The sequence below is a fragment of the Bacteroides sp. GD17 genome, from assembly GCF_038448625.1.
GTDB lineage: Bacteria > Bacteroidota > Bacteroidia > Bacteroidales > Bacteroidaceae > Bacteroides.
On record NZ_JBCEZS010000016.1, the window covers coordinates 1 to 115,343 of the forward strand.

95 protein-coding genes, 1 other RNA gene, 1 pseudogene and 1 CRISPR repeat array (1 of these 98 running past the window's edge) are annotated in these 115,343 nt (G+C 44.7%); of the genes and pseudogenes, 23 read left to right on the top strand and 74 right to left on the bottom strand.

Annotation, left to right across the window (positions count from 1 at the left end; all coding sequences use genetic code 11):
* Positions 1-154, bottom strand: a 154-nt coding sequence (locus AAE250_RS19695; protein WP_342289415.1) for a PD-(D/E)XK nuclease family transposase, incomplete at its 3' end; no start/stop codon positions are given.
* 174 nt (positions 155-328) lie between these two features.
* On the opposite strand from AAE250_RS19695, the gene AAE250_RS19700 reads away from it, so the two are divergent.
* The 5 genes from AAE250_RS19700 to AAE250_RS19720 all read left to right on the top strand — a co-directional run bounded on the left by AAE250_RS19700 (position 329) and on the right by AAE250_RS19720 (position 9,753).
* A complete protein-coding gene (locus tag AAE250_RS19700; RefSeq protein WP_342289307.1) occupies positions 329-2,080 on the top strand; it encodes an AAA family ATPase in 1,752 nt (583 codons plus the stop codon).
* Positions 2,081-2,369: 289 nt separating this feature from the next.
* Positions 2,370-3,968, top strand: a complete 1,599-nt coding sequence (locus AAE250_RS19705) for an ABC-F family ATP-binding cassette domain-containing protein (RefSeq protein ID WP_342289308.1) — start codon at positions 2,370-2,372, stop codon at positions 3,966-3,968.
* Between the two features lie 130 nt (positions 3,969-4,098).
* Complete coding sequence (locus AAE250_RS19710) at positions 4,099-5,592, top strand: 4Fe-4S binding protein (protein WP_342289309.1); 1,494 nt, start codon at positions 4,099-4,101, stop codon at positions 5,590-5,592.
* Between the two features lie 41 nt (positions 5,593-5,633).
* Entirely contained in the window at positions 5,634-7,037 is a 1,404-nt protein-coding gene (locus AAE250_RS19715; RefSeq protein ID WP_342289310.1) for an aldo/keto reductase, read from the top strand.
* Positions 7,038-7,866: 829 nt separating this feature from the next.
* Positions 7,867-9,753 carry a TonB-dependent receptor gene (locus AAE250_RS19720; RefSeq protein ID WP_342289311.1) on the top strand — a complete coding sequence of 629 codons (1,887 nt, stop codon included), beginning with the start codon at positions 7,867-7,869 and terminating at the stop codon, positions 9,751-9,753.
* Here the strand turns inward: AAE250_RS19720 and AAE250_RS19725 are convergent, their stop codons facing one another.
* From AAE250_RS19725 to cas9, 6 genes are all read right to left on the bottom strand, one after another.
* Positions 9,754-11,199 (bottom strand): hypothetical protein, encoded by a 1,446-nt coding sequence (locus tag AAE250_RS19725; RefSeq protein WP_342289312.1) that lies wholly within the window; start codon positions 11,197-11,199, stop codon positions 9,754-9,756.
* A complete protein-coding gene (locus AAE250_RS19730) occupies positions 11,192-12,760 on the bottom strand; it encodes an AAA family ATPase (protein ID WP_342289313.1) in 1,569 nt (522 codons plus the stop codon). The genes AAE250_RS19725 and AAE250_RS19730 overlap by 8 nt, the downstream gene beginning before the upstream one ends.
* A 116-nt stretch (positions 12,761-12,876) precedes the next feature.
* Positions 12,877-14,073: direct repeats of the CRISPR family, unit length 47 nt; unit sequence GTTGTGATTTGCTTTCATTTTAGTATCTTTGAACCATTAGAAACAAC.
* A gap of 107 nt (positions 14,074-14,180) precedes the next feature.
* The gene (cas2, locus tag AAE250_RS19735) at positions 14,181-14,513 is read right to left on the bottom strand and encodes a CRISPR-associated endonuclease Cas2 (RefSeq protein ID WP_342289314.1); all 333 of its coding nucleotides are present in this window, start codon (positions 14,511-14,513) and stop codon (positions 14,181-14,183) included.
* The gene (cas1, locus tag AAE250_RS19740) at positions 14,513-15,442 is read right to left on the bottom strand and encodes a type II CRISPR-associated endonuclease Cas1 (RefSeq protein WP_342289315.1); all 930 of its coding nucleotides are present in this window, start codon (positions 15,440-15,442) and stop codon (positions 14,513-14,515) included. Before cas1 ends, cas2 begins: the two co-directional genes overlap by 1 nt.
* A 92-nt stretch (positions 15,443-15,534) precedes the next feature.
* Positions 15,535-16,179, bottom strand: a complete 645-nt coding sequence (locus AAE250_RS19745) for a BRO-N domain-containing protein (protein WP_342289316.1) — start codon at positions 16,177-16,179, stop codon at positions 15,535-15,537.
* 69 nt (positions 16,180-16,248) lie between these two features.
* Positions 16,249-20,625, bottom strand: coding sequence for a type II CRISPR RNA-guided endonuclease Cas9 (gene cas9, locus AAE250_RS19750; protein ID WP_342289317.1), 4,377 nt, complete (start codon positions 20,623-20,625; stop codon positions 16,249-16,251).
* Positions 20,626-21,069: 444 nt separating this feature from the next.
* Between cas9 and AAE250_RS19755 the strand changes: the two genes are divergently transcribed.
* Both AAE250_RS19755 and nudC read left to right on the top strand, forming a co-directional pair.
* Positions 21,070-21,708: an HU family DNA-binding protein gene (locus AAE250_RS19755; protein WP_294603395.1), complete on the top strand. Its 639-nt coding sequence runs from the start codon at positions 21,070-21,072 to the stop codon at positions 21,706-21,708.
* 51 nt (positions 21,709-21,759) lie between these two features.
* Complete coding sequence (nudC, locus tag AAE250_RS19760; RefSeq protein WP_294603368.1) at positions 21,760-22,554, top strand: NAD(+) diphosphatase; 795 nt, start codon at positions 21,760-21,762, stop codon at positions 22,552-22,554.
* A gap of 236 nt (positions 22,555-22,790) precedes the next feature.
* On the opposite strand, the gene AAE250_RS19765 is transcribed toward nudC, so the two are convergent.
* From AAE250_RS19765 to AAE250_RS19790, 6 genes are all read right to left on the bottom strand, one after another.
* The gene (locus tag AAE250_RS19765; protein ID WP_294603371.1) at positions 22,791-24,224 is read right to left on the bottom strand and encodes a basic amino acid/polyamine antiporter; all 1,434 of its coding nucleotides are present in this window, start codon (positions 24,222-24,224) and stop codon (positions 22,791-22,793) included.
* A gap of 5 nt (positions 24,225-24,229) precedes the next feature.
* Entirely contained in the window at positions 24,230-24,859 is a 630-nt protein-coding gene (locus AAE250_RS19770) for a pyruvoyl-dependent arginine decarboxylase (RefSeq protein WP_294603374.1), read from the bottom strand.
* Between the two features lie 39 nt (positions 24,860-24,898).
* Positions 24,899-25,798: a histidine decarboxylase, pyruvoyl type gene (locus tag AAE250_RS19775; protein ID WP_294603377.1), complete on the bottom strand. Its 900-nt coding sequence runs from the start codon at positions 25,796-25,798 to the stop codon at positions 24,899-24,901.
* A gap of 195 nt (positions 25,799-25,993) precedes the next feature.
* Positions 25,994-27,733, bottom strand: a complete 1,740-nt coding sequence (locus AAE250_RS19780; RefSeq protein ID WP_294603381.1) for a phospho-sugar mutase — start codon at positions 27,731-27,733, stop codon at positions 25,994-25,996.
* Positions 27,734-27,889: 156 nt separating this feature from the next.
* Complete coding sequence (locus AAE250_RS19785; RefSeq protein ID WP_294603384.1) at positions 27,890-29,533, bottom strand: C69 family dipeptidase; 1,644 nt, start codon at positions 29,531-29,533, stop codon at positions 27,890-27,892.
* A 36-nt stretch (positions 29,534-29,569) separates the two neighbouring features.
* The gene (locus AAE250_RS19790; protein WP_294603387.1) at positions 29,570-31,225 is read right to left on the bottom strand and encodes a M23 family metallopeptidase; all 1,656 of its coding nucleotides are present in this window, start codon (positions 31,223-31,225) and stop codon (positions 29,570-29,572) included.
* Between the two features lie 238 nt (positions 31,226-31,463).
* Here AAE250_RS19790 and ald point away from each other — a divergent pair, with 238 nt between their 5' ends.
* Positions 31,464-32,570 (top strand): alanine dehydrogenase, encoded by a 1,107-nt coding sequence (gene ald, locus AAE250_RS19795; protein WP_294603390.1) that lies wholly within the window; start codon positions 31,464-31,466, stop codon positions 32,568-32,570.
* 36 nt (positions 32,571-32,606) lie between these two features.
* Here the strand turns inward: ald and AAE250_RS19800 are convergent, their stop codons facing one another.
* Complete coding sequence (locus AAE250_RS19800) at positions 32,607-33,860, bottom strand: MFS transporter (protein ID WP_294603393.1); 1,254 nt, start codon at positions 33,858-33,860, stop codon at positions 32,607-32,609.
* Positions 33,861-34,252: 392 nt separating this feature from the next.
* Between AAE250_RS19800 and AAE250_RS19805 the strand changes: the two genes are divergently transcribed.
* The 4 genes from AAE250_RS19805 to gadC all read left to right on the top strand — a co-directional run bounded on the left by AAE250_RS19805 (position 34,253) and on the right by gadC (position 39,286).
* Entirely contained in the window at positions 34,253-35,689 is a 1,437-nt protein-coding gene (locus tag AAE250_RS19805; protein WP_294603591.1) for a glutamate decarboxylase, read from the top strand.
* Between the two features lie 75 nt (positions 35,690-35,764).
* Positions 35,765-36,733, top strand: a complete 969-nt coding sequence (gene glsA / locus AAE250_RS19810; protein ID WP_294603595.1) for a glutaminase A — start codon at positions 35,765-35,767, stop codon at positions 36,731-36,733.
* Positions 36,734-36,844: 111 nt separating this feature from the next.
* On the top strand, positions 36,845-37,585 hold the full coding sequence (locus tag AAE250_RS19815) for a potassium channel family protein (RefSeq protein ID WP_294603598.1): 741 nt from the start codon (positions 36,845-36,847) through the stop codon (positions 37,583-37,585).
* Positions 37,586-37,687: 102 nt separating this feature from the next.
* Positions 37,688-39,286 carry a putative glutamine/gamma-aminobutyrate antiporter GadC gene (gene gadC / locus AAE250_RS19820; protein WP_294603601.1) on the top strand — a complete coding sequence of 533 codons (1,599 nt, stop codon included), beginning with the start codon at positions 37,688-37,690 and terminating at the stop codon, positions 39,284-39,286.
* Positions 39,287-39,567: 281 nt separating this feature from the next.
* Here the strand turns inward: gadC and AAE250_RS19825 are convergent, their stop codons facing one another.
* From AAE250_RS19825 to AAE250_RS19865, 9 genes are all read right to left on the bottom strand, one after another.
* Positions 39,568-40,503, bottom strand: coding sequence for an NAD(P)H-dependent flavin oxidoreductase (locus AAE250_RS19825; RefSeq protein ID WP_342289416.1), 936 nt, complete (start codon positions 40,501-40,503; stop codon positions 39,568-39,570).
* Between the two features lie 176 nt (positions 40,504-40,679).
* Entirely contained in the window at positions 40,680-41,363 is a 684-nt protein-coding gene (locus AAE250_RS19830; RefSeq protein WP_342289318.1) for a DUF4858 domain-containing protein, read from the bottom strand.
* Between the two features lie 4 nt (positions 41,364-41,367).
* Positions 41,368-41,925: a DUF4943 family protein gene (locus AAE250_RS19835; protein ID WP_342289319.1), complete on the bottom strand. Its 558-nt coding sequence runs from the start codon at positions 41,923-41,925 to the stop codon at positions 41,368-41,370.
* An 18-nt stretch (positions 41,926-41,943) separates the two neighbouring features.
* Complete coding sequence (locus AAE250_RS19840; RefSeq protein WP_342289320.1) at positions 41,944-43,089, bottom strand: outer membrane beta-barrel protein; 1,146 nt, start codon at positions 43,087-43,089, stop codon at positions 41,944-41,946.
* On the bottom strand, positions 43,076-43,627 hold the full coding sequence (locus tag AAE250_RS19845) for an RNA polymerase sigma factor (RefSeq protein ID WP_342289321.1): 552 nt from the start codon (positions 43,625-43,627) through the stop codon (positions 43,076-43,078). The genes AAE250_RS19840 and AAE250_RS19845 overlap by 14 nt, the downstream gene beginning before the upstream one ends.
* Before the next feature lie 108 nt (positions 43,628-43,735).
* Positions 43,736-44,440 carry a hypothetical protein gene (locus AAE250_RS19850; protein ID WP_342289322.1) on the bottom strand — a complete coding sequence of 235 codons (705 nt, stop codon included), beginning with the start codon at positions 44,438-44,440 and terminating at the stop codon, positions 43,736-43,738.
* 6 nt (positions 44,441-44,446) lie between these two features.
* On the bottom strand, positions 44,447-45,157 hold the full coding sequence (locus AAE250_RS19855; protein ID WP_342289323.1) for a hypothetical protein: 711 nt from the start codon (positions 45,155-45,157) through the stop codon (positions 44,447-44,449).
* 230 nt (positions 45,158-45,387) lie between these two features.
* Entirely contained in the window at positions 45,388-46,236 is an 849-nt protein-coding gene (nadC, locus tag AAE250_RS19860; RefSeq protein ID WP_342289324.1) for a carboxylating nicotinate-nucleotide diphosphorylase, read from the bottom strand.
* The gene (locus AAE250_RS19865) at positions 46,229-46,621 is read right to left on the bottom strand and encodes a DUF4783 domain-containing protein (RefSeq protein WP_342289325.1); all 393 of its coding nucleotides are present in this window, start codon (positions 46,619-46,621) and stop codon (positions 46,229-46,231) included. Before AAE250_RS19865 ends, nadC begins: the two co-directional genes overlap by 8 nt.
* A 94-nt stretch (positions 46,622-46,715) precedes the next feature.
* On the opposite strand from AAE250_RS19865, the gene rlmH reads away from it, so the two are divergent.
* Complete coding sequence (gene rlmH / locus AAE250_RS19870) at positions 46,716-47,189, top strand: 23S rRNA (pseudouridine(1915)-N(3))-methyltransferase RlmH (RefSeq protein WP_342289326.1); 474 nt, start codon at positions 46,716-46,718, stop codon at positions 47,187-47,189.
* Positions 47,190-47,200: 11 nt separating this feature from the next.
* On the opposite strand, the gene AAE250_RS19875 is transcribed toward rlmH, so the two are convergent.
* From AAE250_RS19875 to AAE250_RS20020, 30 genes and pseudogenes are all read right to left on the bottom strand, one after another.
* On the bottom strand, positions 47,201-50,098 hold the full coding sequence (locus AAE250_RS19875; RefSeq protein WP_342289327.1) for a bifunctional fucokinase/fucose-1-phosphate guanylyltransferase: 2,898 nt from the start codon (positions 50,096-50,098) through the stop codon (positions 47,201-47,203).
* A gap of 202 nt (positions 50,099-50,300) precedes the next feature.
* Positions 50,301-52,976 (bottom strand): pyruvate formate lyase family protein, encoded by a 2,676-nt coding sequence (locus AAE250_RS19880; RefSeq protein WP_342289328.1) that lies wholly within the window; start codon positions 52,974-52,976, stop codon positions 50,301-50,303.
* Entirely contained in the window at positions 52,957-53,910 is a 954-nt protein-coding gene (locus AAE250_RS19885) for a glycyl-radical enzyme activating protein (RefSeq protein ID WP_342289330.1), read from the bottom strand. The genes AAE250_RS19880 and AAE250_RS19885 overlap by 20 nt, the downstream gene beginning before the upstream one ends.
* Positions 53,911-53,937: 27 nt before the next feature.
* Positions 53,938-54,771: a bifunctional metallophosphatase/5'-nucleotidase gene (locus AAE250_RS19890; RefSeq protein ID WP_342289331.1), complete on the bottom strand. Its 834-nt coding sequence runs from the start codon at positions 54,769-54,771 to the stop codon at positions 53,938-53,940.
* 25 nt (positions 54,772-54,796) lie between these two features.
* The gene (locus AAE250_RS19895; RefSeq protein ID WP_446715777.1) at positions 54,797-55,582 is read right to left on the bottom strand and encodes a 5'-nucleotidase C-terminal domain-containing protein; all 786 of its coding nucleotides are present in this window, start codon (positions 55,580-55,582) and stop codon (positions 54,797-54,799) included.
* Between the two features lie 242 nt (positions 55,583-55,824).
* Positions 55,825-56,775 (bottom strand): MraY family glycosyltransferase, encoded by a 951-nt coding sequence (locus AAE250_RS19900; protein WP_342289418.1) that lies wholly within the window; start codon positions 56,773-56,775, stop codon positions 55,825-55,827.
* Positions 56,776-56,872: 97 nt separating this feature from the next.
* Complete coding sequence (locus tag AAE250_RS19905; RefSeq protein WP_342289332.1) at positions 56,873-57,769, bottom strand: NAD-dependent epimerase/dehydratase family protein; 897 nt, start codon at positions 57,767-57,769, stop codon at positions 56,873-56,875.
* A 23-nt stretch (positions 57,770-57,792) separates the two neighbouring features.
* Entirely contained in the window at positions 57,793-58,992 is a 1,200-nt protein-coding gene (locus AAE250_RS19910) for a glycosyltransferase family 4 protein (protein WP_342289333.1), read from the bottom strand.
* A 6-nt stretch (positions 58,993-58,998) separates the two neighbouring features.
* Positions 58,999-59,850: a dTDP-4-dehydrorhamnose reductase family protein gene (locus AAE250_RS19915; protein ID WP_342289334.1), complete on the bottom strand. Its 852-nt coding sequence runs from the start codon at positions 59,848-59,850 to the stop codon at positions 58,999-59,001.
* Positions 59,851-59,865: 15 nt separating this feature from the next.
* Entirely contained in the window at positions 59,866-60,996 is a 1,131-nt protein-coding gene (wecB, locus tag AAE250_RS19920) for a non-hydrolyzing UDP-N-acetylglucosamine 2-epimerase (protein WP_342289335.1), read from the bottom strand.
* Between the two features lie 18 nt (positions 60,997-61,014).
* On the bottom strand, positions 61,015-62,088 hold the full coding sequence (locus AAE250_RS19925; RefSeq protein WP_342289336.1) for a polysaccharide biosynthesis protein: 1,074 nt from the start codon (positions 62,086-62,088) through the stop codon (positions 61,015-61,017).
* Between the two features lie 24 nt (positions 62,089-62,112).
* Positions 62,113-63,186: a glycosyltransferase gene (locus AAE250_RS19930; protein ID WP_342289337.1), complete on the bottom strand. Its 1,074-nt coding sequence runs from the start codon at positions 63,184-63,186 to the stop codon at positions 62,113-62,115.
* A gap of 114 nt (positions 63,187-63,300) precedes the next feature.
* Positions 63,301-64,425: a glycosyltransferase family 4 protein gene (locus AAE250_RS19935; RefSeq protein ID WP_342289338.1), complete on the bottom strand. Its 1,125-nt coding sequence runs from the start codon at positions 64,423-64,425 to the stop codon at positions 63,301-63,303.
* An 11-nt stretch (positions 64,426-64,436) separates the two neighbouring features.
* Positions 64,437-65,510 carry an EpsG family protein gene (locus AAE250_RS19940; RefSeq protein WP_342289339.1) on the bottom strand — a complete coding sequence of 358 codons (1,074 nt, stop codon included), beginning with the start codon at positions 65,508-65,510 and terminating at the stop codon, positions 64,437-64,439.
* Positions 65,511-65,649: 139 nt separating this feature from the next.
* Positions 65,650-66,483 carry a LicD family protein gene (locus AAE250_RS19945; protein ID WP_342289340.1) on the bottom strand — a complete coding sequence of 278 codons (834 nt, stop codon included), beginning with the start codon at positions 66,481-66,483 and terminating at the stop codon, positions 65,650-65,652.
* A gap of 72 nt (positions 66,484-66,555) precedes the next feature.
* The gene (locus AAE250_RS19950; RefSeq protein ID WP_342289341.1) at positions 66,556-67,254 is read right to left on the bottom strand and encodes an SDR family NAD(P)-dependent oxidoreductase; all 699 of its coding nucleotides are present in this window, start codon (positions 67,252-67,254) and stop codon (positions 66,556-66,558) included.
* Complete coding sequence (gene ispD, locus AAE250_RS19955) at positions 67,251-67,910, bottom strand: 2-C-methyl-D-erythritol 4-phosphate cytidylyltransferase (RefSeq protein ID WP_342289342.1); 660 nt, start codon at positions 67,908-67,910, stop codon at positions 67,251-67,253. The genes AAE250_RS19950 and ispD overlap by 4 nt, the downstream gene beginning before the upstream one ends.
* A gap of 4 nt (positions 67,911-67,914) precedes the next feature.
* On the bottom strand, positions 67,915-68,763 hold the full coding sequence (locus tag AAE250_RS19960; protein WP_342289343.1) for a LicD family protein: 849 nt from the start codon (positions 68,761-68,763) through the stop codon (positions 67,915-67,917).
* Between the two features lie 34 nt (positions 68,764-68,797).
* Complete coding sequence (locus AAE250_RS19965) at positions 68,798-69,616, bottom strand: LicD family protein (RefSeq protein ID WP_342289344.1); 819 nt, start codon at positions 69,614-69,616, stop codon at positions 68,798-68,800.
* Positions 69,617-71,053 (bottom strand): lipopolysaccharide biosynthesis protein, encoded by a 1,437-nt coding sequence (locus tag AAE250_RS19970; protein WP_342289345.1) that lies wholly within the window; start codon positions 71,051-71,053, stop codon positions 69,617-69,619.
* A gap of 5 nt (positions 71,054-71,058) precedes the next feature.
* A complete protein-coding gene (locus AAE250_RS19975; RefSeq protein ID WP_342289346.1) occupies positions 71,059-72,237 on the bottom strand; it encodes a hypothetical protein in 1,179 nt (392 codons plus the stop codon).
* A 647-nt stretch (positions 72,238-72,884) separates the two neighbouring features.
* The gene (locus AAE250_RS19980; RefSeq protein WP_342289347.1) at positions 72,885-73,217 is read right to left on the bottom strand and encodes an acyltransferase family protein; all 333 of its coding nucleotides are present in this window, start codon (positions 73,215-73,217) and stop codon (positions 72,885-72,887) included.
* A 12-nt stretch (positions 73,218-73,229) separates the two neighbouring features.
* Positions 73,230-73,970, bottom strand: coding sequence for a DUF6564 domain-containing protein (locus tag AAE250_RS19985; protein ID WP_342289348.1), 741 nt, complete (start codon positions 73,968-73,970; stop codon positions 73,230-73,232).
* The gene (locus AAE250_RS19990; protein ID WP_342289349.1) at positions 73,967-74,962 is read right to left on the bottom strand and encodes an NAD-dependent epimerase/dehydratase family protein; all 996 of its coding nucleotides are present in this window, start codon (positions 74,960-74,962) and stop codon (positions 73,967-73,969) included. Before AAE250_RS19990 ends, AAE250_RS19985 begins: the two co-directional genes overlap by 4 nt.
* On the bottom strand, positions 74,962-75,690 hold the full coding sequence (locus AAE250_RS19995; RefSeq protein WP_342289350.1) for a metallophosphoesterase family protein: 729 nt from the start codon (positions 75,688-75,690) through the stop codon (positions 74,962-74,964). Before AAE250_RS19995 ends, AAE250_RS19990 begins: the two co-directional genes overlap by 1 nt.
* The gene (aepY, locus tag AAE250_RS20000) at positions 75,687-76,814 is read right to left on the bottom strand and encodes a phosphonopyruvate decarboxylase (RefSeq protein WP_342289351.1); all 1,128 of its coding nucleotides are present in this window, start codon (positions 76,812-76,814) and stop codon (positions 75,687-75,689) included. The genes AAE250_RS19995 and aepY overlap by 4 nt, the downstream gene beginning before the upstream one ends.
* Before the next feature lie 29 nt (positions 76,815-76,843).
* Complete coding sequence (aepX, locus tag AAE250_RS20005) at positions 76,844-78,154, bottom strand: phosphoenolpyruvate mutase (RefSeq protein ID WP_342289353.1); 1,311 nt, start codon at positions 78,152-78,154, stop codon at positions 76,844-76,846.
* A 548-nt stretch (positions 78,155-78,702) separates the two neighbouring features.
* Positions 78,703-79,545: pseudogene (locus tag AAE250_RS20010) on the bottom strand (ATP-binding protein); the annotation flags it as partial.
* Between the two features lie 83 nt (positions 79,546-79,628).
* Entirely contained in the window at positions 79,629-80,117 is a 489-nt protein-coding gene (locus AAE250_RS20015) for a UpxZ family transcription anti-terminator antagonist (RefSeq protein ID WP_342289354.1), read from the bottom strand.
* Between the two features lie 89 nt (positions 80,118-80,206).
* Positions 80,207-80,743: a UpxY family transcription antiterminator gene (locus AAE250_RS20020; RefSeq protein WP_342289355.1), complete on the bottom strand. Its 537-nt coding sequence runs from the start codon at positions 80,741-80,743 to the stop codon at positions 80,207-80,209.
* Between the two features lie 632 nt (positions 80,744-81,375).
* On the opposite strand from AAE250_RS20020, the gene AAE250_RS20025 reads away from it, so the two are divergent.
* The 3 genes from AAE250_RS20025 to AAE250_RS20035 all read left to right on the top strand — a co-directional run bounded on the left by AAE250_RS20025 (position 81,376) and on the right by AAE250_RS20035 (position 83,226).
* The gene (locus tag AAE250_RS20025) at positions 81,376-81,738 is read left to right on the top strand and encodes a hypothetical protein (protein ID WP_342289356.1); all 363 of its coding nucleotides are present in this window, start codon (positions 81,376-81,378) and stop codon (positions 81,736-81,738) included.
* 162 nt (positions 81,739-81,900) lie between these two features.
* The gene (locus AAE250_RS20030) at positions 81,901-82,248 is read left to right on the top strand and encodes an SH3 beta-barrel fold-containing protein (RefSeq protein WP_342289357.1); all 348 of its coding nucleotides are present in this window, start codon (positions 81,901-81,903) and stop codon (positions 82,246-82,248) included.
* Between the two features lie 54 nt (positions 82,249-82,302).
* On the top strand, positions 82,303-83,226 hold the full coding sequence (locus tag AAE250_RS20035; protein ID WP_342289358.1) for a DUF4373 domain-containing protein: 924 nt from the start codon (positions 82,303-82,305) through the stop codon (positions 83,224-83,226).
* A gap of 127 nt (positions 83,227-83,353) precedes the next feature.
* Here the strand turns inward: AAE250_RS20035 and AAE250_RS20040 are convergent, their stop codons facing one another.
* The 9 genes from AAE250_RS20040 to AAE250_RS20080 all read right to left on the bottom strand — a co-directional run bounded on the left by AAE250_RS20040 (position 83,354) and on the right by AAE250_RS20080 (position 94,840).
* Positions 83,354-83,710, bottom strand: coding sequence for a MarR family transcriptional regulator (locus AAE250_RS20040; RefSeq protein ID WP_342289359.1), 357 nt, complete (start codon positions 83,708-83,710; stop codon positions 83,354-83,356).
* A gap of 60 nt (positions 83,711-83,770) precedes the next feature.
* A complete protein-coding gene (locus AAE250_RS20045; protein ID WP_342289360.1) occupies positions 83,771-86,215 on the bottom strand; it encodes an FAD-dependent oxidoreductase in 2,445 nt (814 codons plus the stop codon).
* 182 nt (positions 86,216-86,397) lie between these two features.
* Positions 86,398-87,612, bottom strand: coding sequence for a clostripain-related cysteine peptidase (locus AAE250_RS20050; RefSeq protein WP_342289361.1), 1,215 nt, complete (start codon positions 87,610-87,612; stop codon positions 86,398-86,400).
* 8 nt (positions 87,613-87,620) lie between these two features.
* Positions 87,621-88,028: a hypothetical protein gene (locus AAE250_RS20055; RefSeq protein ID WP_342289362.1), complete on the bottom strand. Its 408-nt coding sequence runs from the start codon at positions 88,026-88,028 to the stop codon at positions 87,621-87,623.
* 103 nt (positions 88,029-88,131) lie between these two features.
* Positions 88,132-88,992 carry a sigma-70 family RNA polymerase sigma factor gene (locus AAE250_RS20060; RefSeq protein WP_007209697.1) on the bottom strand — a complete coding sequence of 287 codons (861 nt, stop codon included), beginning with the start codon at positions 88,990-88,992 and terminating at the stop codon, positions 88,132-88,134.
* Between the two features lie 192 nt (positions 88,993-89,184).
* On the bottom strand, positions 89,185-90,717 hold the full coding sequence (locus AAE250_RS20065; RefSeq protein WP_342289364.1) for a trypsin-like peptidase domain-containing protein: 1,533 nt from the start codon (positions 90,715-90,717) through the stop codon (positions 89,185-89,187).
* A 345-nt stretch (positions 90,718-91,062) separates the two neighbouring features.
* Positions 91,063-92,397 (bottom strand): transglutaminase-like domain-containing protein, encoded by a 1,335-nt coding sequence (locus AAE250_RS20070; RefSeq protein WP_342289365.1) that lies wholly within the window; start codon positions 92,395-92,397, stop codon positions 91,063-91,065.
* Between the two features lie 11 nt (positions 92,398-92,408).
* Positions 92,409-93,581 (bottom strand): dipeptide epimerase, encoded by a 1,173-nt coding sequence (locus AAE250_RS20075; protein WP_342289366.1) that lies wholly within the window; start codon positions 93,579-93,581, stop codon positions 92,409-92,411.
* Between the two features lie 53 nt (positions 93,582-93,634).
* The gene (locus tag AAE250_RS20080; RefSeq protein ID WP_342289367.1) at positions 93,635-94,840 is read right to left on the bottom strand and encodes a C40 family peptidase; all 1,206 of its coding nucleotides are present in this window, start codon (positions 94,838-94,840) and stop codon (positions 93,635-93,637) included.
* A 197-nt stretch (positions 94,841-95,037) separates the two neighbouring features.
* On the opposite strand from AAE250_RS20080, the gene rnpB reads away from it, so the two are divergent.
* Together rnpB and AAE250_RS20090 are read left to right on the top strand one after the other, a co-directional pair.
* Positions 95,038-95,399: RNase P RNA component class A (gene rnpB, locus AAE250_RS20085), an RNA gene on the top strand.
* 25 nt (positions 95,400-95,424) lie between these two features.
* A complete protein-coding gene (locus AAE250_RS20090) occupies positions 95,425-96,744 on the top strand; it encodes a YihY/virulence factor BrkB family protein (protein ID WP_342289368.1) in 1,320 nt (439 codons plus the stop codon).
* Between the two features lie 31 nt (positions 96,745-96,775).
* On the opposite strand, the gene AAE250_RS20095 is transcribed toward AAE250_RS20090, so the two are convergent.
* The 5 genes from AAE250_RS20095 to pstC form a co-directional block, all read right to left on the bottom strand.
* On the bottom strand, positions 96,776-97,378 hold the full coding sequence (locus AAE250_RS20095) for a riboflavin synthase (RefSeq protein ID WP_342289369.1): 603 nt from the start codon (positions 97,376-97,378) through the stop codon (positions 96,776-96,778).
* A 355-nt stretch (positions 97,379-97,733) separates the two neighbouring features.
* Entirely contained in the window at positions 97,734-98,429 is a 696-nt protein-coding gene (phoU, locus tag AAE250_RS20100) for a phosphate signaling complex protein PhoU (protein WP_342289370.1), read from the bottom strand.
* Positions 98,430-98,628: 199 nt separating this feature from the next.
* Positions 98,629-99,384: a phosphate ABC transporter ATP-binding protein PstB gene (pstB, locus tag AAE250_RS20105; RefSeq protein WP_446715778.1), complete on the bottom strand. Its 756-nt coding sequence runs from the start codon at positions 99,382-99,384 to the stop codon at positions 98,629-98,631.
* Between the two features lie 21 nt (positions 99,385-99,405).
* A complete protein-coding gene (gene pstA / locus AAE250_RS20110; protein WP_342289371.1) occupies positions 99,406-100,266 on the bottom strand; it encodes a phosphate ABC transporter permease PstA in 861 nt (286 codons plus the stop codon).
* A 13-nt stretch (positions 100,267-100,279) separates the two neighbouring features.
* A complete protein-coding gene (gene pstC, locus AAE250_RS20115; protein ID WP_342289373.1) occupies positions 100,280-101,464 on the bottom strand; it encodes a phosphate ABC transporter permease subunit PstC in 1,185 nt (394 codons plus the stop codon).
* 187 nt (positions 101,465-101,651) lie between these two features.
* Between pstC and AAE250_RS20120 the strand changes: the two genes are divergently transcribed.
* From AAE250_RS20120 to AAE250_RS20135, 4 genes are read left to right on the top strand one after another with little or no spacing between them, the layout of a single operon-like run.
* On the top strand, positions 101,652-102,467 hold the full coding sequence (locus AAE250_RS20120) for a PstS family phosphate ABC transporter substrate-binding protein (protein ID WP_342289374.1): 816 nt from the start codon (positions 101,652-101,654) through the stop codon (positions 102,465-102,467).
* Positions 102,468-102,524: 57 nt separating this feature from the next.
* Entirely contained in the window at positions 102,525-104,264 is a 1,740-nt protein-coding gene (locus AAE250_RS20125; protein WP_342289375.1) for a glutamine--tRNA ligase/YqeY domain fusion protein, read from the top strand.
* Between the two features lie 26 nt (positions 104,265-104,290).
* Positions 104,291-105,709 (top strand): tetratricopeptide repeat protein, encoded by a 1,419-nt coding sequence (locus AAE250_RS20130; protein WP_342289376.1) that lies wholly within the window; start codon positions 104,291-104,293, stop codon positions 105,707-105,709.
* Positions 105,710-105,736: 27 nt separating this feature from the next.
* Positions 105,737-106,381, top strand: coding sequence for a DedA family protein (locus tag AAE250_RS20135; RefSeq protein WP_342289377.1), 645 nt, complete (start codon positions 105,737-105,739; stop codon positions 106,379-106,381).
* Between the two features lie 89 nt (positions 106,382-106,470).
* Here AAE250_RS20135 and tpx read toward each other — a convergent pair whose 3' ends face one another.
* Positions 106,471-106,971: a thiol peroxidase gene (gene tpx / locus AAE250_RS20140; protein WP_342289378.1), complete on the bottom strand. Its 501-nt coding sequence runs from the start codon at positions 106,969-106,971 to the stop codon at positions 106,471-106,473.
* Positions 106,972-107,098: 127 nt separating this feature from the next.
* Between tpx and AAE250_RS20145 the strand changes: the two genes are divergently transcribed.
* Positions 107,099-107,710: an HdeD family acid-resistance protein gene (locus AAE250_RS20145; protein ID WP_342289379.1), complete on the top strand. Its 612-nt coding sequence runs from the start codon at positions 107,099-107,101 to the stop codon at positions 107,708-107,710.
* A gap of 68 nt (positions 107,711-107,778) precedes the next feature.
* Here the strand turns inward: AAE250_RS20145 and AAE250_RS20150 are convergent, their stop codons facing one another.
* The 6 genes from AAE250_RS20150 to AAE250_RS20175 all read right to left on the bottom strand — a co-directional run.
* The gene (locus AAE250_RS20150; protein WP_342289380.1) at positions 107,779-108,372 is read right to left on the bottom strand and encodes a master DNA invertase Mpi family serine-type recombinase; all 594 of its coding nucleotides are present in this window, start codon (positions 108,370-108,372) and stop codon (positions 107,779-107,781) included.
* 174 nt (positions 108,373-108,546) lie between these two features.
* Positions 108,547-110,346 (bottom strand): hypothetical protein, encoded by a 1,800-nt coding sequence (locus tag AAE250_RS20155; RefSeq protein WP_342289381.1) that lies wholly within the window; start codon positions 110,344-110,346, stop codon positions 108,547-108,549.
* 16 nt (positions 110,347-110,362) lie between these two features.
* On the bottom strand, positions 110,363-111,667 hold the full coding sequence (locus AAE250_RS20160; RefSeq protein WP_342289382.1) for an ATP-binding protein: 1,305 nt from the start codon (positions 111,665-111,667) through the stop codon (positions 110,363-110,365).
* 6 nt (positions 111,668-111,673) lie between these two features.
* Positions 111,674-112,207, bottom strand: coding sequence for an eCIS core domain-containing protein (locus AAE250_RS20165; protein ID WP_342289420.1), 534 nt, complete (start codon positions 112,205-112,207; stop codon positions 111,674-111,676).
* Positions 112,208-112,234: 27 nt separating this feature from the next.
* Positions 112,235-115,192, bottom strand: a complete 2,958-nt coding sequence (locus tag AAE250_RS20170) for a contractile injection system tape measure protein (protein WP_342289383.1) — start codon at positions 115,190-115,192, stop codon at positions 112,235-112,237.
* A protein-coding gene (locus AAE250_RS20175; protein ID WP_342289384.1) for a hypothetical protein crosses the window boundary here: on the bottom strand, positions 115,164-115,343 show its 3' portion. 1,638 nt of this gene lie beyond the right edge of the window; the window shows 180 of its 1,818 coding nt (coding positions 1,639-1,818); its start codon lies beyond the right edge, outside the window — the gene reads right to left on this strand; it ends in the stop codon at positions 115,164-115,166. The genes AAE250_RS20170 and AAE250_RS20175 overlap by 29 nt, the downstream gene beginning before the upstream one ends.

A 115,343-nucleotide genomic window follows, 5' to 3' on the forward strand; every position in this document is an offset into this window, starting at 1 on the left:
GCATTTGTTCCTTATCCAGAAACGTAATGTCCGCTATATGTTTTTCCCCTTCCAACAGGTCGTTCAGAAAATCAATCAGCAGGTTCTTTGTGATAGACTGCCCGAATATCTTTTTAAACCCTATATCGGTAAAGGGATTGATAAATTTACTCATGTCTTTGTCGGCTTTATTTTTACCTGATACAAATATAGAGCTTTATTTTGTATTATACACTTTGTTACTTTGATTTTTAGTTTCTATCGGGAAAAGAACCGGTATTCTTTGCTAAAGCGGCAGAAAGCAAGTATCTTTGTCATTATAATAAGTATTCACCCAAAGCATACAGCTATGGAACAACTGATATTTCCCGATAGAAAACGCCTCCCCTACGGCATGATGAACTTCGCCCTTATCCGCCGCGAAGACTACTACTATGTGGATAAGACCCACTTCATCCCCCTGATAGAACAGGCAGACCGCTTCTTTTTCTTCATCCGTCCCCGCCGCTTCGGCAAGAGCCTGACGCTGAACCTGCTGCAACACTACTACGACATGTACACCCGCGACAAGTTCGACGAACTCTTTGGCGACCTCTACATCGGGAAGCATCCCACACCGGAGCGCAACAGCTACCTCGTGCTCTACCTCAACTTCTCCGGCATCACCGGCGAACTGAACGACTACCGCAAAGGACTGGACGCGCACTGCAGCATTACTTTCGAAAACTTCTGCCAGAAATATATCGACCTCCTGCCACAAGAGACCTTGGAAGGACTGCGTGCAGTCAATGGAGCAGTTGAACAGATAGATTACCTCTATCAAATCTGCGAACGCGCCGGACAAAAGATATATCTCTTCATCGACGAATACGATCACTTCACCAACGCCATCCTCTCCAACGCCGAAAGCCTGCACCGCTACACCGACGAGACGCATGGCGAAGGTTACCTGCGCGCCTTCTTCAACAAAGTAAAGGCAGGAACCTATTCCAGCATCGAGCGTTGCTTCATCACCGGCGTAAGTCCTGTGACCATGGACGACCTCACCAGCGGATTCAATATCGGCACCAACTACTCCCTCTCGCCGGAATTCAACCAAATGATGGGGTTCACGGAAGAAGAAGTGCACGAAATGCTGACCTACTATTCCACCACAAGTCCCTTCAGCCACACCGTGGACGAACTGATAGAGATAATGAAGCCCTGGTACGATAACTACTGCTTTGCACAAGAGTGTTATGGCGAAACCACCATGTACAATTCCAACATGGTACTCTATTTCGTTAAAAATTACATCATGCGTGGCAAAGTGCCCAAAAATATGATTGAAAGCAACATCCGCATCGACTACGAGAAGCTACGCATGCTCATCCGAAAGGATAAAGAGTTTGCCCATGACGCATCCATCATACAAACCCTGGTAAGCCAAGGCTACATCACCGGAGACTTAAAGGATGGTTTCCCTGCCGTCAGCATCACCAACCCCGACAATTTCATCAGCCTGCTCTACTACTTTGGCATGCTCACCATCAGCGGCACGTATAAAGGAAAAACCAAACTTACCATCCCCAATATAGTGGTGCAGGAACAGCTCTATACCTATCTGCTGAATACCTACAATGAAGCCGAACTTAGTTTCAGCAGTTACGAGAAGAACGAACTCGCCAGCGCCTTGGCTTATGATGGCGACTGGCAAACCTACTTCGGCTACATCGCCGACTGCCTGAAACGCTATGCCTCGCAGCGCGACAAGCAGAAAGGCGAATACTTTGTCCACGGCTTTACCCTGGCCATGACAGCACAGAACCGTTTCTATCGCCCCATCTCCGAACAGGACACACAAGCCGGATATGTAGATATCTTCCTCTGCCCGATGCTGGAAATATACTCCGACATGAAGCACAGCTACATCGTAGAGTTGAAGTACGCCAAATACAAAGATCCGGAAGGCCGCGTAGAAGAACTCCGGCAAGAAGCCATAGCACAGGCAAACCGTTATGCCGACACAGAGATTGTGCGACGTGCCGTGGGCACCACACAACTGCACAAGATTGTGGTAGTATATAAAGGAATGGATATGCCTGTGTGCGAAGAAATATAGACCGATTCTTACATTAACAACTACTTTTCATAGCGTTTACGACGCTATGAAAGTTTTTTGTGTTATCTTTGCACCCACTAACTAATTTAATTCCACCGATGAGAATATCTAAATAAAGACAACACATTTCGGTAAACATCACCTATCAACATGCTTTTTCAGACTGAACGCTGAGCATCACCACATGTGAATGTTTAGCCTATACTGTGTTTGTCTCCCACCCCTCCGAGAGTTTTATCCATGTGCCGCGCGGGCACATCCGTATTACCCCTTAACACAGTATCTATTTATGAGTATTATTATCAAAGACCTCAGCTATATCCACGCGGATAAGGAAATTTTGTTTTCACACCTCAACCTCATCGTCAATCCGGGAGAAAAAATGGCCCTCACCGGAAGCAACGGTTGCGGCAAATCTACACTGATGCGAATCATGGCGGGAGATTTATCGCCGAGTTCAGGCACGATACTCCGCCCCGAACATCTGTACTACGTCCCCCAGCACTTCGGACAATACGACCGTCAGACCATTGCCCGGACTTTAGGAATTAACCGCAAACTGGCAGCTCTCTACGCCATCCTTGCAGGTGATGCATCCGAGCAGCACTTCTCCGTGCTCAACGATGACTGGACCTTGGAAGAACGTGCCCAAACCGCCCTCAGCGCCTGGGGCATGGAAGGCATCTCTCTTGCCCACTCCATGGATGGACTGAGCGGAGGAGAGAAAACCCGCATCTTCCTGGCGGGCATGGAACTGCACAAGCCTACCACCATCTTGCTCGATGAGCCGACCAACCATCTGGACACCACCGGACGGGAACGCTTGTATGACTTCGTGCGCCGCACCTCCGCCACCGTCCTCGTCATCAGCCACGACCGCACGTTGCTGAACCTGCTGCCTGCCATCTGCGAACTTTCCCACCACGGACTGACGTATTACGGCGGCAATTACGATTTCTACAAAGCACAGAAAGCAGTACGTCTGAATGCCATCCAGCAGCAGTTGGAAGAGAAACAGAAAGCCCTGCGTCTGGCCCGGAAAACAGCACGTGAAGTAGAAGAGCGAAAAGCCAAACAGAGTGTACGGGGAGAAAAAGCCTCCATGAAGAAAGGCATTCCCCGCATCATGATGGGGGCCTTGAAGCAACATGCAGAAGAAAGCAGTAACAAACTGAAAAGCGTCCACACCGAGAAAGCGGAGAAGATGCAGCAGGAAATGGCTACCCTGAAGAGCTCTCTCCCACTGACCGACCGGCTGAAGACTGATTTCAATGCTTCACCCCTGCACGCGGGAAAGGTGCTGATTACAGCCAAAGAGATAAACTTCCACTATCCCGATGCAAGCTCCGAGCTTTGGCAAGCCCCCCTCAGCTTCCAGCTGCGCAGCGGCGACCGACTCTGCATCAAAGGCAATAACGGCAGTGGAAAGACCACTTTGTTGAAGCTCATCATGGGTGAGCTGCTCCCTACCGCCGGAGTGATGGAGCGTACCGACTTCACCTCTGTCTATCTGGACCAGGAATACTCCCTCGTCTGCAACGAACGCAGCATCTTGGAACAAGCGGAAGACTTCAACCACCGCCACCTGCCGGAGCATGAGGTAAAAACAATTCTGAACCGTTACCTCTTCCCCCGGGATGTATGGAACAAACCATGCAGCAAGCTGAGCGGCGGCGAGAAAATGCGCCTTTCCTTCTGTTGCCTGATGATTGCGGACAACACTCCGGATATATTCATATTGGACGAACCGACCAATAATCTGGACATCGAAAGCATTGAAATCATCACGGCAACGATACGCGATTATGCAGGTACGGTGATTACGATCTCGCACGATCAGGAATTTCTGAGAGAAACCAGGGTTGAACAAGAAGTATATCTTGCATAAATTGCCCTAAATCTGTAATATTGGTATAAACAACTGTTATTTATATACGGAAACTTATGCTAAAGTTCGTATATTTGCGACGTTTAACAAGAATCGGAACATATACTAACCACAATAATTACAACAACTTATGTTACGTACTATCAGACTAACCATTGCTATCTTATTTTTCATTCTCATCACGTTGTTGTTCCTCGATTTCACAGGGACATTACATGCATGGTTCGGATGGCTGGCAAAGATTCAGTTCCTGCCGGCCGTATTGGCACTGAATGTAGGCGTAGTGCTACTCCTCGTCGCCTTGACGTTGGTGTGCGGACGCGTCTATTGCTCTGTAATCTGTCCGCTCGGCGTATTTCAGGACATCGTATCCTGGTTCTCGGCCAAGCGGAAGAAGAATCGTTTCCGCTACTCGCCCGCGCTGAAAGGACTGCGCTACGGCGTATTGGGAGTATTCGTACTGGCTATTATTGCCGGGCTGAATTCCTTTGTCATGCTGCTGGCTCCTTACAGTGCCTACGGACGCATCGTCTCCAGTTTCCTTGCTCCACTTTATCAATGGGGCAACAACGGACTGGCCTATCTGGCCGAGCGTGCCGACAGTTACGCTTTCTACCAGACGGAAGTATGGATGAAAAGCCTCCCCACCCTCATCATTGCAGCAGTGACCCTGGTGGTGCTCATCGTGCTGGCATGGCGTGGCGGACGTACTTACTGCAACACCATCTGTCCGGTAGGCACCGTGCTCGGCTTTCTGTCTAAATTCTCTCTGCTGAAACCGGTGATTGACACTGCGAAGTGCAACGGATGCGGACTGTGCGCCCGCAACTGCAAAGCCTCGTGCATCAATGCCAAAGCCCATGAGATAGACTACAGCCGTTGCGTGGCATGCATGGACTGCATCGGCAAGTGCAAGCAAGGCGCCATCACCTACACGCGCCGCAAGCCTGCTGCAGCCACGATGCAGGAAGCCGGGGCAGGCGCGGAAAAAGTAAACAGTGCCCGCCGTGCTTTCTTCTCCACTTCGGCATTACTTGCAACAACTGCCGTCCTGAAGGCGCAAGAGAAAGTAGTGGACGGAGGATTGGCCACCATTGAAGACAAGAAGATCCCCAACCGTGCCACCGCCATCACCCCTCCGGGATCGTTGAGCGCCCGCAACCTGGCAAGTCACTGCACGGCCTGCCAGCTCTGCGTGTCGGTGTGTCCCAACCAAGTGCTGCGCCCGTCTTCCGACTTGATGAAGCTGATGCAACCCGAAGCATCGTACGAGCGCGGCTACTGCCGGCCGGAATGTACCAAATGCTCGGAAGTTTGTCCGGCAGGAGCGATACAGCCCATCACAAAGGCAGAAAAATCGGCTATTCAAGTCGGCCACGCCGTATGGATTAAAGAAAACTGCATCTGCATCACCGACAAGATGGAATGCGGAAACTGCGAACGCCACTGCCCGGTAGGTGCCATACAGATGGTATCGTCCGATCCGAAGGACGAAAAGTCCATCAAGATTCCCGTAGTCAACGACGAACGCTGCATAGGCTGCGGGGCATGTGAGAATCTTTGCCCGTCGCGCCCGTTCAGCGCCATCTACGTAGAAGGACATGGAGTGCACAGAACGATATAAGAAACGGTGATAAGTGTGATTAATGACATATATAATAGGATATGAAAAAAGAACCTCAGAATAAGATAAACCGCCGCGACTTCTTCAAACTCGCCGGCGCCGGAACGGTTGCCTCTGCCGCTGCACTATACGGCTGTTCCAACAAGAAAGAGAATTCAGACAGTGCATCTGCCGCCCTTGGCGAAGTGCCTACCGACAAAATGGTGTACCGCACCAATCCCACCACGGGCGACCGCGTCTCCCTGCTGGGCTACGGCTGCATGCGCTGGCCCACCCGCAAGCGCTCCGACGGCGAAGGCGACGAGATAGACCAGGAAGCCGTAAACGAGCTGGTAGACTATGCCATCGCCCACGGAGTAAACTACTTCGATACATCTCCTGCCTACGTGCAAGGACTCTCGGAACGTGCCACAGGCATCGCTCTGAAACGCCACCCGCGCGAAAAGTTCTTCGTCGCCACCAAGCTGTCCAACTTCAGTCCCAGCACCCAAAGCAGGGAAGGCTCCCTGGCCATGTATCGCAACTCTTTCAAAGAATTGCAAGTAGACTATATCGACTACATGCTACTGCACAGCATCGGTTCCGGCGGCATGGATGCGCTCCACGCCCGCTACCTGGACAACGGCATGCTGGACTTTCTGCTGAAAGAGCGCGAAGCCGGACGCATCCGTAACCTCGGCTTCTCCTACCACGGCGACGTCGAAGTCTTCGACTACCTGCTGTCCAAACACGACGAGTACAAATGGGATTTTGTGCAGATACAGCTCAACTACGTAGACTGGAAGCATGCCAAGGAGATGAACGACCGCAATACCGATGCCGAATACCTGTACAACGAACTGGTGAAGCGCGGTATTCCCGCCGTCATCATGGAGCCGCTGCTGGGCGGGCGCCTCTCCAGACTGAACGATCACCTGGTAGGCCGTCTGAAACAGCATCGCCCGCAAAACAGCGTAGCCTCCTGGGCCTTCCGCTATGCCGGCAGCTTCCCCGATGTGCTGACCGTACTAAGCGGCATGACGTACATGGAGCATCTGCAAGACAACCTCCGCACCTACTCTCCGCTGGAGCCCTGCACAGAAGAAGAACTTGCCCTGCTGGAAGACACCGCACAGCGGATGCTGCAATATCCCACCGTTCCGTGCAACGACTGCAAATACTGCATGCCCTGCCCCTACGGACTGGATATTCCTGCCATCTTGCTGCACTACAACCGCTGCGTCAACGAGGGCAATGTGCCCAAAAGCAGTCAGGACGAGAACTATCGCGAAGCCCGTCGTGCTTTCCTCATCGGCTACGACCGCAGTGTGCCGAAGCTCCGGCAGGCAAGCCACTGCACAGGCTGCAACCAGTGCAATCCACACTGTCCGCAGAACATAGACATCCCGAAAAAGCTACAGGAAATAGACCGGTTTGTAGAAGATTTGAAACAAGAAAAACTCTGATAAAACAACGTTCGATATAAGAGCGGCGAACCGGGGGCGTTTCGAGGCTCCGTACGCATACGGAAGGGCAAAACGCGGGCGTTTCGAGGCTCCGTACGCATACGGAGAGGCAAAACGCGGGCGTTTCGAGGCTCCGTCCGCAGACGGAGGGGCAAAACGCGGGCGTTTCAAGGCTCCGCAAGCAGGCGGAGGGGCAAAACGCGGGCGTTTCGAGGCTCCGCACGCATACGGAGGGGCAAAACGCGGGCGTTTCGAGGCTCCGCACGCATACGGAGGGGCAAAACGCGGGCGTTTCGAGGCTCCGCACGCATACGGAGGGGCAAAACGCGGGCGTTTCAAGGCTCCGTACGCATACGGAGGAGCAAAACGCGGGCGTTTCGAGGTTCCGCCCGCAGGCGGAGGGGCAAAACGCGGGCGTTTCAAGGTTCCGCCCGCAGGCGGAGGCAGAAACGCGGCAGTTTCGAGGTTCCGCCCGCGAGCGGAGGCATGAAAGTCGGATATGAGCCGCTCTCATATCCGATGATAGAAATGAATTGAAATGATAAACATGAGTATCTCAAACTCTCCCGCCTGAAAGGGGGAGTACCCCGTAGGGGGGAGGGGGTCTTACATAAGCAGAGAGTAACTTTGCAATACAGAGAGACTCTGCAATACATAAGTCCCTGCGGATGTAAGACCCCTCCGCCCTACGGGCACCTCCCCTTTCAGGCGGAGGAGTTTGAGATACTCTTGCCCATAACCTATCAGAAACGAACTAAATTTCTTATATCGAACTCACGCTAAAATAACATCGCACTTTGAACGGAAAATTTTAAAATAACCCCAAAACATGAAAAAAGAATCTGTATTACTTCTCGCCGTAGCCAGTCTTTGCGCTACGGCGGGATTAGCGCAAACTACTAAAGACAGTATACAAATAGCAAGAAGCCTCACCATAGACGAGGTCGTAGTAACCGGAACCCGAAATGAAACCGATATCCGGCATCTGCCGATGACCATTTCCATCGTAGGACGCAAACAACTGGAACAAAGCTACCAGCCTTCCGTCCTGCCTACGCTGACCGAAGAAGTTCCCGGACTCTTTGTCACAAGCCGCGGCATCATGGGCTACGGCGTGTCAACCGGTGCTGCCGGCGGCATGAGCCTGCGGGGTGTGGGCGGCAGTCCCACGGCAGGATTACTGGTGTTGATAGACGGACACCCGCAATACATGGGACTGATGGGACACCCCATCGCCGATGCCTACCAGACCATGATGACCGACCGCGTGGAAGTGCTGCGTGGCCCTGCATCCGTACTTTACGGGTCGAATGCCATGGGCGGCGTCATCAACCTTGTCACCCGCAAGATGCAGGAAGACGGCGTAAAGACAGACGCGCAAGTGGGCTACGGCTCGTACAACACCTTGCAGACCGAGGTTTCCAACCGCGTAAAGAAAGGACGTTTCAGCAGCGTAGTCACCGGTTCGTACAACCGGACCGACGGGCATCGTGACGACATGGAGTTCGAGCAATACGGCGGCTACGTGAAGCTGGGATACGACCTCGCCGATACCTGGAAACTGTGGGGCGATGTGAATATCACTCATTTCAACGCCTCCAACCCCGGTCCGGTTTCAGCCCCGCTCATAGACAACGATTCGCGCATCACACGAGGCATGACTTCGTTTGCGCTGGAAAACCATTACGAAAAAACCTCCGGCGCCCTGAGCTTCTTCTATAACTGGGGACGCCATAATATCAACGACGGATACAAACCCGGAGGCGAACCCCAAACATCCCACTTCAACTCCAAAGACCAGATGCTGGGCCTCTCATGGTATCAAAGCGCCACGCTTTTCAACGGCAACCGCCTGACCGCAGGTTTCGACTACCAGCACTTCGGCGGCGAATCGTGGAATAAGGTCCTGGCTACCGGCGAGCATGAGCCGGGCGTTGACAAACAAATGGATGAATTTGCGGGATATATCGACTTCCGCCAGGACATCAACAGCTGGCTGTCACTGGATGCCGGCATCCGTGTAGACTACCACTCGCACGTGGGCACGGAATGGATTCCCCAAGGAGGCCTGGCCTTTCACCTGCCCCAAAGCGCGGAGATGAAAGCAATGGTGAGCAAAGGTTTCCGTAACCCCACTATCCGCGAGATGTACATGTTCCCGCCGCAGAACCCCGATTTGCAACCGGAGAGTCTGATGAATTATGAGCTTTCCTTTTCACAGCGATTACTGGAGGGCGCCTTGTCTTACGGAATAAACTTATATTATATCAACGGAGACAATATCATTATGACAGACCCGACGCTTCGCAAGAATGTCAACTCCGGTGAAATAGAGAATTGGGGTGCCGAAGCCAACATCGGCTACCGTATCAACCCTCATTGGCGGATCAATGCCAATTATAGCTGGCTGCACATGGAGAATCCCGTCCTTGCCGCCCCGGAACATAAACTCTATGCAGGCGCAGACTATACAAAAGGCCGTTGGACCCTCTCAACCGGAGTACAATACGTAAAGGACCTGTACACCTCGGTTACTAAAGACCAGGAGAAGCAGGAAAGTTTCGTGCTTTGGAACCTCCGCGCCGGCTATCGTTTGTGCAGCATGGCCAACCTCTTCGTCAGAGGTGAGAACATGCTGGCACAACGTTATGAAATCAATGCAGGATTCCCCATGCCGAAAGCAACTTTCATGGGAGGGGTCAATCTGAGTTTCTGATCAATAACGCCGGGAGGGAGTATATTCAGCTTTGAAAATGCGGTCGAAGAAAGGCGCCCATTCATTCTCTGCAATGCCTATCTGCAAACCGTAGAAGTGTGTATCTGCCTCCCGGTATTCCCTAATTTTGTCAGTAAGGGCAGTCGGGACATGGGGTATCTTGAAATCGCTGACCCACAGAACATCCGCATTCATATATTCCTTCCTGGATTGCAGTAAACGGAATGTAGCTTCCATCATGCGTGTGGCATCCGTATCTCCGCAGGCCGTCCTTGAAAAGAATTCGAGCAGACGCGCCCGCTCTTTCCGGACATCAATCGGGTGAATAGAGACGGAGAAAGCTATCAGAAAGCAGTCCCGCTGCTGCCTGTCGGCTATTTCCAGCAGCTTAATGAGCAAGGAATGGGCAATCTTCTCCGGCTTTCCGCCCATGCTGCCGGAAGTGTCCAGGCAGACAATCATCGGTCCCTTCTGTCGGGCAGGTTTAGTTTCCAGACGTCTGGCGGGCTGCATTATTTCAGACTTATAGCGAAATGTCTGAAGCTTACGGGTCAGGTATTTGTAGACAAACAAATCTTCCAATTCGCTATCGGCACAATGTGCCAGTTCGATGGGCAGCAGGGCGTTGAGGTCATTACCTACGGTGATACCCAAAATATCGCATTTGGAAGCGTGTTCCAGTTTGTATACATCGCCCTCGGAAACGTATATCTGGTCCTGCCCTTCATCGTCGGCAATGCGCCCCATCTTATTCGCCACCTTCACAATCTCAGGATGCTCCCTTTGAATGCGGACTATTTTCCTTATACGCTCGAAATCCACCGTATTCCACATGCCGCTCATCAGTCCCCATGCCTGGAAGAACTCGTCTTTGTCGATCTGTTTCTGCCGGATATACTCCGGAATGTCTTTCAGATTGGAACGGAGCCTGCGTTCCAAGGCATCTTTACGGAATTCTATTTCCTTTTCTTTCTGGTCCTGCATCTTCTGCTGAAAAGCCTCTTCCCAGTCGTCCACCATCTTCTCCCAAACTTCATCATCGGCATACTTGCCTTCAGTACCAAACTGGCTTCTATAAAAGCGCTGGTCGAAACCATACTCCTGATACTTATCTGAGATTTGTTGCATCAATGCCTGCCAACCGTCTTTCCGCTTCTTTATCGACCATTCCAGTACAAGCTTCATTTCATTCCGCTCCGACTGGCTCTTCTGCAAGTTATATTTCTCCTTTTCCAGATTCAATTGGATAAATTGAATCATGGTGTCGTAAAAAATACGGGCACAGATGTCGTCGCTCAGGACCTGGATTTTAATCATCGGTTCGTTCATCACAGACAGCAGATAGGCATACAGCGGCTCCTTGCTGTCCGCTGCACATTCTCCGGTCTTTACGAACTTATCCAGTGCCTGTACATAGAAGGCAGCATCGTATCTGCTGTTACTCATCACCGTAGCATAGTTTGCGCACATCAACTCTCGCCCAGGCTATTTCTTTCCGGATAGTGGCTACATATTGCACTATGCTTGCCACATCGGTACGGGAAGCGAAGATGTTTTCCGATAAGTCCTGTACCAGCCGGTTTATCTTCCCGGTAACGGCTTCCAACTCTGCCTCATAGTCTCGGTCGGTAATGGACAAGTTACCAAACCACAATTGCTGTTCTTCTCCCTTCTTCAGGCGCCTCATCGGGAAACGTACGCCATTGATATAAAGATGTCTGTCGTCCCGGTAAAGAGTAATGCGTTCAGCTCCCTCTTCTTTCATCTGGCTGATGTCCGAGAAGGCGCGGATGATTGTACGCTTCGGATTCAACGGATCTGTGTACATCACTCCCATGGCTGGAGCATCCTTGGCGTTATACTCTTTCATGTTTTTATAGTCCACAATAAAGATGTAGGTATTTCCCGTTCCATGGTTCTCTACCTGATAATAGAAATGATCTGTTATCAACAAGTCATCATCCCGTCGGTCTCCATTCAGCCGCGCTCTGTCCAGCGCCTCGCGAACGCGACTGACTTTTAAATCGGATTTCAAAGATGAGGTGATGGCAGCAATATCTTTTACATAAAGGGCAAACAAAGAGCGGATGACAATCCGGCGGATCTCGGCACACTCATCCGGCTCACTCCACAGGCAATGGTAGATAGGAAGCATATCGGTGATGTTGACTTCCGTACGTCCGTGTACGAAAGCAGAGGTCTTCAGTAATCGTACAATATTCTTCCAACGGCGGTCACTCACATAGACGTTGCGATGCAGTTCGGATTCTTGCATATCCACCTTTGTCAGGTTCTGACGAATGGTGGTGATACAGGACAAGACTTCGGAAGGTACTGTTATTTTGCTTATTTCTTTTTGCCATTCGTCGTATTCTTCATTAGAGATCTGCCATTCGGAAGCATGGACGTTTTGCCGATCGACGGTATTCCGCTCGTCACAATCATCCAACAGCATTTTGTAGAATGCTTCCTCCTGCTGTATGCATGTACTGACGATACGGATCAAAAAACGATCCCACAATGCTTCCAACCCTTCTCCTTGTGTAGGCAGTTCATTACTGGCTGCCACCAGCAATTTCAAAGGGAGTCTTAGCTCCCGGTCTCCATTTCTGAACAGTTTTTCATTGATTACCGTCAGCAACGTATTTTGTATAGCCGGCCCGGCTTTCCATATTTCATCCAGAAATACAACATCCGCTGTAGGCAAGTATCCTTCTATCGCCCGCTCATACTTATCCGATTCCTTCAGTCTGCTAATACTCACCGGACCAAAAATCTCATCCGGCGTAGAGAAACGGGACATCAGATATTCAAACGCCCTTGCACCCACAAAAGCTTCTTTCAACCGTCGAGCCACCATCGACTTGGCTACACCGGGAGGGCCCAGCAGCAATATGCTTTCGCCTGCCAAAGCAGCCAGCAAAGACAGTCCTATTTCAGCTTCTTTCTCATATACTCCACGATTCATTTCAGACAAGAGCAATTGGATGCGTTGTTTTATGTTCATTCTTTTATTATTCACAATCAGATTATATTTCAAAGAAGGTACAAAGATAAGGAATTGAAAGGAGTATCGGAAAATATAAGATTTTGTTTTTTGATGAGAAAGAATCCCATTCCCAGGTTGTGATTTGCTTTTATTTGATTATCTTTGAATCATTGAGAACAACCCGTAATCTGTAGCGAATCCTGCTTTAAGGGTTGTGATTTGCTTTCATTTTAGTATCTTTGAACCATTAGAAACAACGTGGTGTCCCATTTCCACCAGTTGCCGTTAGTTGTGATTTGCTTTCATTTTAGTATCTTTGAACCATTAGAAACAACAATAACAATTAAACAGCCGGCGTGGGTAACGTTGTGATTTGCTTTCATTTTAGTATCTTTGAACCATTAGAAACAACCTTTTCACCTGACCGGATTGTAGTAAAGTAGTTGTGATTTGCTTTCATTTTAGTATCTTTGAACCATTAGAAACAACAAAGGTTCTTGTTGGAGTCAATCAGAGCTTGTTGTGATTTGCTTTCATTTTAGTATCTTTGAACCATTAGAAACAACTCTGGTGTGTTGTAAACACGAAGGTGGTAAGTTGTGATTTGCTTTCATTTTAGTATCTTTGAACCATTAGAAACAACTCCCGAATTCCACTTCAGCGGAGCGAATGCGTTGTGATTTGCTTTCATTTTAGTATCTTTGAACCATTAGAAACAACGCCGGAACATTCCCCCTTCGGCGAGGAAAGGTTGTGATTTGCTTTCATTTTAGTATCTTTGAACCATTAGAAACAACATCCACGATGGAAAACCGTGCTAACGAAGAGTTGTGATTTGCTTTCATTTTAGTATCTTTGAACCATTAGAAACAACACCCCTTTCCCACTCCACGGGGACCCCCTGTTGTGATTTGCTTTCATTTTAGTATCTTTGAACCATTAGAAACAACTAGCTCATACTAATACTGTTACGGGAGATGTTGTGATTTGCTTTCATTTTAGTATCTTTGAACCATTAGAAACAACTTGAGAGAATATTAATTCTGCAGCAGAAGGTTGTGATTTGCTTTCATTTTAGTATCTTTGAACCATTAGAAACAACGCCGAATTCCGCCAAAAGCATAGCCCGTAGTTGTGATTTGCTTTCATTTTAGTATCTTTGAACCATTAGAAACAACCGTCCCGTCTGTCGGCGTTCCCCGCGCTGAGTTGTGATTTGCTTTCATTTTAGTATCTTTGAACCATTAGAAACAACCTCTGCGTGTGAGGTTACCATCGCGAAGGGTTGTGATTTGCTTTCATTTTAGTATCTTTGAACCATTAGAAACAACTCATTATCATTTATCGACTCATATTCAAATAGTTACATCACTATTTAGAAATAAAAAAAGGAGGTTGTTTCCAAGAGAAAATCCCACCAGATGGTGGGATTTTCTTTTCAGAACAACTCCAACTGTTGCCCAGGAGTATTCACATCCATTGTTTTCTTTCCATAGAAAAGTTCAATATTTCCAAATTGTTTATCCGTAATGCACATGATTCCAACATTTCCATGTTCCGGTAGAAAAGATTTAACTCTTTTTATATGTACCGCTGCATTTTCGCTACTTGCACAATGACGGACATATATAGAAAACTGAAACATCGTAAATCCATCTTTTTGCAGATTCTTCCTAAAATCTGCATATGCCTTCTTATCCTTTTTGGTCTCAGTAGGCAAATCAAACAGTACAAGTACCCACATAATACGATATTCACTAAATCGATCCATTACATCTTTGGATAGGATATTCTACGCAATTCACCATCAAAACATTTGTAAAGAGAAGCTGTAGTCTGGCTTACAGCTACCATCAACGGGCTACGCTTTCCTGAAATATTAGTTTCCAATGTGGGAATAGTAAGCAATTGTGCTTTCAAATCTTTAGTTAAGTCAGTATAATTACATCCCTTTCGAATTATACTATATACTAATTTATCTACATACGGACGATATGGTTCCATTATATCATCTGCCAAACAATAAGCATTATAACGATTATGATGATGTATACCTAAAGTAGGCAAAAGTCCACTGACAACTAAACTACGAGCAACCACTGCGCGTAAAATAGCATATCCGTAATTCAACAGATTATTAGGCGGAATGCCCTCTCTATCTCTTGTAAATCCTTCTATCTTGAACAAATTCTTCCAGTAATATGCTGCAGCGCGGGCCTCCAAATTATCAGAATCTCCACTTTTCACATCCGCAGCCCATATTTTCATACATTTTATTTCTTCTCCTGTACATTCATTCAACACCACTGCTTGATTCTCGATTTTTGCTTTTATCGTTTGCTGCCAAAGTTGTTTCATCAATGGCAGAGAAGCATCAAGTTGCTGTCGAAACCGTTCGTTTTGTGTCGTATTCCCATATAAAGGAAGCATTAAACCAACCGGCATACTTTTACTATCACATGTTATGATTGCACAATTATTTTCAAGCAAAGCTTCCAGTGCTCCCGAAGTAATAGTAATCTGCTTATTATCCAGCACCACCACTCCGATATCCTCTATCGGTTTATTTATCTCAGATTTCTGCTTGAAGTCTTCAGGCAAAGCAGTACTTTTGACAATCTCAGGCAATTTAATTACCAGCTGAGCATTTTTCAAAGATAGATAAACAGGGTTTCCGAAATAAAGTGTTTTCTTAATCATAATATTTAGACTTATAGATTATTTATTCATCATTTTCTTCAAAAGGCATTTGCAAAATGTCATCTTTTCCATCAGAATCTGATAAAAAATTATCAGGAGAAATAATACTTCCAGCTCTTTTCAGCCTGTTCACGAGCTACACCTGCAACATTTCCACCACGCTGTGCCACTTGCTTACTTTTTGTAAATGTATCCGGCTTTTCTTTCTGAGAAATTTCGGTCGTAACACGTTCTCCAAGCATAGTGAAGATTAACTCTAAATCAGACATATGATCACGGAGATTCTGGTTTTTCTTTGTCAAACCCTTATATATCTTATAGTCGGAAGGAGTCAGTCCCAATGTAGCCTTAGAAATTTCAGACGTAAGAATGGCATAATCACTCTTCTCGGTAATTCCCCTTTCCTTCCATTCATCTGTCAAACTCTGACGAATAGCAATACCCCTCAAACGTTTATCAATCCAATCCTTTGGATATCCTTTTTGCTCATAAAGTTCGTTCATACGCTCTTGGGCTAATTCCGGATTTTCAATTTCTAGTACACGTTCATATCCTACTTGCGCTAACCAAAGTTTGAAAGGCTCAGCTTTAGAAGAAGGAATAGATTGAATAATGCGAAACAAAGCTTGTACATTTGCCGCCAATGTTTTCTTTCTTTTTCCCGTTTCCGTCATCATTTCTACCTGGGGACAATTTGTCCCCAGGTAAATAGCCAATGCATCATCTCGTTTTCTCATTTTTTTCAAATAGTCTGTAGGGTTCACACTATCAGTAGAAGTCTAATTCCACATATTCATTAGCAAATATTATAAACGATTTTTAAATGTTATCAAGCCATCCGGAGATATATAAAAATCAATATCCTCTAAAAGACAATTTGTAACATTAATACCCTGCCTTATTTTTTCCGGCAAAGCATCAAACGACTTTATAGATTCCCCCTTTCCTAATTCACTATCAGGCTTTGCGCATATATGTTTTTTCAATTTTATTCTAGAAGGATTCTCAAAACCAAGAATAACATATAGCCTATCCGACAACTTATCATTAGACATCTCCATAATACCTGCAAGTTCATTACTATCTTTATAGAGTATTACTTGCTTACCAGCTTGTAATATAGCCTCCAAATAATACTTTTCTTTTTTCTTATCATCTTCCAAGACTTCTGCTATGTCATAACCATATTTTCTATTCTCACTTATATCAAATAAACTTATCACTTCATATCGTACCTTTGTTTTGTCTGCATTAGAATATTTACACATCGCATACAAATCACCCATCTCAGCATAATAATACTGCTTGTATTCCTTATCAGACAGATATGATTGTGGCTTAACGGTTAAAGGATTTTGCATAGAGGTATAGCACCTTATATGTCTGATTTTATTCACCTTATCTCCATCCCTATTCAGCATATAAAAGCCCTCATCGCATGCCTCTTTAAAAGACTTCCCATCGCATTGCCGCTTGATTATATGAAATAAGTGTTCGTCAACAATAGATATATGTAAATCATCTAAGTCCTTAAATCCATTATCTGTAGGTGTTTTCTTATATTTCAATTCTCTCCGAATAACATACGAGATATCTTTATATGAAGTTAAATAATCTTTTTCATCTTTCTTCTTGGATTGCTTAATAGCACCATAAAAAGAATCCCCATGTAACTTTCCTCTAATGCAATCGCCCTTAATCCAATGTTTTGGTATTTTATTTCCATCCTTATCCACACAAATTTGTCCATTTTCATCTCTCTGCCAAACAACTTTCCCTCTTTTCCTCATTTTTCGTTTTGCCGGAACCAAGGTCTGATCCTTTGAAATATGATTAATTAAAATATTCTCCTCGATATAATCAGATAAAGAAGAAATATTCCCTATTCGGCAAGAGCGAACTTCTCTTTGCAATTCATTCTCCAAATATTCTATGTTTAAACCGAGTTTTTTATCTTCCTGTTTCTTATAAAACAGCTCCAGCATTCTATCTCGTTTAGCAGCCACAGGTATTAATGAAAGAATTGTAGCATCAATAGCATGATGTGAATGTTTATCGCGACTCTTTTTCTCATCAACAGACTGTACCCCAAGTATCTTGCGGAAGTTAGCTGTTACCAAGCCTTTTTGAACTTCGACTTTACTGAATACAGATTTCAAATAATGATAAGCATACTTAGTAATCAGCCTTGTATCATTCAGTTGACTATGTTTGAATCCATCGGTCACTTCTGTCATAGTAAAACGTGACAGTTTGTCTTGCCAATAGTCCAATTCCATCTGCCATAAATGCTTTTGCCGTATAGCTTTATCTTTTAGATCTTTAGTCTGAGCCTGCTTTGACTTCTGTTTCCAAAATTCCACATTATTTCTCAGTTGCTCTATTTTATTTCTCCAAGGTTGCAAGCGAGGTTCTATTTCTTCTTTATACCCAGGCAGCTCTGTCGGTATCTTGTTCTTTTTTATATGACGATTGTAATAAGCGTCACATACCGTCAAATTTGCCAATGAGTCATCAAAGGACTTACTCCTGGGTATAGTATGTTCAAAATCAGTTTTATTTTCATCAAATAATTCAGAAATACTAATGGTTTTACCTGTATAGATGCATTGCATCCCTTGTTCTAACCACAAACGGTACTTTGTAACATCTTTCTTATATAGGAAATCCTTAGTCTTCCCTATTATTTTCTTCTTTTTCTTGTTGTTTGTATCGTCTTCAGTTTCTACTTCATATCGCTTTTTATCGAATAAGTATTCAGGATTCTGTTCAATAAGCAGGCGTGCTTTTTCTATATCATCATCACTTTTCTCTTCACCTTTTAGCCCTTTGATGGCTTCAATTATCGCCTTATTTTCCTTTTCTCTTTCACGTTGGTATTCTTCAATAGCCCATCGCATATTAACATCGTTCAAATCACGGGCTGTTTCAACAACAATCCTCGTATCTTCTTCGACGAGCCCTTCTTTAATGAAATAATTAATAAGATTGCGTAACTGGTGCAGAGTGCGCATAGCCATTGGATTTTTAAACGCACCTATTACCGGACTTCCCAATAACTTTTTCGACAACATGACACCATTATACTCAAACTCTTGTTCATCGACCGGTTTATAAAATTCAACCATTGACGGATGATATAATTTCCCCAATTTCTTACAAGCAGCACAATGACACTGCAAACCTGTTTGAGGTTCAACAAAACCATTAGCACAATATAGGTCAGGGAAATTATTAGACAGATACAGTTTTATCGTATCTCCCAATTTTGGCAAATGAAAATAATCACGTTTGGATGTAGAAAAAAATCGCTGATACAAATTCTCAACATCTTTTAATACTTTACCTTTTGCTTCTTGCGTTTCCTTTTCCCATGATTTCTCTCCAAATGCTTCTATTACATATTTCTCAATCTCTTTTTTATCTGAGTCATCCAATTGATACTCTACATTTTTATAAGCAAACTGCTCATTGTATTCCAACGATTTATAAGCAGAAATCAAATTATTGACAATATTCAGAATACGTTTTTCTTCTCGGTTTCGGCTTACCCATCCATTAATAGACTCCAAGATACTCTTTTCGTTGTCTTCCCATAATCTTTGTCCTGCGATTTCAGGGATTTTAGCAAGCAATGCGGCTTCTATATATATGTAACCTTTGTATAAAGGATTACCTTTCTTCGGTACCAAAAAATTATTTATGTTACGAATAGCTTTTATACTCAACATTGAATATCCCTGAGGTATTGCAATCCAAAGATTCAGAAACTGCCTTACTTGTTTATCATCTAATCCCAATGATTTGGCAAATTCCGCTACGACCTCTTCATCATCATATGAAAAACAAACATGCCATATATCTTCTATTGAGTAGGAAACAATATGTTCTTTGCCCTTTTTATCCTTTCGTATTTTATCAGACTGATACTTATATTCTTCCCATTCTTCACCAAAAAGACTCTTCAACCGCCCGGAAACAGGACAACCCGAGACATTAGTTCTATCACTATAATTAATGGTTTTCTTTTCCTTAGACATGTGGCAGTCTTGCAACATTCCAATTTCTTTCTCAATCCATTTACGAATAACTTCAAACTTAAAACTTGCTTTTATCTGAAGAAACTTCTCATTATAAAGTTTCAACTTTTGTTCAATGGTGAGATTTTGCCATTCCTCATCAATAGTCCTTCTGTATTGAATATTATTAATGAAAGCAAATGCACGGAATTTCTCAAATTCAGGATGACTAACCGGGCAGCGAGGTTTTGCCGGTTCCAACGTACACTTTCCCACTAATCCCTTTTGTGAACGTAACGGCCGTTTATAAAAGATGCACCCACTTTTTCTGTCACTATATATACGTTTATAAAAATCTCCGTTTATGTCCAATCCATTTTGAAATTCGAATATATATTTTATCTCTGCTTTATATTGAGAGCGCACAGCCTGATATTTACTTGCTCGCACTCGAATACCTTCTCTTTCTAATTGGGAAAAAGCACAACCCACAGTATATAGAGCATTCTCTTCCATATATGTGGTCAAATCCTTAGATTTTTTTTCTTCCGACTTTTTCAATGAAACAGATTCCAAGTTTATTTCATCAACCGCATTGTCTTTTACAGCATCTTCCTGTTCCTTCAAGGTTTCTCCTTTGCTGCTTTTAAAACCACGCCGTTGAGCTATATGATACAAAGCACGCCCCAGCTTAAAGCGATTAATCTCTTGTGAAAAATCCAATTGCACGATTGCCAACTCTTCCCGCAACTGGTAAGGACTTAAATAATCAGGTTTCCCGTCTCCATCAAAGTCCAACCTTACCCATTGTTCAAACTTAATAGCGTCAATCGGATACTGACGTTTCAATTTCTTTGCTTTATCATATATCCTCCACTTATCCAAATCTTCGTTAGATAGTGGACAAAAACCAAATTCAATAAGTACCGCAAGTGTTTCCCAAATACGATATTTTCGAGCTTGATAAAGCCGTCTCGAAGAACGGTGTTTTGTCCGTTCTGCCGCATACGAAAATTCTCCGGTTTTACTGTTTCCAACCCCTTTCTGAAAAATAATAGAACCGAATCTTACTAATTGTTCTGTAATATTTGCTCCTTTATCGGTATCACGTAAACTATAGCCGATAGAAGCTGTCCCTAAATCAAGTCCTAAAACATTTGCCATGTGATTTTCTTATTTTTATTTTGTTACTATTTTATTCTTTATTATCTTTGTACTCAAGATACTTAAAGTGAAAGACTTTTCACAATAAGGCTATAAGCCGAAGAAATCTTAGCTCCGCGTACTCCGTGGAGCTTTTCTTTTTCTCAAATTTACAACATTTTTATATATTGTAAAATATTTCTCGTATTTATATTTATTTTTCTATCAACTAATAAATTCTCTCCCCAAAACTATTCCCCATATCTCTAAAAACTATATCTTTGTATGCCAATAATATTTCGTCCGACATTTGTTTCTCTTTCGTCCGACAATTGTCGGACGAAAGAGAAACAAATGTCGGACGAAATAGAAACAGTTGTTGGACGAGTACTTCTTAGTAAAGAAAGAAATAGTTTATCGCAGCAACTGAAATTATTCATCGTAGTAATAGAAAACATTTATCTTATGAGTGCATATTACGACCTTTATGAAACGCCTTCCCCGAAAGGAAAAGAAGATGAACCATCTCTCCATGCCCGCATATGCCCTAAAGTGACTTATACGCAGAAAGAATTTGTGGAACATGTAGCCACATTTCAACATCTGCCTAAAAGCGTTATAGGAGCTGCGCTGGATGCCTGCATAGATGAGCTTTGCGACCTGCTGGCCGATGGAAATATTGTAGAGTTAGGAGACTTGGGCTTCTTCAGTACCTCACTGAAATGTCTACGTGAAACGGATGATGAAAAAAAGAAAATCAGATCCGAATCCGTCCGATTTCAAAATGTAAACTTGCGCATCAGCAGCACATTCCGCAAGAAAATCAGACGTGCAATGACACTGGAACGGGTGCATTCCACGACCAAGAAGTCAAAAAAAATAAAGAGCACCGAAGAGTCAAGAAAAGAAAAGCTGATGTTGTTCCTCCAAAAAAATATATGCATAACCAAAACTGAATATATTCAATTGACCGGACTGACAAGACATGCCGCTATAGACGAACTGAACAAATTCATTTCGCAAGGATTTTTGCGTCGCCGCGGAATAAGCAGATCCACAGTCTACGTCAAGCAAGAAGAGGAAACGGACAAGCAGGATTCTTAACTAAAAAAAGATATAAACCAAGAAATTATATTCAATATTTAATATCAAGTAATGGAAACTACAGAAATCGAATTTCCGGTGCAGTGGTTCGTCTTTTTCAAAGACCAACTGCTGCTGAAAAAAGAAGAGAACAATACATACAGTGTACCTTGCGGAACAGAGCCTCCAATACGGCCAACGGCAGGACAAAAGATACAAGATGTAACACTCACGGATGGCAGGAAAGTAAAGGCATTTGCCGTAATGCAGCCAATAGCCGAGACGGAAGAATGGGTAATGATCGGTCTGCGTGCCTCTTACGACTGCCTTCCTTTAGACGACTATCAGGCTGCGGGAAAAGCATTTCAGATACTCTATTGGGACGAGCACAGTCGATTCTGCCCCGTATGCGGCATGCCGATGAAGCAGGAAGCGCCGATAATGAAGAAATGCTCCAACTGCGGCAACGAAATGTATCCGCCCGTTTCTACGGCAATCATCGTACTGATACGGAAAGGAAAAGAAATCCTGCTGGTACACGCACGAAACTTCCGGGGAACATTCTACGGACTGGTAGCCGGATTCCTGGAAACGGGCGAAACCCTTGAACAATGTGTACAACGTGAAGTATTGGAAGAAACAGGACTGAAAGTAAAAAACATCACCTACTTCGGCAATCAGCCCTGGCCCTACCCCAGCGGATTAATGGTGGGATTCATTGCCGACTATGAAAGCGGAGAAATCAAATTGCAAGACGACGAACTTTCCGCCGCAGGATTCTATTCCAAAGATAATCTGCCGGAGATACCACGCAAACTGAGCATTGCGCGAAAGTTGATTGACTGGTGGCTGGAAAATAATAATTAGTGAATAGTAATTGGTGAATCAATAATAAGTAGTAAGCAATAAATAATCACCGATTGATAATTAAAAAAGCAGATTGCGGAAGACACGCACTCACAAACGAACAACTACGAATGAAACGACTCTCATTCACATCAACCAATCGGCGTGTCTTCGCAATCTGCATATACTAAACTTCTCACGGGGCTCTTTGTTCATCGGCCCCCGAACTTTAATCCTTAATTTTCAATTTTTAATTCTTAAAGTCCCGCCTTGCCCATTGCCAGCAGTATCACGGCTATCACGGCACAAGCCGCGATGATCCATGCCAGCCAGCGTTCGGCATTGGAGAAGATAGGTTCGCCCTGCGCCCGGTTCTGTTTGCGCGCCACTACATAGAAGTAGATGCCGACCAAATAGAAGATAGACGTCACGAGCAAAAGTAGTAATCCGCCTGCATAGAGCAACCAAAAGCAAAACAAGGAAGACACAATACCGATGACACGGTATTTGTTGATTGTTTTCGCATCAGTTGTCTTCAACTCTCCTTTCATGAAACTTGCCCTCACAAGGTAAAGTCCACAGAAAAGATAAGCAGGAAGAATCATTACACCGGTAATGTCGATGGCGGCATCGTAAACGGACTTCGCCATGACAACCATTATCATAAACACCTGCATGATGATACTGGATATCAGCAACGCATAAATAGGCGTGGAAGCCTTGTTCTCACGCAAGAACGATTTCGGCAGAATCTTCACCTGAGCAGCCGTGTAGGGCACCTGCGCACACATCAACGTCCAGGCAATCCAACCACCGATGACGGAAACGATGACACTGAGCACCACAAACGTATAAGCCCAGTTGCCCACCGCATGCTTCAGGACGTATGCCACGGACGGATCGTCCAGCTTTGCCAAGTCAGGCTGACTCATGATGCCATAGGACAAAACGCTGATCAGCGCATACAGCACCAATGCCAGCAGAAAGCCGATGACACCCGCCTTACCCACATCTTTACTGTTGCGGGCATGGGCCGACATCACTACCGCACCTTCCACTCCGATGAAGCACCACAGCGTGACGAGCATCGTGCTCTTCACCTGCGTCCCGATGGAGCCCAAGTCGGTGGCATGTCCCCAGAAGTCAAAACTCAGCGCACCTACTTTAAAGAAAATAAAGAGGATAATGACAATTAATATCAACGCCGCGAACTTCACAACAGTAACCATCGTATTCAGTGCGGCAGCGGCTTTTACGCCTCTTGCGACCAGGAAATACATGGCCCAGATAAAGAACGATCCGAACAACACCGTCTGCCACCCATGATGCAGCAGCACGGGGAAGAACTCACCGAACGAGTCATTGAGCATCACGGCAAAAGCCACGTTACCCATTGCCGCGCACAGCCAGTAGCCCCAGGCGATGTTGAACCCCACATAATTGCCAAAACCCTCTTTTGCGTACTGATAGATACCTGCATTGAGATCAGGACGGGCATCGGCCAGCACCTTGAAGTTGAGCACAAGGAACAACACTCCCACTCCCGAAATAATCCAGGAGATGATAGTGGCTCCCAGCCCGGCTCCTTGCGCCATGTTCTGCGAGATATTGAAAATACCTCCGCCTATCATGGAACCGAAGACGATGGCGACGAGTCCGCCCAATCCTAATTTCTTTGAAGTATCAGCCATGACGTTTATTTAGCTAAAGGTGCATAACCGAAGTTCAAGAATCCGATAGCCGTCAGACAGTAGGCAAACGGATTATCAGAAGGTATATTGATGAAGTTATGGAACAATTCCTTGTCTCCGTCCTGCTCCATGCCGCGCATGGAAAGTTCGTGATTCAGCGATTTGTTCAGCCACATGCGTGCTTCGGCAGCAGCAATCTCGTCATCGATCTTCGAGTCGTAGAACTGTACGTATTCGGCCGCAAAACCGCCTACAAACTTACCGTCCTTCTTGGCCCAAACAATGCCCACACCTGTGGCGATGGCTTTATGTTCTGCATAGTTAGCACCCGTTCCGGCAATGATTACCTCGAGCACGGCACCGTGATGGAACTGCTCCTTGATGTCGGGACGATAAGGCAGATAATGGAATTTCTGATTCATCTCCGGGGTGATGGTCACCAGGTTACCGCGGATTTCGGGCGGCATGACGGAAGTGTAGGGAATTACATTGAAGTTCTCGATGCCTGCTTCGTGCAAAGCGAGGTCATAAGCAAAAGTTTCATACGGCTGAGGTGGAATACCATCGTTAAAAACACCTGTACCACCTGTTACAAATCCAAAAATAGGATAACGAGTTCCTTTCATTTCATCCATGATAATAAGAATTTTAAAAGTTAAAGTTTAGGTTTATAATCACTCAATCGTTGTCAGAGGTTCCAGAGCCAGTTTCTTTTCCCATTCGTCGATGGGCATGCCTTTCAGGTCGGAAGCCTTCATACCTTGGGGAATGGCATTTTGTGCCAGATATACGTAGGGGGCGCAAGTCAGGGCACAGCCCACTTGATGCGGCTCTACAAACGTGTATTTGTAGCCCACATAGATACGGTCGTACTCTACGGACTGATCTTGACCACACAGCACGATGCTGTTGGTGACTTTGCGGAGCGAGCCTTCCAGGAAACCGATCAATTCGGCTTCGGTGGTATTGTCGTCACCATACGTATTGGCGTCTTCGATGAAGAGGCAGGAGCCGTCGCTACGGTTTTTCAGGATGGCAATGCCGATAGCCGACCATACCCACAGCGGACCGTGAGCCGTAACGTCCTTATTGGCACAAATGACGTGTGCACCCGGCATGGGCGGAAAACGGCGTTGCTTCTCGCGTCCGAAAAGACGTTCGCTGGCTTCGAGCAACGGGCGAGCGTTGTAAACGGGGATAGCGGGTTTTCCGTCCGGTTGTTCCTGCATGTACATGGGTTTCTCCTTGCCGGTGGCGATGTCTTCGTGCACAGCAAGGTCATAGCCCCATACGGCACCATTCTGTCCGCAGAAGGAAGATACGGTCAGCATGTTGATTTGCCCGATGTAGGCGTCGTTCTTCTCGCAACGGTCGTACGAAACGATACCCTCGGTCACCGCATCGAGGTCTTTCACATCGACCGTACCCACAGAGAGTTTCATGGTAGAGATATATCCCTGACCATCCGGAGCACCGGGATTCATATACCCCATGCAGAATTCTTTACTTGGCCCTACGGCCTGTTCAATCACTTTGGCGGCATCGTACTTGATGCCTGCTACTAAATCTTTCATAATTACTTTATAGTTTAGGTTTAGATGTCCCTATAGAACGGGGTTTAACACTGAAAGATTTAGTGGTTGACTTAAAGTATACCAAAGAAGTTTAATGCAGAAAAATCGTCAGCATGCACTGTCTAAAAACAAGAAAGGTGTAACCCTTCGCAGAATTACACCTTTCTATTTGCTTTTTTCTATTATCTATTATTATCAGATACCAAGTGACTTGCGCACAGCTTCCACTTTCTTTTCAGCATCCGCATTGGCGCTGACATAACACTTCGGACAACCCATTTCGCCTTTCACTTCGATATAGAACTTGATCTTGGGTTCCGTACCCGACGGACGCACGGAAATCTTCGTACCGTCTTCCGTGAAATACTGAAGCACATTCGATGCTTCCGGCATATCCAGATCGCTTACTTTTCCCTGATCAGTCACTTTCAGCGTCTTGTAGTCCTTGATTACCTTCACGGGCGATCCTCCGATTTCCTTCGGCGGATTGGCACGGAAGTTATCCATCATAGCTTTGATTTCTTCGGCACCGCTCTTACCCGGTTTCACCACATTGACAGTGGTTTCTTTGGAGAAGCCGTACTCTACGTAGATGTCCATCAGCACGTCATACAGCGTCTTGCCCTGGTCTTTTGCCCATGCACAGATTTCGGCCAGCAAGGAGCAGGCAGAAACGGCATCTTTATCGCGAACGAAATCTTCGGCCAGGAAGCCGTAGCTTTCTTCACCGCCGCCGATGTATTGCTGCTTGCCTTCGCTCAGACGGATTTCGCGTGCAATCCACTTGAAGCCGGTGTAGCAATCGCGCATTTCAATCTTGTTCTTGTCGGCCACCGCCTTAATCAGTTCGGTAGTTACAATGGTCTTTACAATGAAGTCATTGGGCTGCATCTTACCCATTGCAATACGGTTCTTGATGATGTAGTACAAGAAGATCAGGCAAGTCTGGTTACCGTTGATAAGTACCCATTCGCCCTTATCGTCCTTGCAAGCCATACCTACGCGGTCGGCGTCGGGGTCGCTTGCCATTACGATGTCGGCATCGATCTTCTTTGCCAGGGCGATAGCCATAGAGAGGGCTTCGGCATTTTCGGGATTCGGAGATACAACGGTCGGGAAGTTACCATCCTTCACCATCTGTTCGGGCACGCAGTTGATGTTCTCAAAGCCCCATTCCTTCAGAGAATCCGGAATGAGCACACGGCCTGCACCATGAAGCGGCGTATAAACAATGCTGAGGTCTTTCTGACGTTTGATGACTTCGGGGTCGATAGAAATGGAATGTACCTTATCCAAATATACTTTATCCACTTCCTTACCGATAATCTGAATCAAATCGGGATTGCCGTTGAACTTGATGTCGGCAACGGTTACTTTGTTTACTTCGTCGATGATAGCGGTATCGTGCGGGGCAAGTACCTGGGCGCCGTCATCCCAATAAGCCTTGTAGCCGTTGTATTCTCTCGGGTTGTGGCTGGCAGTAATGTTGATACCGCTTTGGCAACCGAAGTGACGAATAGCAAACGAAACTTCGGGGGTAGGACGCAAATCATCGAAAAGATATACCTTAATACCGTTTGCAGAGAAGATGTCGGCAGAAATCTTGGCGAACTTGTCGCTGTTGTTGCGGCAGTCGTAACCTACTACTACTGAGATCTGGTCTTTACCGGCAAAGCATTTGTTCAGGTAGTTGGACAAACCTTGAGTAGCAGCACCTACGGTGTAGATATTCATGCGGTTGGTTCCGGCACCCATAATGCCGCGCAGACCACCCGTTCCAAATTCCAAATCCTTATAAAAGCTGTCTATCAGTTCGGTTTTATCGGGATTTTCCAACATGCGTTTCACTTCTGCCTGAGTTTCGGCATCGTATGCCGGGGTAAGCCATTTTTCGGCTTTCTCAGTTACCTGCTTAATCAGTTCCTGATTTTCCATAAGACTGTTACTATTTTAAAGGTTAATATAAACTTTTTGTTAAGACACAAATGTAGGAGATTAAGTTCGAATATCCTAATTTTTTTCAACAGAGATTACATAGATTACACAGATTTTATAAGAAAGATGAAGAACCTGTGTAACCTATGCACGAACTTATTCCGGCATTTTATATCTGTCTCCCGTCTGCTTGACGTACTCTTCAAGGAATTCTTTCGGGTATCCGGGACGAACTACGCCTGCCGGCTGGCCGATGGAATTACGCTCGAACTTACCGTCCTTCATACGTTTTACAACGCCATCATTATATTTTACGATAAGGAATTCGCCGAGGCGTTTCCAGGTATCGAAAGTACTTTGAGCCGTCATGTTCGTATAGTTGGTAAGGAATGCTTTTGCTTTGGCAGGATCTTTTGCCAGGAGTTTGGCAGCAGCGGCCTCAACACCTTCCTGGGCTTCGTTAAAAGTAGTTTCCAGTTCCGTCTGAGTAGCACGTACATCCCCTATCATCAGGTCGTAGCGGGGATAAACCATATTGGCAACCCAATTGAAGATCCAGAAAGCCGAGTTCCAGGAGAAGGTGATATAATCGGCACCATCTACGCGGCTATAGCATACGGGAATCTTGTCCGTACAGCAATATACAGGAGTAAACACGGTCATGTTGGCATCATCCGTACCGAACCACAGCACGCCACCAATGGCATCGGGTAATTCGGAACGCATCTGTGCCACAAACACAAAGCCGCTCTGCTGGGTGGAGATAGGACGTTCGTTGAAGTACTCCTGATCGCCTACCTTGAAAGAAAGAGGAGAAAGACGGTAGGGAGTATGATACGGGCCGGCACCGAAGTCCTTGCTGATATCAAGAGGAGTTCCTTCGTAATGATCGCGCATAGCGTTCTTGACGTCCTGCACGGAGATTTTACGGCTGGGCTTGAGGAACAGCGGCATCGGAGTATTTGTTTCACCTAATATATAAGGTAAGAATTCGTTGCCACGGTCGGTAAACATGTTGAAGTAGCTCCATACGCGGGCTTCGCAGTAGCGGCGTGCACCGAAATCGAGAGGCGCATACGCATTGGCAAAGCTGAAGTCCTTGTTTACGCCGTCAAAGTAGCCCTTTTCGCGAGCAAAGGAGACAACGTCGGAAGAGTACATGCAATTGTTCTTATCGTTCATATCGAACTGATGGATGCGGCTTTGGTTGGCATGTGCAGAGATGCAATCGTCGGGAACACGAACGGCTACCCATACGGCGCCACGCACACCGGGACCTTTACCTATCATTTCCATAATCCAGATTTCGTTGGGATCGGCAATAGTGAAGGATTCACCGCTGCTGTAATAGCCGTATTCCTGCACAAGGTCCGTCATCACCTTGATGGCTTCGCGGGCGGTGCGTGAACGTTGCAGGCCAAGATAAATCAGACTGCCGTAGTCGATAATACCGGTAGTGTCCACCAATTCGGGACGACCGCCAAAGGTGGTTTCGCCGATGGTAAGCTGGAACTCGTTCATGTTGCCGATGACGTTGTACGTCTGGCGTGCTTGTTCTATCCGGCCGAGGTATTTGCCGGTATCCCACTCGTGGACGTCGATCAACGTACCCTTCTTGTGCATGCCTGCGGGATAATGATACAACTCGCCGAACAGCCCGTAGGAGTCGGCAGAATAAGATACGATGGTAGAACCGTCTGTAGAGGCATTCTTGCCTACGATCAGGTTGGTACAAGCCAGGGCATTCACCACTGCTGCTACCACGAATAAGACGGAAAGAGTCAGTCTTTTGCTTTTCATACTTCAGTTATTATTGTTGTTATTAATGTTTTTCATTTACCAGACGAATTCAAATTGTTCGGTAGTCCGGTTGCCGCAGCCGTCTGTTACGGTCATCTCCACAATGTGCTTCCCGCCCTTTTCCACATGTTTCGGGTCGAGTTCGCAAACAATATCGCCGCTGATGGAGTTCGGCTTGCCAAACAAGGCATATTTTCCGTCAATCGTGCCGCGGTAGGTTTCGATCCCTGTTTCTTTATCCTTCGCTTTGAAAACAATGCGCCCCATGCGCCCCCATTGAACCTTATTTACCGGGATTATCTGAGGAGGAACGGTATCGACAGCTACTGTATACGTTCCCAGGTCGCGAATGCGGACTTTCATAAAACCGTCCTCGTACTTACCTCCTACACTGTATTTTCCGCCACGGGCGGTGACACCGGCCACGTAATATTTCGTCATATCTTCTACAGGACGACGGCGCAGACCGATGCGTAAATCACATGCACCATGCATCGGAATACGGGTGTCATTCAGCTGATAGGTAAAGGCAATATCACCGCTATCGGCACGTACGGCATAATTCAGCCAGGCATCATCGTAAAGCATGCCTTTGGGAATGACCAGTTCCAATCCCGGTTCTTGCAGATAATTCACCTTGTCCCACTTGAAGGCATATTTCTCACGATGTTCTACCGGACGGATATCCATCTTCCTGCCTTGCACCGTAAAACGGACTTTGGACGTATTGCCCAGCGCATCGCTCAGGGTATAGACAAACTGATAGGGACGTTCTTCGTTGATTTCCACCAGTCCGCGATTTCCATTAGATGCATGCAGCATGCGCAGGCGGTTGCCCGGTTCGATGAAAGATTTCATATATTGTCCGTGTGTCCACGAATTGATGTATCGGTTTTCTTCGTACGCAAAGCGGTCTACCACACTGCGGAAAACCTCTTTGCCATCGACTTCAAGAACAACGTTTTTTACACCATACTTATTATGCACTCCGTCCATATAGTCGTAGGCTCGGATGCCGGCTCCTATCAGTCCCCAGGCAGTAATGGGTTTCACCGGACGCGCAGGAAAGGCCTGGCGGGACTGCTTGCCCTCCACCACTCCTTTGCCGGGTTGCGGAAACAGCATGATGCCTTCGGCACGCGGGGCTGTATTGTCTTTCACTTTATCCATAAAGAAAGGCAACGGGTCTACATAATCTTCCGTCTCCGTTTCGAAGACGTCCAGATGCAGATGCGGCCCGAAAGAATAACCGGTATTACCGCTCAGAGCGATGACCTGCCCGGCCTTTACGGGATATTCATCGGGAGCGGGCGTGATTTCCACTTCCCAGCTTTCCTTTTCGTATTGCAAGGCTTCTACCCTGCGGGCTATATCTCCCACAAAGGCGCTGAGGTGGCGGTTTATCGTGGAGTAACCATTATTGTAGGTCACATCGAGCACATAGCCCGATCCATGAGTGACGCGGATACGGGAGATATGTCCGTCGGCCAGGGCACGCACTTGCTTGCCGATGGTACCGCCGGTCTTAAAGTCCAATCCGCCATGAAAGTGATTGGCACGTATCTCGCCGAAGTTGCCGGAAAAAGTGATGGGAAAATCAAAAGGAGGAGCAAATGTGGCCGTCTCTTGTGCCCGCACTCCACCGGCTACGAATAAAAGAGACAAGACAAAAGGCTTTATATATAGTTTCATTACAATAACTTCTTTCTTATTAACGCAGGCAAAGATAAAAATAATCCCAATCTTTGCCATATAAAAAAGTGAATAAAACAATAAGATATTGGGGTGGTTTCACCAGCCTTACGAAGCAAATAAGTAGCAAATAGAAAGGATGACACCCGTTTTATGCTCTAAAACATGGAGGGAGCGATAACAATGTGTTTTCCATTTTCGTATCTTTCGCCATGTTTAACCCATAAATAATAAGGTTATGATTATCGGAGTACCTAAAGAAATCAAGAACAATGAGAACCGCGTAGGAATGACCCCTGCCGGAGTAGCCGAGTTGGTGAAGCAAGGTCATACGGTGTATGTGCAAGCCACGGCAGGCGCAAACAGCGGATTCTCGGACGATGATTACATCGCCGTAGGTGCACGGACTTTACCTACCATTGAAGCTACGTATGCCGCAGCCGACATGATTGTCAAGGTAAAGGAACCCATTGCACCGGAGTACAAACTGATTAAAAAGGGACAAGTGGTATTTACATATTTCCACTTCGCAGCCGATAAATTATTGACCGAAGCCATGATTGAAAGCGGTGCCATTTGTATTGCCTACGAAACGGTGGAGAAAGAAGACCGCTCCTTGCCTCTCCTTACCCCGATGAGCGAAGTGGCAGGACGCATGGCAACGCAGGTAGGAGCCCGTTTCCTTGAGAAGCCTCAGGGCGGAAAAGGCAAACTGATGGGCGGCGTAACGGGAGTACGTCCCGCACGTGTACTCGTCCTCGGTGCAGGCATTGTAGGAACCAATGCTGCGCAGATAGCTGCCGGAATGGGTGCCGAAGTACTGATTACGGATATCAACCTCTCTCGCTTGCGCTACCTCAGCGAAGTGATGCCCAAGAATGTGAAGACGCTTTATTCTTCGACGCACAACATCAAGATGGAGCTGCCGAATATAGACCTCGTTATTGGTTCTGTCCTCATCCCGGGCGATAAAGCACCGCACCTCATCACCAAGGAAATGCTGAAGATGATGAAGCCGGGTACTGTCCTCGTGGATGTTGCCATTGACCAGGGCGGATGTTTCGAGACTTCCCACCCGACGACGCACAGTGATCCGACGTATGTGGTGGATGGCATTGTGCACTATGCAGTAGCCAACATCCCCGGTGCCGTACCGTTCACCTCGACCATGGCGCTGACGAATGCGACACTGCCCTATACCGTAGCCCTGGCGTGCAAAGGCTGGAGACAAGCCTGCAAGGACGACCCGGCACTGGCATTAGGATTGAATGTGGTAGAAGGTAAGGTGACGTACAAGGCCGTGGCAGATGTGTTCGGGCTGAAGTATGAGCCGATAGAGCTATAAAAGGGGAATTTAGCGCGCGCAAGCGCGCTAACCTACCTATTTATCATCAAACAAAAAGTCTTTCCTCCGGACATGCGCCCAACACATGGCTCCCACCGTAATGCAAAGATTAAAGATAAACGGAAATTCCTTGGAATTCGTATGAAATAATGATTGGAAGAAGTCTGTGATAAACGGAGACAGCAGAATAGCAAGGTAATTCATCACCATCACAAAGGCAAGCGCCAAGGTCGTTTTGGCAGGAACGGCAGTATCTACCGTTTTGTCGTAGACGAGCGGCTGAATAACGCCGTAGCCTAAACCTACCAGAAGACAACCGGGTATTATCAGCCACTCCCTGGGCGAAATCCATATCAGCAGCAGCCCCGCAGCAATAGACAGAAGACTATAGAACTTTGCATTTCCCCCCAAGTATTTAACGATATGCCCCAGGAAAAAGCCGGGCGCCATGATAGCAAGGAAAAACAAAGAAATCATCAGACCGGAATCTCCGCTGGAGAAATGATGCGCCTCCATAAGGAAAGGCAGATTAAAGGTAACTACCAAAACCACATAGGTAATCAGACCATAAAACAGCATCAGTTGTATAAGGTGACGGATATGAATGCCGTATCTGCCGCGGATATCGGGGACAGGAGCAGAAGGAAGAGAAGAGGCAGAGGCAGAAGAGGCAGAGACCGCCCCCTCCTCCTCTTGTGCATTCGCAGCAGCCGATTGATTACCGTCATCTTTAAGATAAGCACAAAGCACAAGCGACACCAGTGGTAAAAGATAAACCACGAACGGTAGATGCCAGTCAGCCTCAGCAAGATAGCCTGTCACTGCCGTTGCCACCACCAGCGTTGCATTTGTTATAGCCGAACTGTAGCCGAATTGCCGTACCCGATACGTCCCCGTGAAGTAACGTGAAATCAAACCGGTGGAAAGCGGAATGATCAGTCCCGAACCTATTCCGAGCAAGGCACTCACGGCCATCAGTTGCCACATCTTCGAAGAAAAAAGATAGAGTACTCCACTTGCTGCAAACATCCAAAGCCCTACGCGCAGCAGACGGACAAAGTCCCGCTTCTCCGCCAACTTGCCTGCCAGCAGGACGAATGGGATAATGAGTAGCGATGGCAGCGAAGTGAGCATCTGTATGTCCAGCTCCGTGGCACGCGGAAAGATGGTGGAAAGTTGCCCCAGTATGGGCGAAACCGCCAGTCCAGGCAGTGAAGTCAGTGCAGAGACAGACCAAATGCCGATAAGCGTAATAAGAGGGATTGTTCCCTGTCCGGTATTGATTCTCATATCCGAATGGTGTTAATTGGTGACTGGGAAACAACAAATCATTCTATAGAAAGTTTATTATATAAATGGGAATTTAGCGGAGTATCTTAAATTCCTCCGCCTGAAAGGGGAGGTGCCCGTAGGGCGGAGGGGGTTCACATCCGAAGGGACTTGCACAAAGTTACTTTCTATTTATGTAAGACCCCTCCGCCCGCAAGCGGGCACCTCCCCTTTCAGGCGGAGGAGTTTGAGATACACTTGTTATCACACGACGCTAAATCATCATTTATCCCCCACCCTTTAATAAACGCCAAAATATGTAAATCGCCGGAACTTTCCTCCGCAAACCTCGTTCTTGTGGGAAATTCGACGGGGAAACGCCCCGCCGCCTAAACCTTTAAAAACTTATTTATATGGAAGATTTGAATTTCAGAAAAGGAGATGCAAAAACTGACGTATTCGGTTCAAACCGTATGTTGCAACCCTCACCGGTAGAGAAAATCCCCGATGGACCTACCACTCCGGAGATAGCCTACCAGATGGTAAAAGACGAAACATTCGCCCAAACACAGCCTCGCCTCAACCTGGCTACGTTCGTCACTACCTATATGGACGACTACGCCACCAAGCTGATGAACGAAGCCATAAACATCAACTACATCGACGAGACCGAATATCCGCGCATCGCCGTAATGAACGGTAAATGTATCAACATCGTTGCCAACCTCTGGAACTCCCCCGAAAAGGATACCTGGAAAACCGGCGCACTGGCCATCGGTTCTTCAGAAGCCTGTATGTTGGGTGGTGTAGCCGCTTGGTTGCGTTGGCGCAAGAAACGCCAGGCCGAAGGCAAACCGTTCGACAAACCGAACTTCGTTATCTCCACCGGTTTCCAGGTGGTATGGGAAAAATTCGCCCAACTGTGGCAGATTGAAATGCGTGAAGTACCCTTGACGCTGGACAAGACCACACTCGACCCCGAAGAAGCCCTGAAGATGTGCGACGAAAACACCATCTGTATCGTACCCATCCAAGGCGTAACGTGGACGGGACTGAACGATGACGTCGAAGCACTGGACAAAGCCCTCGACGCTTACAATGCCAAAACCGGCTACGACATTCCTATCCACGTAGATGCTGCCAGCGGCGGTTTCATCCTCCCGTTCCTCTATCCTGATACGAAATGGGACTTCCGCCTGAAGTGGGTACTCTCCATCAGCGTCAGCGGACACAAGTTCGGTTTGGTTTACCCGGGTCTGGGCTGGGTTGTTTGGAAAGGCAAGGAATATCTGCCCGAAGAAATGTCATTCAGCGTCAACTACCTCGGCGCCAACATCACACAAGTCGGTTTGAACTTCTCCCGTCCTGCCGCACAAATCCTGGGACAGTATTACCAATTTATCCGCCTCGGATTCCAAGGTTACAAGGAAGTACAGTTCAATTCACTGAGCATCGCAAAATACATCCACCGCGAAATAGGCAAGATGGCTCCGTTCGTCAACTACTCCGAAGACGTAGTGAACCCGTTGTTCATCTGGTACTTGAAGCCTGACTATGCAAGAACTGCCAAATGGACGTTGTACGACCTGCAAGACAAGCTGGCTCAACATGGCTGGATGGTACCGGCATACACATTGCCTTCCAAGCTGGAAGATTACGTCGTGATGCGTGTCGTTGTCCGTCAGGGATTCAGCCGCGACATGGCCGACATGTTGCTGGGCGACATCAAGAACGCCATCGCCGAACTGGAGAAGCTGGACTATCCGACTCCTACCCGCATGGCACAGGACAAAAATCTGCCGATAGAAAGCAAAGTGTTCAATCACGGTTGCCGCGCTCACAAAAAATAGTAGAATGTGATAGAGTGATAAGGTGACAGAGTGATATCACCTTAACACCCTATCACTTTAACACCTTATAATGATATGGATAAGAAAATATCAATTTCTCAAATCAAAGAAGTAGCCCAGAAAGCCTACAACGAGGTGAAGGGCAACACCGGCGGAAAGAATGCCGACTATATCCCCTATCTTGCCAATATTGATTCTAAACTGTTCGGCCTCAGCATCTGCCTGATGGACGGAAAGACCATCAATATCGGCGATACGGACTACCGTTTCGGCATCGAGTCGGTATCGAAAGTGCATACTGCCATCCTCATCCTGCGCCAATACGGTGCACAGAAAGTGCTGGATATGATTGGTGCCGACGCCACAGGTCTGCCGTTCAACTCCATCATCGCCATCTTGCTGGAGAACGATCATCCCTCTACACCGCTGGTAAACGCAGGCGCCATATCTGCTTGCTCCATGGTGCAGCCGGTGGGACAGAGCGACAAGAAATGGGAAGCCATTGTGCAGAACATCACCGAGCTGTGCGGTTCCGCCCCGCAGCTCATCGACGAACTGTACAAGTCGGAAACGGCCACTAACTTCAACAACCGCTCCATTGCCTGGTTGCTGAAGAACTACGGCCGCATCTACGACGACCCGGATATGGCACTCGACCTTTACACCCGTCAATGCTCCCTCGGCATCACCGCCCAGCAGCTAGGTATCGCCGCCGGAACCATTGCCAACAACGGTGTGAACCCCGTCACCCATCAGACTGTATTCGAAGCCAGCCTGGCGCCTAAGATCACTTCCATGATCTCTACCGTAGGCTTCTACGAGCATTCGGGCGACTGGATGTATACCGCCGGCATACCTGCCAAGAGCGGTGTGGGCGGCGGCGTGATGGCAGTATTGCCCGGCGTAATGGGTGTATCGGCTTTCGCACCTCCTTTGGACGAAGCCGGTAACTCCGTGAAGGCGCAACAGGCCATCAAGTACATCATGAACAAGCTCGGACTGGGCGTGTTCAACGGTGACCGTGTGACGATTACAACAGACTAAGCTTTTTATCTGTTATGAGTTATAAAGTTATGAGTTATTCGTTGATTTGCAGTGCGTACAAATAAATAACTCATAACTTTATAACTCATAACTTTATAACAGGACATCATTATGAAAATGGCTCTATCAGAATTTGTATTGCGAGAGAAAGGCATTTATGGCATCTTGCATGTCATCATCCTGCTGCTTTCGCTATTTCTGGTCATCAGTATCTCGGTCGACACATTCGAGGGAATTCCTTTCTACGAGCAGTCGGTCTACATGAAAGTGCAGTTGTGGATATGTGCGCTGTTCCTGGCAGATTTTGTGCTGGAATGGTTTCTGGCAGAAAACAAGGGACGCTACGTGGCCACGCACTTCATCTTCCTGCTGGTGGCTATCCCCTATCAAAACATCATTGCCTACATGGGATGGACCTTCTCGCCCGAAGTGACCTACATGCTGCGCTTCATCCCGTTGGTGCGGGGTGGATATGCCATGGCTATCGTGGTGGGTTGGCTGACGTATAACCGTGCATCGGGCCTGTTCGTCTCCTATCTGACGATGCTGCTGGCGACAGTCTACTTCGCAAGCCTGGCCTTCTACGTGACGGAGCACGATGTGAATGCTTTGGTAAAAGGATACGGGGATGCACTGTGGTGGGCATTTATGGATGTAACGACGGTAGGGTCCAATATCATAGCGGTCACCGTCACGGGACGTGTGCTGTCCGTGCTGCTGGCAGCGCTGGGCATGATGATGTTTCCTATTTTCACAGTGTACGTAACGAGCCTGGTGCAACGACGCAACAAGGAGAAAGAGGATTTCTACAAGAAAATGGCGCAGAAGCAAGACAAAGCTACTGATGCGTAACTGTTAAAACCCTAACTTTCCTTTATGGGCGGGAAACAACTCCGCCGGGGTGTTGTTATAGACGCTGATTTAAAGAATATTTTTCACTTAAAACCTTAACTTATGGCAAATATTAAACAAACAGTGAAGCTGGGCGTGTTTACGCTGGCTATCATGAATGTAACGGCCGTTGTATCCCTGCGCGGACTACCGGCCGAGGCCGTATACGGAATGAGTTCGGCCTTCTACTATCTATTTGCAGCTATTGTTTTCCTGATACCGACGTCACTCGTCGCTGCGGAACTGGCTGCCATGTTCCAGGACAAGCAAGGTGGTGTGTTCCGCTGGGTAGGCGAAGCCTACGGCAAGAAGTGGGGATTCCTCGCCATCTGGGTACAGTGGATCGAGAGTACCATCTGGTACCCCACGGTACTGACGTTCGGCGCCGTGTCCATCGCCTTCATCGGCATGAACGACGTGCACGACATGTCGCTGGCAAACAACAAGTATTATACGCTTGTCGTGGTGCTTATCATCTACTGGCTGGCTACATTCATTTCGATGAAAGGTATGAGCTGGGTAGGCAAGGTTGCCAAAGTGGGTGGTATGGTCGGAACCATCATTCCGGCCGGGTTGCTGATTATCCTCGGCATCATTTACCTGGCCACCGGAGGACACTCCAATATGGACTTCCACAGCAGCTTCTTCCCGGACTTCACCAACTTCGACAATGTGGTGCTTGCCGCAAGTATCTTCCTCTTCTACGCTGGTATGGAGATGGGTGGTATCCACGTGAAGGACGTTGAGAATCCGTCGCGCAACTATCCGAAGGCGGTATTTATCGGTGCACTGATTACGGTAATCATCTTCGTGCTGGGTACGTTCTCACTGGGTGTCATCATCCCGGCCAAGGACATCAGCTTGACGCAGAGTTTGCTGGTAGGGTTCGATAATTATTTCCGCTATATCCATGCTTCCTGGCTGTCGCCGATCATTGCCATCGCTTTGGCATTCGGTGTGTTGGCAGGGGTACTGACGTGGGTTGCCGGTCCGTCCAAGGGTATCTTTGCCGTAGGTAAAGCCGGTTACATGCCTCCGTTCTTCCAGAAGACGAACAAGCTGGGTGTACAGAAGAACATTCTGTATGTACAAGGAATTGCAGTGACAGTACTGAGTCTGCTGTTCGTAGTAATGCCTTCGGTACAGAGTTTCTACCAGATCCTGTCGCAGCTGACGGTGATTCTTTACCTTATTATGTATATGTTGATGTTCTCAGGAGCCATCGCACTGCGCTATAAGATGAAGAAGCTGAACCGTCCGTTCCGTATTGGTAAGGGTGGCAACGGATTGATGTGGATCATCGGCGGACTTGGTTTCTGCGGTTCACTGCTGGCATTTGTGCTGAGCTTTATTCCGCCCAGCCAGATTTCAACGGGTAGTAATACGGTATGGTTCTCGGTGCTTATCATCGGTGCGCTCATCGTGGTAATCGCTCCGTTCGTGATCTATGCTTCGAAGAAACCGTCATGGGTAGATCCGAACAGTAGCTTCGAACCGTTCCATTGGGAAGAACAGCCTGCGGTACAAGTAGCCGGAAAGACTGCAACGGCAACGGTGAGTGCCAATGCTACTGCAAGTACAGTAAGCAATGCTGCTACAACCCATGTTACTGTTGGTAATGGAGATGTAACAAAGGGGACAGATACGCCTCCCAAAGAATAAAAGAGTATAAATGACTAAATTTAAAAAGGAATATTCCCGATGCATTCGGGGATATTCCTTTTTTATTGTATAAATGGGAATTTACGGAGTATCTCAAATTCCTCCGCCTGAAAGGGGAGGTGCCCGTAGGGCGGAGGGGTTTCACATCCGAAGGGACTTGCACAAAGTTACTTTCTATTTATGTAAGACCCCTCCGCCCGCAAGCGGGCACCTCCCCTTTCAGGCGGAGGAGTTTGAGATACACTTGTTATCACACGACGCTAAATTATCATTTAGACTTCTTATAGCCTTTCCAGCGCCCTTCTATACTCTTCTGTCAGTTCCAGCATCACTGCCGCTACGGATTGTATTCCTTTTCCGTTCAGCAACGCCGACGCCTGTCCTATCTCCAATTCTCCTTCTTCAAGGTCACCTTCAAGAATGCCCCGTTTGGCACGACCACGCCCCAAGAGCGTACGAAGTTCCTCTTCCGTAGCCCCTACCGCCTCGGCAGCCTCTACCGCATCGCGGAAATTATTACGTACCAGCCGCACCGGAGCAAGTTTTTTGAGTAGCAACTTTGTATCTCCCTCTTCCAAATGCAGGCAATACTCCTTGAATACTTCACTGGCCGAACTTTCTGCCGTCAACGCAAAACGCGTACCGATCTGCACCCCTTCCGCTCCCAGCGCACGGGCGGCAACAATCGCCGCACCCGTTGCAATACCTCCGGCAGCAATCAGCGGAAGCGTGGTAGCCGTGCGGACGGCAGGTATCAGGCACATCGTCGTGGTCTCTTCACGTCCGTTGTGTCCGCCGGCCTCAAAACCTTCGGCTACAATGGCATCTACGCCCGCCTCCTCTGCCTTCATGGCAAAACGCGAAGACGAAACGACATGCACCACCGTGATGCCCCGCTCCTTCAGCCAGCCTGTCCATTTCTTCGGACTACCGGCAGAGGTAAACACGATCTTCACCCCTTCGTCCACTACCATCTGCATGATTTCGTCTATCTGAGGGTACATCAACGGGATGTTGACACCAAAGGGCTGGCTGGTTGCAGCACGGCATTTACGGATATGCTCCTGCAACGTCTCCGGATGCATGGAGCCTGCGCCCAGCAGCCCCAAGCCACCTGCATTGCTTACGGCGGAAGCAAGCCGCCAACCACTACACCACACCATACCACCTTGAATGATCGGGTACTTTATTCCGAAAAGAGAAGTAATTCTATTCATCATCGTTGTTTCGTTTAAGGATTATTTTTAGACAGAAGAACAAAAGAGCAAAAAGAGAGACATAAATCAGATAATCTGCATAGAAAATATGTTCTTTTGTTCTTCTGTCTAATAGAAACAATGAGTAATCGAAAAGTGTTCGGAATTACTTCCGGTAACGCTTCAATGAAAGTGTATCATTTTGTGATAACCCGCACCGGCTCCTTTATCTGCACCGTCGTCGAGTCTCCATACGCCTTCAGCACTTCCAGCGTGCGGGCGCGACGCTTGCGACCTTTCACATTCCAGAAGTCGCGGGTAAAGGGTGTCATAAGATCCAACCCCTTGATTCCGCCGCCGCTTGCACCCTGCCAGCTGCCCACCGCCATATTGTTGGCACGGTCCGTCACCCGATAGCGCAAGCCGGTAGCCTCAATCTGTTCCACCGTTTCTCGCGGTCCGACATCAAACGGATGCTTCGCCCAGTTCGTGGGAATCATCAATATCTTCAACGCATAGAACTCGTCGCCGCGCCACGTATCCTTATCCACCTTGATTTTCTTCTGATACACCGGATCCCAGTTGTACTTCGTGTTCGCCGTGTAGGGACGCAATGTCAGCACCACCTTCTTCTCCGGTACCTTCGGCATCAGAGGCATGGAGTTATTGAAATCCATCCACGACTTGTCCGTTGCCGCTTTCGGAGCACCCAGGAAGTTGTTCATTTCCAATTCCTTCAATGCATCCGGATTCAGTTTCACCTCCCCTGTTCCTTTCAGTACCTGCTGCAACCGCAGTGAGTCCTGAGATGTCCAGTTTTGGGCACAGAGAGGGAGGGCTACTGCACTGAGCAGCGCCAAAAAGAGTATAAACAGTTTCATAGAATCACCACCACATATATCCACTTCCGCAAAGTGGTTCGTCATAACACGGGTCAATGGTCCACATCGTGCGCGGATACTTACGGCTCTCCCACCAGCGGCGGTAACGGGCGGCTGCGTCCAGCACATCCTCGTCCGAAAGGAAGTAGATGCCTTCGTAGTTCTCGGCATCAGCACGTACCATCTTGCACCCCATCGAAGCATTGTGTCCCAGGCGGATAGTCTCCACCGTCCACAAGATACACTCACCCAAACGAAGCTTGCCACCTGCCGAATAGGACACCGGAGCCAGCGGGAAAGAAGGTATCACCGTCAAGTCCTCGGCATACTTCAGCAGTTCGCCGATGTCTTCGGAAGTGAACTTAGGCACGTTACTCAACCCATCCGGACTTTGAGCAGAGTATTTGCCGGCTTTCAGCTGCTTGACAAATAGGTCTACGTCCGGATGGTTGTAGTCCAACGTTTCTTCGCTACAAGAGACCAAAGAGAGAACAGAGAGAGTAAAGAATACGAGCAGCATAGTCCGCCCGAATATATGTAATTTATCAGATAAAGTCTTCATCTTCGTATCGTATTAAGGTTAATAAGTTACGCGCACACCACACAAAAGATTCAGATTTGTAGGGCGCTCCGTACGCAACGTCCTCGTCTTAGAATCCGTATCGAAGTGATGAGAAACAGACGGCTCGGCAAACAAGGCAACGCGGTCGTTCATCTTATACCGCACTCCCACACCAGCCGCTACGGACAGTTGCACCGGTTCGGCACTGAAACCATTATCCGGTGCACCGGCAATGCACTTCTCCGCCGTTCCGCCTGCCATGGCATAGAAATCGACTTTAGAAGAACTTGCCAGCATCATATCCAGCCTGACGGGGATGCCCAACGTATGCAGGGTTGCATTATCGGCATCCAGACGATTGTATTGCACGCCTGCTTCCAGAGAGAAACGGTCGTTCAGACGGCGCTCCACACTCAGTCCCGCCGTCAGCGGCATGTGGTAGTCACCTTTCGGCAAAGAAGATCCCATAGCTGCTTTCACAGCCCAGTTGCGCGACTTCCACGCCGACGCAGTCTTGGCTGCCGATGCCTCGCCGACAGAAGAAGCGGAATTTGCATCGGAACCTGTCCCTGCATGGTCGGCTGTGGAACGATAAGTACCATTCTGGGCCGAATTATTGTAATGACCGTTACCCGCTTGCTGGCTGTTGCCATACACCCGCTGAGTAATCGTGATAGAGACATGGACGGAAACCGATTCGTCGTCATCTTCCGTTTGCGCGGTCAGTCCGGCAGGAATACCACTTGCGGGTTGCTTCGCGCCGGGCTTCTGTGCCGTAGGGTTCGCCTTATGGATAGAAGGAAAACTTTCCTGCACCACGTCCCCTTTCAGGCTGCCGTCCGGTGTCATGGTTGCCACCTGCGTGAAGGCTTCCTTTATCTCCTCCTTCGGAGAGAAGTACCAGAATGCGGCAGACGCTGCTCCCAGCACAAACACTACCGATGCAGCGGCAGCCACCCGGTAGAATCTCGGAGAAAGAGTAAGGCGTTTTCCGTTGACTGCGGAAGCGGACGGCAACGACGGTTCGGAAGCCTCCTCACCGGCCGGCACCATAGTCTGAGGCAGACTGCGTTGCAGTTCTTCCCAGAACCCCTCCCGCACGGTCATCTCTGCACCGGAGAGACGGTTGCGGAATATATCGGTTATTTTATCATTTTCTCTCATACTCAGTATATTCTTTAATTCTTTTTGCTAACAAATTCTTGGCACGATGCAGTTGCGAGGTCGACGAATGTTCCTTGATGTGGAGCAACTCGGCAATTTCCTTATGCGACTTCTCTTCAAACACATACAAGTTGAAAACGGTTCGGCATCCATCGGGAAGTTCTGCCACAAATGCCATCAGCACTTCCTCGGAAAGACGGCCGCCGGTCTCGGCAATGCTTGCTTCGTCCACCATATCGGGGAGTTGCTCCTCGTTCACCACCAGTTGGCTGAAGCGTTGCCGCTTGCGCAGGTAGTCGATGGACTGCGTCACCATCACCCTCGTCACCCAAGTGCTCAAGGCACACTCTCCACGAAAAGTAAAGTGGGTGAAGATTTTGATAAAACCATCGTGCAATACGTCATGGGCCGCATCGATGTCGCCCGTATAGCGGTAGCACACCGCCAGCATCTGCTTGGAATAAAGGGTATACAGTTCCCGACGTGCGGAATCTTTTCCTGCCCGGCAGCCCTCTATCAGTTCTATCTCATTTTCCAATGTCAGTGCTCGTTTTTACGGACGCCTCTTCGCGTCATTTGTTAGTTAGACGCAGCATTCCGAAAAATGCTGCTGAATTAATTCAAAAAAGAAGTTAAAGTATGGAGATTATTTATACTTGTCTTTCAATACCTTAATTTGCTTGTCAAGCATTTCATCCAGTTCATCAAACTCATCCCAATACAAGAAGCCGGGAACCATGATGACGAAGTTGATAAAATTATCATGTTTCAAAAGATAGGAGACTTCATCCTTAAAAGTACGGCCCTCACTCAAGACATTCTCTCTTCCCGCAGAAAAGGCAAGCCCCATCAGCACATCGTTCTTTATCTTATAATAATCACCCACATCCTTCTTTTTCCTTCCTAAATAAAAATAGACCTGCATCACATCCTGCAACATACGTTTCTCAGGGATATACTGCATTAATGAGGAACCTTTCAGCACATCCAATGCATCGGTTCTATAAGAGAAATCATCAAAATTATTAAAAAGCTTGCCATACTTCCATAAAGTATCTCCAGGTATTTTAGATACATCCATATTGTGGTCCGACAACACAGTGCTCATGTGTACGTCAATATCCAGCAACCGCTTTATTTTACGCAGTTCCTCCTTATTGTACTCCAGTTCTTCCGCTACCAGTTGCATCGTTGCGCGTACTTCCTTTTGGCGGCTATGCTCCGTTATTTTATCGCTTCCCCAAAAGGTAACGATAATACCTGCCGCTACGATGCTGAACTGACGGAAGTAGTCTCCCAACCTCCAGCCATGTACCGTAGCTTTTATTCTATCCCAAACGTTCTGTCCCATAATGTTTTATTCTAAATGATATTTTTCTTCAAGCATCTGTATCACCTTATCTATTCTTCTTCCCACATTTTCTACATAGTCGGGAGTGAAATACATCTGTGCAACCCTGACGAAGTTTCGTACCGATAAATTAGCAAGGTAAATATCCCATGCTCCATATCCTCCTTCATAGATCCGATGCATTTGTTCATCGGTCAAGGCCAAATTGAAAGGTGTCATAATCTGGTCTTTCATCTCATAATATGCATCCATAGTCAGCTTAAATCCATTCAGTACATCATAAACCTTAGTCAACTGCAACAGCAAATCTTTATCCGGGATTTTCTGCATCAACATAGAGCTTTTGAGTATATCCAATGCATTCTGGGTATAACTAAAACCACGAATATGTCCCAATACATTGGCATACTGCTTCAATGAATCTTCGGGTATAGTCCGTATCTTCAAGTCGTGCTCCGCCAATAAAGTGGAAAGAGCCTCATCCTCACTAAACTCCGCTACTATATCTTCATATTTCTCCCGATTGCTTTTCAGTTCATCCCTAATCAGCGACATGGTAGACCGTATATCCTTCTTTTCGGAATTCTGAGTAATCAGATCACTCCCCATAAAGGTAATCACCACACCAATCACCACCACAGCAATTTGCCGCACAAAGTCTCCGAGCCTCCAGCCTTTGACAATCGTTTTTACTTTGCTCCAATTTATATTTTTCATATCTTCCTAATGCATTATCTATCGCGTCGAAACGCATCATCTGTTTGCCCCAAACGCATGGTCTGTTTGCCTCGAACACATCATCTGTTTCGTCCGAACAGACCATCTGTTTCGCCGACGCAGATACTCCCCTGATTATTAAGCAGAAAGCCTTTCATAAGGATTGCAATATCATGGCAAACTTATGAGAGGCTTTCCTGTTATGCTGTAATGAAGGCTTGCGGCCTTTGTCAACATGCTTTAAAACTCATGTCCAGTCCCTTTACGGAATGGGTCAGAGCACCTACCGAGATAAAATCTACGCCACATTCGGCATAGTCGCGCAGCGTATCGAAGGTGATACCGCCGGAAGATTCAGTTTCGTAACGGTGGTCTACCATCTCAACAGCCTTCCGGGTCATTTCGGGTGTGAAGTTATCGAACATAATGCGGTCTATGCCACCCAGGTCGAGCACTTGCTGCAACTCGTCGAAGTTACGCACTTCGATTTCTATTTTGAGGTCTTTACCTTTCTCTTTGCAATACTCCTTGGCACGGTTGATGGCCTTGTCGATGCCGCCGGCAAAGTCCACATGATTGTCTTTCAGCAGAATCATGTCGAACAAGCCGATGCGATGGTTCACGCCGCCGCCTATCTTTACCGCCATCTTTTCGAGGATGCGCATGCCCGGAGTAGTCTTGCGGGTATCGAGCACATGGGTATTCGTGCCTTTCAGCTGCTCGGCATACTTGTGGGTCATGGTAGCAATGCCGCTCATGCGCTGCATGATGTTCAGCATCAGGCGCTCGGTTTGCAACAGAGACTGCACCTTGCCTTCCACAATCATAGCCACGTCACCCGGTTTCACTTCGGCACCGTCGTTGATGAACACCTCCACCTTCATAGTGGGGTCGAAGCGGCGGAACACCTCTTTGGCAACTTCGATACCGGCAAGGATACCGGCTTCTTTAATCAGGAGTTTGGACTTGCCCATCGCCGTGGCAGGGATGCACGAGAGGGTGGTATGGTCACCGTCGCCGATGTCCTCGGCAAAAGCCAGGTCAATCAACCTGTCTATCAATTCTTCTTCTTTATTCATTTGTCTTATCGATTCTTATTTGATGTATCACATATTGGTTCTGTACTTTTCTAAAGAAACAATTCACCCGAAAGTTTCCGTTCGCAGTCGTCAAGGTACCGACGATGAAACCTGATTCATCGCGCTTGCCCTGATGATTCACATTGAAATTGCCGACCTTGTGGTTGGAGAAGAAAGCAGCCATGGTTCCTTCCGCCGTCCGCTTGTCGGCATGGGTCGTTTTATTCTGAATAATCAGATCGACCTTGTCACCCAGATACTTGTTAAGTTCCTGAGAGTTCCCTTCCTTGAAGGCACTGATCACTCCTACCGGAGCGTCCTGAGCCGAGAGCGAGGACACCCAAATGAGGAGACCGGTCAACAACAAAACTACTCGTTTATTCATTTTCACAAGTATTAATGATAGGCAAAGGTAAGCATTTGTCGCAAAATACAATAAAAAAATGCTAATTTTGTGCGCTAATCAAAACGGAACCAGCATGAAAACGACTCTACTCGTCGTAGGACGAACTGTAGAACAACACTTTATAACGGCCATCAACGACTACGTGCAGCGCACCCGGCGCTATCTTTCGTTCGAGATGGAAGTCATTCCCGAACTGAAAAACACCAAGAGCCTCTCCATGGAAGTGCAGAAGGAGAAAGAAGGCGAACTGATACTGAAGGCACTCCAACCGGGCGATGTCATCGTGTTGCTGGACGAGGGTGGAAAAGAAATGCGCTCCATAGAGTTTGCCGACTATATGAAGCGCAAGATGAACACCGTGAACAAACGGCTGGTCTTTATCATCGGAGGCCCCTACGGATTTTCGCAGAAAGTATATGAAGCCGCCCACGAGAAAATGTCACTCTCCCGCATGACTTTTTCGCACCAGATGGTGCGCCTCATCTTTGTAGAACAACTCTACCGGGCGATGACGATACTGAATGGAGGGCCGTATCATCACGAATGAGTTATAACTTTTTAAGAGCGTGATACCTGAAATCCCTTATCCGACAAAGACATTTCCACAAACCGGGCCCTTGGGTTCGGTGCGTTCCGTGTCAGTATCTCACGAATGCGGAGTGCTGCCTGCGGGTCTTTCGCTACCATATACAAGTAGCCTCCGCCACCGGCTCCCGGCAATTTATATCCTAATGTATAGTCCTTTATCTGACGGATGATGTCCTCCACGGCGGGCGGATTCGTTCCGCAATCCAATGCTTTGTTCTGCATCCACGTTTTGCCTGTCAATGCACCGAAGCTCCGGAAATCGTTCCGTTGGATGGCTTCTGCCATATCGAGTGCATGGGCTTTCATTTCTTCGAGCAGACTCAGGTGCAGGGAAGAGTTGAGGAACATGGAGCGTACGATTTCGGCAAGGATTCCTTTTGCCGTACGGGTGATGCCGGTGTAGTACAGCAGATGGCAGTCCCGGTACTCGGGATGCGTAAACAGATGTTCGGGCAACCAGCGCACCAGCGGTTGCTGGGCAAAGCCGGTTTCTGTTTGCAGCAGTTTGATGCCTTGCAGTACACCGCCGTACTGGTCTTGCCAACCGCCACCGGTCGTCAGCAGTTGTTCCAGGGCAAGCGTGCGACGGCATATCTCGTTCTTATCCCACATCAGTCCGCAAAAGTCGCTCAACGAACCCAGCACGGTTGACGCCAATATGGAGCTTGTGCCCAAACCGGAACCGGCAGGTATGGCAGAGAGCAGCGTAAGTTCGATGCCCGTGCCGAAAGCCTCCAACTGCTTCTCCAACGAAGGATAGACCGTCTCGGAGAAAGCCGGAAGAAAGCCCGCCAACGCCAGCGCAGCTTTCGGAATGGAGAAGGGAGAACCTATCTTGCAGTAATCCTGCAACTCTTCGAATGTATTCACCACTTCCATAGCGCCCATATCGATGGAGCGCAACACGATGCGATGTTCGGCACAAGGCTTCACATATACCTGCAAAGGAGGCTGACCGTTCAGTTCGATGGCAATGTTCACTACACTTCCGCCGGCAAACAAGGAGTATGGAGGAGTGTCGGTCCATCCGCCCGCCATGTCTATGCGCACGGGGCTGCGTCCCCATACTATCTGGTCGCTATATATATTCAGGCGGGGAGTGCTTTTGTGTTCATACAAATCGGCAAGCAATCCTTCGCGCAACAGGCCAAAGGCGGCTTGTTCGTCTGTCTTGAAATCTTTTCCGTTCAGTTTCTCAATCTGTGCCCGCAGCATCCGGTTATGAATGCGCTGCATCAAGGGGGCATCGGCAGGCAGGACTTCGGGTTTGTCCAGCCCGAATTTATGGAACTCGCCGGCAACGTCTGTCAAGTCGAGCTGATAGAAGACGCTCTTTTCATGGTTGCGCGCCAGCACTTCCCAGTTTCCCCGGCAGAAGCGCTCCCGCTGTGCGTACAGCAAACGCAAGTCGGCCCGTGCGGAGATTTCATCGGCGGAGATTCGCCGGCTGTTCAGCCAGATCTCTTTTCCTTCGGCCAGGCCGGGTTCGGACACCATCCAGCGAAGCACTTTTCCCATCTGCCCCTCGTTCTCTACTATCGGAAAGATGGCGGCAGCCTGCATATCGTCCTTGCGTCCTGCAATATCCTCCGTTGTCAGTCCTCTTTCTTCCAACCAGACCCGGAAAGGTATTCCCTGGAACAATGTCTTTTCTTCGCGGATATCTCCCTTGAAAACGTCATCGAAACCATAAGGACGTACCGCCCGACGTTTGTCGTCAAGGGGTACTATATCGATACAGACTCCATCGGGAAGGGCCAACTGCCAGTCGTTCCGGGGCACACCCGTGATAATCTGCCGGGCGCCAAGAGTCCATGAGGCTCCTACAAAACTGTTCTCTATCCAAAGGCTGTCGTTCTTCGGGGTAAGGGAGACGCGTACTTCTGCATTCTGCACAAAGATGGCGGGATTAGGTTTCACCTTGCGGTGCATAATCTGCCGTTGGTCGTGGACCTTGTTCTGCAAGGTGACGGTCGAGGAGAGCAGTTCGCGACTCGTTCCGTAATGATAGAATTCGCCTCCGGGCAAGGGAAGTATGGCAACGGAAAGGCTGTTCAGTTCTTCATCTGCAATGCGCGGATGATTTCCCAAAGACAAGCCGAAGTCGGAGTATAAATCGTAATATTTGAGGTCTGAATACGGGATGTTCTTGTCCGAAGCACCGCCCTCTTTTTGCGAGCGCTTCATCAGCAGCTCCACTGCACGGTCGCTCAGCAGCCAGATGCCGATGTCCATAAGGAACAGATGGGACTTGGAGAGATTTTCCAATTCTTCCAAAGAAGGCTTTTGCAGCATAAAGTCCAGCGATTCCGGTTGCTTACGGTCCGAAACGAACACGCCGTGGTGCGTGGCCAGCACCGGGTCTACCCACAAACCGTAGCATACTACGTCTGCATCGGGTATTTCCTGCAGAGGTTTCTCGGCACGGATATATACATCGCCGCTGGCAATGAGCGTACGTAACTTCTCCGGCGCCCGCTCCATTATCTTTTCGTAAAGCGGCAGTTGAAGAGAGAGTAGATTCTGCCCCAGCTTTTGTCCCCGCGCCCAACGGAAGACCGGTATCGGCGTCAGTATCTTCCCCGAAGGTGCATACCCCGGCAGACGTCGGCTTTGCCCTCCGGCATGGAGCAGGATACGCTTTTCGGCCGGTAACATGGGGGTTGCGGCAGATAGAGCATGCTCTTCTTTGATAATTCTTGCTTCCCGGCTCCTCTGCCATTCCCGCAAGAGCCAGGTTGTTCCCCCACCCGATCCGAGTTTCATCCCTACCGGGTCCGAAGTACAGAACCATTCTGTACGGTCCACATCTTCCAGTTCATAGAATGCCGACACCAGGTTAGGCGGCAAAGACAATAGTTTCTGCATATCTTGATTACTGTATTGCTTTATATTTAGCACAAAGGAAAGCAATCTTGAGCAATTGACATAAAAAATAACAGTTTTTATTTGCTGCTATTTAACAGATACCACCTATAATCATTGAACTTTACAGATTTCTAAAAAGAACAGGAAGACTGATGTGATTTTTACACACATTCAGCCTTTACCTGTTTCTTAGATCTATTAATTATACTTCCATTGTCATCGGTCTTTTGATGTAATTTTCCATGTGGATTAGCGGGAGCGTAATAAACGGCGTTTGCCATCCACCGATACGTACATTGACATCAGCATATTGGGCCAGAAGTTTTGCAGCTTTGTCCTCCGGCATCTCCACAGCTTTTCGGGCTGCTTCATAGATTTCTTTGTATTTTTCGGTGGTTCCTATGGCTACTGTCATCATGGCACCTCTCTTTTCGATAAAGGCCTTGACTATGTTTGTAACGGTATCGTGATTGATACTTTCATCTTGTAGGCAAATGTCGGTAATAGTTCCGGCTGCAAACCTGTCCAGGCGCAATTTGGACAGAGATTCTATTGTACCCATGATTCCTGAGTGGACAGTTCCCGGTACAGGAGAAAAGTTGGGTGCGATAGGTGCTCCTTCCAAGCGGTTGGCAGAAGCAGCCGCTCCTCTTCCTTGCCAGTTGTATTGCTCGAAAGTACCCATTCCGGCTGTTATTTTCATCTTAATATTATAGGTCATTCCTAAAGGCAATCCATAATATCCGGCCAATGAACGTAGTGATGCTATTTTTCTCCATTCTGTTTCGTCAGCTTTATCCTGGAACAGTTTTTTGCCGAAAGCTGCGGATTTCTGTACGCATCTTTCGAAGGCATCTAAGATGATGCAGGTAAGTGCATCCGCTTCTGCGTCATTATTGCCGAATTTAGGAGAGTTGGTATCAAAATCTACCCGGATATTGAGATATAGCAATGCTTTTTCTTCAGGCAATGAGGTTTGGTTAGCACCGAAGTTTTCGCGGATAGCCTCACACACCTGTTCAATAGTGTATTTTTTCTTCTCATACACCCAGCGTTTGATTCCTGCCAGTAAATTTACCATGTCGGGAACTGCTCCTAATACGATTCCTCCCAAATTATGATTGGCACCTCCGGCGGCTTTGTCCGCTCCTTTCTCCATACATCCTTCCAGATAGGCGGAGAATAAAGGAGACGGTGCGGTATTCTCGTCTATCATATAATACATGAACAGAGACATGACGGATTGGTCAACAAAAAATTGCAGATGTAACTCCATGTACTTTAAGATGTCTTCAAAGCTTTGAGGGACGGGCGTAGTGGGCGACACTTTTGCTCCCCGGAACATGGCTTCTTCTTTTTTCAAGGACGCACCCTGATTGAGTGCCGATTCTATGGCTTGCATACCGACGAGCATGGCAAAAGTCCAGTCGGACTTGCCGTTCAGTATGGGTTCCCAGCAACCATCCACACAGTAGTCGTTGGCCAGTTCCATCATCTTTTGTTGAACATCCGGGGTCGGCTCTTCATCCTGCATCAGTGCAGAATACATAGCCGGTATCATGATATCATCATTTATAACAGACGGGTTGTTTTTGGTCCTATAAATGGATGCTGATACTTGATTGACAAACTCTTCGGGACTGTCTTTGTGCAAACGGACATAAATGCCCGGTGCAGACAGGTTCACATTTTCAATAGCCTGAAGAATCAGGTAGGAACATTCATTGGTGGCATCCGTTCCATCCGGTTTCTTTCCGCTTATAATTATGTTTTGGAGGAAATTGTTTACACCGGCTTTCTGGTCAATATAATAGGGATGCGTACCGAGCGCATTGGCATAATCCACATGGTCCTGCTTGATGAGGTATTTAGAACTAAGGTTCAGTCGTCCTGCACATTTCAGGATGAAGCATTCGAATATTTCCAAAGCTTTGTTCTTATCTTTTTCGCGTTCCAAATAGGGTTGGAGTACTTGGTCAAGGCGTCCCAATGAAATAAAGTTCATGGATGCGTGCAGAGCTATGTGAAAGAAGCAGATGCTTTGCATTGCCTCGTGGAAGGTTTGTGCGGGAGCTCCCGGAACTCTTCGTGCTATTGCGGCCAATGTCTTCAATTCATCTGCCCGTTCGGGATACTTTTCCGCTTCTTCTTCTGCCAGTTCTGCAAAACGCTTGGCGTAGTTGATGACTGCTTTACAAGCCAGCTTAACAGCCCAATAAAAATCAAACTTCTTTTTGTCACTGATAAGTGCCCCATCCATATTGCGCAGGATTCTCAGGTTTTCCGCTATTTCATCTTCCGATGCAGAAGGATTGTTCTGCAACTCTTTATAAATAGCATTCTGCCGCTTGACATCTCCTTTCTCTTTCTTGATTTTAGGAGATAGCTCATTCAGTTTATCGCTACAGAATTTTATTTTCTTCCACAGTCCGTCCCTTAACAGCTCTTCATAATTCATGGTATTGTGTCCGAAGAGGGAGGTGGCATTACGGTTTGTGATGGAACCGGCTCTCAGCTCGTCGTCCGTCAGGAAACGGGGGAATACTTTTCCAAGCCCGTTAGACCCCATCGGCATGTTGCCGAGCAACAAGTCGCCGGGAAGAATGTCGGCTGTGTGAGTTTTGATGTTGTTCTTTTTATCAGTCATTGCTTCGAGCATACGGTCAATAGCAATGGCACGACGCACGATGACCGAACAATTCTCAAAATTATTCCATAGCGGGAATGCATCTTCTGAATCCTCGTATTTGATGACATCATTAAACATTTCGGGTGTAAACCATTCTTCTGAGCGGTCTCCTAATGCCTTCTCAATAAGATTATCGTAGAGTCTCTTGATTCTTGGACTCATCTGCAGATCAAATTTGTGTGTTTTCATACTCTTCAAAATTTAAATGAAAAAAATAAGATTTTATTTTAGTCTCACATTCTTTTATTTCCTTATCGGATGGTTTTTCCATATTTAAAGGAATACCACTTTGTATATAATGGGTATCATAGTCTTTATTCCATTGGTTAAAGCAGATGGTGGTTATTGAATGCTTTGTCAGTAAACCGGCTATGCTTTGCATAATATCTTCTCTGTCATAAAAGGAAGGTACTAAAGGAACACGTGGAATTATATTTGCCTTACCTGCGATTAATGCATCGAGCACTTGGTCAATATGTTGGTCGTACCGTACATTGTTTTTTCCTGTAATGATACGCGTCCCGAATAACCAATTATCTACCAGTGGAATTACTTGCCGGTATGTTTCCAAGGAAAGCAAACCTGATGTTTCAACGGCTGTGTTATATCCATGTTCTTTGCAATACTGCAATAATTCTTTTGCTGCCTCCAGTTGCAATAGGGCTTCTCCTCCAGATAGAGTGATTCCGTTGCATTTGGGATTGAGCTTCAGGTAAGGTTCGATTTGCTCAAAGAGAGAGCATACTGTCACTTCTACGGTAGGTAAATGCAGTGCGCTTCCTTTTACGCTGCTTATACTACTAGGGCATTCTTCAATGCAAGTGCCACACTGCTTGCACAACTTTCTGTTGATGATATGTTTTCCGTCTTGAAAAGAATGTGCTCGGGAGGGGCAACTATGCTCACATCGTCTACATTGAATACATACGTTGGGGTTGAGCAGAAGTGGGGCACATCCAGGTTGGGAGTGAGGAGAATGACACCAGTCACACCGTGCATTGCATCCCTGAAAATAAACGACAGTCCGGATACCTGGACCATCATGGATAGAAAACTCTGCTATATCAAATAACTTGAGTAGATGAGAGCTCTTTTCGTTTTTCTTTTCAGCTCTTATTTGCATATTGTTTTCAATTATATAAAGAGAAAATTACTTTTTCAGCATCAAATCCATTTCTCCTACATAGATACCACTTTTACCGGTATGCATCAACGATACATTCTGTCCATCCATGTTGAGAATCGTTTTCGGACCCTTCATAAAAGTATGTGTATGGCCTCCAAGCACTACATCAATATTACGTGTTTTAGGAATTAACTGATCTTCATCCTCTTGTACCCCCAAATGTGAAAGGCAAACCACAATATCGCATCCTTCTTTCTCTTTCAAAGTGGCTGCTACTTCGTTAGCTGTAGTGACCGGATCTTTATACACTACGCCTATACATTTATCAGCCTGCACCATTCCTTCAAGTTTGCACCCCAATCCCAATACACCCACCTTGACGCCACCTCTCTCAATAACCACATAAGGCTTCACCAAATCTTTAAGTACCGTAGCACTTACATCATAATTGGAGCATACTACCGGAAAATCAGCCATCCGAAACAAGCGTTCCATATTATCCAGATTAAAATCGAACTCATGATTACCAATGGTCATGGCATCATATTTCATTTCGTTCATCATTTTTATTTCCACTTCACCACGGAATTTATTATAATAAGGGGTTCCCTGCGAAATGTCACCACAGTCGAACAATAATACATCCGGATTTGCATTACGAAATTCTTTAGCAAACGTGACAAGGCGTACGAAGCCCCCCATATTGTAGTTCCGGTCACCCTCCTGATTGATAGGCTCCACGCGACTATGGATATCACTTGTCTGCAAAAGAATCAGCTTCTTGCTTTGCGGGCTACATGCTGTAAAAGAAAGGCAAAGAAAAAGAAGGATTATATTATTTTTATTTTTTGATTTCATAAGACATTCATTTTAAAGGTTCTACTTATTTTACAGTAATTCTGCCATCCAACTTAGAAGTGATCTTCTTTCCTGCAGCAGTCTGGGTTTTCACATATTCAATAAATATATCTCTTAACGTAGCGTTTTCAGGACATTCCCTTTTTTCTGCTTGCAGAAAAGCATCCATGCTACCGTTTCCGTCGGCCAAGTAATCAATCGTTGCCACTGTATATAGTTTGTTGTCATCAATAGGACTCCCTCCAATAGTGGCATTCAACAACTTTCCTGCTTCTGTGATTTCCATACGGATGCCACTTACTCCCTCGCCATTCAGCGAAGCAATGCTTGTCAGCAAATCTTTCATATAGACTCCTTTCATAGTCATCACACAAAGTGAATTTTCAAAGGGCAAGATCTCATACACATTTGCTTCCGTAATATCCCCTGCCGGCAAAATGCTACGCAATCCTCCCATATTTACCAATCCCATATCGGCCGGTTTCTTCAGTACTTTCACCGCTGCTTGGCGTACCACCTCCGCTACCAGATTGGAAAGCAAGCTTTCCGGACGCCCCTTATCCATTTTTTCCGTACTGACCCCTATCACATCATACATTTTATCAATCACTTCCTTGTAAGGTGCCAATAATGCCACTGCATTGGAATCCGGATGGGCGTCCCATGTCGAATCCATACCTATCATTTTCCCTCCTACTTGGGCAACCCGGTAACCCGCATTACCACCTTTCTGCTTCAACTGACAGCCAGCCAACATTAATATTCCTGTCAAAGCTACTGCCAAGAAAATCTTTGTGCAATTTTGTTTCATCTCGTAAAAATTTTAAATATATATTCCATTAATAGGATTCATTTATTTTCGATAAATATAAGGATAAGAAAATTCAAAAAAAAATCTTTTTCCAAACGACATGAATCGTATTATGAACGACACTTTTAACCTACCGAACGTAAAATTCAACTGCTGTAAAAGATCCAACTCATTCCGACTACAAACAAAAAAAACAGCCTCATGGAAGCTGTTTTCTTTAATCAATTTTTTAATTAGAGATTCTATACACATTTATGTAGCCTAAAAAAAGTCTTCATAAAGCAGATATAAAGAAGACTAAGCGCTAGAATCGTCCCTGCCAAATACCGGTAACCATCATTCAGACATATTATATATCCTATTATTATGATTGCTTGCACTAGCATATAAACAGACGAAACCATTACATGAGGAACCTTCAACTCATTCGCCATTATCTGATACAAATGCTTCCGATGTGGTAAACCGATATTCTCATGAAGCATCAGCCGATGGATGATAGTCAGAACACTGTCAACGCCATAAACAGCTAATAGGACAATCCAACTGAAATCCTCAGTCTGAATGATCAATTTACCAATCAGGAAAAGAAGAATGAAAGCGATACTAACAGAACCAACATCACCCGCAAAACATTTCGCTTTCTTACGGAAGTTGAAGAAACAAAACACCAAGACAGAACAAAGAACCGTATAGATAAAGCCCTCTTCTACAAAAGGAACTATTTCTCTATTGATATAAGCCAGCGCAACAAGGATAACCAAAGAATAACCACCTGTTATGCCATTAATCCCATCCATGAAATTATAAGCATTGATGATACCCGTACAAACTATTAATGCAACGATTATCCACCACCAGGATAAAGAAAAAAGTCCCCACTGATAGAACATCAAAACCATAGCAGAGAAATGGAACAGCAACCGTAACTTCTGAGAAGTAGAACGGATGTCATCCACAAAACTGATAAACGAAACCAAAGTTAACGCCAACATAAACCAAGGATATTCAAAACCGCTCGTCAGAAAATAAGACAATGCTCCAAAATAGAAGATAATTCCACCACCACGAAGAGTTATTCGTGTATGAGAACTACGCTCATTAGGCTTATCGATGATATTACATCTATCAGCTACCTTAAAATAAAAAAGTTCTGCCAAAAAGAGCAGAACTATTACAATCAAATAATACATCATTCGTTTCTATTTATCCAATAAAACCAAACTTGAATACAAGTAAACAAGAAGGCTGCAATACCTATTACAGCCAATATAATCCAAAAGAAGATACTCATTCTATCCTAAAACTCTCCAATACACTTGTAGGTTTCCAGCCCAATTCACGTACAGCTTTCTCATTGCTGAATGTCAAAGACTTCGTGATCTTCTTTAACTTTAAGGAATTAATGGGAGCTTTCTTACCTAAGCAGTCTCCCAGTAGAGCCATACATTTAGCCATCCAATAAGGAATTGACATAGGTAAAGGCTTGCCCAGTTGATTACAGACAATCATTTCCAGATCTCTGAATGTCAGCTGGTAACTGTCACACACATTATATATACCACCTTTTTCTGCCAGAAGAGGAACCAGCGTTGCAATATCCTCCACCATCAAAACGCTTTTCCGAGCCTTGCTCCCGGCAATACTCAAATACCTCCCACGACGAATGCCCTTTATCATCGCTCCTAAATTACCAGGAGGATTAGGACCGGCTATCAACGAAGGTCGGATAATGCCCAATATCACATTATGTTCATAACACCATTTCTCCAAATACTCTTCAGCCAAACGTTTACTCACAGCGTAAGGGGTGGTTCCATTTAAGGGATGTTCTTCCGTTATGTTCTCCCCGTAATCACAACCATACACAGCTACTGTAGAAATGAAAACAAAAGCCCTTGGTACTCCAACTTTCTCCAGTGCTGCACAAAGATTCTTTGTTCCTTGCAAATTCACATCAAAAAAGACTTGTCTTTCTGCTTCCGTCTTGGGTACAGAATGAGCTTTACCGGCAGCATGAAGTACAACATCATACCGTTCACGTAACTTCGGGGTTTCTTTTGCTATGTTTACAGTATAATCATCTTGTGATGCTAAACCTACTGTTACAACTTCATATGTCCTCGCCAAAAGAGGGCGTACACTATTACCTAAAAAACCGGAGGCTCCCGTAAATAGAAGTTTCATAAAAAATAATGCTTGACTATCTGTTATGCGAATAATGAATAATACTCTTCTAGAATCCTTTCTTTAGCAAAAACAGTATTTGCTATTATTCTTGCATTATTCCGGATTGAATCCAAATTATCCCTATTCTCATATATATATTCTATCATATCCTTTAGAGCATAAGGATCATCCGGCACTACCACCCAGCCCAAAGAATATTCTTTAATACACAATGCTATCTCGGAGTTCTCATCGCCAATATATAATATAGGCTTGCCCGCCGCCATGATATTGTATGATTTAGAAGGAACTCCCAAACCATACATACCATCACTCAATGTCACTATGCCAACATCACACATATTGAGAAAATCATTCTGGTGTGAACGGTCCTGAAAGCCCAAACAGATCACATTCTCCCTATTTCGGCTAAACTCCCTTATAACATCAGCTTTAGCACCACCACCAATAAATAAAAAGCTTATATCTTCATTATCAATTAACGTAATCGCAGACAATATATTATCCAATCCTTGCGCATGTCCCAAATTACCTGCAAATTGAAATATAAAAGAAGAGATATGCAGTTTCTTATATAGGAAGGTTTCTTTTTTACATAATGGAGTAATATCCTCATTATCGGCCCAATTAGGAATTAAGACAATATTCGTCTTTCCTTGCGTCTTCTTCCTAAGAATTTCCCGCATATCTCTACCAATAGAAATGCAAACATCCGCATTTGAATACGACTTGTTAAAAATCACTCTAAAAAAATGATAGGCAAAAGAGGAATCTTTCATTCTTCGTATAGCCACCATATTCTCTGGAAAAATATCATGTACTAACAATTTATAACGGATGCCTTTTAAGAATGAAATTAATGGCATAAAAACCAATAGAAAAGCAGGATTAGTCACCACAAGCAATTCATCCCCCTTTTTCACTTTTTTCAATATTAGAAAAAAAAGGCACATACTTGAAGCTAAAATTCGAAGTGCCCGCTTAATAAAATCATTCTTATCAATTCCCAATGCCAAAACACGATGAATAATCACACCATTATGTTCTTCATACTTTTTCATCACATAAGATGCTGTTTCATTATATTTTGCTCCAGTACATATAACATGTACATCCATTCCTTTACGAGACAAGAATTCAGCTATCTCCGTCATGTAGAAGCCAGTGGATGTCACTATGGGATAATAATATTCAGAAACAATCCAAATTCGCCTTTTCATCGCATCTCAATATTGCTTATACAAATTTCTATACTGATTCATCCATTCAACCAGATCTTCTAACATACTACGATAAGTAGGAGCTTCATAGATAAACCGTCTGGATTTTGCCATTGATTTATCTATTCCGTTAGTGACATATGGCAGCACTTCCAAGTCCTCCCTTTTCCACAACTCCTTGAATAAACATAACAAGTCATATTTAGATATTCCTATCCCATTACTCAATTGGATCAATCCAGTCTTATGCTGTTCTATAGCCGTGTTCATTGCTTTAGCCAATTCCAATGTAGTTACACCACTCCAAATTACTGTTTTGAAACCATTTATCTGCCCATGCTGCTGCATGAACCAATGGAATAAGCCCTCACCATTCCCTTTCAGTTCAGGCCCAATAATAGAAGTGCGAATTGTCAGATCTTTGTCATTAATAATTTCACCCAAAGCTTTACTACGACCGTATATATCGTCAGCATCCCGAAAATCATCCTCTGTATAATTCCCCTTTTTACCCGAAAATACACAGTCCGTACTTATATGTATAAGTTTTGCTCCAACCTCATCTGCCATCTTTTTTAGCAAATGTGGGAAATATGCGTTTATCAATATCGCATTATCAGGATGTGTCTTCGAACCTTTAATCAAAACTCCAATACAATTGATAATAATCTCCGGTCGGACATTACGGATCACTTCCGTCACAGCATCACGGTCTATGACATCAACGATTATACTATCTTCTGTTAGTGGTGTACGATAAACGACATTGAACATATCATACTTACCCGTACTCCGCAGATAATAGTAAATAACATGCCCGGCCATTCCTGTAGCCCCGAACAACAATATCTTTTTCATAAATAACTACTTAAATCAGAAAGACTTATGCCAAACAATACGGTTCACATAATCCGTATAAGAGAGAATTAAACGGACAACCTTTTTGGAAACATTATCTGATACATAATCAGGAATAGAATGGATCACATTCTTATCTTCGGCATATTGAGAAGTAACCACATCAATAGAGTCTAGAATACGTTCACAATCTAAACCAGTCATTATCAATGTTCCTTCGTCCATACCCTCAGGGCGTTCGTGTGCTTGACGAATTGTAATAGCTGGAAAATGCAGGATAGAAGATTCTTCAGTAACTGTTCCACTGTCTGAAATCACACAAAATGCATTTTGCTGAAGTTTTACATATTCAATAAAGCCAAAAGGCTTCATGAATTCAATCATCGGATTAGAATTAACAAAGCCGATAGCTTCCAACTTCTTGCGTGTACGAGGATGGGTAGATACGATCAGTTTCTTATGGTATTTGTCTACAATTGCATTCAAGGATGCAAGTAAATCTGAAAAATTCTTTTCCGAATCCACATTCTCTTCCCGATGAGTACTCACAATAAAGTATTCCCCTTTTTTTAGTCCTTCCTTTTCAAGAATATTATTCTGTTCAATCTCATCCTTGTGGTAAAGAAGCACCTCAGTCATAGGAGAACCAGTCTTTATTACGGTTTCAGGCCGTAGCCCTTCATCCAGCAGATATCGCCGGGCATGTTCGGAAAGCGGCATGTTTATATCACTCAAATGATCCACAATCTTACGGTTTATCTCCTCCGGTACACGCTGGTCAAAACATCTGTTACCTGCCTCCATGTGAAAAATAGGGATTTTCCTACGCTTGGCAGAAATCACAGAAATACAGCTATTAGTATCACCATACAGCAATACTGCATCAGGCTTTACTTCATCCATCAATGCATCCGACTTTTGAATTACATTCGCAATGGTTTCCGCAGCATTTCTGCCCGCAGCATCCAAAAAATAGTCTGGCTTACGGATATGAAGTTCCTGGAAAAAGATTTCATTCAATTCATAGTCAAAATTCTGTCCCGTGTGCACAATGATGTGCTTAGTATATTTATCCAGTTCTGCCATTACCCGACTCAACTTAATGATCTCAGGACGAGTTCCGACAATCGTCATTATTTTCAACATAGCTACAAGTTTACCTGATTATTCACTTTTTATTTCACGAGCTTTGGCCTTTGCCTCCAACCCCATATCTTCACGTACAAAACGAAGTTTCAAAAGAAGTTCCTTCATCCCTTCCACATCCAAACGGCATGTGTTGTGACTATGATAATCCTCTATCTTTGAAATCTCCTCATTACCTTTAGTGAAGTACTTGTCATAATTCAAATCCCTAGTATCACAGGGAATACAATAATAATTACCCATATCGACCGCACGAACCATTTCTTCACGTGTGACCAAAGTCTCATAGAGTTTTTCACCGTGGCGTGTACCGATGACTTTCACTTCTGTATCAAGAAATCTTTCATCTACCTTGGCATAAGTTTCCTTCAGAGCCTGCGCCAAAATTTCCAAAGTTGCTGCCGGAGCTTTCTGTACAAAAAGGTCGCCGTTATGAGCATGCGTAAAAGCATATACCACCAAATCCACAGCATCATCCAACGTCATCATAAATCGGGTCATGTTCGGATCAGTGATAGTAATTGGCTTGCCGTCCATCATCTGTTCCACCCAAAGAGGAATTACCGATCCGCGGCTTGCCATAACATTACCGTAACGTGTACAACAAATTGTAGTTCCTGCATCTTCACCCAGTTCACGGCCCTTCGCAATGGCGACTTTCTCCATCAATGCCTTGCTGATCCCCATCGCATTGATCGGATAAGCGGCCTTGTCGGTAGAAAGTACCACTACGTTTTTCACGCCATGCTCAATGGCTGAAAGCAGCACATTCTCCGTTCCCAGCACATTGGTGCGGGTGGCCTCCATCGGAAAGAACTCGCAGCTCGGAACCTGCTTCAAGGCTGCGGCGCTGAACACATAGTCCACTCCACGCATGGCAATATCAACGGAGGGTTTGTTGCGTACATCACCAATATAGAATTTTACTTTCGGATTTTGCAAGGCATGACGCATGTCATCTTGTTTTTTTTCGTCGCGACTGAAAATGCGAATCTCTTTGATATCGCTATCAAGAAAACGACGAAGAACGGCGTTACCAAAACTGCCGGTACCTCCGGTTATAAGGAGGACTTTGTCTTTGAATACTGACATAAATATATCGTATAAGAAAATGAATTATCTGTTTATTAATTTGAAGAATTTTCCCCAACTGCTTTCTTTAGGAGTTAGAGGCTCAAATGTGGGTGTTTCTTTACAGGCGCGTGCCATCAAGTCTGCCCACCTCTGCGCATCTCCCACTTTAGCAAACATCACGCCTTCATATCCGTTTAGAACTTCACGCGCATAATCCAGATCGGATGCAATAATAGGCAATCCGAAAGCAGCTGCTTCCAACAACGGAAGACCAAGAGTTTCGATACTACTGGGAAAAAGCAAGCCCTGCGATGCTTTGTAAAATGAAAGCAAATTCTCATGGCTCATTACCCCATCAAATACAAACTGTTCCTCCACACCGTAATCAGCAATCTGCTGCTCTAAAAGAGGATATCCTCCAATGGGAATAGTAAAGTGAATACGAAGTTTTACAAATAACGACGGACTATTCCGGCGTAATAGATTTACTGCTTCTACCAATGTCTTATGCTTCTTATAAAGTAACGGAGTCGCGGGATAGATAAAGTGAATGAAATCGGCAGACAGATCCGCAGCAATAATCTTATCCGTTTCTATTCTTTCCACATCAGGAAACAAAATATGCACCTTGCTTTCTGCGAATTTATATTTCTTGCAAAACCCTCGCTTGATAAATGGTATCTGTACAACCACATCTGTTTTATCATTCAGCGTGCTACTTACAAAGAGAGGGTAAGTGTTTTTATAAAGCCACATAATGCGCTCTTCCGCCTTGAACAGATTCCACTTATTCGCATAGAACGGAAGGGACTGATGATAGTATATCACTTGTTTACAGCAAGTTACACACCCCGTATTCTGCAATGAGACTATGACATCCGGATTAATGTTTCGTTGCTTCAACCATTTTTTCAAGCCTCCATGTTCCCATGAGATACGATGTCGCCAACTATGATTATCATCATGTATGTAAGTGACACCCTCAATTACAGGCTGGTCAACCGAAGAATCCACAAAAATATAATATCGATTCCCATTAACGCCCTTAGGCAAATGAGTGATAAACTGACGATAAATAGAAAGCGCTCCGCTACTACGCAAGGCAGCAGCATTCACTATGACTGTCTTTTTCTGAAAAGACACCATTAAACAATTCTTCACCTCTTGCATAGAATATCAAATAAAGACGGGAGAATTCTATATATACAAAATAATCATCCTCAAGCCTTCTTAACACAACTTATCAAACAATTGTGTCCACTGTTGCATTACAACCTCAGAAGAAAAACACTGAGATATCCGTTGATGAGCATTTTTCCCTATACGCTCACGAAGAGATTTATTCTCAATCAACTGGCAAGTTCTTTCAACATAAGTATCAATATCACCTTCATCTACTAAAAAACCGGATTCACCATCGACAACCAAATCTTTAGGGCCACATTTACATGCCATTACCACTGAGGCTAAGCCATAATTCAGAGCTTCACATAGCACTAATGGAAACCCCTCATATCGAGAAGAAAGAAGATATATAGATGAATGAAGATACTCTTGAACAATCATAGGAGTAGGGTTATGGATCGTGACATGTCGAGAAATAGAATATTGCTCAATCAGCTCCTGTAACTTATTTTTATCTTCTCCACTACCAAATATATCAAGATGCCAGTCAGAATGACGTTGAACAACTTTTGCCCATATAGGAATAAGTATATCATACCCTTTCTGATATGTAAGTCTCCCTACGCTAATAGCTCTTTTAGCATCTTGCTTAGAAATATCATGTGTGATTAACGTAAAATTAGGAATGATAACAATATTCTTTAACTTAGACCAATGCTTTGCATCTTCATTCGTAAGTAATACAAGGCGTGAATACTTCGACACATGCTTTTTATCGCAAATGCTACGAAAATAGTCCACGAGCCTAAACATTCCTTTACGCCCCTCTTGCATTCGGAAAAAACGAGAAAAATGAATTTCTGCAATCTTTTTACTTCCATCATTTATTGAGGGGAGTAAACCAAGTTCGTTACCAAATGTAGAAATTACAATATCAGCTCGTACATTATTCAGAAAAGCCATAAGTTTACGTTTATGTAATTTTCTCTTTGCTAAAAATGCGACAAACTTTCGGATAAAGGAAGCTTTATTGTAATCTGAATAATTAATACCCAAATCGAACTGTCTTATAGAGGGATGTATAGGGAAAAAAGCAGTTCTCCCATGTTGCTCTGTTGTAACAATTATCACTTCATAACCATGATCGGCAAGCCAATTAGCCTTTCCTAACACAATTCGTTCCATACCTCCTGAATTGAATGTGCTATGCAAACAATAGACAATCTTCATTACTAAATTATTTATAATCCAAATACAGACAATAACTCTGATTTATATGGGATGTAATCTTCATGCCATATTGAAAAAAAAGAAATCTGACGATACATGCCGACACTAAGAAAGAAAATCAGATAAAAAAAACTACTTCGCCTTTCTCTACTCATTATCATAGCGGAAAGGATTAACTCCATAAAATAAAAATATATACTCCCTCTCCCTCCAAGTTGTGGAAGGAATCCAAAGCCTAAATAAATAAATAGAGATACAAAATATAAATTCAAATAAAAAATTCCATCTTTGTATTGAGAAATGCAATACCTTTCCTTATAAAAAATAAGAAAGATGATAATTCGCAATAGCATTGCTAAATTAAATCTTAATATCGTTCCTTGCTCAGTCTTTTGGTATACATTCAATTTGGCTGCCACGAAATCTGGCATAGAATCTATCATGCTTAAAAATATGTCATAGCTTCCAACATTACAAAGCAATGCAATGATTATGATGGCCAAATATTGTTTTTTGGTCAACAGTTTATCAGGCACAAATAAAGTAACCAAAGTAAGCAATATGGAGACATGAAGAAAACTGCCACAAACTATTATTGTACAAAATAAAATCTGATTCTTACGATATAATAATGCAAGCAAGAAAAAAGCGATGGCGGCACCTTGACGATATTGCCCCATTAGGGTTGGATACAAAAAAGTACCTAACAAAAGGTATAAAGAAAGAAATGGATAGGGTGATTTCTTATAAATGAAAGTACTATATATTCCCATTGTCAATGCTGCTATGATAATCAACAACGTGCGATAGCTACCAACCACATTGTTAATCCAGGCATATCCTATTTCTATCCCCATAGTTACAGCGTTATTCTTCCAATAATCCGACTGAAGACTATTAAACCAATATAAATAGTTATCGTAATCAAAGCCACATTTTCTGAAAGCTACAATAAGAAAAATTGTAAAAATCAGTATACAATAAAAATATGGTTTGGCATACTTATTCCCATTTTTAAGAGTTACATAAGGATGTGCAATAGCAAGCCCCCCAAATAGTAAACCTACAAATAAATAGATAAACATACGTAGTGTTCGTTCAACCAGTAAGCATTCCCAAAAGACGTATCCTATATGGGGTTGCATCCGACTTAGCCTAATCTATCCAACCGACTAACATTCGATATATTACAATCTATATCAGTCTGGATTAATATCTGATAACTTAGATTCTTTTGAGAGAATTTGAATGTTTACTGTCATCATGTGTCAAAAAATGAACTTTAATTTTATGATTCGTTCTATCATTTTCGGGAGGAAGTTCATTAAAATTTTCCCCATAAAATCCAATCAACACTTCTGAAGCATGATTAGGAACACAAAAAAAATTCTTTTCAAATTCAAGCTTTGACAAAGGAAATAAATCTTCTTTCTTCTGCGGATAAAAAAATTCACATCCTAATGAACGATTTAAATATACTTGCTCTTTTTTTACAATCCTATTTATCAAACGAAAACATGGAAACAACATAAATTCATTCAAATAGTAGCGAACATTAGCAAAAAAAGACATACTGTTTTTAGTTATCAAAAAACGTCTGCCACGCGTATTCGTGTAAAATGCCAATTTCTGCACATGAACATCGATTTCCTCAAATGGGAAAATATCTATCCAAATACCTTTATATTTAAACCTTTTTTCTTCAATAACATCAGATTCACATACAGAGTATTTATCCCGTATCTTTGGAAACGAATAATAATAATGCGAATCGGTTGTATGATCTTGAAATACAAAATCAGAGTTGGAATCCTCTTGCATAATCTTACGAAGCTTTAGCATGTCCTCCCGCATCATACCAATATCCAAATCATCATCCCATGGAATGAACCCTTTATGACGATATGCACCTAATAAAGTCCCATCTGTCAGCCAATACTGCAAACCGTTCTCATCACATAAATCTGCGACATAACGCAACATTTCAAGCATACGCAATTGAACCCTGCGCAAAATCGTTCCTTCCGCATTATATTTTAATCGTAAATTTTCTATCATAATTGGTCTTCATTTTAATTCTACATGCGTTTTGAAAGACTATGTTAAGGATAATTTCTTGTCTCTACACTTTTAGAATCTTTCACGAACCAATATAGGCTGCCCTTCCATCGGGTCAGCGACATCCGACAAACAAAAAATGATTGTTTCGGCTACTGTTTCTGGCTGCATAATAGTCTTAGGATCTTCCGCTGGAGCCAAAATACGTCTTAAAGGAGTAGCTGTTCTTCCCGGACAAATAACAAATATCTTTATATTATAAGATGAAAGTTCCTCTGCGATAGCGAAAGAGAAGTTTATCACACCACTTTTTGCAGCCGCATAAGCACTCCATCCGGGACGTGGAGTTAAACCTGCCGTAGAAGCAATATTTATAATTTTCCCCCCAAGCTCCTTCATCATCAATGAAGCATATTTACAACACAAAAAAGTACCTGTTAAGTTTACACATAAAGTTTTTTCCCAATTTTCAAGAGAAGTAAAAAACATACTCTCTGGTTTCACATAACCTGCACAATTAATCAGAACATCTATTTTTCCATATTTCTGTTTCAATGAAAAAAAGAAATTCTTGACTTCATCCTCTTTGGTAACATCCAAATTCATGCAGCAAGATTTACCACGTATCATGCAAAGCACCTCTTCCCTTGACTCTATATGTGAACTAACAGCAATTACCGTAGCACCCAGTTCTTGCGCTTTCAATGCTGTTTTTAAACCAATACCGGAGCTTGCCCCTGTAATTACTATAACTTTGTTTGTAAGTGTCATGACAGTTTTAATAATTTATTTACCATTTCAACATCTAACATAGTAGTAACTTTAATGTTAGACTCTCTCCCTGGAACAAAACGCACCTTATTCCCATAATGAAAAACCAACATACCATCCTCTGTAGATTGATAGCCATCTATCGCAGCTTTCTCATGAGCTTCCTTTAACACACCAGTATCGAATATCTGAGGTAACTGAACATTATGCAATTTTTTCCGTACCAATTCCTTTTCCATATATTCCCCTCCTTCCAAAACCGTAAACTTAATGGGAATAGTCGGAACTACAGCTACTTCATTCTCTACGACTAATAATTCTTTAACAAAATCCACTGATATCAAGGGACGAGCTGATTCATGTATCAGTACACGAGAAGAATTCACTCTTTTCAGCCCCATTCTTACAGAATCTTGTCGAGTCTCCCCACCCAACACGCATTCAACATCAGAAATATGATACTTATCAATAAATTCCTGACATAAATCAATTGTTTGTTTATTACATGTCACAATTATTTTATTGATTTCGTCACACGAACGAAGCACCTCCAATGAATAAACAATCATTGGCTTGCCATTCAGTAATAAAAATTGTTTAGGATATCCTAAACCCGTCCTATGGCCTACACCTGCAGACAAAAGTATTGCATCCATAATTTTATTTTTTATTTATATACGATTCATTGGGTTCAGACAAATTCAATACATAAAAATCATGCAAAGAATATCTTCTATCTGCTGGAGGAAGTTCCACATAGTTACCATATAGCCTTGTAAGATACAGGTCATATTGTTCTGGGATCTTATACATAGAACCTTCAAATTCTTTATTTACAAAATTTCCAAAGATACTTTTCTCCATTACTTCTTTAAAACCATATTCTCCTAAGCAGTTAGCCACCCACTCACATCTATCATAGTGATACAAACCAAGTAATGAGTGAATTAAAAAATGCAGTATCGACCGGCAATTCTTTCTATGGAAAAATTTTACAATCCATCGTTTTAAAAATCTTCCTTCAAACGTTTCAGGATCAACATATGCAATGCCAAATATTTTCTTTGAAAAGAAAAACAACGTGTTCAAATGAACTTTTCGCAAGAAATCATTTTTAGGCAATCCATCCAAAGGGAACAAATCAATATAGATTCCTCCTGCATAATTCAAATATTTATGCCAATTCATTACTACAGTTGTCCTTTTATTTTCTATTTTTGACCATGGATAAACATGTCCTTCCGGATGTGTCTTATAATTACGGACTTCATAATGTTCTGGCAAGTTCAAATGAGATATTTTCAAAAAACGTTCATAATCGGGACGAGGCATTGCGACGTCAATATCATCATCCCAAGGAATAAAACCTTTATGCCTAATAGCCCCTAAAGCAGTCCCACCTATTAAATAATATCTAATATTATTTTCATCGCAAACTTTAGCTACAGCTGAAAGCATCTCACTTAATCTCAACTGCAATTCTCTCAAATCAAATTGAATTTCAGACATATAATCAACTATAACACAAAATTATTTATTTCTATTACAAAAATATAGCTTCCTGAGAATGAATCCTTTTTCTTTTGTCTTCTGGTGGTAACTGCATATAATCTCCATAATACCTACGCAAGAATTCATCTACCTTGTTAGGAACATAAAAAGAATGTCCTTCAAAATTCATTTTTTTTAATGGGAAAATTATATTCGCATCCATATTCAACCCATAAAAATCAAGTCCATATATACTAAAATCAATTTTAGACAATTTAAATAAATTACCCATTTTCATGTACAACCAAAATACTAATTGCTCCATTTTAAAACAGAGCAAGAAAGGATAGTATTTGATCACAGGGCTTATATTAGATAAAGTACCCCATAAATAAATCCGTTTCCATTTTAATAAAAACGAGACTTTTCTAAGCGATAAGAATCGAAAACCTGTATAATCAACCGGAAGAATATCTATAAATGCACCTTGAAATTTATAATCTTTCCAATCACCTTTATCACTCACTATTAGCTTAGAATTTAAATCCCGAATTCGAGGTATATGACGAAGATAATACTTATCCGTTTTATGTGTCTGAACCGCCATATTGGAAGGTAACTCTTTGGGTAAAACCTTCAACAATTTTTTTACATCGCTTCTCAGCATTTGGACATCCAAATCATCATCCCATGGAATAAATCCTCCATGTCTTACAGCACCAATCAAAGTTCCGCCTTCCAACCAATAAGGCAATTGATATTTTGTGCAAATCTTATCAAACACCATCAATATATCCAGCATTCTATATTGCAATCTACGTAATTCAGACCCCTCTGGATTATATTTTTTCCTCAATGTTTCATTATCCATTTATCTATTCCTCTTTATTAATTGTAAAAAATTCAAAACCAAATTCCTTTGAAAAATATACATGGCAGAAAAATAAAAAAACACTCCTCCAATGAAACCAACTAACAATTGCAAGTAACTATCCAAATCTGTCCGATTAATAGGATAAACTAGGCCGCCCATTAAAAAAGCTATAAAAAGAGATGGAGCAATATCTTTCATTTGCATCCAAAAACTCAGACCAATAAGTTTTTTAGTATAATATGCATTCAAATAAACCGCAATTAAAGAATAGAGAACACGTCCCCAACACATTCCTATTATCCCAAAAGGAATTGAAAGAAATAATATAGTAGTAGCTATAGTCTTCTTGATGATTTCTACTTTCAAGGCTAAATCCGAACGCCCCTTCACATATAGTAAGTTCTGATTTATTACACTTAAATGATCAAACATCCAATCCAAACAAAGTATTTGCAATAAAGGAACAACCATCATCCATTTATCAGTAAGCAACAAATCAACCAGAGGAGAGGATAATGCTGCTAAACCTACCATCAATGGGAAAATTATGAAAGAAGCAAAATTTATATATTTCCTATAAGCTGATGATAACCGTTTATCATCATCCTGAATGAGACTTAATATCGGATACATAACCCGAGAAATCACCGCATTTATATTAGAAGAAAGGAAAAAAGCAAATTGTTCAGCTCTGGTATAATATCCCAAATCTACAACTGAAAATTTGCGGCCTATAACAATTCCATATAAATTATAATAAATTTTGTGTATCAATCCTGATATTAAAAGTTTAGAACCAAACGAAAATAGCTTCTTAAAAGACATAACGGAAAATCCACAGGTTGGCATCCAATGCAGATAATAATAAAGAAAAAAAGTCTGCAATGTAACATTTATCAGCGTCTGATAAACTAAAGCCCACACGCCAAACCCATTATATGCCATGATAATGCCAATTCCACCAGATGCAATAGCCGACAATAAAGAGACCTTAGATTGCGTCCTAAAATCTATGTCTATCGTTAATTTTGTCTTATGAATAGCAGATAAAGAACTTATTATTAGACTGACTGCCACAACTCTAGTCACAGGAACCAAGGCTGGCAAATAATAAAAAGAAGCTATCAATGGCGCTCCTAAAAATATAGCAATGTAAAAAAAAACAGATAAGACAACATTAAAATAAAAAACAGTAGAATAATCAACTTCCGTACGTTCTTTCTGCTGAATCAACGCACTTGTAAAGCCACTATCAATAAAAGCTTGAGATATTTGAAGAAATACTGCCAACATTCCAATCATTCCATAATCCGAAGGTTGCAGAATGCGAGCCATAACTATGTTAATAAGAAATTGAACACCTTGCAACGAAAAACGCTCAATTCCGCTCCAAATTACTCCATTTATAGTTTTCGCCTGTAAACTCTTCTCCAATTTTATTATTGTTTTATGTTAGTAAGAATAATCTTGTCAACAATAAACTGTCCCACTTCATCTATTTCATCAAATCTCACTTCCTGTGGCAATTTTACGCCAAAACATCTTTGCACTTTTGCAACAAGATCCGCTGTATAAAATAAGCTGCCTCCCTTTACATCCGCAATACCATCACAATAGATAGATATACGGTTTGCCTCACGCATTTGTTCTATTGTCCAAACAGCCTCATCAAATCTTGCCGTTCCTGCCACTCCATCTATAATAACAGGATAACCACCAATTTCTCCATCAACTCCCGGTGTATGGATCTTCACTTCCTTTTTTTCGCGTAAAGCTGTAAGTATAGAATATATGATATCAAAATTACTTGAAGCGTTCATCATATTACGCTTTTGGTCAACCGGCATAGCAATAGAACACGTCTTAAGAAGTTCTTCTTTGTTGAATTCAATGACCTTTCCTTTATACTTTATATCAAGCAAAATATCCTGTCCTTCCGCATGACCTTCTTTGGAAATTACGACATCATGAAAATGAGAAACTGCAAGTGTCACGTCTATATCATTGAGATTAGAAAAGCCGTACTTCTCAGCAATATAGAACTTCATTCGTGGAATAAGGTGATTCAAATTGCCACTTCCAAAATCAAAATAGGCTTTTCCGGCAGACTTCAGCCATGGAATCACAGCATCGGAATAGGATGTGTTTATGGTAATAGCATGGCAATCCGCTCGAGCGTAGGCATCCATAATATTACGTGCATATCTGACTGACAGAGGAGTCCAGATGCCATAAGCCCGTAAATTGCCCCACGAAATGCTACCATATTTCAAGCCCGAATAGACTCGACTGCTATTTACGATAAAATCAGGAGTTTCTGTTTTAAGAACCGATGCAATGCTATCCACATCATTAAGGTCACAATTTCCTATAACCTTAATTTCACTTCGACATTGCCTGCGTATGGTTGAAGCGGTTCGGATAATATTTACATCCATCTGCATTTTTTCCGCGTTTCGACCGACAACAACCAGTCTGAGCTGTGAATCGCCAAGAGAAACGAGATAATCCAAAAGATAACATCCAACACTGCCTAAGCCAATAATCATAATAGTTATTGGCTGGTTATTATTCACTTTTTGCTTTATAAGCAATAATTTTTTATTCAGTTGTTCCATTTTAATATCGAAGTAATGGGGTTTGTGATAAATTTCGAATCGACATATCGCAACAATATTGTTGTAACAATTATTACACACAAGCCAAGCAGCAAAGCTTGAACGAAATCAGGCTGGAGATAGTCGGCCAGAATATGTACGAAAATTCCTTGCACAACATAATAAGCCAATGTCTTTGAACCTAATAAACATATACAAGAAGGCATCTTAACAATCACTAACACACATAATGACGTGATAATTGAGCCTATAAAAACCAATACTTTAAGAGATAATAGCATACCGATATCCTGTTGATATAAGGAAGACATCCACCACACATTTGCATTATTGAATTCCAAAACATGAAGGATTCTTCCACTATATAGTGTGCAAAAGATAAAACATATTATTGATAAAAATATGATGACATATTTTTCTTTCCCTGAAACTTTCGGAATAATAGACAGCTCTTTTTCTTTTTCTCAGAAGCCCCATCATGAAAAAGGGGAAAAACATAAAAGTACGTTGAAAAGACAGTAGATTTCCATATTGCCTGAGCGGAAGCGAATATACAACAAATGCGCATATTATACTGATTACCAGTATAATACCACCACTGAGCCACTAAGTATTTTTCCATGTTTCAATGTATAAGCAATAACATATCACAAAAATAAACTTACAAGATACCAACCCGAATTTTCCGGATTGAGGAAGACATAAAAACTCTTATAACAAAGAAAGTGCGGAATCATCAATACCAGAAATGTTTCCAGCACCAAAACTCCCTTGACTACTATTTTTTTTGCATTACTTACACTTACAAAATAGCCACTGATATAAATGAACAATGGCATATGGAAAAGGTAAATAAGAGAATAGAGCTTGTTTGCGGTTGGATTACTCAATGCAGGTTCTATTGCATGACCGATAGTAACCAGGACAATAAGTAACCATTTAATGCCATCAACTCTGCCATCTCTTTCGGATATTCCCATAACGTAATGGATTTACATCAATTTACGAACAATATTATAATCAGCTACGGTGTTGCAGTTATACCAATCATTAAAAGCCACCACATCATATTCATCATCATTCATATCGCCAAAGTAAGCCTGGATGATTTCAAGATTAGTACCTTGAAGCTGAGCTTCTGAGAGATTATCTACCGCTTTCAATAAATTTTCCGTAGAAACAAACTTCCACATCTGAGCACTATTGAATATCGCCTTGAACGGTTCAGGAACCATCAAAGTCTGATGGTTTGTATCGTAAAGATACCGAGGCTTTCCATCTGCATTGATATATAGCGCAACCGCCTTGTTTGAGTAAATAGGTTCGCGATTGATAGTAATAACATTCTTCAAAGAATTATATACCTGCTGAAATGCGGAAGCATTAAAGAACAAGTCACCTTCTACAAAGGTCACATCACCCCTCTCTTTTATGGCCTCTATTCCCTTGTATAAGCTATAGCCCGAACCATAATCCTTAAAGTGCTCATTATATACCAGCTTTACCTTATCCCCATAACTTGAAAGTTCCTCTTTCACAAACTTCTCCAGTCGCTCATATAGATTACCTCCAACGATAATGTATTTATCATACGTCCCACAATTTTTCATTAGTTGAATAAGAAGAGAATACTGCGGATTGTCAGTATAATAAAGACATTTTAAAGTATCTTCGTCCGTGTCGCGATTGAAGCGGGTTGCCGTTCCGGCAACTGTAATAATCAGATATTTCATTTTTCAATGCTATTAACACACATCGTGAGCCCCTCTTCAAGTGTAATAATTGGCTTCCAGCCAGTACGAGTCCGGATTTTATCCGTATTAAGCAGCCTGCGCTCAGGGTCAGACTTTCGATAGCCTTCAAAACAAATATCCACATCATTGATTCCCATCTTGTCTGCGATTTTCTTGACAAGGTCTATAATGGTTATCTCCTCTTCTGTGGCCACATTATAAACAGTTCCATCCAAGGCATTTTCGGAAGTGATAAGTTCCATTACAGCACGGCAACTGTCTATGTTATGGAGGAACGTACGTTTGTTGACCTTGGAATTTTCAAGCAGCGTTACGGTATGGCTCTCAAGTAGATTATCAATGATATGTGGAATGACATGCTCCGCAAAACGTTCATGTTTACTATAGACATTAGCAAAACGGATAGAACAGCCCTTGATCCGTCCTTTATCCACAGCGTCCTTCATAAAAAACTCGGTCATCAATTTACCACAGGCATAGCTGGTTCGCTGGCTGTGTTCAGCCGTTGACATTGCCAAATAATCAGATTCCCGAACACCACCATTCTCATTCCAGGATTGCATCGAATAAACTTCAGATGTTGAACAATTGATGTACGTGTCAGCCTTTATTGCAATAGCACGTTCCAAAAAATTCTTCATGGCAATGACATTTGTCTGAAAAGTACTCTCCACCTCGTAAAAATGCTTTGTATGCACTACTGCGGCACAATTGATAAATACAAGCCGGCCATTGCACCCTGCCTTTAGTGAATTAGCCTTCTCGCATACTTCATCCATTTGAGCAGCATTATTGATATCATAATTGTAGAAAATAAAAGAAGGATTATCTACAATATCTTTGACTATATCAATCGAACTTGCAAAGAAATTATCAAAGCCAATGACAATATCTCCTTGTGAGACAAACTGACGTGAAAGTTCGTTTCCAGTCATGCCAGTGGCACCGCTTATCACATATAGATTTTTCATTAAATTCCAAATTTTAATCGTTCACTATAAAACTTATCTATCTCTTTGGGGAATAAGACCTGTTCCGCATCAACATCATAAGGAACAGCATTAAAGTGTATCTCACCTGTCTGAAAATCCATATACACATATTGTGCATAAGGATTATGATTTCGAGGTTGGCCAACAGAACCGGGATTTATGAAAGTGGTCCGCTTCTGATTACGCATTAATGGAGTTTCCGCCTTGAAAAATACATCTATCTTATAAGACTGGTGGATATGCCCACTGATTACGTAGTCGTAATCCTTATATTTTTCGTCATCAACTTTAGACGGTGTCAATTTGCCCCAATAAGGGTCTTCAATGCTGCCATGCAAAAGAAGTACTTTATTGCCATCTATCTCCAGCGTTTGCTTAGGTTCTTGCATCACATTCTTTATATAATTCTGAGATGCTTGATTAAGATGATTCCTTGTATAGGTTGACATTACACGCCCCCTCTCTGACGAAAAATGGGAAAGGTCACTATCAACCAAGGCTTTCTCGTGATTGCCTTTTAGATTAGCAACTATAGGAATCTGAACTTCTTGAATGCGCTCTATAATTTCGTTCGAACGCATGCCATAATCTATAAGGTCTCCCAAACTAATCATCGCATCGGGCTGATAACAAGTATTGATATCAGCAAGGACAGCCTCAAAAGCTGTCAGATTAGCATGTATATCAGCAAACAAAACAACTTTCATTTTTGAAGAAACGCCATAAGTGAGTCCTTGTTCTGAACAGGAGTGGTCGTTGGGCGGCCAAGGTCCTTCCGATTACCCTTCTTTACACAAACCTGAAGAAAAACAGGACCTTCGACATCTTTAAGTTTCGCAAGGGTCGCTTCGAGAATTTCCATCGTACAAACTGAATAGGCGGCCTTATACCCCAAAGCCTTTGCCACTCCACAGAGGTCAATCCGGAGACCTACCGTAGGCTGGCCACCCACAGAATCGTGTGTGCCATTATTGAACACCACATGCACGTAATTCTTGCACTTCATGCTGGCAGTAATGGCCATATTGCCCATATGCATAATGCTGGCGCCATCACCATCAAAACAATATATCCTACGGTCCGGCTTTTGGAGAGCTATGCCGAGGGCTATCTGCGAAGCATGCCCCATGGAACCTACTGTCAAGAAATCACGTTCGTGTCCCTGATTCCAAGCCGTGCGTGCCTCAAAGAGCTCACGAGAAATCATTCCGGTGGTAGAAACGATACAAGCGTTATCCTCAACACAGGAAGCCACTTTCCGTACGGCTTCTTCACGGGAGATAGTAAAGCCATTGGTTTCCACCTTCTGAAGTGTATAAGCATCAAAAGTGTCTTTCTCTATCACAAGAGCATAACACTCGTTCGTTGCTTTCATAAAATCAGCAGCCATCTTAATTTGTTTCGCCGCCCCTTCTTCGTCTTTAGGAAGAATGGCATAGTTGATGCCCATTGTGTTAAGCAAGCCGGTTGTCACCTTGCCCTGCTTTACATGCTGAGGTTCATCATGGACTCCAGGACGGCCTCTCCATCCGATGACGAGGAGCACTGGAATGTTATAAACCTCTTTATCGGTAAGGGATGCAAGCGGATTGATTATATTGCCCTCACCGGAGTTCTGCATATAAACGGCAGGCACCTTACCGGTTGCCAAATGATAGCCGGCCGCAATACCCATCGCACCGCCTTCATTGGCAGCTATGATGTTCTGCTCCGCAGGAAGATTGTCAGTTATGTAAGCGCAGATATTCTTTAGCAATGAATCAGGAACTCCCGCATAGAAATCAATGCCATACTCCTTGAGGGTATTTACAAAAAACTCAGGTCTTATCATAATTATTTACATTTCAAAATTTACAACGATTACTTCTTCTTAGTTCCGGGTATAAGGTTAAGAATCTGCTTGATTGGCATACAGTACTGTTTCGAAGCCTCAAGCGAACGGCTGGTACGAAGGATAGTCTCTGCACATTTGACCATAGCCGGATAAGCCGAACGAAGCATGTGGTTAGCATAAATCACCACATTGACACCCCACCCCGCAAGTTCCTCCTCTGTAAATTGATTATAAGTCGTAGGAACAACAACAATCGGAGTATGATCGTCATACTTGCGGAAACGCTGGCAGAACTCTTTTATGTCCTCACCGTTCTTTTCCTTCGAATGAATCATAATACCATCCGTTCCAGCATCAACATAGGCATGACAACGTTCAAGGGCATCATCCACCGACTTGCCCGCGATGAGAGATTCACAACGAGAAACAATCATAAAGTCTCGTGTAATCTGGGCTTCCTTACCCGCACGAATCTTTGCCTGAAAACCTTCAATGGTATCCTGAGTCTGAACGGCATCAGTTCCAAATAGCGAGTTCTGCTTCAGACCTACCTTATCCTCAATGATAACACAAGAGATGCCAAGACGTTCAAGGGTACGTACTGTAAAACCAAAGTGCTCAATCTTGCCTCCCGTATCACCATCAAAAATAACAGGCTTAGTAGTGACTTCAAGAGTATCGTTCAAATCATGGAGACGGGTAGTAAGGTCAACAGCCTCAATATCCGGTTTGCCCTTAGATGTAGAATCGGTAAGAGAAGATGCCCACATCCCGTCAAATTCCCGCTCCTGACCATTCACCTCTACTTTGGTGTGTTCAGCAATAAGACCGGTAAGTCCATTATGAGACTCAAGAATGCGGACTATAGGCTTTGCCGCAATCAACCTACGGAGAGAAGAAAGGCGCATTTGGGGAGTCACCCCAAGCGAATCAATCTCCTGTTTGATTCCTGATGCAGAGATATTCTTTGTGTAAGGTATCTCGATAACTTCACCACCCAACTTTTCCATCACCTTAAAAACTTCATCGCGTATGTATTTATCCGGACCTGCCAACCAATCATCTCCATGTATGATATAGTCAGGCCTATATTCAAGAAGGTTAGTCACATAACTCCAATCCTCCTGCGGAACGACCTTAGATACATTCTTGATATTCTCCACAACATTCTTCCTCTGCTCCCATGTAAGATAAGGAAGACGGCGATGATTAGCAATCGCCCTGTCTGTGAACAAGCCTATCATCACATCACCATATTCAGCAGCCTTATTGATGATGTTAATGTAACCCGGATGCATGATATCACCAATCATGCCCAAATAAACTATTTTTGCCATAAAACTTTATTTTTAGAAGCTGTTTAAATTTTGTTCAGCATTATTTTGAAAGTTCTTTTTGAGGATGTTTTTCTGTTTTTAAGAGGAGCATAGTGGGCTATGTGACGAATAAAAAGAGGGAAACAGACCGAAAAGAGACTCAAAAGAAGCTGAATAAAAACTTTTTGAACAGAATTTAAACAGCTTCTTATATTGTAAACCACCACTACAGCGTAGCCTTGTCTATCAACAAGTTACATTCATGGTAAAATTAAAAATTTTGTTTGATATTAGATTCTGTCCTATCAGGCCGCTTCATTTGCTTCCCCCTTCGTTAGCGTCCAAAAATGACATACCCGATAATGAAAGCCGTCAAAAGACGGTTCCACTATAAAAGATGTCAAAATCAGGATTAATTTTAAATTTTATTAGGTTTAATGCCTATTGTCATAGGGAGTAAGTTCTCATAATCTCTACGTCCAAGCATGATTTCATGAAAGAATTTCTTGAAAAATTCCAATGCCGAGATGCCATGCATCTTGCAGGTTGATATGTATCTTCGACTTGCAAGCATTCAATACGCTGAAAGGATTAAAAACCCCTTCGCTATGGGGGCAAAAATGATAGCCGTCATACAGCTTGGTCATCCGTTCTAAAGTGGTATCGAAATCCATGCCGTTGAAAGCACCCAAACGTTCTATCTCCGGAGTAAACGTCCGGACCAGTTCTTCCTGGGTAATGCCACACAAAGAGGAATAATCGGGCCATGTACTGATGTCCTGCAACTGATTTAAGTCGCTGAATACACTGACTTGGGCAAACTTCGTCACACCGGTCAGGAAAACAAAGCGGAGATAGCGGTCGGCACTTTTCAGCACGCCATAAAAGGCTTTCAAGATCCGGCGGTACTCTTCTGTCAATTGCCCATCCGAAAGTGCTTGAAGCAAAGGCTTGTCGTATTCATCAATCAAGACTACAACTTGCTTGCCCGTTTGAACGTACGCTTGCTCTATCACGTATGCAAAACGCTCCTCGGGACTACGTTCCTGCTTTTCCGTGCCGCACTGCCATTCCCACTTTTCCAGATATTGATTGAGCATGGCAATCAGATCTGTAGCTGTCTCGTACTTCCGGACGTTCAGGTCCAGATGCAACACCGGATATTGTTCCCATTGGGTTTCTAATTTCTCTATGGCAAGCCCCTCGAACAAATCCTTACGTCCTTGAAAATAAGATTCGAAGGTAGAAAGAAGCAGGCTCTTGCCGAAACGACGCGGACGACTCAGGAAATAAGGAGTGGAATTGGATGCTATTTTATAGACCATGGCTGTTTTATCCACATAAAGATAATTTTCTTCACGCAGCTTTTCAAAAGTCTGTATACCGATAGGCAATTTACGCATCTGTTCCATCTTGTCTGACCGTTTTTAGAAGTGATACGCAAATATACGCTTTTTCTAAAAACAGGAAATAGCTTTTGACCGTTTATTCCAGATTATTCGTCCACTTCCTCCCATGGATAGGGATTACCCACCACATTCTGAAATTCTTCGATGACCTCCTGCTGCTCGGCGGTAAGCGAGGCTGTGTCCCAGGCGGTGATGATAGAACGGGCTTCATCCGCCAAGGGTTCGTCATACACCTCGCCATAGCAGGCAGTGAGCAGACGGAGCTTGAGAAGTGAAGCCGGAAGGGCATCAAGGATATCCCAGCAACGGTCCAAAACGGCCTGGACACACTGCTGCTTCTCGCCGTGGTCGATGAACGAGGCGTTATAGCCCATCAGGAGGGCCAGGCAGATGTTAGCCTGTTCTTCCAAGGTAGAGCCATAGAGGCCGGAATTATACAGAGCCGTAGTCAGCCGATAAACTTCACCGTTGCGGCGAGACAGGTCATCGCTATAGATGGGGCTCCCGTCCATACCCAGATACAGCAGGTCGTGCGCCGCAAGCTGGAGGGTGATTGCTTCTTGTAAAAGAGACATAATTAATTATTGTAGATTTATGATTTCAGATTAAAAAAGAGAGTAGATGCTTCGCTACGCTCTGCATGACAGATTGTGCCAATCGGCTGTTATTCTATTACTTCGATCAGATCCGGATGGATGGTGGCCATGGCAACAGCGATGACGCCTTGGATCTGGATGACGACACGGCGGTCGCGGGCACCACGAACCTTCAGGAAAACGCCCTCCTGACCTTCGAATTCACCACCGATGACACGAACTTTGGTACCTTTCGACAAGTTCAGTTCATCGGGTTGAAAATACAAGAGATGGTCATTATAGGTGCCGGATACGGCGATGAAACGCTGCATATCCTTGTCGGGGACAATGATCTTCTGGCCGCTGCGGGTATCGGTGATATATTGCAGGTAAGTGACCTGGGACTTGACACGCTTCAAATCCGAAGGGCAGGCATGGACAAAAAGCAAATTGTGAATGACAGGAACCAAAGAGCGGATTTTCTTCCCTTTCTTCATGCTGATCTTGTATTGCATGGGAACAAAACAGCCCAATTTTTCCTTTTCGAGTAAACGCATGGCATCGGGCTCTCTACGGTATGTGGCACGCATCGCATACCAGATTTCGGTCTCTTTATCCGCTTCCATTCGATGTTTTATTTCAGAAAAAGGCGTTCTTTCGGGGCTTTGAACTTCTTGCATATAACTGAAATTCAATTACTTGTGAGCACTTTATATGAAATACGACAAGCTTTGTACTCCTCTTGTCAACAGATTTTCTGTAGTTGTTCATTACCTTGCAGGTAAAAAGCTATAAACGAAGTAATTACAAGCAAAAAGCGTTCAATAGACGTTCGTTTTTTGGACGTCAAGATTTAGAAAAATACAAGCACCAAAGTTTAATAAAAGAGAACGGAAATTTAAATTATAAAAAGCAAAGTATATTGCACTAAATATCAACACATTATACGATAAAAGAAAATAGCATTCAAAATATTTTTATTAAACATTTTGCAGATATAAAAAACTACCTTATCTTTGCGTCCATTAAACGAACGTTTAAAAGTCACCTCTATCACAAACAGATACCCATCTGTATTACAACTAATTAAATCCAAATATTACATTATCATAAACTTTTCATCAAAGGATCAGTTCCTAATTAAATGAGTTTACACTACCTTTGCGCCTTTTTTACATTTCACATATATTAAATTATGAACTTAAAAAATGAAAATTATGGAACAAGATGAAATGCTGAAGAGCTTCCAAAAAAAGAGTTGGAAAACACATGTAAAGATGAATTAAAAGGCAATGATTCAAGTACTAAGGGACAAGTGGGACGTCCCCCTTGCGGAGTAGTAACTGGAGTACTTCCCGAATACAGAGAAACTGTGATAGAGCAATTCATTGAATGGTACGAAGAGGGATGTTTTCATCAAAAAGGTCCAACAGGAATGAAGGCGTTGGCAGACTTCTTGTATAAGACTAAGATGTTACTATCAGATGAAGGAAAGCCATTGTCAGCCAAAACAATAGAGTTAGAAATCAGTGAAGTATATAGAAAATTACATGCTAAAGAGATAAAAGGGAAAAAGATGGAAAAGACCTGCAAAAGAAAGAATAAAATACACAATAATTAAATTTATACACCCTATTGGAATACTATTTATCTTTGCCGCCACTTTAGCAAAGATCAAGCCACAACTGAAAAGATGCCGCTTCCTCAAGAAGAAGGCATCTTTCTTTTTATACCTGATTATCTGCTGAATAAACAACAAATTTATTAATTCAAATTGAACAAAATGAAGAAAATGAAAAAGCCCGCTTCACTTCACGAAGCACTCAGAAATCTATGGAAAATACGTATCATGCTTGAAAAGGGGTACACGGAAACGTGTGCCTCTTGGATGGCAGAGAGAATCGAAAGTCTTATCGATCACATGCAATACGGCTACGCGCTCATTGCCTATCACAAACAGGACGGGACATTCAAACTGGTGAAGGCAACACTTCGGTTCTACGAAACAAGCTTCCAAAGAGAGTATGACATCACCAAAGTAACAAGTACCGTCGTCTACTGGGACGTGGAAGTGCAAGCATGGAGAAGCTTCCAAATGGAAAACTTTCTGGAATGGAGACCGATTAATTGAGAATGAAAAGTGAAAAGTGAAAAATGAAAAGTCAAAAATTAAAAATTAGAAGAAATGGCAATGACGTATGGGGGAATGCTATATTTCCCGTTTAAAGTAAGCTTCATGGACGAAGTACCGATAGAATTGGCGGAAGCTAAATTCGGATTGAAAAGCACAGCAGCAATTATGAAGCTACTGTGCAAGATACACAAAGAGAACGGATATTACCTGAAATGGGATGAAGAGCAATGCCTGCTCTTCACCAATAAAGCAGGAAAGGACATCAACGAGCAAGAAATGCAGGGCATTGTGGATATTCTGGTGGAAAAGGGATTCTTCGACCTGAAAACATACCGGGAACAGCAGGTACTGACTTCCATTGAAATACAGAAAGTATGGCTCGAAGCCACCAAGCGGAGAAAAAGGGACTTACCCTCCCTACCCTACATGCTGGTTAAAGCAGAGGGAAGCGAGAAAGATGAGAAAGATAATAAAAGCGATACAGGCAACGAAAGCGGGAAAGATAATGAAAATGGTAAAGGTAATGAAAATGCTAATTGTACGCAAGAACAGGGAAATTGCACGCAACATGCAGACAATTCCTCCGAAAATACATGCAATCCACAACAAAGCAAAGAAAGCAAAGAAAGTAGAGCAAACGAAAGTAAAGCAAACGAAAGTAAAGCACTTCCCCCTCTGACTCCCCCGGGGGAGAACGGAGGAAATCTGACGGGTAATTCTGCGATAGAAATTCCGGGATATGCCTACAACAAGCAGACCCATAACCTGGAATGCCTGCTGCTGGACATGGAGCAACTGCACATCAGCAATCCGGACGAGCAGAAAACCATCCTGCGACTGTCAGACTACGGCAGGCTAGGGCATCCCGTATGGAGAATCATTCACGATACACGATGGAGCGTAGTAAACACCAAAGGGAAATACCTGATTGCAGCCCTCGCCAAGGAGAGAAGAAACGTCAAGGGAACAAATTAACTTCGTGTCTTCCAAAGTATTAATATCGTGTCATACAAGAAACAAATATCGTGTCGGCAGGAAATTAACTTCCTGCAAACACGATATTAACTCTTTATTCTATGCCAACGAAAGCCGGTAAAAGCGCCTATACCAGGCTTACAACCTGCTGCAACAGCTCAGGCATCTCGAAAGTAGCATTCTTGATATCGGTAATCCGGCTCTTTCCTTCCGCAGTCAGGGAGAAACGCATCTGGCGCTTGTCTTCTTTGCCTATCAGACGGGTAATGAGTTTCTTCTCCTCCACAGAACGAATGACTTTGGAAGTATTGGAGGCTGACAGTCCTAACGCTTCGGCTATCTCGCTGGAAGTAAGTTTAGGACTGTTGAGCAAAGTGCACAACAACATTCCTTCGTTCAACGAAAGATCGTACCTCTGCGTAAACTGTACCTCAAACTCGGCTATTGCCCGATAGACATCACGGATTTTGCATAAAGTCTCCATTTTCTTCTCCTTTTCTTTTAATGGTGCAAAAATAAAGAATATTCCGCTTATAAACTATTTCTAAATGAAAAGGTTCACATTAGCCTTGTCCGCACGCTCCATATAGGTAGCGACACCGCCTATAGTGACATCGGTGAGCAGCTCTTCACGCTGGATGCCCATCATATCCATAGACATCTGGCAGGCTATGAACTCCACTCCCTGCGCCAATGCCTGCGAACGCAAGGATTCCAAAGAATCTACTCCTTTACGCTTCATCAGGAACCGCATCATACGGCTGCCCATACCGAACATATTCATCTGCGACAACTTCAATTTCAAAGAACTGGACGGCAACATCATGCCAAACATTTTTCCGAAGAAATCTTTCTGCACTTTGGGTTTCTGTACCTTCTTCAAGACATTCAGTCCCCAGAAAGTGAAGAAGATGGATACTTTCTGCCCCGTAGCAGCCGCACCGTTTGCCAGAATAAAAGTGGCCAATGCTTTGTCCAGATCATCACTGAACAAGATCAGGGTCTTTCCCCTGCCCCCACCCGAACGGGTATCGGAAGGGCATGCACAAGCCGGATCGCCTTTCTCTATCACAACCGTATAGCGGCCTTTCTCTTCATGTTGTCCAATCAGTTTATTTCCGGTAGTGTCGCACCACGCAGAGGCATCACGGGCAAAGCCGGCATCGGTTGCTACAATCTCCACCCGCTCGCCGGCGGCAATGCTATCTATCGCTTTCTTCACCTGCATGATAGGCCCCGGGCACTGCAATCCGCATGCATTAATCTTCAACGGTTCTTTTTCAGAAACAGGAGCAGAAGAAGTATCTGCGTTTGATGAAACCACCTCAGCCGAAGGACGCGGAACAGGCGCTATCGCCGTAGAATAAGTCTTATAACCGCCAATCAGATTACGTACATTCCGGTAGCCGCGTCCCATCAGGATGCGTTGAGCCAGATAACCGCGCAGTCCGACGGCACAAAACAGTACAACGGGCTTATCCGTCGGGATTTCGGCAAGATGTTCGCGCATTTCATCCAAAGGGATATTGACAGCCCCCGGAATGGTGCCGAAAGAGAATTCTTCGGGAGTACGGGTATCGATCAACATCACCCCGTCTTTCTGCTCAACCAGTTCGCGCCAGGAGATGGCAGGCATGGCGCCACTGATAATATTGGAAGCCACATATCCGGCAATGGCAATAGGATCTTTTGCCGATGAGAAAGGAGGCGCATAGGCATGCTCCGTTTCCATAAGGTCGTACACGGTACCGCCATTCTTAATGAGTCCGGCTATCTGGTCGATACGCTTGTCCACTCCCTCAAAACCTATACATTGAGCACCGTAAAGCTTACCTGTTTGAGGGTGAAAGGTCAGCTTTAGCGTCAAGGGCAATGCATCCGGATAATAACCGGCATGCGAAGCCGAATGGGTGACTGAACTCTGATACTCCATGCCCCACTGCTTCAGACGCTTGGCGGCAAGTCCCGTAGAAGCTACGGTCATGTCGAAAACCTTGGCAATGGAAGTGCCGATAGCTCCTTCATAAGAAACTGTATTGCCGAACGCCATGTTATCTGCCACGATGCGCCCCTGGCGATTGGCAGGATTGGCGAGATAATTCAGCCACGGCTTTCCGGTCAGAGGATGAGGATATTCGATGGCATCGCCTACGGCATAGATATCTTTTTCGGAAGTTTCCAGATGTTCGTCCACCCAAATGCCACCCGTTTCGCCCAGCTTTAAGCCGGCTTGCTGTGCCAATGCCGTGGCAGGACGCACGCCGATGGAAAGCAGTACCATATCGGCAGGAATCGTCTTTCCGCTTTTCAGAAAGACGGTGATGCCCTGGTCAGTACGCTGAAAGTGGGTAACGCCTTCTTCCAGATAGAGCGATACACCCTTCTGCGACAGATGCTGATGGATGTAAGCCGCCATAGAGAAGTCGATAGGGGCCATTACCTGATTGCCCATCTCGACCACGGAAACAGCGATGCCGGCATGATGCAGGTTTTCTGCCATTTCCAGTCCGATGAATCCGGCACCTACAACGACGGCACGCTTCACACGCTTGTCTGTGATATAAGCTTTGATATGGTCGGTATCTTCGACATTGCGCAAAGTGAAAATACCTTCGGAATGAATGCCCTCCAAAGGTGGCTTCACAGGATTGGCTCCCGGAGACAGGAGGAGCTTGTCATAGCTTTCCTCGTACTCTTTTCCTTCCGCATTGCGTATGGTGAGGGTTTTGGTTGAGGGATGAATGGCAAGCACTTCATTCTGTACCCGCACATCAATGCGAAAACGCTTGCCAAAGGATTCGGGTGTCTGCACCAGAAGTTTTTCACGCTCTGCAATGACACCGCCTATATAGTAAGGTAAACCGCAGTTAGCATACGAGATATGGGGGCCTTTTTCCAACAAAAGGATATCGGCTGTTTCGTTCACTCTTCTCAGTCGCGCGGCTGCCGTGGCTCCACCTGCTACACCGCCAATAATTACATATTTCATATTCTTTATTTTTAAGTTTGACGGTACAAAGAAAAGAATAATTTCTCTTATTTAATAATTTCCATTGGAAAATAATGTTAAGCAACTTATTTTTAATGAGAATAGCGATAAAAAAGAACGGATTATCTCAGATAGAAATCATCTGAAATAATCCGTTCGGTATGTTGTGTATGAACCGGCTTTTACCAACCAAGCTTGGAAAGACCGGCAGCATTGTACCATGCGGTAGAGCGATAAGCGGCATTGGTAGCTCGAGCAGCAGAAGTAGTGGAAGCGGAAGGGATATAGTGGGAAACACCATTTGCCCGCTCCATGGAGAACATACCGACAGACATAGAATAAATCATCGGTGTTTTGTTCCAACAAACAGAAGCCGCATTATACGCCTGCTTCCATTTATCTAAAATGGTTCTATCCGTCACAAGCGCTTCCATCATTTCCACAAAATCATAATAACCTACATAAGAGGACGAGGCTATACTACGCCGATCATAGTCAAAAACCGATGAACGAAGAACTGATCTGTCTACCACAACTCCCGACAAGGCATTTGCCGTGGCAGCTGCTAAGGCATCAAGTTCGGATGATTTCAGTACATCTATAGCGGTACCCATTGTCCAATTACTATTACTTCCTATTTTTCCGGTATAAATTTCATCATAAGCTGAAAAAGTACCGACAGCCATTTCCACTGCTGCACCTTTCTGAAATATATAAGGAAACATTCTATCATAAGCAGCACCAGGACCTGGATTCTCTGCAGGGAAACCAATGTAGTAATCGCAAAAATTACGCAACTCGTATGCTACTTCAATCGATTGCATAAAGCAAGCATCAAACATAATGAAATCAAAATGAGGAGCATTCTGCAATACAGACTTCAAGTCCTCAATATTCATATAATGTCCTCCTCCAGTCTTATCATTTCCTATCCAGCGAGTAGAAGGTAATGGAGTAGGTATCCACCCTTCACCATGTGACCAATAAATCAAGCCATAACTTTCTGCTTTATACAGAGAATTTCCAAACACATCATTGAACACTTCTTGTGTCTCACTTACTCCACAAGAATTACGGTCTTCATACTCTTTGATGATTGTTTCACAAACATTACCACCTTTATTTTCAATTTCTATCAACCGAGGGGATCCCGTATCTATATAAACCAACAAATGCATACCGGATGTATTGCTGATTGAACTCATCCCTGCTTTCAGTTCATCCAAATCCCCATCAGTAAATCCTGCCAATGGATTTATACTATTGTCTGCAGCCATATATACCAATACAGTACGTTTCCCGTCCACTGAAGGTTCAGGAGTCGGGTCATCGCCACCACACGCCGACATTAGCAAAGGGAAAAAGAAGAAAAGAATATGATACAGCTTTGTTTTCATACTTTAAATTATTCCTGAGGCTTCTTAAACATAAATCCCGCCGGCGGCAGTACCTGTAGCACCACTCCTTTGCTCTTTCTATACTTTCCCCGCACTTTTGAAACTTCTTTTTCCAGTTTGCTTTTGTTCTCGGAGAAATAAATCATGCAAGTATAGTCGGGTTTCTTCATCTCATATTCCAGAAAATTTTTCAACTGGTATGTATATAAATCGCGTTTGGGCAAGAATCCGCTCTTATCCAGTTCCACACTGTCCAGCATCTGGACTTCCGTAAAATATACCACTGAATCATTGAAGGAAGCCCCCACACCGAAAGCATAAACCGCTTTTTCCTTCTTCTCCTTGTCTTTGAGAGTAAATGCCGAGCAAAACACAAAGGCCAGCGCAACGGCAAAAAGTATCCGAACGTATTTCATAAGTTGTTAGTTTTTGGGAGCAAAGATAACAAAAAAACCGGCTATCTATAAAGACAGACCGGTTTTTAATACCTTCTATTTGTCGGAAACTGATATTTCTTATTTATCCCAAATAAGATTTGAGCAATTTGCTACGATTACTTTGTCTTAATCTTCTGATTGCTTTTTCCTTAATCTGACGTACACGTTCACGGGTCAAGCCGAATTTGTCGCCGATTTCTTCCAATGTCATTTCTTGTTGTCCGATACCGAAAAACATCTGTATGATTTCTTTTTCCCTATCGGTTAACGTAGAAAGTGCTCTATCAATTTCCCTCGCAAGAGACTCGTTCACTAAAGAGCGGTCGGCCATAGGAGAGTCGTCGTTGACCAGCACATCGAGCAGGCTGTTGTCTTCTCCTTCTACGAAAGGTGCGTCCACCGAGATATGGCGTCCGGAAACCTTCAGCGTATCAGAGATCTTGTCAACAGGGATTTCCAGTTCATCGGCAAGTTCTTCGGGAGACGGACGACGTTCGTTTTCCTGCTCGAACTTAGAGAAGGCTTTGCTGATCTTGTTCAGCGAACCTACCTGGTTCAGCGGAAGACGCACGATACGTGACTGCTCTGCCAAAGCTTGCAAAATAGACTGGCGTATCCACCATACTGCATAACTGATAAACTTGAAACCACGTGTTTCATCGAACTTTTCGGCAGCCTTGATCAGTCCTAAATTTCCCTCGTTAATCAAGTCGGGCAAACTCAAACCTTGGTTCTGGTACTGCTTGGCTACAGATACAACGAAACGCAGATTGGCACGTGTCAGCTTTTCAAGCGCAATACGGTCACCCTTGCGGATGCGCTGAGCGAGCTCTACCTCCTCTTCGACAGTAATGAGGTCTTCGCGACCGATTTCCTGCAAATACTTGTCAAGAGAAGCGCTCTCTCTGTTAGTGATACTTTTGGTGATTTTTAATTGTCTCATTCTTCTAAAACAGATTTGGGTTGCAAAGTTACGACAAATTATTCTGTTACGATAGTTTCGTCCCAACTTTTTCACCTAATTTATATCTTATCTATAATAACAAAAAGGATGCCGACAAATGTTTTGCCGACACCCCTTTTTCTCTTTTGTTTGCTTAAATTACAATCTTCTTACCTATCTACCTGTTTTCTGTTATTCTTGAGTTAAATCAACTGCATAGCTTGCACGCTTGCCCGACGGGAACATACCCGTGATGAACAATACCTGTTCGGGAGATTTCGTAGCTTCCTTCAGAACTTTTTCCAAATCATCTACTGTTCTCATCTGCTGATTATTGGCTTTCAAGATGATGAAACCTTTGCGAATACCGGCATCGGCCATCTTGCCATTGGAAACACCTGTCACTTCCAGACCGTAGCCTAAGTTGAGCTGTTTCTTCAATTCGGAAGACACCGGCTTGAAGGCTGCACCCAAGATATCCATTCCGGCATCTTTCATCACCTTTGTGGTACCTTGCTCGTTCTTCAAGGTAATATCGAAATCTTTTTCCTTCTTATCGCGAAGAACCGTTACTCTCACTTTATCACCCGGACGCTTTTTGGCAAGAACTTCCTGCATGTCGGCAAAGCGATGTATCTTTTTACCGTCGATGCTGATAATGATATCATCTACCTTCAATATGCCGGCAGCCGAACCGCCTTCCACGATTTCTCTGATCCAGATACCTTCTTTGATACCCAGTTCTTTGGCCTTGTCCTTGATCTCCTTCACGCGGCTATCATCATCATCCATCTGCAAGCTGGTGTTCAGATCGGTGCACGAAACGCCCAGCAATGCACGCTGCACAGTACCGAATTGCTTCAAATCGGAAATTACTTTCGTCATGATGCTGGTGGGTATGGCAAATCCATAACCGGAGTAAGCTCCCGTCGGTGAGTAAAGCATGGCATTGATGCCCACCAGTTCACCTTTTGCATTTACCAACGCACCACCACTGTTGCCTTGATTGATGGCAGCATCTGTCTGAATGAAAGACTGGATATTGGCAGCTTGTCCGTTAGAGGCAACTCCACCAATGGAGCGGGCTTTCGCACTGACAATACCTGCTGTTACCGTAGAGTTCAGATTGAACGGATTACCTACCGCCAATACCCACTCACCTACCTTCAGTGCGTCAGAGTCTCCAACCGGAACAGTCGGGAAATCGTCACCTTCTATCTTAATCAGAGCCAAGTCCGTGCCGGGGTCAGTACCGATGATGCGTCCTTTCAGCTCACGGTCGTCGTTCAGCTTCACGGTGATTTCATCGGCGCCTTCCACTACGTGATTGTTTGTCACGATATATCCGTCCTTAGAGATGATGACACCGGAACCAAAACCTACACGCGGCTGGGTTTGGATCTGACGTTGTCCGCGACCACCGAAAAAGAATTCAAAGATATCGTTCGGCATCTCCTGAACGGTCTGGGTTTTACCTAATTGCTTTGCACGTATATGTACCACAGCATGAACCGAGTTCTCTGCTGCTTGCGTCAAGTCCACAGGCTGGGCATCCGTAGCATGGAAAGCCGCCAACTGCAGATTGTTTGTGTTCTGTTCGAACAACTCGCTGAATGCGGCAGGTTTCTCCTTATTCAGCATCTTATAAGTGGTTAAACCAGCTACTCCTGAGCTAAGGAGTACGATTGCTGCAACCCCAAGGATGTTTTTTGTTGTCTGTTTCATACTATTTCTTCTATTCATTTAATTGTTAATATTCAAGTCTTGTTTAACATTACGACGTTAAAATAACGACAAAAAACGTTCAGTTATTCCGCTTGTCATCTATTTTTGTTCTCTTTTAACAGTGAATATTTGGGGCTTAACAGCGGTTAACGGCAGGGGCTGACAAATTAGCATTTGTGCACGATTACTGACTGTTAAAAGACTGACAGATAGGGCATAAAAAAACACATCATCTGTTCCGATAAAACAGATGATGTGTTTTCATCAAACGGATGATGCGTTAGAGTCAAACAGATGATGCGTTCGGCCTGAACGCATCATCTGTTTCGATGGGGTATATGCTACTTAATAATTCAAGTAATCGATGTCCATGTGATAGTCCCATTGCGGGAAGTAGAGATTGCCTCCCTCCCATTCCACTTCGCCACGTTGGAAGTCGACGGTTTCGCTGCGCGGGTACTTCTTCTCGGGTACCAGCGGCATGCCGTAATCGGAGTTTACAATCATCCGCCAGGAGTCGATGCCGCCCAGAAAGAAATACTCTTCGTCGGCATTGCGGGCAAAGGTAGGAATACCGAATGACTGGTCGACGGGCACCCAGCCGACACCTTCAAAATACACTTCCGCCCAGTCGTGCAGGTTCCAGGCACGCGGATGCATCATGAAGCCGCTCTGGAAATGGGCGGGAATACCACTGATCCGGCACAGCGTGATAAACAGCAGACTGACCTGGCCGCAATCGCCATGACGATTGTCCAAGACGTATTCCGGAATATTCTCGATCGTGGAGTACTCGCGTGCAGACGCCCAGGGGAAGTTATCGTTCACCCAGCGGAAAAGGCGCTTGGCTTTCAGGTAAGGATTGGTTTCACCGGCTGTCAATTTGGCAGCAAGTTCGCGCAGACGCGGGGAGAAAATGATGTGTTTCTCGCGTTCGGCAGTATATTCCTTGTAGAGAGCGGTGGTGGTATCATAAGGCTGCACGTCTTCCGGCTTCAGATTATGCCACTCGCCGTTAGCGGTGAACTCAAAGGTTTCGGAAAAGACAGTGGGCTCGCCGGCGGCGGCACGTTTCTCCATATAGAGGGTGCTATGGTGGCAGTTCAATGGAGAAAGTGTGTACTCGGATTCGCCCGTAGAAATGAGCTTGACATCCTGCTGGCGGGCTTCGTCGGTACGAGGAAATGGCAACCAGCAACGGATGATCTTTCCGGCAGGCACGGCGTTGGAGTCCACCGTCAGTGTATAAGTGACGCGCATACGCTTGGGGGCGACAATGGGGCTACCACTTTCTTTGACGGCAGAGATGATTTCAGGCAGGTTCTCCATATTCACCTTTTCGCTGCCGCTCGGTGCAGTGCCTTCTTTAGCTACTTTGATGTTATAGCAGGCAGAGTCTACGCGGAAAAGGTTGGGTCCGGCATTGCGGAAGTAGCGTTTCTCACCATCCAGCACCATGCATTCCAGTGCTTTGGACTCTTCCCACTGGCGCATTTGTTCGTCGGTCACATCGGGGATGTATTTACGGATGTAGTCCTTCACCTGGGATTCTGTCAGCCGAAAATCGGTGAGCAGGCGCTGGTGCAGGTCTTCGTCCCAACTATAAGGTTTGTTCTCCAGCTTCGTGCTGCACGCGGAAGCGAGAATAAACAAGGCAGTGATATATAGCAGCTTTTTCATAAATACGTTATTTAGATTTTTACGACTCCAATACCTGGCAGGTCGGGCAACGTAATCTTGCCTTTCACTACTTCCATGCCTTTGAAGCGATCATTAGCTATCAGCAGATTGCCGTCGAGGTCGGCAAAGTCCACAGCGGGAGAGAATTGGGCGGCAGCAGAGCAGGCACAGGACGTTTCGGTCATACAACCCACCATTACCTTCATGCCCAGGGCACGGGCCAGGGTTACCATCTTCCAGCCTTCGCGCATGCCGGTACATTTCATCAACTTGATGTTGATACCGGTAAAGGCATCTTTCAGACCTGCCACATCTTTCAAACGCTGGATGGATTCATCGGCGAAGACCGGCAGCGGGCTTTGTTGGGTTACCCAGGCAATGTCATCCAGTTGTTCTTTGGGCATGGGCTGTTCTATCATGACGATGCCTTTTTCGTTGAGCCAGTGTATCATGTCGAGAGCGTAATGCTTGTCTTTCCATCCTTGGTTGGCATCGATGGCTATCGGAAGATTGGTTACGGAACGGATTGTTTCGATCATTTCCTTGTCGTTCTCGCGTCCCAGTTTCACTTTGAGAATATTGAACCGGTCGGCACATTCCCGGGTCTTCTCGCGCACTACGTCGGGGGTATCGATACCGATGGTAAAGGTGGTAGAAGGAGCCTTATCCTTGTCCAGTCCCCATATCTTATACCAGGGAGCTTGAAGCAATTTGCCTACAAGGTCGTGCAGGGCGATGTCTACGGCAGTTTTGGCGGCAGCGTCTCCTTCTGAAAGGCTGTCGACATAGGCCAAGATGTCTTCCAGTTGGAAAGGATCGGAGAAGCGGTCGATGGTATCTTGCACTTTCTTCAGGAAAGCCAGTACGCTGTCCATCGTACCTAATTCGTGTTGCAGATAAGGGGGCATAGAGGCTTCACCGTAGCCGATGATACCGTCGTACTCTATCTCTACCTGTACATCGGGAGTGGTGGTACGCGAATAAGTGGCCACCGTAAAGACATGGCGCAGTTTCAGTTCATAGGGGAAGAAACGCAGTTTCATCTTCGGGGTCACTCCGGCCTTGCTATTGATATTGAACAAGGAAGGGGCGCCGTTTCCTCCGGCAAATACATGATTGGCAACAATGCCTGAGCCAAGTGCGGCAAAAGCGGCGGTTTTCAGGAAATCTCTTCTGTTTGACATAATATATAGGGTATTAATTAGTTCTAAATATGAACACGCGTATCTGTTTTTAATCACCACTGATAATACGGATTCGTTGCTGTCGTATTCAGCGGTTTCTCCTTATTTATATAAGGTATCACGCGCGCGACAAACAGCAAGCGACCGAGGTTGTATTCATCGAACAGCTCATCTTCGGGGGCAAAACTACTGACATGCACGTCTCCCTGCGAATGGATGAAACGCTTGTTACCGATATACATACCGACGTGCACCACCCGTTCCTTGCGTTCCGGCGTTGCCTTACGACCGAAGAAGATCAAATCACCCGGTTGCAGATTGCTGAAATCCGGTGCAATATCGATATGCTCGCCCACGTAAGCCTGCTGGGAAGCATCGCGCGGGATAATGATATCGTGCATGAAAAGAACAGTACGCATAAAGCCGCTGCAATCCACACCTTTGGAAGAAGTCCCCGCCCAAAGATAAGGAATGCCCATCATCGTGTGCGCCGTGCGGATAATGCTGGCAGCATCTTGCTTCAAGCCTGCACGCCACTTGCTTTCGGGCATGGAGATCGATTTGGAGATATATCCCTGGCGTCCGTCGGGATAAGCTACTTTATAGAAAGAGCCTTTGCTTCCCTCCCACTTCAGGCGATTGCCGGCTGCAACATCAGAAACGGTTTGCGATGTCTCGTTCGGTTGTGAATAAACAAAACCATAGTGAGAAGTCACCACAATCTTTTCTGCCTTGTTCCAAGCAGTCAGTTCCTCTTTGGTCACGGGATGGATACCGACACGGTGTACCCATGCGATGTAGTTATCGGGTGTCTGGATGCGATACCAGCCATCCCGCTGCAACACCCGTACCGGCATACCCATCAATCCTTGTGTCATCATCTCCGAAGAGAAGTCCGGGTCCACACGAAGATTGCATACCGACACGTTGACAATGCCATACGTCTTGCCTTCAAGTCCGGCTTCGTCAGGAAGCACTTGCAGGCAATCCATCACCGTATAGCCTTTCTTTGCCAAGCCATTCAGCAAAGCAGCCTTTGCCTCGGCCGAAGTAGTGACACCACGCAACATGACGTTCTTTCCGGCGAAAGAGTAGTCTACATCAAACAAAGCCACACGTTTGTCCGGCGCAAAGCTTTGTTTCAAACTGTCAGACAATTGTGCCACTTCTGCAGGGATAGTACGGTCTCCTACTTCCGAAGCGAGCGCAAAAAGAGGGATTAAGAGCACAAAAGAAAAAAGGAAGGTAAGCTTTTTCATGGAATTAATGGATTTGGGGGTTATTATTATTAGCAAAGCTACGAATTATTTCCAGAAGAGATACATTTTTTCAAATATTTTAAGCAATTCATTCCAATCACATCAATTCATGCAGACTCATTCTATCTGTAAGAAAACGAAAAATCTACATTATTCCATGTAATCTGTGGCGAATTTCGTATCTTTGCACCCATAAAGCAGTTGGTCGGTCTGTCGCTTGCGCCTCGTGCGTATGAGGAAAGTCCGGGCAACATAGAGCATCCTACTTCCTAACAGAAAGCTGTCCGTGAGGGTAGAGTAACGCAGAAGAAAATAACCGCCGCTGCCTTCGGGTTGCGGTAAGGGTGAGAAGGTGGGGTAAGAGCCTACCAGTCTTGTGGCGACACAAGGGCTGTGCGTCTTAGGAGTTGTAAGGTCATGTATACCGACGTTATGAGAGTTGCTCGCTCCATGTCGGAGGGTAGACCGCTAAAGCCAGTATGGTGACATGCGGCTCAGATAAATGACAGACACCTTATTATATAAGGTACAGAACCCGGCTTACAGACCGACTGCTTTTTCTTTTAATTATAGAAATTACCGCCATGAATAAACGTATTGCCACCCTTTGGAAATTCCTCACCTACGACATCTGGCGTATTACGGAAGATGAAGTCAACCGAACGACTTTCTCCTTATACAATATTATCAAAACCATCTACCTCTGCATCAACCGCTTCACCAAAGACCGGATTGTAAACAAAGCCTCGGCACTGACCTACAGTTCGCTGCTTGCCATCGTACCTATCCTTGCCATACTGTTTGCCATAGCGCGCGGCTTCGGATTCGATAATCTGATGGAGAGCCAGATTGTCAGCGGCTTCGGAGGCCCGACGAAAACCACGGAAGTGATCTTGCAGTTCGTAAACTCCTATCTGTCGCAAACCAAGAGCGGCATCTTCATCGGAGTGGGTCTGATTATGTTGCTGTGGACAGTCCTCAACCTGATCAACAACATGGAGATAACCTTCAACCGCATCTGGCAAGTAAAGAAAGCACGCAGCATGTACCGCAAAATCACGGACTATTTCTCCATGCTTCTGCTGATGCCTATCCTGATTGTTGTGTCCGGCGGTCTTTCCATCTTTATGAGCACGATGGTGAAGAACATAGAAGACTTTACCCTGCTCGCCCCTATCGGCAAGTTCATGATCCGCCTGATTCCCTTTGCACTGACATGGGTGATGTTCACAGGCCTTTACGTCTTTATGCCGAATACCAAAGTTAAAATCAAGCATGCATTTATATCGGGGATTCTGGCAGGTACGGCACATCAGGCATTCCAGTTCCTCTACATCAGCAGTCAGTTATGGGTGTCGCGCTATAATGCCATCTACGGTAGCTTCGCCGCCCTTCCGATGTTTCTGTTGTGGCTCCAGGTGTCCTGGACCATCTGCCTCTTCGGTGCCGAACTGACTTATGCAGGCCAGAACATCAAGAACTTCAGCTTCGACAAGGATGCACGTAACATCAGCCGGCGTTACCGCGACTTTATCTCTATCCTGATTATGTCTCTCATCGCCAAACGCTTTGAGCAAGACAAACCGCCCTATACCGCCGAAGAGATTTCCGAAGAATGCCAGATTCCGATACGTCTGACAAACCAGACCCTCTACGAATTGCAGGAAGTAAACCTTCTGCACGAAGTAGTGACCGATGAGAAGAGTGAAGACATTGCCTACCAACCCTCTATGGACATCAACAAGCTGAATGTAGCCCTCCTGCTGGACAGGCTGGACACACACGGCTCGGAAGATTTCAAGATTGACAAAGATAATGAGTTCAATAAACAATGGGGAGCTTTGCTGAATGCACGGGAAGAATACTATAAGAATGCAAGCAAAGTGTTACTGAAAGATTTATAAAAAAATGGCGAAGCAATTGCTTCGCCATTTTTTATTTATATTGTATCATACGGCTGATATACTTGCCGATAATATCAAATTCCAGATTCACCACACTTCCTATCTTAAATGCATGGAAGTTGGTATGCTCGAATGTATAAGGAATAATGGCTACCTGGAAAGTATCATCCGTAGGATTGCACACCGTCAAACTGACGCCATTTACGGTTACAGAACCTTTGTCTACCGTTATATAGCCGCGTGTTGCCATTTCCTTGTCAAAAGCGTATTGAAAAGTAAAGTAATAACTGCCTTCCGCATCCTTGATGTCAATACAAGTCGCAGTCTGGTCTACATGTCCCTGGACAATATGCCCGTCCAGACGGCCGTTCATCATCATGCTGCGCTCCACATTCACTTCATCTCCCACCTTCAGCAAACCGAGGTTGGAACGGTCCAGTGTCTCTTTCATCGCCGTCACCGTATAGGTATCGTCCGCCATACTGACTACCGTAAGACAAACGCCGTTATGAGATACACTCTGGTCTATTTTCAACTCATTTACAAACGAGCATCGGAAGGTGAAATGCACATTCTCCTGCTCTTTGACCATCGCCACCAATGTGGCACATTCTTCTACTATTCCGGAAAACATAAGCGTATTTACTATTAAATTATTTACTATTTATCATGGGTTGCAGGTGACAAAGATACGAAAAGCCTTGCATATAGGCATAAAAAAATGGAGCTTTTCACAAAGCCCCATTTTTCAGTTTTCAATAGGTATTAGTTTTTTTTTAAGGTAAAAAGATTGTTTTCAGGATAACGATGCAAATATAGGCGCTTTTCGTGATACTAACCAAATTAAAAAACATGTCTTATAACATCTTTTCGAAAAAACTTTTGATTTTATTATCATTTCAAAGCATTTTTCTACATCCGCAATCGCTTTCAGTGGACAAATATAGGGCTATTTTCCATGAAACACTAAATTTATCATAAAATTTTGTTTATTTCTTATCATTTGGATAATGCTCATCCGTCCTGCCACTATGTTTTAACACTTTCGCATCGATGAAGAACACGATTTCCTCTGCAATATTCGTGATATGATCACCGGAACGCTCCAACTTACGGAAGACACTCACCAGATTCAGGCAAGACAGTGCGCTCTCCGGATGGTGATCCACATAATCGGCCAAAACAGTAGTGGCATCGGCATTGATTTCATCCAGCAGATTGTCTTTGGCAAATACAGCGGTAGCCAACTCCAGACTCTCTTCCTGAAGTGCCTGCTTAGCCAGTTCGAGCATGGAAAGTACTTGGGAAACCATTTCTTCGATGCGGAGTTTCTGTACCAGTTCTGCGTCCAAAGCCGGCTCCTTGCAGTTGATGACAAAACGGGCAATTCCTTCGGCAAAGTCGCCCAGGCGCTCCAGGTTTGTATTGATCTTCAGCATGGCAAGTACGAAACGCAAGTCTATGGCAACAGGATTGTAAAGGGCAATGACATCTTCTATATCCCGGTCTATCTTCAACTCGAAAGCATTGACACGACGTTCGCACACCAGCACTTGTTGTGCCAGTTCGCGGTCCAAAGTAAGTACAGCGTCGCCGGCACGATCGAGCTGATTGTATACTAAAGTCCACATTCCGTCTATTTCCTTTTTCAGCAAGACGAGTTCTGATTCGATAAACTTTACCATAATGATTCTATTTTAAGATTAATAATTGCTTTTATTTAAAACGATAAATAAGAATTTAGCGCAGTCCTATCTCTATTTTTTCCTTTCATATCATTGCTGCAATGAATTCAGAAATCATTGCAGTAATGATTTCAGGAATCATTGGAGCAATGATTTCAGAAATCATTCAAAAAGCCCGATAGCCCTGCTTAACCGGCATCTACCCGAAACGCCCCGTAATATAATTCTGCGTCTCCGCTTTTTCGGGATTTGTAAATATCTTCCTCGTATCACCGAACTCCACCATTTCGCCCATATAGAAGAAAGCAGTATGGTCACTGACACGCGCAGCCTGCTGCATATTGTGCGTGACGATGACAATGGTATATTGCTTCTTCAGCTCATGAATAAGCTCCTCCACTTTGGCAGTAGAGATAGGGTCGAGGGCAGAAGCCGGCTCATCCATCAGCAGGACCGAAGGAGACACGGCCATGGCACGGGCAATGCAAAGACGTTGCTGCTGTCCGCCCGAAAGGGCATAAGCAGAAACTTTCAGTTTGTCTTTCACTTCGTCCCAAAGGGCAGCACCTTTCAAAGTTTCTTCTACCCGCTGGCGGATAAAGGAAGTATCGGTCACACCATTCACGCGGAGACCATAGGCTACATTCTCGAAGATACTCTTCGGGAAAGGATTGGGACGCTGAAACACCATGCCTACATTCTTGCGGAGTTCGTCTACTTGCACACCTTTACCGTAGATGTTCTGTCCGTCTATCTGTATTTCACCGGTCAGACGGGTATCGGGTATCAAGTCGTTCATGCGGTTCAGCAAGCGCAAGAAGGTGGACTTGCCACATCCCGAAGGACCGATAAAAGCAACAACAGACTTTTCTTCTATATCCATACTAATGCCTTTCAATGCCTGAAAGCTACCGTACCAGAAGTTCACATCGCGGGTTTGTATCTTATTCATCATGTTCTTTTTTCTATCTACTCACTAATTTGTCTTTATCTTCTTCTCGAAGTATTTCCGTAAGGCATTTGCCAGGAGATTTACCAAGAGAATAATCACAATCAGCACTAATGCCGTGCCGTAGGCAATGGGAAGCTGCGCCTCCATATCCGTGCCGCTGGTGGAGATGACGTACAAGTGATAGGGCAATGCCATGCACTGGTCGAGGATACTGGTGGGTAGCTGCGGCAAGAAGTAAGCGGCGCATGTGAAAAGGATCGGTGCCGTTTCACCCGAGATACGTCCCAATGCCAGAATCAGCCCGGTAATGATGTTGGGCATGCCCATCGGCAGAATGACGTGCCAGATTGTTTGTAATTTGGTTGCTCCCAATGCTCGGCTGCCTTCGCGCATGCTATCGGGAATAGCTCTCAAAGCCTCCTCCGTAGTACGGATCACCAGCGGCAGGCTCAACAATCCCAACGTCAATGAACCGGCAAGGATACTGTCGCCAAAATCCATATAGTTGACGAACAACGCCATACCAAACAGACCGAAGACTATGGAAGGAATGCCGCTCAGATTGTTCGTCATCATCCTTATCAACCGTACTACCCAGCCTTTCGGAGCATATTCGTTCATATAAATGCCACTCATCACGCCTACCGGAAAAGCGAACAGCGCGCTGCCTATCATCAAACAGAAAGTTCCGACGATGGCTGGCAGAATGCCTCCGGAAGTCATGCCATCAGCAGGAGCCGTCGTAAGGAACTCCCAGTCGATAACTCCTATGCCTTTATATATAATGAAGCCGAGAATAGCGAAGAGAATCCCCACTACACTCAGACTCAACAAGCGGAACAACCCGAATGCTATATTCTGTTCAAGATGTTTTCTATCCATCATATTCCTTATTCAATTATACTTTCCGTGCCGAGACTGCTTCCACCGTAAGATTTATCAGCAGACTGATGAAAAATAAGACTACACCCAGAAGGAACAGCGCCTCATAATGAGGTCCTCCGGCAGGTGCCTCACCCAGTTCGGCAGCAATCGTTGCAGGTATGGTACGCAGCGGTTCCAAGATGGTATGGGGAATGACGGCAGCATTGCCGGTCACCATCAATACCGCCATCGTCTCGCCTACTGCACGGCCGATGCCCAACACAACACCTGATGTGATGCCCGATATGGAATAGGGTATCACTACCTTATATATAGTCTGCCACTGCGAAGCTCCCAGCGCCAAGCTGGCTTCGCGCATGGCACGGGGACAATTGCGCATGGCATCTTCCGTCACCGTAATGATGGTGGGTAATGCCATAATCGCCAGCACAATGCTTCCCGCCAAACCACTCTCGCCCACCGGCAAGTCAAAGACTTTCTGTATAAACGGCACAATCACTATCAGCCCGAAGAAACCGTAAACCACCGACGGAATACCGCTCAGCAACTCTATTATCGGCTTCAACAGGTTGCGTACCTTGTAGTTGGCAACCTCGGACATATAGATAGACACCGACAAGCCGAACGGCAACGCTATGAGAATGGCAAACAAACTAACCCACAACGTACCTGCAATAAGCGGCAAAAAGCCGAACTGTGCAGCAGGAGTTGCCGTGGGAAACCATTCGGCTCCGGCAAACACATCTTTTACCGAAATAGTGTTGTCCTTCAGCAGATGCACCGAGTCCGGACGGACGATGAACTGCTGCGGTACAAAAGCGATAATGCCCGGAGTGCGCTCCACCAATTCAGTGATGCAAGCACCTGCATGCTCATAAGAAGCGCCCAGTTGTTCCTCGGAATAGTATTGCGTAATATCCTCCAGGCGGAACAACCGGACAGGAAGATTCTCTCCCCCTACTTCATCCCAATTCGTTATCTCTTCGTCGAAAACATCTTTTATCTGAGCCGGAGTCAGCTCACTTACCTTATTATTTTTATTCAATGCCAATACATATCCTTCTTCGATAACCTTGCTGCCGAACAGCCCCAGTGCCTCGGAAAACAGGAACAAGACGATGAGTACAATGGTGAGGCTTGTTACAAAGCCGCTACAAGCCAGTACACCTTCTACTATTTTCTCAAAAATCCTTTTCATGCTACCTATTGATTTCTGCATGCAAAGAAACAGGCTACGTGTTAAGAGAGTGTGACTAACGTTTGAAAGAAATATGTCAAAAGTGTTACAAACGTGTTACAAAGCGCAAATGTCCAACACCTGTAATACTTTTGTAATATCCATTACCTTAATTTGCAGCGTGCATAATTACAACCAATAAGTAAATATGAAAGCTAAAACAATACTATCATTCCTTGCTCTGACAGTTGCCACTACCGGCATGCAGGCACAACGCATCAAAGGCAGTGACACCGTGCTTCCCATTGCACAGCAAACTGCCGAACGCTTCATGGCCCTGAATCCCACAGCACGTGTCACCGTCACCGGTGGTGGAACGGGAGTCGGCATTTCCGCTCTATTGGATGAGACTACAGACATAGCAATGGCCTCGCGTACCATCAAGTTTAGCGAGAAGATGAAGGCTAAAGCTGCCGGAGAAGATCTGGAGGAAGTTCCCATCGCCTACGATGCCCTTGCTGTAGTAGTACACCCCTCCAACCCTGTGAAACAACTCACCCGCCAACAATTGGAAAGCATCTTCCGCGGCAAAATTACCAATTGGAAGCAAGTGGGCGGAGACGACCGTAAAATAGTAGTATATTCCCGGGAAACTTCTTCCGGAACCTATGAATTCTTCAAAGAAAGCGTACTGAAAAACAAGAACTATATGAGCAGCAGCCTTTCCATGCCTGCTACGGGTGCCATCATCCAATCTGTCAGCCAGACACGAGGAGCTATCGGCTACGTCGGCCTTGCCTACGTATCACCGCGCATCAGGACACTCGCCATCTCTTACGACGGAAAGCATTTCGCCAATCCTACACTGGAGAATGCCGTCAACAAAACATACCCTATCGTACGTCCACTATTTTACTATTACAACAAGAAAGACTCGGTTTCAGTAGCCCCTTTGATCGATTTCATTCTGTCTCCTGCCGGACAAGAAATCATTAAAAAGAGTGGATATATTCCCATGAAATAACGATATACAAAAAAATAGTCGTACTTTTGTGCCACGATACGAATAATAGATAGCATTATGGCAGAAATTAAAAACGAAGAAACAAGCGAAAAGAAGAGCTTGAACTTCATTGAGCAAATAGTAGAGAACGATCTGAAAGAAGGTAAAAATGACGGAAAAGTACAGACACGCTTCCCGCCCGAACCGAACGGCTACCTTCACATCGGTCATGCCAAGGCCATCTGCCTTGATTTCGGCATTGCCGCTGCACACAACGGCATCTGCAACCTGCGTTTCGATGACACCAACCCTACCAAGGAAGATGTAGAATATGTAGAAGCCATCAAGGAAGATATCCAATGGTTGGGCTACCAGTGGGGGAACGAATATTATGCTTCCGACTATTTCCAGCAACTTTGGGACTTCGCCATCCGCCTCATCGAAGAGGGTAAAGCATATATTGACGAGCAGACGTCCGAACAGATTGCCGCTCAAAAAGGTACTCCCACCCAAGCGGGCGTGGAAAGCCCTTACCGTAACCGCCCCATCGAAGAAAACCTGGAACTGTTCCGTAAGATGAACAGTGGCGAGATTGAGGAAGGTGCCATGGTGCTGCGTGCCAAGATTGATATGGCAAGCCCCAACATGCACTTCCGCGACCCTATCATCTACCGTGTGGTAAACCATCCGCACCACCGTACAGGCACTACATGGAAAGCTTATCCGATGTATGACTTCGCCCACGGACAGAGTGACTTCTTCGAAGGAGTAACCCACTCTTTGTGTACGTTGGAGTTTGTACCCCACCGTCCACTGTACGACCTCTTCGTCGACTGGGTGAAGGAGGGAAAAGACCTGAACGACAATCGTCCCCATCAGTACGAATTCAATAAACTGAACCTCAGCTACACACTGATGAGCAAACGCAACCTGCTGACGCTGGTCAAAGAAAACCTCGTCAACGGTTGGGACGATCCCCGTATGCCGACTATCTGTGGTTTCCGCCGCCGCGGCTACTCTCCGGAGTCCATTCATAAGTTCATCGACAAAATCGGTTATACCACCTACGATGCACTCAATGAATTTGCTTTGTTGGAAAGTGCCGTACGCGAAGATCTGAACGAACGTGCCACCCGCATATCAGCTGTACTGAATCCGGTGAAACTTATCATCACCAACTACCCCGAAGGGCAAGTGGAAGAACTGGAAGCCATCAACAACCCGGAACGTCCGGAAGAAGGCAGCCACCTCATTGAGTTCAGCCGAGAACTGTGGATAGAGCGCGATGACTTCATGGAAGACGCTCCGAAGAAATATTTCCGTATGACTCCGGGACAAGAAGTACGTCTGAAGAATGCTTACATCGTGAAATGCACCGGCTGCAAGAAAAACGAAGCCGGCGAAATCACTGAAGTATATTGCGAATGTGACCTTGACAGCAAAAGTGGTCTGCCCGGAGCAAACCGTAAAGTGAAAGGTACCATACACTGGGTGAGCTGCAACCACTGTCTCCAAGCCGAAGTACGCCTCTACGACCGTCTGTGGAAAGTAGAGAACCCACGCGACGAGCTTGCCGCCATTCGTGAAGAAAAGAACTGCGATGCGCTGACAGCCATGAAGGAAATCATCAATCCTGACTCCCTGCATGTACTGCCCTGCTGCTACATCGAGAAATATGCGGCCGGTATGACGCCCCTCTCCTACCTGCAGTTCCAGCGCATTGGCTACTTCAATGTCGACAAGGATTCTACACCGGAGAAAATGGTATTCAACCGTACGGTAGGTCTGAAAGACAACTGGGGCAAAATCAATAAATAAAGTATTCAGTAGTAAGTAAAAAATAGATGAGTAAAAAAAACCTGCTGTCCGGAAGAGACAAAGAACTACAAGAAATTGCAGAACAGTATGAAGCTGCCAAAGCCGAAAACAAACCAATCTATCTGGACGCAGACGACTTAGCTGACCTCGCTGACTGGTATGCCATTCGCCATAAATACGAAAAGGCTACCGAGGTCGTAGAATACGGTTTAGGTCTGCACCCCGACAGTACAGCACTGTTGGTGGAACAGGCCTACCTCTTCATGGACACCCAAAAGAAGGAAAAAGCCAAAGAAATAGTGGCACGCATTGCCGAAGATTCTTCTGAAGTAAAAGTATTGAAAGCCAATCTGCTGTTTGAAGAAGGAAAAGCAGAAGATGCGGAAGCGTTGCTCGAGTCTATGGACGATAAAGACGACTTGGCCAATATCGTTGACGTATCTTATATGTACATTGACATGGGGATGCCCGAAAAAGCATTGCCATGGCTTACCAGCGGACTCGAGAAGTATGCCGAGGAAGAAGCATTCCTGGCTGTTACCGGCGATTGTTATTATACGCAGGGACTGCATGAAAAGGCGACTTTCTTCTTCAACAAACTGATAGACAAGAATCCATATTCGGCTCCTTACTGGTTCGGACTGGCCCGTTGCTACTTCGACCAACAGATGTTTGACAAAGCTATCGAAGCATGCGACTACGCCATTGTGGCCGATGACGAGTTTGCCGATGCTTACGTCATGAGAGGGCATGCCTACTTCCAGTTGGGCAATGAAGAAGAAGCCATGGACAACTATAAGCATGCAGAAAAACTCGAAGCCGTGTCTCCAAGTTTTATCAACACCTTTATCGGCTTGAACAAAGTGACCCAAGGAGAATGGAAAGAAGGATATGCCTACCTGGAAAAAGCGATTGCTGCAAAAGGCGATGACGAAGACGCATTGACGCTGCCCGCACTCTATGCCAACGCTGCGCTATGTCTCCACAAGATGGGCAAAAAGCGAAAAGCGCATCAATACTGCCGGAAAGCCCAAGAACTGGCTCCCGAAGAAGTAGACCCGTACTTGGTGGAAGGCCGTATTTATCTGGAAGAGGGCAATTATGAAAAGGGAGTAAAGCAATGGGCAACAGCCTTGGAATATGCTCCGTATGCAGACACATGGCACGAAATAGGCATGTACAGCATGGAAATAGGACAATTAAGCTATGCCAAGCTTGCCTTTGAACATGTCAAAGAGATGGAACCGGACTTTGAAGGCATCAACGAGAAACTAACTTCTCTGTACATGCTGCTCAAAGACAAAGAAAACTTTATGAAGTACAACCAACTCTGCGAACATCCGTTCAAACTGGAAGAACTGGAAAAATTGCAGCAGATGCTGAAAGAAGAAGACCAGGAAGACTTGGCCCAGGTAATGAAAAACATTTTTGATGCATTACACTAATATTCAGTAAACTGTAAATAATAAAAAATGGAATCGTCAGCAGAACTTATCAAATGGGTATTGGAAAACCTTAACTATTGGGTAGTTACCATCTTTATGGCTATCGAAAGTTCTTTTATCCCTTTTCCGTCCGAAGTCATTGTCCCTCCCGCTGCATGGAAGGCTATGGCAGACGAAAGCATGAATATCTTTCTTGTAGTTATTTTTGCAACTGTAGGGGCAGACTTGGGAGCACTGGTGAATTACTATCTGGCCCGCTGGCTGGGGCGCCCTATTATCTATAAGTTTGCCAACAGCCGCTTGGGACACATGTGTCTTATCGATGAAGAAAAAGTACACCATGCCGAAGAATACTTCAGGAAGCACGGTGCAGGCTCCACATTCTTCGGACGCCTCATTCCTGCTGTGCGCCAGCTTATCAGTATTCCTGCAGGACTTGCAGGTATGAAGTTAAGCTCTTTCTTGCTTTATACAACGCTTGGTGCCGGAATATGGAATTCGATACTTGCCCTGTTAGGCTACCTCATCTATCGGTTTACCGATCTCAAAACAACAAACGATGTCTACATTATGGCAACAAAGTACAGCCATGAGATAGGATATATCATTATTGGCGTAGCTGTGCTGGTTGTAGGATTCCTGGCATATAAGGGAATGAAAAAGAAAAAGTAACGCACATATCCAGACGAACTGTAAGAAAAAACGGTGAACAAGGTATTCTCTTGTCCACCGTTTTCTTCATTATTAACTGATCTTATTTATCACTTTACTGCTGCGATAGCCTTGTCATAATCCGGTTCTTGTGTTATTTCCGGAACAAGTTCCGTATAGGCAATCTTTCCATCTTTGCCCACAACCACTACCGCACGTGCCAGCAGGCCGGCAAGTGGTCCGTCTGCCATACGTACCCCGTAGTTCTCATCAAAATCGGAGTAACGGAAATCAGACAATGGGATTACATTCTCAATGCCTTCCGTCGTGCAGAAACGTGCATGGGCAAAAGGCAAATCTTTAGAGATTGCCAACACCACCGTATCGGGCAAACCTGCCGCCAGCTTATTGAACTTGCGCACAGAAGTAGCACACACGCCGGTATCCAGACTGGGGAAGATATTCAGAATCACATTCTTTCCATTCAACTCTTTCAGAGAAAACGAGGATAAATCCGTTTTCACCAATTCAAAATCGGGAGCAGCAGCTCCTACCTTTATAAACTCACCGATAAGCTTTACCGGTTGTCCTTTAAAATTTGTTGTAGCCATAGTTTTATCAAATTATTTAGAGATATAACAAATAAAAAGAGCGAAAGGTTCATCAGAAACATTTTTCAAAGCCGGATTGTTATCTTATCAAACGAACTTATGATAATCACTAAAAATTAAGATTCACATGAAAACTATTTTTGACGAACTCCAGCAGGAAGTAAAGAACTGGTGGATTTCACTTATCCTTGGTATTCTTTATGTCGTAGTGGCTTTATGCCTGATGTTTGCTCCCTTCAGCGGGTATGCAGTTCTGAGTATTCTGTTCAGCATTTCCATGCTGTTCAGCGGTTTGCTGGAAATATCTTTTGCCTTGAGTAACCGCAAGTCCGTGTCTAGTTGGGGTTGGTATCTGGCGGGAGGTATTATCGATATGATTTTAGGTTTATACCTGATAGCCTACCCTATGCTGAGCATGGAAGTCATTCCATTCATTATCGCATTCTGGCTGATGTTCCGGGGTTTTTCTTCTGTGGGCTATGCCATGGACCTGAAAAGATACGGGACAAAGGACTGGGGATGGTACGTGGCTCTCGGCATACTTGCCATCATTTGCTCGCTTATTATCTTGTGGCAACCGGCTGTAGGCGCCATCTATGCTGTGTATATGATTTCATTTGCTTTCCTGATTATAGGTTTCTTCCGCATCATGTTGTCATTTGAACTGAAGAACCTGCATAAGCGCGGCAAAGAATGGAAAGAGGCAGAGAAACGAAACAGAGAAATACCGATTGAATAAAAAAAGTTCTGACGAAGTGTGTCAAAAGGTTCTCAACTCTTGACACCTTCGTTCAGTCAGGTTATTGGTTAATAACGACTCAGAAAGCGGGACATCGTCGTTCGGGAAACTCCCATCTGACGAGCAAGTTCGGCACAAGTAATGCCTTTCCGATACTCTCTAACAAGTTTTCTTCTATTCTCCTTGAGCACCTTCATTTTCGGGGTATCTCCCTTTTTGCGTCCTAAATGCTTACCTTCATTCCTTCGTCTTTCCAGTGCCTCCTTGGTACGCATTGAAATCAAATTACGTTCGATTTCGGCCATCAGCCCAAAGGCGAATCCAAGCACTTTACTGTTGATGTCATTCTGGAAAACATACCCTTCTTTGGTACTGTACAGCACCACTCCCCTTTTGATACAAGAATTCAGAATGGTCATAATCTCGAGTAAGGTACGACTGAGACGGGAAATCTCTGTGATAATCAAAGAATCTCCGGGTCGCATCCGGTCCAGGACTCCTGCCAGTTTACGATCTTTACTGCTCACTTTACCGCTGACCGTCTCCATGTACCATCTGTCAATGATCAGACCATTCTTTTCTGCGAAGCGTACAATTTCTTCGCGCTGGTTTTCCAGAAATTGCTTTTCCGTACTGACCCTTAAATAAGCTACTACTGCCATAATTGATAAACGTTATATTGGTTATTATTCAATACCAAAGAACGGTTATTCAAATAAGAGTGGCAATACACCTCTGTGTCCGCTTATTAGGGCTAATAGTCATTTATCTTTAAAGACATTTTTCTTTATTCGTACACAATAGAACTCCAACGCCCCCAAGGGTGGGGAATTGAATCATGGTAAAGGTTCTCTTTTATTTAGTTTCAGGATTAAAAAATAAAATAAAATAGGTACTATCGGCAAAGCAATAAGCACCAGATAGGTCATACTTCCCGTCTCCAGATTGAAGTAGATGACTTGCGGCGACAGAGCCTCTATCATAAAAAAGAAGAAAACGCCCAATTCCATCACTAAGGTAATCATCAGAAGTATGACAAACGTATAATATTTCTCAATATAGATATTGAAAGGTACAGATATATAACGCATTACCACAAGGGCAAGGATCATAATGAGAATGCAAAGGTCGATGCAAAAGAAAAGCCCCCACTGCCCGGAAGCATAGTCACACTCCATCAGCTGCCAGATATTTCCGTTGTTCACTCCCGGACGTATGGTTTTATACGGAATCCGAAACAAATAAAACGGATTAACAACACGGGTAAACACGGAACTGGTATCAATGGATCCGTCATTATACAGTATACGGGAAGAAACTCCCAAAGAGTCAAAGTCTGCAAAATAAACAGAATCGACAAAACATTGAAGCCCCGAGATAAAACCGGAATGCTCGGCCGCCGCTTTTCTGGAGAAGGTTAAGAAGAATCCCAAATCTTTATTCTTCACTCGTTTTTGATCACGATAAATATAAATAGAGTCGTTGACGCACAGACTGTCTATCACAAGACTGAGTGATTTGACAAGTTGCGTCAAGGCACGTTTCTCCTTAAAGTCGAAGGCAGGTAAATAAATATTCAGCCCTTCGGGCTTCGACGCAAAGTCCGAGCGATTTATCATGCCACCCGGATAGTTCAAGACAGAATAGATAAACTTGCGACAAGCTTCCGGATTAGTCAGGAACTGATTGGTAGATGAAGCATCACCGCAGTAAGCCACCAAGTCGTAAGGTTTATCTTTGTAGGGAACAAAATCCATCATATTCGGAGATGTCCAGTTATTGGTTATTTCCGGTGTTCCGCCTACCGGGTCAATGATGTATCCCAAATAGCCGTAACGCTTGATACGGGAACTAACCGAAAGGGGCAGTCGCAAATAGACATCCGTCATCCAGTAGGGAACCATCACATAAAGCGAATCAGACCTGAGAATGCGCTCTTTCAGAGTCTCGACTTCCGTCGAAAAGTAGCGGGTAGTATCCGTAACATATTTATAATGTCCTCGTACGGCATTCGAGCGATTATCGAAATAACAATAGAAATTCTTTACGTTATAGAGATCGTAGTATTCGGCATCCTTGAGCCACCCCATAGAGCTATTCTCATCATAAACCTCGGGAGGAGTCGCTTCTTCTGTTCCGGTAGTATCGGGAACATAAATAATGTCGTCCAGCTTTTGAGCAGTTTCATAAGATACATCCGTAATCAACGTATTCATGAAGCCTTTAGCCAGAATACGGGGAGCAAGCAAGTCATTCTCGGAAAGCTTGAACTGTTGTTCCAACTTAAAAGGATAGACTACATAGCCGTAGGCATCAGGAGTAAGCATCAGACTATAGATCCTCCCCATGTCATCCACTTCCTTGAAGAAATAAGTATTACCGGGAACGGGCGAAGGAATAAGTCCTTTCCATCCACCGGCCAAAGTCATTTCCAGACGTCCGGTTTCAATGAAAGGCCACTTTTCCTTTCCATGAGTAGCCACTTCACGGCGAATACGGTTCCATGCCCGCGGAGTCTGATAATGATAGGGACGGAAACGCTGGTAGGCTTCCGTAAATGTATCTTGCGCCCGAAGCGGAAAGCCCGTGATACAGAGTAATAAAACAATTACCGGCAACACCCTTTTCATTCTCATAGCATATTAATTTTTATTATCTGACACCCTCTTTTATTTGTTCGCGCCGAATGGCATCTATCAATATACGTTCATCAAGAACAGCAGCATTGACGGACATCAAATGAAGTGCACAACTGCGAATCACGTTGGTCATAGCTCCACCCGAAAGTTCATAATCAGCAATCTTACGGACAGATGTTTCACGATCAGGCAACCAAGACTGAGGCAACATATTTCTCCACAATTTGCAACGGGTCTCCTCGTCGGGCATAGGAAAATAGACAATGGACTGGAAACGCCGTGAAAAAGCCTCATCAATATTGCTGCGCAAGTTTGTTGCCAGGATTACCGTACCCGGAAAATCCTCAATGCGCTGCAACAGATAGGCAACTTCCTGGTTGGCATGCCGGTCATTGGAGGTCTGCGTTGAGGTACGCTTGCCAAACAAAGCATCGGCTTCGTCAAAGAAGAGAATCCAACGACGGTTCTCGGCCATGTCGAAAACACGTGCCAAATTCTTTTCCGTTTCACCGATATATTTGGAAACGATCATCGAAAGGTCCACCCGGTAAACATCCATTCCGTTCCGTTTTCCCAGCAGGGTTGCAGCAAGTGTCTTTCCTGTTCCCGGTGGTCCGTAGAACAGTGACCGATATCCGGGCTTGAGAATACGTTTCAATCCCCATGCTTCCATAATAGTTTCCGAACCCGTTATCCAAGTATTGATCTCTTCCAGCTGACCGGCAACGTGATAGTCCAGCACCATGTCACTCCAGTCCAGCGGAGTAGTTATCCGCTTGGCCGGGAAACCGGTGCTGTAATCCGGCTTATACTCTTTGCCATGAAGAACCTTACTCAACAGTTCATCCGATGCCCGGAGCTGCCCGCTCAGAAAAGGTTCCCCATCTCCCCTACCTTCCAAACGAAGTACATTGTGTGTATAAAACCAATGTTCTTTCTCGAACAAACGAACCACCGAAGTGCGCATGTCTGTATCTTCACCCGCAAGCATGAATGCGGCCGTTTCGCCCGTGGGCAAGAATCCTCCGTGCGACAGTCCCTTCCAACCTCCAAATTCCGTATAAGGACGGTCAAAGTTCTTGTTATTGACAAAAAAGATATCCAAAGCCTGTGGATAAAGATGTGGCATCAAAGCAAGCATGACGACCACTTTTTCCTCAAAAGAGATCTGCTCATCAGGCATACCCGTCATCTCTCCCCACCACATACTATGGGGAGGAGGTACTTCATGCAACGAGGTCAGTTCACACTCTTGCTTGAAGTAAAGACGGATAGCAGTGTCGAGTACCTGCTGAAACCACGCAGTCAGTTCCTTCATAAGAAATTATCTTGCAGCCTGAGCCCCCAATACATCGGCCTCATGTTCCAAGCCTTCGTTGTCATTGACCGGCATGCCCCCTATTTCCGTAGTGGGCTGCACGCGCCCTTCGGCCTGCTGGACCACATGAGTCAATTCATGCCCAAGCAATTGCTGTCCCGCAGCAGTGTCAGGTTTGAACTGTCCCGGAGCAAAATGGATATCAGTCCCCTGGGTATATGCCAATGCGCCGACTTCCGGTGCTGCAGCTGAATCGGGATGTACACGTACGTCTGAAAAATCCGTATTGAAAGAAGCTTCCATACGCTGTTTCACATCATCGGGAATTCCTGTCTTATTCTCCGCTTCACGCTGAAGAGATTGCTCAAACTTACCTTGCAGCAAGTCATCCTCATCATCTGCGCGTTGCACAATGCCTGCCATCTTGGCTTGTGCAGCAGAGAGTTCACGATTGTCAGCCAACTGCATGCCTCCATCAGTCCGCTTGGATTGCCGCACCCGTATAGGGGCGACATCCATATTCATTTTTTCAGCACTCATCATATCTACGCTCTATTTAGTTATTTTTTATCTCCATTCCACCATAATTACTTCCTTCATCCAGCGGAATGGCTGTGTTTTATATCCCCAAGGCAGCGAATCAAGCAATACATCATAGGCTTTTGGTTCTATTTTGACTTTCCAGATTCTCTCATCTTTATCATCTTTTCCTACAGCCCCCTCCCTCAGGATAAATGCTTCCCGCAAAGCTCTTGATGAAGTGTTTTTCATCTTACTCCAGTTCATATGTACCGCATCGAACATAGTGTCAAGTAACGTAATATCTTCATCACTCAGTTGATAAGTACGAGGTAACACCACAGCATCATCATTGATTCCGGCATAGATTTTATTCAAATAAAGTTCCTCCTCACTCCATTCCCGTTGCTCACCATAAGCCAGATACTGCAATGCAAAAATAAAATGAAAGCGGTCGTCCATACACTTAAACGACATATTGTTATCCACTATTCCCATCTTTCTGCACATCGCAGGAAGGTAAGGACCCAGCAGCACTAAACCTGCATTTTTCACCATAACGTTCTTCTTCAAATCCGACCGGCTTTCATTCCTTTCTTGCCATTGACGAATCCATTCTAATTCTCTTTCAGACATTTCCATAATTTGTATTTTATTTAGTAAAACAATAAATCCGTGAGGTAAATTACTGCGCACACGCACAAACAAAAAATCCATAATTTCCTGCTCGGACCACGATAAATATTTTGTTGCGGTAAGTTCCACTACCCAAACAGATAGATATTCGCTCAACGATTCCAGGAAAACATACTCTTGGAAACGAGAACGTAATGCCGCATATATTGAAAGCCAACGACGATAAATGACAAGTAACCGTACATCTCCAATACGGCGAAGCCAAAGATTACGCAAAGTCCGGCTCCGGTTGACCAGCCTCAGCAACAATATTTCATTCATCCGGCCGGATTTCCATAACGCCTTAAATAGCCCATTTTTCTCATCCAGAAAAAAGACAAGCCATTTCTCCATATAGGCTTCACGTGTACCGGACAAGATCACATCCGTACCGAACAAATAAATAGCCCAATCCTCCAGTTCCTTATCTGTTTTAGAACGCACCACCGACACATCAGCCATAGGCAAAAGATGTTCTTCATAAAGCTCTTTCAAGATACCTCCCAACTGCATAAACTGATGTTGCGATAACAGAGCCGTAAGTTCATGCAAGAAGTAACCGATCAATGCAGTGACTTCCTGATTATAATGGGCAGCTATACGCCGCAGAACGGAATATACAAAGTATTTCTGATGGAATGCCACAGTATAATCAGCAGAGAAACAAGAAAATATAAACTCCCACTTCATCGAACGGAACTCTCCGCCCGCTTTGCCTTCAAGCATTCCCGAAGCATGCCCCTTCTCAAGTAAGGCAGCATAGCCGACTATAAACTCGCCTTGATGCGGAAACAAGCGGATTACCAAAGAGTCTATTTGCCGCTCGGTATGCATCTCGATGAACTTCCGTATAGACAATGAGGTTTGCAAAAACTGAGTCCATTCCTCAACAGAACGGATTTCATCCGGCTCCTTCTTCTCCCCGACAGCAAATATTTGCTGCAATTCTTGCACAACAAGGAATATGCCCGAAGAAGAAAAAAGCTGCTTCAGTTCTTCATCGGCATATAGCCAATGAATCAAATCGAGCACTGAAAGATTATAATGAGCCGCCAGATGCTGAAGCACAGACCAGACAAACTGCCTCCGACTAAATGCAGAAAACGGCATGGAAAACAAAACGGCAAAAATAAACTCCCACTTCAGCAGACGGAATTCACTTCCGGCCTTCCCTGAAAATGTCCCTGCATCTTTGTGCTTATCGAGCAGGCAAGCATAGGAAATCACAAACTCACTTTCCTGAGGAACGATGATCTTCACCAATTGATGAATCTCTCTCTCCTGCAGCTGCTGCAACAATTTCCGACAATATACCGCATCAGAAAGGATGCCGGACAAATGATCGCAGGAAAGAATGTATTCCGCTTCTTTCCGGGTTTCCCTGAAACGAAGAGCAGAAACAACCTCACGCATGAGGCAAATATGGTAATCACCATCCAGAGCCCAAAGTTCCGCCTGTATATCCTGCCTGATCTCTTTCAAGATACTCCATAGTTCCGGTAATTGTACAACCGTATTTTCAAGTTCCTGAAGTCCTTCGGTGAGCAAACGGGTCATCTCTGCCAAAGAATAATTCAGATGCGCCGCCACTCCTCGAAGCGTATGCAGGATAATCTGCTTGCGACTGAAATGTCCTCCACTCTCGGCAAACAGATAAGCCAACACAAGTATCCATACTACATCACGGTATTCACTCCGGGTTATATCCGATCGTCTCAAAGAATCATAAGTGCGTATCTGTACCCGCACATAAAGATTGACGAATATACTCTCAGAAGGCTGTACAATATGAACAATCTGCTCCAACTGCTCGTCACTGAACTGGTACACCAACCTGCAGCATAAGAAATCATAATGCCCGTAAGCATTCAAGAACTCCTTGAAGCGATAGGCTTCCTCATCGAGAACCTTTTTCAGCAGGTAGTCCAGATTAGTATATTCCTGATCTACTTCGAACGGAAAATAACCGTGCAATAAGAAGAAAGAGAGTGTCTCAAAGGCATTCCTGCCCGTAGAAACGATTCGCACGCCTTCCTTACCAGTATCCAGGAGCGGCTGTTCCCCAATCTTTTCCTCACAATATTTTTGCAATACCTCACGCAACCGTACAGGGAACTGTTTATAGAATTCCTCTTCCGCAATACTTCCCAAATCAAGAGGTAAAGAGTCTATGATAACCGTACGGTCCGGTTGATCATAGGCAGACAAAACCTCCTCCACCACTTCTTCAAAAGAAGTACGAAAGAAAGCATCCCACCCACCGTTCAACTGCCGGGCGAAGGGAACATCGTCCGCTTTAAAATCAAATTTTACTGTACCAATTGTTATCATCTTCCAAGTCTTTTTTCAATTTACCACATAACTCCTCCAGTCCATACTTCCGCTGGGTAGACAGAGAATATTTCCAGAAAAGATAATTAGAACGAAACGAACTTATCTGTCCCCGTCTTTGCCACAACAATGTCATTTTCAGATGGGCAGG

Coding starts and splice junctions, on each gene's coding strand:
- AAE250_RS19700 (WP_342289307.1), top strand. CDS start 329: ATGGAACAACTGATATTTCCCGATAGAAAACGCCTCCCCTACGGCATG.
- AAE250_RS19705 (WP_342289308.1), top strand. CDS start 2,370: ATGAGTATTATTATCAAAGACCTCAGCTATATCCACGCGGATAAGGAA.
- AAE250_RS19710 (WP_342289309.1), top strand. CDS start 4,099: ATGTTACGTACTATCAGACTAACCATTGCTATCTTATTTTTCATTCTC.
- AAE250_RS19715 (WP_342289310.1), top strand. CDS start 5,634: ATGAAAAAAGAACCTCAGAATAAGATAAACCGCCGCGACTTCTTCAAA.
- AAE250_RS19720 (WP_342289311.1), top strand. CDS start 7,867: ATGAAAAAAGAATCTGTATTACTTCTCGCCGTAGCCAGTCTTTGCGCT.
- AAE250_RS19725 (WP_342289312.1), bottom strand. CDS start 11,199: ATGAGTAACAGCAGATACGATGCTGCCTTCTATGTACAGGCACTGGAT.
- AAE250_RS19730 (WP_342289313.1), bottom strand. CDS start 12,760: ATGAACATAAAACAACGCATCCAATTGCTCTTGTCTGAAATGAATCGT.
- cas2 (WP_342289314.1), bottom strand. CDS start 14,513: ATGGATCGATTTAGTGAATATCGTATTATGTGGGTACTTGTACTGTTT.
- cas1 (WP_342289315.1), bottom strand. CDS start 15,442: ATGATTAAGAAAACACTTTATTTCGGAAACCCTGTTTATCTATCTTTG.
- AAE250_RS19745 (WP_342289316.1), bottom strand. CDS start 16,179: ATGAGAAAACGAGATGATGCATTGGCTATTTACCTGGGGACAAATTGT.
- cas9 (WP_342289317.1), bottom strand. CDS start 20,625: ATGGCAAATGTTTTAGGACTTGATTTAGGGACAGCTTCTATCGGCTAT.
- AAE250_RS19755 (WP_294603395.1), top strand. CDS start 21,070: ATGAGTGCATATTACGACCTTTATGAAACGCCTTCCCCGAAAGGAAAA.
- nudC (WP_294603368.1), top strand. CDS start 21,760: ATGGAAACTACAGAAATCGAATTTCCGGTGCAGTGGTTCGTCTTTTTC.
- AAE250_RS19765 (WP_294603371.1), bottom strand. CDS start 24,224: ATGGCTGATACTTCAAAGAAATTAGGATTGGGCGGACTCGTCGCCATC.
- AAE250_RS19770 (WP_294603374.1), bottom strand. CDS start 24,859: ATGGATGAAATGAAAGGAACTCGTTATCCTATTTTTGGATTTGTAACA.
- AAE250_RS19775 (WP_294603377.1), bottom strand. CDS start 25,798: ATGAAAGATTTAGTAGCAGGCATCAAGTACGATGCCGCCAAAGTGATT.
- AAE250_RS19780 (WP_294603381.1), bottom strand. CDS start 27,733: ATGGAAAATCAGGAACTGATTAAGCAGGTAACTGAGAAAGCCGAAAAA.
- AAE250_RS19785 (WP_294603384.1), bottom strand. CDS start 29,533: ATGAAAAGCAAAAGACTGACTCTTTCCGTCTTATTCGTGGTAGCAGCA.
- AAE250_RS19790 (WP_294603387.1), bottom strand. CDS start 31,225: ATGAAACTATATATAAAGCCTTTTGTCTTGTCTCTTTTATTCGTAGCC.
- ald (WP_294603390.1), top strand. CDS start 31,464: ATGATTATCGGAGTACCTAAAGAAATCAAGAACAATGAGAACCGCGTA.
- AAE250_RS19800 (WP_294603393.1), bottom strand. CDS start 33,860: ATGAGAATCAATACCGGACAGGGAACAATCCCTCTTATTACGCTTATC.
- AAE250_RS19805 (WP_294603591.1), top strand. CDS start 34,253: ATGGAAGATTTGAATTTCAGAAAAGGAGATGCAAAAACTGACGTATTC.
- glsA (WP_294603595.1), top strand. CDS start 35,765: ATGGATAAGAAAATATCAATTTCTCAAATCAAAGAAGTAGCCCAGAAA.
- AAE250_RS19815 (WP_294603598.1), top strand. CDS start 36,845: ATGAAAATGGCTCTATCAGAATTTGTATTGCGAGAGAAAGGCATTTAT.
- gadC (WP_294603601.1), top strand. CDS start 37,688: ATGGCAAATATTAAACAAACAGTGAAGCTGGGCGTGTTTACGCTGGCT.
- AAE250_RS19825 (WP_342289416.1), bottom strand. CDS start 40,503: ATGAATAGAATTACTTCTCTTTTCGGAATAAAGTACCCGATCATTCAA.
- AAE250_RS19830 (WP_342289318.1), bottom strand. CDS start 41,363: ATGAAACTGTTTATACTCTTTTTGGCGCTGCTCAGTGCAGTAGCCCTC.
- AAE250_RS19835 (WP_342289319.1), bottom strand. CDS start 41,925: ATGAAGACTTTATCTGATAAATTACATATATTCGGGCGGACTATGCTG.
- AAE250_RS19840 (WP_342289320.1), bottom strand. CDS start 43,089: ATGAGAGAAAATGATAAAATAACCGATATATTCCGCAACCGTCTCTCC.
- AAE250_RS19850 (WP_342289322.1), bottom strand. CDS start 44,440: ATGGGACAGAACGTTTGGGATAGAATAAAAGCTACGGTACATGGCTGG.
- AAE250_RS19855 (WP_342289323.1), bottom strand. CDS start 45,157: ATGAAAAATATAAATTGGAGCAAAGTAAAAACGATTGTCAAAGGCTGG.
- nadC (WP_342289324.1), bottom strand. CDS start 46,236: ATGAATAAAGAAGAAGAATTGATAGACAGGTTGATTGACCTGGCTTTT.
- AAE250_RS19865 (WP_342289325.1), bottom strand. CDS start 46,621: ATGAATAAACGAGTAGTTTTGTTGTTGACCGGTCTCCTCATTTGGGTG.
- rlmH (WP_342289326.1), top strand. CDS start 46,716: ATGAAAACGACTCTACTCGTCGTAGGACGAACTGTAGAACAACACTTT.
- AAE250_RS19875 (WP_342289327.1), bottom strand. CDS start 50,098: ATGCAGAAACTATTGTCTTTGCCGCCTAACCTGGTGTCGGCATTCTAT.
- AAE250_RS19880 (WP_342289328.1), bottom strand. CDS start 52,976: ATGAAAACACACAAATTTGATCTGCAGATGAGTCCAAGAATCAAGAGA.
- AAE250_RS19885 (WP_342289330.1), bottom strand. CDS start 53,910: ATGCAAATAAGAGCTGAAAAGAAAAACGAAAAGAGCTCTCATCTACTC.
- AAE250_RS19890 (WP_342289331.1), bottom strand. CDS start 54,771: ATGAAATCAAAAAATAAAAATAATATAATCCTTCTTTTTCTTTGCCTT.
- AAE250_RS19895 (WP_446715777.1), bottom strand. CDS start 55,582: ATGAAACAAAATTGCACAAAGATTTTCTTGGCAGTAGCTTTGACAGGA.
- AAE250_RS19900 (WP_342289418.1), bottom strand. CDS start 56,775: ATGTATTATTTGATTGTAATAGTTCTGCTCTTTTTGGCAGAACTTTTT.
- AAE250_RS19905 (WP_342289332.1), bottom strand. CDS start 57,769: ATGAAACTTCTATTTACGGGAGCCTCCGGTTTTTTAGGTAATAGTGTA.
- AAE250_RS19910 (WP_342289333.1), bottom strand. CDS start 58,992: ATGAAAAGGCGAATTTGGATTGTTTCTGAATATTATTATCCCATAGTG.
- AAE250_RS19915 (WP_342289334.1), bottom strand. CDS start 59,850: ATGAAAAAGATATTGTTGTTCGGGGCTACAGGAATGGCCGGGCATGTT.
- wecB (WP_342289335.1), bottom strand. CDS start 60,996: ATGTTGAAAATAATGACGATTGTCGGAACTCGTCCTGAGATCATTAAG.
- AAE250_RS19925 (WP_342289336.1), bottom strand. CDS start 62,088: ATGTCAGTATTCAAAGACAAAGTCCTCCTTATAACCGGAGGTACCGGC.
- AAE250_RS19935 (WP_342289338.1), bottom strand. CDS start 64,425: ATGAAGATTGTCTATTGTTTGCATAGCACATTCAATTCAGGAGGTATG.
- AAE250_RS19940 (WP_342289339.1), bottom strand. CDS start 65,510: ATGTTTATCTATTTATTTGTAGGTTTACTATTTGGGGGGCTTGCTATT.
- AAE250_RS19945 (WP_342289340.1), bottom strand. CDS start 66,483: ATGATAGAAAATTTACGATTAAAATATAATGCGGAAGGAACGATTTTG.
- AAE250_RS19950 (WP_342289341.1), bottom strand. CDS start 67,254: ATGACACTTACAAACAAAGTTATAGTAATTACAGGGGCAAGCTCCGGT.
- ispD (WP_342289342.1), bottom strand. CDS start 67,910: ATGGATGCAATACTTTTGTCTGCAGGTGTAGGCCATAGGACGGGTTTA.
- AAE250_RS19960 (WP_342289343.1), bottom strand. CDS start 68,763: ATGTCTGAAATTCAATTTGATTTGAGAGAATTGCAGTTGAGATTAAGT.
- AAE250_RS19965 (WP_342289344.1), bottom strand. CDS start 69,616: ATGGATAATGAAACATTGAGGAAAAAATATAATCCAGAGGGGTCTGAA.
- AAE250_RS19975 (WP_342289346.1), bottom strand. CDS start 72,237: ATGGAACAACTGAATAAAAAATTATTGCTTATAAAGCAAAAAGTGAAT.
- AAE250_RS19980 (WP_342289347.1), bottom strand. CDS start 73,217: ATGGGAATATCCGAAAGAGATGGCAGAGTTGATGGCATTAAATGGTTA.
- AAE250_RS19985 (WP_342289348.1), bottom strand. CDS start 73,970: ATGAAATATCTGATTATTACAGTTGCCGGAACGGCAACCCGCTTCAAT.
- AAE250_RS19990 (WP_342289349.1), bottom strand. CDS start 74,962: ATGAAAAATCTATATGTGATAAGCGGTGCCACTGGCATGACTGGAAAC.
- AAE250_RS19995 (WP_342289350.1), bottom strand. CDS start 75,690: ATGAAAGTTGTTTTGTTTGCTGATATACATGCTAATCTGACAGCTTTT.
- aepY (WP_342289351.1), bottom strand. CDS start 76,814: ATGATAAGACCTGAGTTTTTTGTAAATACCCTCAAGGAGTATGGCATT.
- aepX (WP_342289353.1), bottom strand. CDS start 78,154: ATGGCAAAAATAGTTTATTTGGGCATGATTGGTGATATCATGCATCCG.
- AAE250_RS20015 (WP_342289354.1), bottom strand. CDS start 80,117: ATGTCTCTTTTACAAGAAGCAATCACCCTCCAGCTTGCGGCGCACGAC.
- AAE250_RS20020 (WP_342289355.1), bottom strand. CDS start 80,743: ATGGAAGCGGATAAAGAGACCGAAATCTGGTATGCGATGCGTGCCACA.
- AAE250_RS20030 (WP_342289357.1), top strand. CDS start 81,901: ATGAAGAAAATGAAAAAGCCCGCTTCACTTCACGAAGCACTCAGAAAT.
- AAE250_RS20035 (WP_342289358.1), top strand. CDS start 82,303: ATGGCAATGACGTATGGGGGAATGCTATATTTCCCGTTTAAAGTAAGC.
- AAE250_RS20040 (WP_342289359.1), bottom strand. CDS start 83,710: ATGGAGACTTTATGCAAAATCCGTGATGTCTATCGGGCAATAGCCGAG.
- AAE250_RS20045 (WP_342289360.1), bottom strand. CDS start 86,215: ATGAAATATGTAATTATTGGCGGTGTAGCAGGTGGAGCCACGGCAGCC.
- AAE250_RS20050 (WP_342289361.1), bottom strand. CDS start 87,612: ATGAAAACAAAGCTGTATCATATTCTTTTCTTCTTTTTCCCTTTGCTA.
- AAE250_RS20055 (WP_342289362.1), bottom strand. CDS start 88,028: ATGAAATACGTTCGGATACTTTTTGCCGTTGCGCTGGCCTTTGTGTTT.
- AAE250_RS20060 (WP_007209697.1), bottom strand. CDS start 88,992: ATGAGACAATTAAAAATCACCAAAAGTATCACTAACAGAGAGAGCGCT.
- AAE250_RS20065 (WP_342289364.1), bottom strand. CDS start 90,717: ATGAAACAGACAACAAAAAACATCCTTGGGGTTGCAGCAATCGTACTC.
- AAE250_RS20070 (WP_342289365.1), bottom strand. CDS start 92,397: ATGAAAAAGCTGCTATATATCACTGCCTTGTTTATTCTCGCTTCCGCG.
- AAE250_RS20075 (WP_342289366.1), bottom strand. CDS start 93,581: ATGTCAAACAGAAGAGATTTCCTGAAAACCGCCGCTTTTGCCGCACTT.
- AAE250_RS20080 (WP_342289367.1), bottom strand. CDS start 94,840: ATGAAAAAGCTTACCTTCCTTTTTTCTTTTGTGCTCTTAATCCCTCTT.
- AAE250_RS20090 (WP_342289368.1), top strand. CDS start 95,425: ATGAATAAACGTATTGCCACCCTTTGGAAATTCCTCACCTACGACATC.
- AAE250_RS20095 (WP_342289369.1), bottom strand. CDS start 97,378: ATGTTTTCCGGAATAGTAGAAGAATGTGCCACATTGGTGGCGATGGTC.
- phoU (WP_342289370.1), bottom strand. CDS start 98,429: ATGGTAAAGTTTATCGAATCAGAACTCGTCTTGCTGAAAAAGGAAATA.
- pstB (WP_446715778.1), bottom strand. CDS start 99,384: ATGATGAATAAGATACAAACCCGCGATGTGAACTTCTGGTACGGTAGC.
- pstA (WP_342289371.1), bottom strand. CDS start 100,266: ATGATGGATAGAAAACATCTTGAACAGAATATAGCATTCGGGTTGTTC.
- pstC (WP_342289373.1), bottom strand. CDS start 101,464: ATGAAAAGGATTTTTGAGAAAATAGTAGAAGGTGTACTGGCTTGTAGC.
- AAE250_RS20120 (WP_342289374.1), top strand. CDS start 101,652: ATGAAAGCTAAAACAATACTATCATTCCTTGCTCTGACAGTTGCCACT.
- AAE250_RS20125 (WP_342289375.1), top strand. CDS start 102,525: ATGGCAGAAATTAAAAACGAAGAAACAAGCGAAAAGAAGAGCTTGAAC.
- AAE250_RS20130 (WP_342289376.1), top strand. CDS start 104,291: ATGAGTAAAAAAAACCTGCTGTCCGGAAGAGACAAAGAACTACAAGAA.
- AAE250_RS20135 (WP_342289377.1), top strand. CDS start 105,737: ATGGAATCGTCAGCAGAACTTATCAAATGGGTATTGGAAAACCTTAAC.
- tpx (WP_342289378.1), bottom strand. CDS start 106,971: ATGGCTACAACAAATTTTAAAGGACAACCGGTAAAGCTTATCGGTGAG.
- AAE250_RS20145 (WP_342289379.1), top strand. CDS start 107,099: ATGAAAACTATTTTTGACGAACTCCAGCAGGAAGTAAAGAACTGGTGG.
- AAE250_RS20150 (WP_342289380.1), bottom strand. CDS start 108,372: ATGGCAGTAGTAGCTTATTTAAGGGTCAGTACGGAAAAGCAATTTCTG.
- AAE250_RS20155 (WP_342289381.1), bottom strand. CDS start 110,346: ATGAGAATGAAAAGGGTGTTGCCGGTAATTGTTTTATTACTCTGTATC.
- AAE250_RS20160 (WP_342289382.1), bottom strand. CDS start 111,667: ATGAAGGAACTGACTGCGTGGTTTCAGCAGGTACTCGACACTGCTATC.
- AAE250_RS20165 (WP_342289420.1), bottom strand. CDS start 112,207: ATGAGTGCTGAAAAAATGAATATGGATGTCGCCCCTATACGGGTGCGG.
- AAE250_RS20170 (WP_342289383.1), bottom strand. CDS start 115,192: ATGATAACAATTGGTACAGTAAAATTTGATTTTAAAGCGGACGATGTT.